Annotated in this window: 101 protein-coding genes, 2 tRNA genes and 1 pseudogene (2 of these 104 running past the window's edge); 47 read left to right on the top strand and 57 right to left on the bottom strand. The window is 69.9% G+C overall.

The annotated features are described in order from the left end of the window. The 4 genes in view from AB0I10_RS11210 to AB0I10_RS11195 are tightly spaced (each overlapping or abutting the next) and all read right to left on the bottom strand, a layout consistent with a single transcriptional unit that may run on beyond the window. Positions 1 to 202 carry the start of an ABC transporter permease gene (locus AB0I10_RS11210; protein WP_363152112.1) on the bottom strand. Its footprint begins 1016 nt before the window's first position, so only the first 202 of its 1218 coding nucleotides appear in the window; its start codon is at positions 200 to 202; its stop codon lies off the left edge, out of view. Next, a complete protein-coding gene (locus AB0I10_RS11205; RefSeq protein ID WP_363152111.1) occupies positions 199 to 972 on the bottom strand; it encodes an ABC transporter ATP-binding protein in 774 nt (257 codons plus the stop codon). Before AB0I10_RS11205 ends, AB0I10_RS11210 begins: the two co-directional genes overlap by 4 nt. Continuing rightward, positions 969 to 2114: a peptidoglycan-binding protein gene (locus AB0I10_RS11200; protein WP_363152110.1), complete on the bottom strand. Its 1146-nt coding sequence runs from the start codon at positions 2112 to 2114 to the stop codon at positions 969 to 971. Before AB0I10_RS11200 ends, AB0I10_RS11205 begins: the two co-directional genes overlap by 4 nt. Further along, entirely contained in the window at positions 2104 to 2607 is a 504-nt protein-coding gene (locus AB0I10_RS11195; protein WP_363152109.1) for a hypothetical protein, read from the bottom strand. Before AB0I10_RS11195 ends, AB0I10_RS11200 begins: the two co-directional genes overlap by 11 nt. Positions 2608 to 2877: 270 nt before the next feature. Here AB0I10_RS11195 and AB0I10_RS11190 point away from each other — a divergent pair, with 270 nt between their 5' ends. The 3 genes from AB0I10_RS11190 to AB0I10_RS11180 are packed head-to-tail and all read left to right on the top strand — an operon-like array spanning position 2878 to position 6126. Beyond that, positions 2878 to 3597 (top strand): response regulator transcription factor, encoded by a 720-nt coding sequence (locus tag AB0I10_RS11190; RefSeq protein ID WP_363152108.1) that lies wholly within the window; start codon positions 2878 to 2880, stop codon positions 3595 to 3597. Continuing rightward, positions 3594 to 4925 (top strand): ATP-binding protein, encoded by a 1332-nt coding sequence (locus AB0I10_RS11185; protein WP_363152107.1) that lies wholly within the window; start codon positions 3594 to 3596, stop codon positions 4923 to 4925. Before AB0I10_RS11190 ends, AB0I10_RS11185 begins: the two co-directional genes overlap by 4 nt. Before the next feature lie 43 nt (positions 4926 to 4968). Beyond that, positions 4969 to 6126 (top strand): betaine/proline/choline family ABC transporter ATP-binding protein, encoded by a 1158-nt coding sequence (locus AB0I10_RS11180; protein ID WP_363152106.1) that lies wholly within the window; start codon positions 4969 to 4971, stop codon positions 6124 to 6126. Positions 6127 to 6226: 100 nt separating this feature from the next. On the opposite strand, the gene AB0I10_RS11175 is transcribed toward AB0I10_RS11180, so the two are convergent. The 3 genes from AB0I10_RS11175 to AB0I10_RS11165 are packed head-to-tail and all read right to left on the bottom strand — an operon-like array spanning position 6227 to position 8612. Next, on the bottom strand, positions 6227 to 7201 hold the full coding sequence (locus AB0I10_RS11175; RefSeq protein ID WP_363152105.1) for an ABC transporter substrate-binding protein: 975 nt from the start codon (positions 7199 to 7201) through the stop codon (positions 6227 to 6229). After that, the gene (locus AB0I10_RS11170) at positions 7198 to 7872 is read right to left on the bottom strand and encodes an ABC transporter permease subunit (protein ID WP_363152104.1); all 675 of its coding nucleotides are present in this window, start codon (positions 7870 to 7872) and stop codon (positions 7198 to 7200) included. The genes AB0I10_RS11175 and AB0I10_RS11170 overlap by 4 nt, the downstream gene beginning before the upstream one ends. Then, a complete protein-coding gene (locus AB0I10_RS11165; protein ID WP_363152103.1) occupies positions 7869 to 8612 on the bottom strand; it encodes an ABC transporter permease in 744 nt (247 codons plus the stop codon). The genes AB0I10_RS11170 and AB0I10_RS11165 overlap by 4 nt, the downstream gene beginning before the upstream one ends. 343 nt (positions 8613 to 8955) lie before the next feature. Between AB0I10_RS11165 and AB0I10_RS11160 the strand changes: the two genes are divergently transcribed. Further along, positions 8956 to 9786: a polysaccharide deacetylase family protein gene (locus AB0I10_RS11160; RefSeq protein ID WP_363152102.1), complete on the top strand. Its 831-nt coding sequence runs from the start codon at positions 8956 to 8958 to the stop codon at positions 9784 to 9786. 68 nt (positions 9787 to 9854) lie between these two features. Here AB0I10_RS11160 and AB0I10_RS11155 read toward each other — a convergent pair whose 3' ends face one another. Together AB0I10_RS11155 and AB0I10_RS11150 are read right to left on the bottom strand one after the other, a co-directional pair. After that, positions 9855 to 11096 (bottom strand): alpha/beta hydrolase-fold protein, encoded by a 1242-nt coding sequence (locus tag AB0I10_RS11155; RefSeq protein ID WP_363152101.1) that lies wholly within the window; start codon positions 11094 to 11096, stop codon positions 9855 to 9857. A gap of 305 nt (positions 11097 to 11401) precedes the next feature. Then, positions 11402 to 13480: a PhoX family phosphatase gene (locus AB0I10_RS11150; RefSeq protein ID WP_363152100.1), complete on the bottom strand. Its 2079-nt coding sequence runs from the start codon at positions 13478 to 13480 to the stop codon at positions 11402 to 11404. 539 nt (positions 13481 to 14019) lie between these two features. Between AB0I10_RS11150 and AB0I10_RS11145 the strand changes: the two genes are divergently transcribed. After that, on the top strand, positions 14020 to 15492 hold the full coding sequence (locus AB0I10_RS11145) for a VWA domain-containing protein (RefSeq protein WP_363152099.1): 1473 nt from the start codon (positions 14020 to 14022) through the stop codon (positions 15490 to 15492). A gap of 557 nt (positions 15493 to 16049) precedes the next feature. Beyond that, on the top strand, positions 16050 to 16703 hold the full coding sequence (locus AB0I10_RS11140) for a hypothetical protein (protein WP_363152098.1): 654 nt from the start codon (positions 16050 to 16052) through the stop codon (positions 16701 to 16703). Here AB0I10_RS11140 and AB0I10_RS11135 read toward each other — a convergent pair. Continuing rightward, complete coding sequence (locus AB0I10_RS11135) at positions 16684 to 17559, bottom strand: hypothetical protein (protein ID WP_363152097.1); 876 nt, start codon at positions 17557 to 17559, stop codon at positions 16684 to 16686. The two genes, AB0I10_RS11140 and AB0I10_RS11135, sit on opposite strands and share 20 nt — an antisense overlap. 469 nt (positions 17560 to 18028) lie before the next feature. Here AB0I10_RS11135 and AB0I10_RS11130 point away from each other — a divergent pair, with 469 nt between their 5' ends. The 3 genes from AB0I10_RS11130 (at position 18029) to AB0I10_RS11120 (ending at position 20713) form a co-directional block, all read left to right on the top strand. Then, positions 18029 to 19606 (top strand): MFS transporter, encoded by a 1578-nt coding sequence (locus AB0I10_RS11130; protein WP_363152096.1) that lies wholly within the window; start codon positions 18029 to 18031, stop codon positions 19604 to 19606. Between the two features lie 79 nt (positions 19607 to 19685). Beyond that, positions 19686 to 20051 (top strand): hypothetical protein, encoded by a 366-nt coding sequence (locus AB0I10_RS11125; protein WP_363152095.1) that lies wholly within the window; start codon positions 19686 to 19688, stop codon positions 20049 to 20051. Then, positions 20048 to 20713 (top strand): nucleotidyl transferase AbiEii/AbiGii toxin family protein, encoded by a 666-nt coding sequence (locus AB0I10_RS11120; RefSeq protein ID WP_363152094.1) that lies wholly within the window; start codon positions 20048 to 20050, stop codon positions 20711 to 20713. The genes AB0I10_RS11125 and AB0I10_RS11120 overlap by 4 nt, the downstream gene beginning before the upstream one ends. Before the next feature lie 36 nt (positions 20714 to 20749). On the opposite strand, the gene AB0I10_RS11115 is transcribed toward AB0I10_RS11120, so the two are convergent. Both AB0I10_RS11115 and AB0I10_RS11110 read right to left on the bottom strand, forming a co-directional pair. Continuing rightward, positions 20750 to 21007 (bottom strand): DUF397 domain-containing protein, encoded by a 258-nt coding sequence (locus tag AB0I10_RS11115; protein WP_363152093.1) that lies wholly within the window; start codon positions 21005 to 21007, stop codon positions 20750 to 20752. Next, positions 21004 to 21816 (bottom strand): helix-turn-helix transcriptional regulator, encoded by an 813-nt coding sequence (locus AB0I10_RS11110; RefSeq protein ID WP_363152092.1) that lies wholly within the window; start codon positions 21814 to 21816, stop codon positions 21004 to 21006. The genes AB0I10_RS11115 and AB0I10_RS11110 overlap by 4 nt, the downstream gene beginning before the upstream one ends. A gap of 261 nt (positions 21817 to 22077) precedes the next feature. On the opposite strand from AB0I10_RS11110, the gene metG reads away from it, so the two are divergent. Both metG and AB0I10_RS11100 read left to right on the top strand, forming a co-directional pair. Continuing rightward, on the top strand, positions 22078 to 23805 hold the full coding sequence (gene metG, locus AB0I10_RS11105) for a methionine--tRNA ligase (RefSeq protein ID WP_363152091.1): 1728 nt from the start codon (positions 22078 to 22080) through the stop codon (positions 23803 to 23805). A 214-nt stretch (positions 23806 to 24019) separates the two neighbouring features. Further along, on the top strand, positions 24020 to 24502 hold the full coding sequence (locus AB0I10_RS11100; protein ID WP_363152090.1) for a DinB family protein: 483 nt from the start codon (positions 24020 to 24022) through the stop codon (positions 24500 to 24502). Between the two features lie 179 nt (positions 24503 to 24681). On the opposite strand, the gene aspS is transcribed toward AB0I10_RS11100, so the two are convergent. Next, complete coding sequence (gene aspS, locus AB0I10_RS11095; RefSeq protein ID WP_363152089.1) at positions 24682 to 26469, bottom strand: aspartate--tRNA ligase; 1788 nt, start codon at positions 26467 to 26469, stop codon at positions 24682 to 24684. Between the two features lie 321 nt (positions 26470 to 26790). Between aspS and AB0I10_RS11090 the strand changes: the two genes are divergently transcribed. Then, a complete protein-coding gene (locus AB0I10_RS11090; RefSeq protein WP_363152088.1) occupies positions 26791 to 29037 on the top strand; it encodes a SpoIIE family protein phosphatase in 2247 nt (748 codons plus the stop codon). Here the strand turns inward: AB0I10_RS11090 and AB0I10_RS11085 are convergent. The 3 genes and pseudogenes from AB0I10_RS11085 to AB0I10_RS11075 form a co-directional block, all read right to left on the bottom strand. Beyond that, positions 29022 to 30098: pseudogene (locus AB0I10_RS11085) on the bottom strand (AI-2E family transporter); the annotation flags it as partial. The gene AB0I10_RS11090 and the pseudogene AB0I10_RS11085 sit on opposite strands and share 16 nt — an antisense overlap. 130 nt (positions 30099 to 30228) lie before the next feature. After that, the gene (locus tag AB0I10_RS11080) at positions 30229 to 31185 is read right to left on the bottom strand and encodes a pirin family protein (RefSeq protein ID WP_363152087.1); all 957 of its coding nucleotides are present in this window, start codon (positions 31183 to 31185) and stop codon (positions 30229 to 30231) included. A gap of 163 nt (positions 31186 to 31348) precedes the next feature. Further along, positions 31349 to 31822 (bottom strand): SseB family protein, encoded by a 474-nt coding sequence (locus AB0I10_RS11075; RefSeq protein ID WP_363152086.1) that lies wholly within the window; start codon positions 31820 to 31822, stop codon positions 31349 to 31351. Between the two features lie 179 nt (positions 31823 to 32001). Between AB0I10_RS11075 and AB0I10_RS11070 the strand changes: the two genes are divergently transcribed. From AB0I10_RS11070 to AB0I10_RS11040, 7 genes are all read left to right on the top strand, one after another. Beyond that, positions 32002 to 33828, top strand: coding sequence for an acyl-CoA dehydrogenase (locus tag AB0I10_RS11070; RefSeq protein ID WP_363152085.1), 1827 nt, complete (start codon positions 32002 to 32004; stop codon positions 33826 to 33828). Between the two features lie 291 nt (positions 33829 to 34119). Continuing rightward, positions 34120 to 35415 carry a M18 family aminopeptidase gene (locus AB0I10_RS11065; RefSeq protein ID WP_363152084.1) on the top strand — a complete coding sequence of 432 codons (1296 nt, stop codon included), beginning with the start codon at positions 34120 to 34122 and terminating at the stop codon, positions 35413 to 35415. Position 35416: 1 nt separating this feature from the next. Next, positions 35417 to 37444, top strand: coding sequence for a BTAD domain-containing putative transcriptional regulator (locus AB0I10_RS11060; RefSeq protein ID WP_363152083.1), 2028 nt, complete (start codon positions 35417 to 35419; stop codon positions 37442 to 37444). Positions 37445 to 37644: 200 nt separating this feature from the next. Then, positions 37645 to 38364 carry a DUF4232 domain-containing protein gene (locus AB0I10_RS11055; protein WP_363152082.1) on the top strand — a complete coding sequence of 240 codons (720 nt, stop codon included), beginning with the start codon at positions 37645 to 37647 and terminating at the stop codon, positions 38362 to 38364. A gap of 348 nt (positions 38365 to 38712) precedes the next feature. Then, positions 38713 to 39738 (top strand): hypothetical protein, encoded by a 1026-nt coding sequence (locus AB0I10_RS11050; RefSeq protein ID WP_363152081.1) that lies wholly within the window; start codon positions 38713 to 38715, stop codon positions 39736 to 39738. 143 nt (positions 39739 to 39881) lie between these two features. Beyond that, positions 39882 to 40775, top strand: a complete 894-nt coding sequence (locus AB0I10_RS11045) for a helix-turn-helix transcriptional regulator (protein ID WP_363152080.1) — start codon at positions 39882 to 39884, stop codon at positions 40773 to 40775. A gap of 144 nt (positions 40776 to 40919) precedes the next feature. Beyond that, positions 40920 to 41579: a DUF4232 domain-containing protein gene (locus AB0I10_RS11040; protein ID WP_363152079.1), complete on the top strand. Its 660-nt coding sequence runs from the start codon at positions 40920 to 40922 to the stop codon at positions 41577 to 41579. Between the two features lie 43 nt (positions 41580 to 41622). Here AB0I10_RS11040 and AB0I10_RS11035 read toward each other — a convergent pair whose 3' ends face one another. Beyond that, complete coding sequence (locus tag AB0I10_RS11035) at positions 41623 to 43458, bottom strand: NHL domain-containing thioredoxin family protein (protein ID WP_363152078.1); 1836 nt, start codon at positions 43456 to 43458, stop codon at positions 41623 to 41625. A gap of 64 nt (positions 43459 to 43522) precedes the next feature. Between AB0I10_RS11035 and AB0I10_RS11030 the strand changes: the two genes are divergently transcribed. Beyond that, entirely contained in the window at positions 43523 to 44053 is a 531-nt protein-coding gene (locus tag AB0I10_RS11030; RefSeq protein WP_363152077.1) for an LURP-one-related family protein, read from the top strand. Positions 44054 to 44137: 84 nt separating this feature from the next. On the opposite strand, the gene AB0I10_RS11025 is transcribed toward AB0I10_RS11030, so the two are convergent. Then, positions 44138 to 44926: a carbon-nitrogen family hydrolase gene (locus tag AB0I10_RS11025; RefSeq protein WP_363152076.1), complete on the bottom strand. Its 789-nt coding sequence runs from the start codon at positions 44924 to 44926 to the stop codon at positions 44138 to 44140. Positions 44927 to 45071: 145 nt separating this feature from the next. Between AB0I10_RS11025 and AB0I10_RS11020 the strand changes: the two genes are divergently transcribed. Next, a complete protein-coding gene (locus tag AB0I10_RS11020; RefSeq protein WP_363152075.1) occupies positions 45072 to 45896 on the top strand; it encodes a maleylpyruvate isomerase family mycothiol-dependent enzyme in 825 nt (274 codons plus the stop codon). Positions 45897 to 46101: 205 nt separating this feature from the next. Here AB0I10_RS11020 and AB0I10_RS11015 read toward each other — a convergent pair whose 3' ends face one another. From AB0I10_RS11015 to AB0I10_RS11005, 3 genes are all read right to left on the bottom strand, one after another. Next, positions 46102 to 47355, bottom strand: coding sequence for an MFS transporter (locus AB0I10_RS11015; RefSeq protein WP_363152125.1), 1254 nt, complete (start codon positions 47353 to 47355; stop codon positions 46102 to 46104). A 252-nt stretch (positions 47356 to 47607) separates the two neighbouring features. Then, a complete protein-coding gene (locus AB0I10_RS11010) occupies positions 47608 to 48282 on the bottom strand; it encodes a GntR family transcriptional regulator (protein ID WP_363152074.1) in 675 nt (224 codons plus the stop codon). Positions 48283 to 48449: 167 nt separating this feature from the next. Further along, positions 48450 to 49319 (bottom strand): GNAT family N-acetyltransferase, encoded by an 870-nt coding sequence (locus AB0I10_RS11005; RefSeq protein ID WP_363152073.1) that lies wholly within the window; start codon positions 49317 to 49319, stop codon positions 48450 to 48452. 214 nt (positions 49320 to 49533) lie between these two features. On the opposite strand from AB0I10_RS11005, the gene AB0I10_RS11000 reads away from it, so the two are divergent. Next, complete coding sequence (locus tag AB0I10_RS11000; protein WP_363152072.1) at positions 49534 to 49710, top strand: hypothetical protein; 177 nt, start codon at positions 49534 to 49536, stop codon at positions 49708 to 49710. Here the strand turns inward: AB0I10_RS11000 and AB0I10_RS10995 are convergent. From AB0I10_RS10995 to pdhA (AB0I10_RS10980), 4 genes are read right to left on the bottom strand one after another with little or no spacing between them, the layout of a single operon-like run. Beyond that, a complete protein-coding gene (locus AB0I10_RS10995) occupies positions 49697 to 49858 on the bottom strand; it encodes a hypothetical protein (protein WP_363152071.1) in 162 nt (53 codons plus the stop codon). The two genes, AB0I10_RS11000 and AB0I10_RS10995, sit on opposite strands and share 14 nt — an antisense overlap. A 40-nt stretch (positions 49859 to 49898) precedes the next feature. Next, a complete protein-coding gene (locus AB0I10_RS10990; RefSeq protein ID WP_363152069.1) occupies positions 49899 to 51350 on the bottom strand; it encodes a dihydrolipoamide acetyltransferase family protein in 1452 nt (483 codons plus the stop codon). Between the two features lie 22 nt (positions 51351 to 51372). Next, the gene (locus tag AB0I10_RS10985) at positions 51373 to 52356 is read right to left on the bottom strand and encodes an alpha-ketoacid dehydrogenase subunit beta (protein WP_363152068.1); all 984 of its coding nucleotides are present in this window, start codon (positions 52354 to 52356) and stop codon (positions 51373 to 51375) included. Positions 52357 to 52358: 2 nt separating this feature from the next. Further along, on the bottom strand, positions 52359 to 53594 hold the full coding sequence (gene pdhA, locus AB0I10_RS10980; RefSeq protein ID WP_363152067.1) for a pyruvate dehydrogenase (acetyl-transferring) E1 component subunit alpha: 1236 nt from the start codon (positions 53592 to 53594) through the stop codon (positions 52359 to 52361). Positions 53595 to 53921: 327 nt separating this feature from the next. Between pdhA (AB0I10_RS10980) and AB0I10_RS10975 the strand changes: the two genes are divergently transcribed. The 3 genes from AB0I10_RS10975 (at position 53922) to AB0I10_RS10965 (ending at position 56287) form a co-directional block, all read left to right on the top strand. Beyond that, the gene (locus AB0I10_RS10975; RefSeq protein WP_363152066.1) at positions 53922 to 54581 is read left to right on the top strand and encodes a response regulator transcription factor; all 660 of its coding nucleotides are present in this window, start codon (positions 53922 to 53924) and stop codon (positions 54579 to 54581) included. Between the two features lie 161 nt (positions 54582 to 54742). Then, complete coding sequence (locus AB0I10_RS10970) at positions 54743 to 55159, top strand: pyridoxamine 5'-phosphate oxidase family protein (protein ID WP_363152065.1); 417 nt, start codon at positions 54743 to 54745, stop codon at positions 55157 to 55159. An 81-nt stretch (positions 55160 to 55240) separates the two neighbouring features. Beyond that, positions 55241 to 56287, top strand: coding sequence for a phosphotransferase (locus AB0I10_RS10965; protein WP_363152064.1), 1047 nt, complete (start codon positions 55241 to 55243; stop codon positions 56285 to 56287). 76 nt (positions 56288 to 56363) lie between these two features. Here the strand turns inward: AB0I10_RS10965 and AB0I10_RS10960 are convergent, their stop codons facing one another. Further along, a complete protein-coding gene (locus AB0I10_RS10960; RefSeq protein WP_363152063.1) occupies positions 56364 to 57929 on the bottom strand; it encodes a protein kinase in 1566 nt (521 codons plus the stop codon). Between the two features lie 309 nt (positions 57930 to 58238). Here AB0I10_RS10960 and AB0I10_RS10955 point away from each other — a divergent pair, with 309 nt between their 5' ends. Next, positions 58239 to 59894 carry a protein kinase gene (locus tag AB0I10_RS10955; protein WP_363152062.1) on the top strand — a complete coding sequence of 552 codons (1656 nt, stop codon included), beginning with the start codon at positions 58239 to 58241 and terminating at the stop codon, positions 59892 to 59894. 93 nt (positions 59895 to 59987) lie between these two features. Here AB0I10_RS10955 and AB0I10_RS10950 read toward each other — a convergent pair whose 3' ends face one another. The 9 genes from AB0I10_RS10950 to pdhA (AB0I10_RS10910) form a co-directional block, all read right to left on the bottom strand. After that, entirely contained in the window at positions 59988 to 60548 is a 561-nt protein-coding gene (locus AB0I10_RS10950; protein WP_363152061.1) for a bacterial proteasome activator family protein, read from the bottom strand. 280 nt (positions 60549 to 60828) lie between these two features. Continuing rightward, positions 60829 to 61686 carry a hypothetical protein gene (locus AB0I10_RS10945; protein ID WP_363152060.1) on the bottom strand — a complete coding sequence of 286 codons (858 nt, stop codon included), beginning with the start codon at positions 61684 to 61686 and terminating at the stop codon, positions 60829 to 60831. A gap of 120 nt (positions 61687 to 61806) precedes the next feature. After that, positions 61807 to 62784: an NAD(P)H-quinone oxidoreductase gene (locus tag AB0I10_RS10940; RefSeq protein WP_363152059.1), complete on the bottom strand. Its 978-nt coding sequence runs from the start codon at positions 62782 to 62784 to the stop codon at positions 61807 to 61809. A 138-nt stretch (positions 62785 to 62922) separates the two neighbouring features. Continuing rightward, a complete protein-coding gene (locus tag AB0I10_RS10935; RefSeq protein ID WP_363152058.1) occupies positions 62923 to 64071 on the bottom strand; it encodes a potassium channel family protein in 1149 nt (382 codons plus the stop codon). After that, positions 64068 to 65753 carry a molybdopterin molybdotransferase MoeA gene (locus AB0I10_RS10930; RefSeq protein WP_363152057.1) on the bottom strand — a complete coding sequence of 562 codons (1686 nt, stop codon included), beginning with the start codon at positions 65751 to 65753 and terminating at the stop codon, positions 64068 to 64070. Before AB0I10_RS10930 ends, AB0I10_RS10935 begins: the two co-directional genes overlap by 4 nt. After that, complete coding sequence (locus AB0I10_RS10925; protein WP_363152056.1) at positions 65750 to 66670, bottom strand: NTP transferase domain-containing protein; 921 nt, start codon at positions 66668 to 66670, stop codon at positions 65750 to 65752. Before AB0I10_RS10925 ends, AB0I10_RS10930 begins: the two co-directional genes overlap by 4 nt. A gap of 90 nt (positions 66671 to 66760) precedes the next feature. Beyond that, on the bottom strand, positions 66761 to 68245 hold the full coding sequence (locus AB0I10_RS10920; protein ID WP_363152055.1) for a dihydrolipoamide acetyltransferase family protein: 1485 nt from the start codon (positions 68243 to 68245) through the stop codon (positions 66761 to 66763). Continuing rightward, positions 68245 to 69279 carry an alpha-ketoacid dehydrogenase subunit beta gene (locus AB0I10_RS10915; RefSeq protein WP_363152054.1) on the bottom strand — a complete coding sequence of 345 codons (1035 nt, stop codon included), beginning with the start codon at positions 69277 to 69279 and terminating at the stop codon, positions 68245 to 68247. The genes AB0I10_RS10920 and AB0I10_RS10915 overlap by 1 nt, the downstream gene beginning before the upstream one ends. Beyond that, on the bottom strand, positions 69276 to 70496 hold the full coding sequence (gene pdhA / locus AB0I10_RS10910) for a pyruvate dehydrogenase (acetyl-transferring) E1 component subunit alpha (protein ID WP_363152053.1): 1221 nt from the start codon (positions 70494 to 70496) through the stop codon (positions 69276 to 69278). Before pdhA (AB0I10_RS10910) ends, AB0I10_RS10915 begins: the two co-directional genes overlap by 4 nt. A 216-nt stretch (positions 70497 to 70712) precedes the next feature. Between pdhA (AB0I10_RS10910) and AB0I10_RS10905 the strand changes: the two genes are divergently transcribed. Continuing rightward, positions 70713 to 71231: an Lrp/AsnC family transcriptional regulator gene (locus tag AB0I10_RS10905; RefSeq protein ID WP_363152052.1), complete on the top strand. Its 519-nt coding sequence runs from the start codon at positions 70713 to 70715 to the stop codon at positions 71229 to 71231. A gap of 38 nt (positions 71232 to 71269) precedes the next feature. Here the strand turns inward: AB0I10_RS10905 and AB0I10_RS10900 are convergent, their stop codons facing one another. Together AB0I10_RS10900 and AB0I10_RS10895 are read right to left on the bottom strand one after the other, a co-directional pair. Then, the gene (locus AB0I10_RS10900; RefSeq protein ID WP_363152051.1) at positions 71270 to 71860 is read right to left on the bottom strand and encodes a TetR/AcrR family transcriptional regulator; all 591 of its coding nucleotides are present in this window, start codon (positions 71858 to 71860) and stop codon (positions 71270 to 71272) included. Positions 71861 to 71862: 2 nt separating this feature from the next. Continuing rightward, the gene (locus AB0I10_RS10895; RefSeq protein ID WP_363152050.1) at positions 71863 to 73383 is read right to left on the bottom strand and encodes a 3-hydroxyacyl-CoA dehydrogenase; all 1521 of its coding nucleotides are present in this window, start codon (positions 73381 to 73383) and stop codon (positions 71863 to 71865) included. 201 nt (positions 73384 to 73584) lie between these two features. Between AB0I10_RS10895 and paaN the strand changes: the two genes are divergently transcribed. Further along, positions 73585 to 75267, top strand: coding sequence for a phenylacetic acid degradation protein PaaN (gene paaN / locus AB0I10_RS10890; RefSeq protein WP_363152049.1), 1683 nt, complete (start codon positions 73585 to 73587; stop codon positions 75265 to 75267). An 89-nt stretch (positions 75268 to 75356) separates the two neighbouring features. On the opposite strand, the gene AB0I10_RS10885 is transcribed toward paaN, so the two are convergent. The 3 genes from AB0I10_RS10885 to AB0I10_RS10875 form a co-directional block, all read right to left on the bottom strand. Continuing rightward, complete coding sequence (locus AB0I10_RS10885) at positions 75357 to 76058, bottom strand: TrmH family RNA methyltransferase (RefSeq protein ID WP_363152124.1); 702 nt, start codon at positions 76056 to 76058, stop codon at positions 75357 to 75359. 35 nt (positions 76059 to 76093) lie between these two features. Then, the gene (locus tag AB0I10_RS10880) at positions 76094 to 77344 is read right to left on the bottom strand and encodes an HTTM domain-containing protein (RefSeq protein ID WP_363152123.1); all 1251 of its coding nucleotides are present in this window, start codon (positions 77342 to 77344) and stop codon (positions 76094 to 76096) included. A gap of 122 nt (positions 77345 to 77466) precedes the next feature. Beyond that, positions 77467 to 78138, bottom strand: coding sequence for a DUF5819 family protein (locus AB0I10_RS10875; RefSeq protein ID WP_363152048.1), 672 nt, complete (start codon positions 78136 to 78138; stop codon positions 77467 to 77469). A gap of 167 nt (positions 78139 to 78305) precedes the next feature. On the opposite strand from AB0I10_RS10875, the gene paaA reads away from it, so the two are divergent. The 6 genes from paaA (at position 78306) to AB0I10_RS10845 (ending at position 83119) form a co-directional block, all read left to right on the top strand. Beyond that, a complete protein-coding gene (paaA, locus tag AB0I10_RS10870) occupies positions 78306 to 79256 on the top strand; it encodes a 1,2-phenylacetyl-CoA epoxidase subunit PaaA (RefSeq protein WP_363152047.1) in 951 nt (316 codons plus the stop codon). Next, positions 79253 to 79594, top strand: a complete 342-nt coding sequence (gene paaB, locus AB0I10_RS10865; protein ID WP_363152046.1) for a 1,2-phenylacetyl-CoA epoxidase subunit PaaB — start codon at positions 79253 to 79255, stop codon at positions 79592 to 79594. The genes paaA and paaB overlap by 4 nt, the downstream gene beginning before the upstream one ends. After that, positions 79594 to 80307 carry a 1,2-phenylacetyl-CoA epoxidase subunit PaaC gene (gene paaC, locus AB0I10_RS10860; RefSeq protein WP_363152045.1) on the top strand — a complete coding sequence of 238 codons (714 nt, stop codon included), beginning with the start codon at positions 79594 to 79596 and terminating at the stop codon, positions 80305 to 80307. Before paaB ends, paaC begins: the two co-directional genes overlap by 1 nt. Beyond that, positions 80301 to 80798 carry a 1,2-phenylacetyl-CoA epoxidase subunit PaaD gene (gene paaD, locus AB0I10_RS10855; RefSeq protein ID WP_363152043.1) on the top strand — a complete coding sequence of 166 codons (498 nt, stop codon included), beginning with the start codon at positions 80301 to 80303 and terminating at the stop codon, positions 80796 to 80798. The genes paaC and paaD overlap by 7 nt, the downstream gene beginning before the upstream one ends. Beyond that, positions 80798 to 81844 (top strand): 1,2-phenylacetyl-CoA epoxidase subunit PaaE, encoded by a 1047-nt coding sequence (gene paaE / locus AB0I10_RS10850; protein WP_363152042.1) that lies wholly within the window; start codon positions 80798 to 80800, stop codon positions 81842 to 81844. The genes paaD and paaE overlap by 1 nt, the downstream gene beginning before the upstream one ends. A gap of 141 nt (positions 81845 to 81985) precedes the next feature. Continuing rightward, positions 81986 to 83119, top strand: a complete 1134-nt coding sequence (locus AB0I10_RS10845; protein ID WP_363152041.1) for an acyl-CoA dehydrogenase family protein — start codon at positions 81986 to 81988, stop codon at positions 83117 to 83119. Positions 83120 to 83216: 97 nt separating this feature from the next. Here AB0I10_RS10845 and AB0I10_RS10840 read toward each other — a convergent pair whose 3' ends face one another. The 4 genes from AB0I10_RS10840 to AB0I10_RS10825 all read right to left on the bottom strand — a co-directional run bounded on the left by AB0I10_RS10840 (position 83217) and on the right by AB0I10_RS10825 (position 87805). Next, entirely contained in the window at positions 83217 to 83561 is a 345-nt protein-coding gene (locus tag AB0I10_RS10840; RefSeq protein WP_363152040.1) for a rhodanese-like domain-containing protein, read from the bottom strand. Between the two features lie 10 nt (positions 83562 to 83571). Next, positions 83572 to 84579 (bottom strand): J domain-containing protein, encoded by a 1008-nt coding sequence (locus tag AB0I10_RS10835; protein WP_363152039.1) that lies wholly within the window; start codon positions 84577 to 84579, stop codon positions 83572 to 83574. Positions 84580 to 84647: 68 nt separating this feature from the next. Next, positions 84648 to 86090, bottom strand: coding sequence for a DUF2252 domain-containing protein (locus tag AB0I10_RS10830; protein ID WP_363152038.1), 1443 nt, complete (start codon positions 86088 to 86090; stop codon positions 84648 to 84650). 410 nt (positions 86091 to 86500) lie between these two features. After that, on the bottom strand, positions 86501 to 87805 hold the full coding sequence (locus AB0I10_RS10825) for an ABC transporter permease (protein ID WP_363152037.1): 1305 nt from the start codon (positions 87803 to 87805) through the stop codon (positions 86501 to 86503). A 268-nt stretch (positions 87806 to 88073) separates the two neighbouring features. Between AB0I10_RS10825 and AB0I10_RS10820 the strand changes: the two genes are divergently transcribed. After that, positions 88074 to 88508, top strand: a complete 435-nt coding sequence (locus AB0I10_RS10820; protein WP_363152036.1) for a MarR family winged helix-turn-helix transcriptional regulator — start codon at positions 88074 to 88076, stop codon at positions 88506 to 88508. 77 nt (positions 88509 to 88585) lie between these two features. Here the strand turns inward: AB0I10_RS10820 and AB0I10_RS10815 are convergent, their stop codons facing one another. Further along, the gene (locus tag AB0I10_RS10815; protein ID WP_363152035.1) at positions 88586 to 88948 is read right to left on the bottom strand and encodes a helix-turn-helix domain-containing protein; all 363 of its coding nucleotides are present in this window, start codon (positions 88946 to 88948) and stop codon (positions 88586 to 88588) included. A 128-nt stretch (positions 88949 to 89076) separates the two neighbouring features. Here AB0I10_RS10815 and AB0I10_RS10810 point away from each other — a divergent pair, with 128 nt between their 5' ends. Beyond that, positions 89077 to 89727, top strand: a complete 651-nt coding sequence (locus tag AB0I10_RS10810) for an NAD(P)H-dependent oxidoreductase (RefSeq protein ID WP_363152034.1) — start codon at positions 89077 to 89079, stop codon at positions 89725 to 89727. 662 nt (positions 89728 to 90389) lie between these two features. On the opposite strand, the gene AB0I10_RS10805 is transcribed toward AB0I10_RS10810, so the two are convergent. Next, positions 90390 to 90473 (bottom strand) — tRNA-Leu (locus AB0I10_RS10805). Between the two features lie 510 nt (positions 90474 to 90983). On the opposite strand from AB0I10_RS10805, the gene AB0I10_RS10800 reads away from it, so the two are divergent. The 6 genes from AB0I10_RS10800 to pknB all read left to right on the top strand — a co-directional run bounded on the left by AB0I10_RS10800 (position 90984) and on the right by pknB (position 99060). Next, entirely contained in the window at positions 90984 to 91817 is an 834-nt protein-coding gene (locus tag AB0I10_RS10800) for a DUF3662 and FHA domain-containing protein (protein WP_363152033.1), read from the top strand. Between the two features lie 10 nt (positions 91818 to 91827). Beyond that, the gene (locus AB0I10_RS10795; RefSeq protein WP_363152032.1) at positions 91828 to 92355 is read left to right on the top strand and encodes an FHA domain-containing protein; all 528 of its coding nucleotides are present in this window, start codon (positions 91828 to 91830) and stop codon (positions 92353 to 92355) included. Between the two features lie 120 nt (positions 92356 to 92475). Next, positions 92476 to 94032, top strand: coding sequence for a protein phosphatase 2C domain-containing protein (locus AB0I10_RS10790; protein WP_363152122.1), 1557 nt, complete (start codon positions 92476 to 92478; stop codon positions 94030 to 94032). Positions 94033 to 94055: 23 nt separating this feature from the next. Continuing rightward, positions 94056 to 95456 carry an FtsW/RodA/SpoVE family cell cycle protein gene (locus AB0I10_RS10785; RefSeq protein ID WP_363152031.1) on the top strand — a complete coding sequence of 467 codons (1401 nt, stop codon included), beginning with the start codon at positions 94056 to 94058 and terminating at the stop codon, positions 95454 to 95456. Further along, on the top strand, positions 95453 to 96922 hold the full coding sequence (locus tag AB0I10_RS10780) for a penicillin-binding transpeptidase domain-containing protein (protein WP_363152030.1): 1470 nt from the start codon (positions 95453 to 95455) through the stop codon (positions 96920 to 96922). Before AB0I10_RS10785 ends, AB0I10_RS10780 begins: the two co-directional genes overlap by 4 nt. 146 nt (positions 96923 to 97068) lie before the next feature. Beyond that, positions 97069 to 99060: a Stk1 family PASTA domain-containing Ser/Thr kinase gene (pknB, locus tag AB0I10_RS10775; RefSeq protein ID WP_363152029.1), complete on the top strand. Its 1992-nt coding sequence runs from the start codon at positions 97069 to 97071 to the stop codon at positions 99058 to 99060. An 85-nt stretch (positions 99061 to 99145) separates the two neighbouring features. Here pknB and AB0I10_RS10770 read toward each other — a convergent pair whose 3' ends face one another. The 6 genes from AB0I10_RS10770 to AB0I10_RS10745 all read right to left on the bottom strand — a co-directional run bounded on the left by AB0I10_RS10770 (position 99146) and on the right by AB0I10_RS10745 (position 103805). Then, positions 99146 to 99889 (bottom strand): class E sortase, encoded by a 744-nt coding sequence (locus tag AB0I10_RS10770; protein WP_363152028.1) that lies wholly within the window; start codon positions 99887 to 99889, stop codon positions 99146 to 99148. Between the two features lie 25 nt (positions 99890 to 99914). After that, positions 99915 to 101414 (bottom strand): class E sortase, encoded by a 1500-nt coding sequence (locus tag AB0I10_RS10765; protein ID WP_363152027.1) that lies wholly within the window; start codon positions 101412 to 101414, stop codon positions 99915 to 99917. Next, the gene (locus AB0I10_RS10760; RefSeq protein WP_363152026.1) at positions 101411 to 102049 is read right to left on the bottom strand and encodes an aminodeoxychorismate/anthranilate synthase component II; all 639 of its coding nucleotides are present in this window, start codon (positions 102047 to 102049) and stop codon (positions 101411 to 101413) included. Before AB0I10_RS10760 ends, AB0I10_RS10765 begins: the two co-directional genes overlap by 4 nt. Then, complete coding sequence (locus AB0I10_RS10755; protein WP_363152025.1) at positions 102046 to 102222, bottom strand: hypothetical protein; 177 nt, start codon at positions 102220 to 102222, stop codon at positions 102046 to 102048. The genes AB0I10_RS10760 and AB0I10_RS10755 overlap by 4 nt, the downstream gene beginning before the upstream one ends. An 81-nt stretch (positions 102223 to 102303) precedes the next feature. After that, positions 102304 to 102996 (bottom strand): class E sortase, encoded by a 693-nt coding sequence (locus tag AB0I10_RS10750; protein ID WP_363152024.1) that lies wholly within the window; start codon positions 102994 to 102996, stop codon positions 102304 to 102306. Positions 102997 to 103034: 38 nt separating this feature from the next. Then, positions 103035 to 103805, bottom strand: coding sequence for a DUF881 domain-containing protein (locus tag AB0I10_RS10745; protein ID WP_363152023.1), 771 nt, complete (start codon positions 103803 to 103805; stop codon positions 103035 to 103037). A gap of 181 nt (positions 103806 to 103986) precedes the next feature. Between AB0I10_RS10745 and crgA the strand changes: the two genes are divergently transcribed. Further along, on the top strand, positions 103987 to 104241 hold the full coding sequence (gene crgA, locus AB0I10_RS10740) for a cell division protein CrgA (protein ID WP_363152022.1): 255 nt from the start codon (positions 103987 to 103989) through the stop codon (positions 104239 to 104241). Between the two features lie 256 nt (positions 104242 to 104497). Here crgA and AB0I10_RS10735 read toward each other — a convergent pair whose 3' ends face one another. Both AB0I10_RS10735 and AB0I10_RS10730 read right to left on the bottom strand, forming a co-directional pair. Then, complete coding sequence (locus AB0I10_RS10735) at positions 104498 to 105370, bottom strand: rhomboid family intramembrane serine protease (RefSeq protein ID WP_363152021.1); 873 nt, start codon at positions 105368 to 105370, stop codon at positions 104498 to 104500. A gap of 108 nt (positions 105371 to 105478) precedes the next feature. Next, positions 105479 to 106012: a peptidylprolyl isomerase gene (locus tag AB0I10_RS10730; protein WP_363152020.1), complete on the bottom strand. Its 534-nt coding sequence runs from the start codon at positions 106010 to 106012 to the stop codon at positions 105479 to 105481. Between the two features lie 420 nt (positions 106013 to 106432). Here AB0I10_RS10730 and AB0I10_RS10725 point away from each other — a divergent pair, with 420 nt between their 5' ends. Together AB0I10_RS10725 and AB0I10_RS10720 are read left to right on the top strand one after the other, a co-directional pair. Then, entirely contained in the window at positions 106433 to 107152 is a 720-nt protein-coding gene (locus AB0I10_RS10725) for a DUF5324 family protein (RefSeq protein ID WP_363152019.1), read from the top strand. A gap of 323 nt (positions 107153 to 107475) precedes the next feature. After that, on the top strand, positions 107476 to 108144 hold the full coding sequence (locus AB0I10_RS10720) for a transglycosylase family protein (RefSeq protein WP_363152018.1): 669 nt from the start codon (positions 107476 to 107478) through the stop codon (positions 108142 to 108144). A gap of 93 nt (positions 108145 to 108237) precedes the next feature. Here AB0I10_RS10720 and AB0I10_RS10715 read toward each other — a convergent pair. Beyond that, positions 108238 to 108310, bottom strand: a tRNA-Ala gene (locus AB0I10_RS10715). A 129-nt stretch (positions 108311 to 108439) separates the two neighbouring features. On the opposite strand from AB0I10_RS10715, the gene AB0I10_RS10710 reads away from it, so the two are divergent. Next, a complete protein-coding gene (locus tag AB0I10_RS10710) occupies positions 108440 to 108988 on the top strand; it encodes a DNA-binding protein (RefSeq protein WP_363152017.1) in 549 nt (182 codons plus the stop codon). Between the two features lie 51 nt (positions 108989 to 109039). Further along, on the top strand, positions 109040 to 110422 hold the full coding sequence (locus AB0I10_RS10705) for a serine/threonine-protein kinase (RefSeq protein WP_363152016.1): 1383 nt from the start codon (positions 109040 to 109042) through the stop codon (positions 110420 to 110422). Positions 110423 to 110476: 54 nt separating this feature from the next. Here the strand turns inward: AB0I10_RS10705 and AB0I10_RS10700 are convergent, their stop codons facing one another. Together AB0I10_RS10700 and AB0I10_RS10695 are read right to left on the bottom strand one after the other, a co-directional pair. Then, positions 110477 to 111883 (bottom strand): hypothetical protein, encoded by a 1407-nt coding sequence (locus AB0I10_RS10700; protein WP_363152015.1) that lies wholly within the window; start codon positions 111881 to 111883, stop codon positions 110477 to 110479. Then, on the bottom strand, positions 111877 to 113520 hold the 3' portion of the coding sequence (locus AB0I10_RS10695) for a VWA domain-containing protein (RefSeq protein WP_363152014.1). It continues 288 nt past the right edge of the window; 1644 of the gene's 1932 nt are visible here — the last part of the coding sequence; the start codon falls outside the window, past its right edge; it ends in the stop codon at positions 111877 to 111879. Before AB0I10_RS10695 ends, AB0I10_RS10700 begins: the two co-directional genes overlap by 7 nt.

Here is a 113520-nt window from a genome sequence, read left to right as displayed (position 1 = left end):
GAAGGAGTTGGGCCTTGCTGGAGGCGGAGATGCCGACCACCGCGATCATCGTGGCGATGCCGATGGCGATCCCCAGGGCGGACAGCACGACCCGCATCGGGCGGGTGCGCAGCCCCGCGGAGCCGACGTGCAGGACGTCGCGCGGGCCGAGGGACGCCGGGGAGAGCCTGGCGGTCCTGGTACGTCTCGTCGCTCGGCTCATCGCTCGGCGCTCCCGGTGGCGGCGGTCGGCCGCCCCCCGTCCGCGACCACCTGGCCGTCACGGATCCGCACCTGCCGGGGCAACTGTGCGGCGATCTCGCTGTCGTGGGTGATGACGGCGATGGTGGCGCCCTCCTTGTTGAGGTCGTGCAGCAGCGCCATGACCGCCGCTCCGGAAGCGGAGTCCAGCGCGCCGGTCGGTTCGTCGGCCAGGAGCAGATCCGGTTCGCCGACCACCGCCCGCGCGATGGCCACCCGCTGCTTCTGACCGCCCGACAGCTCGTGCGGGCGGTGCGACATCCGGTCCGCTAGGCCCACCCGCTCCAGCGCGTCCGCCGCCCGCCGACGGCGCTCGGCGCGCGGCAGCCCGGAGTAGAGCAGCCCCTCGGCCACGTTGTCCCGCGCACTGATGCCGGGCACAAGGTGGAAGGACTGGAAGACAAAGCCGATGTGCTGGGCGCGCAGCGCGGAGACCTTGCGGTCGCTCAGCTTGGCGATGTCGTGGCCCGCGATGGTGACCGCGCCGGCCGTCGGGCGGTCCAGGGTGCCGACGATGTGCAGCAGGGTGGATTTGCCGGAGCCGGACGGGCCGACGATGGCCAGCAGTTCGGCGCGCGCCACCCGCAGGTCCACCCCGCGCAGCGCGGCGACCCCGCCGGGGTATTCCTTGGTGACCCCGGCGAGCTCGACGACGTGATCGGTGCGGTCGACGACGGCCGGAGGGTTGGGAGTTCCGGGAGTTCCGGGAGTGAGGTCCGTGGCGGGGTTCATGCCTTCGGCACCCCGACCTTCGTGCCCTCCTTGAGGCCGCCGCCGGAGATCTCCACCCGGCCCTCCCCGAACATGCCCAGCTTCACCCGTACTTCGCGTGCCTTGCCGCCCTCGACGACCTGGACGCCGAAGCCGCCGCCGGGGAGCGCGAGCAGCGCGTTGACCGGCACGGTCAGTACGTCCTTGCGGACCTCGCCGACGACGTCGACAGTGACCGGCGAGCGGTCGAAGGAGGTGACCTTGCCCGGGTCCTCGAAGGTGATCCGGGCGGTGATCTTGGGGGTCTTGCCCCCGGGGTCGCTGCCCTCCTCGGTGACCGTCCGGTCGACGGAGGCGACCTTGCCCTGGGCGGTGCTGCCGCCGGGCAGGTTCACGGTGACCTCGGTGCCGGGCTTCGCCAGATCGGCCTGCTCGACATCGAGCTTGATCAGGACCTCCCGCGCGGACCCGGTGGTGGTCAGCACCGGCCGGCCGGGCGCGGACTGGTCACCGACCGCCATGTCCTTCTTGTTGATCCGCACCGAGCCGGGCTGGAAGGAGATCTGGTCCGGGCCGGTGGTGCCGGTCTGCTTCAGATCGTGCGCCTTCTGCCAGCGCTTGACGGCATCGGTGGTGCCGGCCGTGAACTCGTCGTCCACGGCCAGCGCGTCCCCGTATCCCAGCGCGCGCAGATTCTCCTTCAACTGACGCACGTCGTCGCCCTCGTCGCCCTCCTTCAAGGACCGGTACATCGGCTTCTCGCCGTACATCAGCCGGACCTTGTGGCCGTCGACCTCGTAGAGCGCGCCGTCCCTCGCCACTGTGGAGCCGGTGGCCGGGAGCCAGGTCAGGGTGCCGGCCGCACCGCCGTTGACCTTGCGTTCCCTGGCGTAGCCGAGCGTGCCGTCGACCTGGGTGCTGCTGCTGAGGTCCTGCCGTGCGACGGTGTCGGTGGCCGGCGGAAGGGCGCTCCTGCCGCCGCGCTGCGGCCCGGGGTCCGGCCGTCCGGTGACCGAGCCGACCGCCGCGCCGCCGCCGGCCAGCAGGGCGGCGACGACCAGCGCGGAGACCAGATACTTCGTCTTCCGGCGGCGTGGGGCGACGGCCGGGCCCCGTGCCGGGGCGACGGCCGGGCCTCCCGCCGTGTCCGCCTCAGCCGGCATTCTGGCCACCACACGCCTTGTTGGCCTTGTCGAACTTCTTCTTCTCCGCGCCCTGCGGAATGGGCATCGCCTTCTGCATTCCGTCGCCGAACTTCGGGTCGGGCATGTTGAAGCCGTTCTCCCGCATACACCGGGCGTACTTCAGCGCCTTGTCCTTGTCGGCCTGGCTCGGCCCGTTCTTACCGGCATTGGGACCACTGGACTGGCATGCCTTGAAGGCCTTTTTCATCGTTTCCGGATCGGTCTTCGAATCGCTGCCGACGACCATGCTGCGCGGGTCCTCACCCGCCTTGGGCTCCTGGACCTTCACGCCGTGCTCCCGCAGGCACTGGCGGTGCTTGTACGCCGCGTCGGCTTCCTTTCCCTTGCCGTTCGCGTCCGAGTCGGCGCCCTTGCCGTTGCCGCTCCCGCCCCCGCCGGAGCAGGCGGTGGCGAAGATCGCCAGACCCGCCATCAACGATGCCGCCGCGACCGACGCCCTGCGCTGCCTCATGGATTTCCTCCGTGCCGAATACGGATGTGACCGACGCTGCAGAGGCTGGCACCGGGCCGCATTTCGTTTCTCTAACGGGCAGACGGGAGCGAACAGAGAATGCACAGGGAAGGGACAAGAAACGCACAGGGGGATGGGCGAGCAGGGAACAGCCATATCGCCGAGAAGGACGGCCGGCCGTGGCTCCACGGCGGTGAATTCGCTGGTGCGCGGCCTCGCGTCGATGGTGTTTACATCGCCGAAAGGTGCTCCTCGGGTACACATGACGCCATGCGCGTTCTGGTGGTGGAGGACGAGGAATTCCTCGCCGAAATGATTGCCGAGGGGCTGCGCCGCGACGCGATCGCGGCCGATGTCGCCCACGACGGCCGCGAGGCGCTGGCCAAGCTCCGGCTCGGCGCCTACGACGTGCTCGTCCTGGACCGCGATCTGCCCGGCCTGCACGGCGATGAGGTCTGCCGCCATGTCGTCCAGCAGCAGCTGCTGACCAGGGTGTTGATGCTCACCGCGTCCGGCACGGTGAGCGACCGGGTGGACGGCCTGGGCCTGGGCGCCGACGACTACCTGACCAAGCCCTTCGCGTACGCGGAGCTGCTCGCCCGGGTCCTGGCGCTCGGCCGCCGCGCCCGGCCCGCGCTGCCGCCGGTCATCGAACAGGCCGGTGTCACCGTCGACACAGCGCGCCGGCTCGCCGTCCGCGACGGCCGTCAGCTCGCCCTCTCACGCAAGGAATTCGGGGTCCTGGAGGTGCTGCTGCGTGCCCAGGGGGCGGTGGTCAGCGGCGATGACCTGATCGAGGAGGTCTGGGAGGAGCACACCAGCTACCGCACCAACGCGGTCCGCGTCACGCTCAGCAAGCTGCGCGCCAAGCTCGGCGAGCCACCGGTGATCGAAACCGTCCCGGGCGCGGGCTACCGAATGAGCGGCGGGGCACGGACGGACAGCGGGCAGCCGATGAGCGACGGTCAGCGAACGGGTGACGAAGGATGACCTCCTCCCTCTCGGACCGCCGTCCGTTCGCCCGCTGCCCGCTGGGCCGCCGCTGGCTCCCCGGCAGCGAACGCGTCCAGCTCACCGGCCTCTACGGCGGACTGCTGGTGCTGGCCGGCGCAATGCTCATCGGCCTGGTCTATTTCCTCGTACGGCAGGGCCTCTACTCCACCCTGATCACAGCCGTCACCACCGCCGCCCCCATCCGGCCCGGCCCCCTCGCGCCGTCCGGCGCCACCACCGGCATACCCGTCCCCGCCCGCACCATGGCGCCCGCCTCCCCCGCCCCCGGAACCCACCTGCCGTTCGGCGACGGCGGCCTCTACAGCGCCACCAGGAACATCACCGACGCCGCCGAACAGGCCGCGCTCAGCCGTCTGCTGACCGTCTCCCTGATCGCGCTGCTGCTCTTCGCCGTGATCTCGGTGGCGCTGGCCTGGTGGATGGCCGGCCGCGTACTGCGCCCGGTCTCGGTGATCACCAGCACCGCCCGCCGGCTGTCCGCCGCCAACCTGCACGAACGCATCGCGCTGGACGCGCCGCCCGGCGAACTCAAGCACCTCGCCGACACCTTCGACGGCATGCTCGACCGCATCGAGCATCTGGTCTCCGCGCAGCAGCGGTTCGCCGCCAACGCCGCGCACGAACTGCGCACCCCGCTCGCCGTGCAGCGCGCCGCCGCCGAGATCGGTCTCGCCGACCCGGACCCGGCCAACGTACGGCGCATCCGCGGCAAGCTGATCGAGGTCGCCGAGGACAGCGAGCAGCTGATCGAGGGGCTGTTGCTGTTGTCCGTCTCCGACCAGGGATTGCAGCGCCGTGAGCCGGTGGCGCTCGGCGCGCTCACCGCGACCGTCGCCGCCGAATACGCCGACGACGCCTGGCAGCGCGGCCTGACGATCGCCACCGATACCCTCCCCCGAGCTCTTGAGGAGCAGGGGGCACCCCCATCGTCGGCCGTCGGCACCGATACCTGCCCGCTGACCGTCGACGGCGACCCCGTCCTGCTCGCCCATCTCGTACGCAATCTGGTCGCCAACGCGGTACGCCACAACCAGCCCGACGGCCGCATCACCGTCCGCGTCGACGGCCGCACCCTGGAGATCACCAACACCGGACCGGCCGTCCCCGCCGACTCCATCCCCTACCTCTTCGAGCCGTTCCGCCGCCTGGAGGAGCGCCGGCACGCCCCCGGCGAGGGCGCGGGTCTGGGCCTGTCCATCGTGGCGTCCATCGCCCGCGCGCACGCCGCCACGGCCACCGCCCACCCCAACCCGGGCGGCGGCCTGACGGTGCGGGTCGTCTTCCCGGATCGGCTGCCCGGCTGACGCTCCGGTGGCGGGCCTCGGGCTTCAATGGATCAATGAGTCAATGATCCGGTTCGATTCCGTCACCAAGCGCTACCCGGACGGGACCACCGCCGTCGACAACCTCTCGTTCGAGGTGAACGAGGGCGAGCTGGTGACCCTCGTCGGCCCGTCGGGCTGCGGCAAGACCACCACGATGATGATGGTCAACCGGCTCATCGACCCCACCGACGGGCGGATCTTCGTCGAGGGCTCCGATATCTCCGAGGCCGACCCGGTCCAACTGCGCCGCCGGATGGGCTATGTCATCCAGCAGACCGGCCTCTTCCCGCACCGCACCGTCCTCGACAACACCGCGACGGTGCCGTTCCTGACCGGCTGGAAGAGGGCAAAGGCACGGGCGCGGGCCGCCGAGCTCCTCGACATGGTCGGCCTGGACCCGGCCGTCTACGGCCCGCGCTACCCCGAGCAGCTGTCCGGCGGTCAGCGCCAGCGCGTGGGTGTCGCCCGCGCACTCGCCGCGGACCCGCCCGTACTCCTCATGGACGAGCCGTTCGGCGCCGTCGACCCGGTCGTCCGCGACCGCCTCCAGAAGGAGTTCCTGCGCCTCCAGGCCACCATGCACAAAACGGTGCTGCTGGTCACCCACGACATCGAGGAGGCCATCCGGCTCGGCGACCGGATCGCGGTCTACGGGGAGGGCCGGATCGAGCAGTACGACACCCCCGCGAGTGTGCTCGGCGCCCCCGCCTCCCCCTACGTCGCCGAATTCGTCGGCAGCGACCGCGCGTTGAAGCAGCTCTCGGTCACCGGCATCGACCGCGACGACCTGGAGCGGCCGCCCTTCGCCCGGCTCGACGAACCGGCCGGCCAGGCATCGGCCCGGATGCGCACGGACGGCGCCCGATGGGCCGTCGTCCTGGACGGCGACGGCGAACTGCATGGCTGGGTGGGCGTCGACGAGCTGTCCGAGGCGACCGGAACCGTAGCCGACCGGGCCCGCCGTATGGAGGCCTGGGTCCCGGTGAGCGGCACTCTGAAGCAGGCATTCAGCGAGATGCTCAAGCATGACGCCGGCTGGATCGCGGTCCTGGACGACCGCCGCTTCCTGGGCGTCCTGACCCCGGCAAAGCTCCACGAGGCACTGCGCCGCACGATCGGGTCGGACGAACGCGGTGTCCCGCGGCACCGGGCGACGGTGGACTCGGTCCCTACGGAATGAGCCTCGGCCCTTTCAGAATGAGGAGGGCGGCGTTTCACGTGAAACGTCGTCCGGGCGGCAGCGTTTCACGTGAAACAGCCTCCTGGGCCGGCGAGTTGTGTCAGCTCTTCCGCAACAACCCTTTGGACTTCAGGTAGTTGCGGGCCACATCCGCCGGCAACCGCCGCCAGCTGTCGACCTGTTCATTGAGGCGCGCCAGATCGGCGGTGGTCAGGACCGTGTTGAGGCGGTTGAGCGCAGCGGCGGCCCGTTCACTGCCGACCCGTGCGCGGTTGACGACCGGAACGACATTGTCGGCGTTCTGCAGTTTCTTGTCATCGGCGAGGAGCACCAGGCCGAACTGGTCGAGGGTGGCGTCCGTACTGGTGGTCAGCACCATCTGGTCCTGCCCGCTTTGGACGGCCTGTTTGGCGGGCGTGGTCCCGACGCCTTTCGGGTCGACGGCGGTCACGTTGATCCCGTAGGTCTTCTTCAGCCCCGGTGCACAGAACGGCCGCTGAACACATTCATCGCCCGCCGCCAGCCGTACGGGCAGCTTGGCGCGGCCCAGATCGCTGAGGGTTCTGAGGCGGTGCTTGGCGGCGTAGGCGGCGCTCACCGCGAAGGCGTTCTGGTCGACGGCCCGGCCGGCCGGGAGGACGGTGAGCCCGCGAGGGGTGGCGAGCCCGCGCAGGGCGGCCATGGTGGCGGCGAGGTCGGGCGAGGCGACCGGGGCGGCCTCCGGCCCATTGGTCTTGGCGTTGAGCCAGTCCGCGAAGGTGGCGGCATACTCCGGGACGACATCGACCTGGCCGTTCTCCAGGGCGGGTTCGTACAGCTCGCGGTTGCCGACGGTGAGGATGTCGGTCCGGTACCCGGCCTCGTCGAGCAGCGCCGCGTACATCCGGGCGAGCAGCTCGCTCTCGGTGAAGCCGGCCGAGCCGATGGACAGGTCGCGGCTGTCACCGGGCGGGGCGGTGATCGCGCCACGGTTCTCCAGGGAGGGGCCGCTGGTGCAGGCGGCGAGGAGAAGCAGAAGCGCGCAGACGTACGGAACCGGTGTCCGGCGCGCGCTTCTCCCGCTCCCCGCCCTCACCGGACCCGCCCGCGCACCCACGGCGGCGCGAACCGCTGCCCGATCTCGAACGCGGCCTCCATCAGCAGCGCGAACACGGCGACGATCACCGCGCCGGCCACCACCTGCGGTGTGCTGGCGAGGTTGAAGCCCGCGGTGATGATCCGGCCGAGCCCGCCGCCGCCCACCAGCGCGGCGAGGGTGGCGGTGGCGACGAGCTGGACGGCGGCGATCCGTACGCCGGTCAGCACGAGCGGGAACGCCAGCGGCACCTCGACCCGCCACACCAGCTGCGTACCGGTCATCCCCATGCCCCGCGCCGCCCGCACCACGTCCTGGTCCACCTCGCGCATCCCGACGTACGCATTGGTCAGCAGCGGCGGAATGGCGAACAGCACCAGTGCGATGACCGTCGGCCACTCCCCGTACTGCCCGATGGGGGTGAGCAGAAGCAGCACCAGTACGGCGAAGGTCGGCACCGCGCGGCCGATGTTGGCGAGGTTGACGGCGAGCGCACCGCCGCGCCCCAGGTGGCCGAGGGTCAGCGCGATGGGCAGCGCGATCAGGGCGCTGATGATGAGGCAGACGACGGTCAGTACGAGGTGCTGGCCGAGCCTGTTCCAGACGCCGTTCTCGCCGTACCAGTTGGCGGCGGTGGTCAGCCATGTCCAGACCGCGGAAAGGGTGTTCATGTCCGCTGCCCGGGAGCGGTGACCAGCCGCTTCGGTCCCGCCGTCCGGGCGCGCGGCCGGGTCCTGCGGGCGGCCCGCCGCCATGGGGTGAGCAGGCGTTCCGCGCCGAGCAGCAGCAGGTCGAAGGCGACCGCGATGATCACGCACAGCACGGACGCGGTGAGCACCTGCGCCTTGAAGAAGGAGTTCATCCCGGCGTAGATGAGGTTGCCCAGGCCGCCGTGTCCGACGATCGCCCCGACGGTGGTGAGCGCGACCGCCGAGACGGTGGCGATCCGCAGCCCGGCCATCGCCGCGGGCAACGCCAACGGCAGCTCGACGGTGAGCAGTTGGCGCATCGGCCCGTAGCCCATGCCGCGGGCGGCCTCCTTGGCCTCGGCGGGCACGCCGGCCAGCCCCGCCAGGAGGTTCCGTACGAGAAGGGTGAGGGAGTAGAGGGCGAGGCCGACCACGACGAGGGTGGCGGAGAGCCCGTAGAGCGGCAGCAGCAGGGAGAACATCGCCAGCGACGGGATCGTGTAGATCACGGTGGTGATGCCCAGCACCGGGCCGACCGTCCAGCGCCTGCGACGGGCCAGCAGCGCCAGCGGGACCGCGATCACCAGCCCGAGGCCCACGGAGATCACCGTCAGCTGGACGTGCTCGACCGACGCGTCGAGCAGGATCTGGCGGCGGGTGCTCAGGTAGTCGCCGCAGATCCAGTCGTTGCGGGCCAGGCAGTCGTCCGGCGGGGCGGTCACGGTACGAGTCCATCGCGGGCGGGACGGGGTGTCGCGCGGGGCGCGTCCGATCGGGGTGTTGCCCTACTCATGCCATGTAGACACCTCACGTATACACACAGTGTGTACTGCCTATGTATAGTTCCTGGAGTCCGTTCGACCACTGGTCGGCGCGGCGAGCCACGGCTCGTCCGCGTCAGCTTCGCCATGCCCGAAGGCCGCCGGAAAGGCCACCTGCAAGCTGCCTCAAAGCTGCCCGAAAGCCGTCTCAAAGCGCAGGTCACGGACCCTTCCCCAAGCTCTCGACTGCGTTCGAGCAGGGGAGGCCCCTATCCCGTCGCCCGCGTCCGAAGAGAGACCTCGCATGCCGAAGAAGATGTCCGCGGCCCGCAGCAAGGCCATAGCCGGGCTGCTGGCGGCCACGTCCCTGGTCCTGGCCCTCAGCAGCTGCGCCACCTACGACGTCACCGCGCCGGCCGACGCCCGGGACGACGCACCGGCGGCCGACGTGAAGGCGAAGGACGCGAAGGGCGGGGCAGGGAAGGGCGGGAACTCCCCGGCCAAGAGCGCGGACGGCGACGACGTCGACTGCCGCAAAGCCAAGTGCGTCGCGCTCACCTTCGACGCGGGCCCCAGCGAGAACACGCCCCGGCTGCTGGACATCCTGAAGAAGGAGAAGATGCATGCGACCTTCTTCATGCTCGGCAAGAACCACGTCGTCAAGCGCCCGGCCGACGTGAAGCGGATCGACGCCGAGGGCCACGAGCTGGCCAACCACACCTGGTCACACGAGATCCTGACCGAGATCGAGCCGGCGAAGGCCAAGCTGGAGCTGTCCCGCACCCAGGACGCGGTCCAGAAGATCACCGGCAAGAAGCCCACACTGATGCGCCCGCCGCAGGGGAAGACCGATGGAGAGGTCTCCAAGATCAGCCGCGATCTCGGCCTGGCGCAGGTCCTGTGGAGTGTGACCGCGAAGGACTACCAGACCAACGACTCCGCGCTGATCACCAAGCGGGTGCTGGACCAGACCGAGCGGGACGGCATCATCCTGCTGCACGACATCTACAAGGGCACCGTGCCGGCCGTCCCGGGCATCCTCAAGGAGCTCAAGAAGCGCGGCTTCACGATCGTCACCGTCTCCCAGCTGCTGTCACCGGCCAAGCCGGAGCCGGGGATGGTCTACCGGCCATGAGGCAGTGACGCTGCCGTGACGATCGCCGCCCCGGCCGCCGTGACGACCGCCGGGGCGGCGCGGGGGCATCACCCCCGCCCCGACTCCTTCGCCGGTCCCGCACCCGGCTTCGGCTTCGGCTCCGGCTTGGGCGGCGGAACGGCCTCCGTGTCCTGCGGGAACGTCAGCTGCCGGCTCTGCCACTCCAGCGCCGGGGCGACCTCCCGGCGCCATGTCGTGAACTGGTGGCTGCCCTGCGGCAGGATGATCGAGTCGACCATCATCGGCGCCTTCGCCGCACGAATGAACTTCATCGTGTCGCCGTACCCCTGCTCGCCCTTGCGGCTGCTGGCGACCAGCGCGGAAACCTGCGGCGCGGGCAGATGCTTCAGCCGCCACAACAGATCGTGCTCACGCTCCCGCCGCGCACCGGCCTCGCCGGAGCCGAAAAGGCTGCCGGTGGTGAGGTCGTCCTTGATCGCGAAGTCACCGGAGAGCGACACCGCGGACGTGTAGACCTTCGGGTTGCGCATCGCCAGCTGAAGCGAGCACGTACCACCGGACGAATAGCCGAACGCGCCCCAGGCACTGGGGTCACGGCCCACCCGATAGGCCGACTTCAGTGCGTCCGGCAGATCCTTGGTGAAGAACGTCTCGGCCTGCGGCCCGCCCGGAACATCCACGCACTCGGTGTCCCGCGGCGGCGCGATCGTCGGCCGGACCATCACGAGCACGGTCGGCTGCATCTTGCCCTGCGCGATCAGTTTGCCCGCGTTCTGCGGCACCTGAAGATGCTGCGCGAGATTCATGATCCCGCCGGGATAGCCGCTGATGACGACCATGACGGGGAACCGCTGCCGACGGAACTGCGGCTGGAAATACTGCGGCGGAAGATAGACGAATCCGGGATTGATGGCCCGCGACCGGCGGCCGATGAACCGTACGGACTCGACCTTGCCGACCTTGTCGGGGGTACCTTGCGGGAGCCCGCTCACCCGATCGAGACCCTGCGGACCGGCCGGTTGGACCAGCCCGCCATTCATGTTGCCGACCGCGGCGTACGCCCCGCCGCCCTGGCTCACGGACGCCGGGGCCTCCTCGTTGTTGCCCAGCAGTTCGTCCCAGTTGCCGTAGAACTCGAAGCTGGAATTCACCGCGAGAGCGAGGGCGCACACGATGGAGATCTGGGTGAGCACGATGGCGCCGAGCCTGCCCAGGATGGGCCGTACGCCCTGCCGCGACAACCGGGGCCAGAGCCACACCGTGGCGGCCACGCAGGCCAATGCCACCACGATCACCGTGTATTCGAGCGACTGACTGGTCAGCCCCATGCGCCCACATCTCCCGTCACCCAGAAAGGGTTCTTGCCTTCATTACCGGCCGCCTAGTGGCACAACGGACGGCTCCGGACAATGGTCACCGGAGAAGACGGGCACAACTGCGTATCGGATACCTGAGCGACTAATCCTTACCCAGCTCTTGCCGTTCCGTTTCCGGGGCGTGATGTGGGATGGGGCAGATAGCCACAAAAGGCGGGACGAGAGTGCCGGACGTACGCCTGGGCGGTGGCGTACGTCCGGCTGGGCGCCCCTCCCCCCGGTTACAGGGGCGCCCAGGTCATGCGTACTTCACGGGATCACCTCCCGATGTCCCGCCCGTCCTCCCGCCACACGGTCACCACGGACGGCCGGACCAACGTCCCCGCCCCGTCCGGCCATTGCGACGCCGGCTTCTCGACGCTCGCACCGTCCACCTCGCCCGGATGCTGCACGGCGATCATCACCCTGCGGTTCTGCACGATCGGCCCACAGGTCTCGGCCCCCGTCGGCACGGTCAGGAACTGCTTGACCTCACCGCGCCGTTCGCCCGCGGTCGCCACCCCGAACAGTCCGTCGTGGCTGCCCAGCGCATTCCCGTCCGTCGAGATCCACAGATTTCCGTAGGCATCGAACGTGATGTTGTCCGGGCAGGAAATCGGGCTGACCTGATCCTTCGGAAATCCGCCGAAGTATGTGGCCGGGTCCTCGGGATCGCCGCAGACCAGGAACAGCCGCCAGTGGAAGCGGTCCGCCGACGGGTCGCCCCACAGCTCGCTCAACTCCAGAATCTGCCCGTGCTTGTTGCTGTTCCGCGGATTGACCTCATCCGCGGCGGCCTTCCCCGCCTTGCCGCGATCGCTGTTGTTCGTCAGCGCGACATAGACCCGCCCGGTACGCGGGCTGGGCTCGACGTCCTCCGGCCGGTCCATCTTCGTGGCGCCCACCTTGTCGGCGGCCATCCGCGTGAAGACGTACACCTCTTCCGCCGTCATCCCCGGCACATACGACGTATCGCCGCTGGCCAGCGGAATCCATTTCCCGGACCCGTCGAACTCCCCGTCCTTCGGCAGCTTCCCGGAACCGTCGATCTCCGCCGGCGCGCTGTCCCCCGTGAACTTGGCGACGTACAACGTCCCTTCGTCCAGCAGCGTCCGATTGTGCTCCCGGGCGTCCCGTCCGCTGCCCCTCTTCATCCGCTTCGCGGAAACGAACTTGTAGAAGTAATCGAACTTCTCGTCATCGCCCATATAGAGCACGGGCCGGCCATCGTCCGTCAGCCGCGGCTCGGCAGCCTCGTGCTTGAACCGCCCCAGCGCCGTCAGCTTCCGCGGCGTCGACTCGGGATCGTACGGATCGATTTCCACGACCCACCCGAACCGGTTCACCTCATTCGGCTCGCGCGCCACATCGAAACGCGTGTCGAACCGCTCCCACTTCCGCTCACTGGCGGCCCCCGCAATCCCGTACCGCTTGAGGCGCGCGGCGGCCACCGGATCGGTAACGGACCCCCCATTGGCGAAGTACTGGTTGAAATTCTCCTCACCCGACAGCACGGTGCCCCACGGAGTGATACCGCCACCGCAGTTGTTCAGCGTGCCGAGAATGCGGGTGCCGTCGGGGTCCGCGGACGTCTTCAGCAGATCGCTGCCCGCCGCCGGCCCGGTGACCTCGAACGGCGTGGTCCCGGTGATCCGGCGGTTGAGGTGGTGCCGGGTCACCGCCGTCAGCCGGCCGGTGCGCTGCTCCTCCTGCGCGACGAGTACGGACAGGCCGTGCGCCGCCCAGCCGATCTCGGCCTGCTCCCGCGTCGGCGCGTCCGCGTCGTACCCGGCGAACATCAGCTGCTCGTCCGTGTACTCGTGGTTGATCACCAACAGCTGCCGGTGCCGCTCGCCCGGCACCTCCAGCACGGCCATGTAGTCGTTGTTGTAACCGAACTGCCCCGCCTGCGCCTTGGCCGACTGCCGATCGGGGTCGAAGGCCGGCGCACCACGCAGAATCGGGTCGCCCCAGCGGATGACGATATTCTGCGCATACCCCTCGGGAACGACCACATCGTCGACGGTGTTCGGCGCGACAACCGGGAACCGCAGCCCACGCGCGGCCTTCCCGCCCTTCCCACGGAGGTCGTTCCGGTCCGCGGCAGGCGCGGCAACGGCCTGCGGCGCTCCCGTCCCGGCCAGCACGGCACCGCCGGCCGCGGCCGCGACCGTCACCACCGCGGCCGCCCGCACCATCGAACGCCGCGACAGCGCACCGGCGATGACATCACCGACATATTCGTTATCGCTCACATTGGGCGTCTCATGAAAACAGGCGTCACCACAGCGGTACCGGCACGTCATGGCCGAACGCCCGCCGGGATGCGAGCCGATCAGCGGCAGAAACTTGCGCACGCTTTCCCCTCCGTAAAACGCGTAAAACGCTTCGAACGATTCGTTCTCTTCGTTCTCTTCGTTCGATTCGCCGTGACGGTAGGCCCGCCGCCCCGCCGGACGGCGTCGCAAACATGAACTCGCGGTGAATCCGAGGGGACTACGAGCCTTTGCGGCGCCGTACGAAGGGCCAAGCGCTGCCATCCGAGGCGTCATGCGGCCGCCGTTCGAGGCGTCATGCGGCCGCCTTCGAAGCGTCACCCCACTGCCATACGAAGCGTCACGCCACGCCTGACGAATCGTCCCCGGCGCCAAGGCCCCACCTCTGATCAGGCACAACGCTCCCGTCCCGCCGGCCACTCACCGCCCCGCCACAACGAACGGCCCATGGCCGAAACCGCATCCCGCCATCAGCCCCCCGGATGGCCCACCACACAAGGCGCGGGGTCCCACGATGAGCCCGGTGCAGGCCGCTACCCTTACGTATCCGTCCTGGTCAGGGACATGTCTGTGCTTCACGGACATACGCCGCACCCACCACACGCAAGAGAGGTTCGCCGATGGGCATTCGGAGTCTGCTACGCAACGCTTTCGGTCGCTCGAAGGCGACCCGCGAAGAAACCGGCGCGGCACCGAGCGGCGCTGATACGCCGGAGTCGGCCACGATCCCGGAGGCCCGCGAGGAGTCCACCCCGGCATCCGCCACCCCGGCGCCAGAAGCCGAGGTCCCCGCCGCCCGCACGGCCCCGGCCGAGGCCCCCGCCCCGGAGCCGACGCCCACGACCGCCACGCTCCCGGCACAGGGCAGCCCGGTGGACGTCGAGGCCGCGAAGCCGAAGGAGACGGAGGAGGCAGAGAAGCCAGAGTCGACAGAGGCCACTGCGACTACTGCGACCGCTGCGGCCACGGAGCCCGTCGCGACCATTGAGGCCGTCGAGCCCAAGCCGTCGACGACGGAGACCGCAGAGGCGACCGAAGCCACCGAAGCCACCGACCAGCGCAACGAGGACACCTCCCCCGCAACCACCGCGAGTGCTCCGGCCGAGGCTGCGGCTGCAGCTCCGGCAACCGATGCCACCGCTCTGGACGCCCCCGAGGCCATCTCCGACCTGGTGAGCCAGGCCTTCGACAACCCCGCACCGGTGGCCGCCCCCGAGCCGACCACCGAATCGGCGAAGGCGGAGCCGGAGGCAGAAGCAGCACCCGAGCCCGAGCCCAAGCCCGAGCCCAAGTCCTCAGCCCCCGAACCCGAGGCGAAGCCGGAGCCGGAGACGGAGACGGAAACCCCCTCTCCCTCCCCTTCCCCCTCCCCCGCCATCTCCCTCACCAAGGTCGAATCCACGGCCCCCGGCCTCGTCAGCCTGTACAAGTCCGCGGGCGCCACCCTCCAGAAGCACGGCCTCGCCACCCAGCGCGCCGCCGTCTACCTGGTCCTCGACCGCTCCGGCTCGATGCGCAACTACTACAAGGACGGCACGGTCCAGCACCTCGCCGAACAGGCCCTCGGCCTCTCCGCGAACCTCGACGACGACGGCAAGGTCCCGGTCGTCTTCTTCTCCACCGACGTCGACGGCACCGCCGAGGTCGACCTCACCAACTACGAAGGCCGCATCGAGGAGCTGCACTCCGGCCTCGGCCACATGGGCCGTACGAACTACCACTGGGCCATCAACGCCGTGGTCGAGCACTACAAGAAGTCCGGCTCGACGGCCCCCGCCTTCGTCATCTTCCAGACCGACGGCGCCCCGACCTCCAAGCCGGCCGCCGAAAAGGCCCTGTGCGAAGCCGCCGAACTCCCCATCTTCTGGCAGTTCATCGGCTTCGGCGACCCGGACGCAAAGGGCTTCGACTTCCTCCGCAAGCTGGACGACCTGGCCGTCCCGGAAAAGCGCGTCGTCGACAACGCCGGCTTCTTCCACGCCGGCCGCGACCCCCGCAGCCTCTCCGCCGACGAGCTCTACCAGCAGCTGATGGTCGAGTTCCCCGAATGGCTCACCGAGGCCCGCACCGCCGGCGTCCTCAAGGACAACTGACCCACCCCCAGCCTTACTTCACTCACCGGCCGCGGCCGGGCCTTAACCGGGCCCGACCGCGGCCGGCGGCTTTTCCACGCCCCCGGCACCCCCGAGGCCATTACCCAGGACTTTCCTGAGGAAGATGGTGCAGCCGTTGCCCAGCTTCTTGAGGAACTCGTTAAATCCGTCGGGGAAGGTAGCCAAACCGCCGAGGAGAATCCGGAGCTACCCGACCACAAGCCGGGCGAGTAGATATGCGGACGTAGCGATCCAGGTGTGATTTCCTGAGACTTGATCGGCCATGAGCATGCCATCAGGCGCTCTGCCAGAGAACAGTCGAGTGGGGGATGCGAATGAGTACGCCGCAGCAGCCGCAACATGGCTTTGGGGGTGCGCCGGGGTATGGCGCACCGGCGGGGGCGCCGCAGCCGGGGCAGCCGGGCGGGTACCCGCAGCAGCCTCCTGGCCATCAGGTGCCGCCAGGGCCGTATGGGCAGCAAGCGCCGTACGGCACGCCTCCGCAGGCGCCATACGGGGCGCCGCAGCAGGCTCCTTATGGGTACGGCGGGCCTGGCATGTTGCCGCCTCCGCCGCCGAAGAGCAACGCCGGGAAAACGTGGGGAATCATCGGCGCGATCGTCGGGGTGTTGGTGATCGGCAGTGTGGCGTCGGCCGTGGTCTTCTCGGGGAGGGGGAGCGGGGGCGGGAGTGGTGGTCACGCCGGCCCGAAGTACCGGATTACCGTGCCGCAGACGCTCGCCGGTGGTGAGTACAAGCTCGCCAAGGACATATCCCAGCAGGCCGCCGAATCGGTGCCGAGTGACGGGTCGAATGAGCACGGCATGAAAGCCGTGGGTGGTCAGTACACGAGCGGCACGCAGTCGCTGGTGATGCTCGGCCTCTACGGCACCATCGATGATCCCGAGAGGGCCGTCGATAGCGCCATCGGGGGCATGACGAAAAATGTGGATACGGAAGTCGCCGTCGCCGAGAAGAAGTTCACGCCCAGCGGTGGCGGGGACTCTCTGACCTGCGGGGTGGATGTGAAGACCCAAGCAGGGCAGAAAATCACGCTGGGATTCTGTGTGTGGGCTGATTACAGCACCAGCGGCAGTGTCGCGGAGACCGATGCTGCGGAATTGGGGAAGGATCCCGCATCGGTCGATCTACAGGCGTTTGCAGATAGGGCGGACAAGATACGCACCGAGGTCAAGAAGCCGCTGGGCTGATCTGGCGTGGCCGGGCGGGGAGGCCCGCGGCGGTGCGAAGGCCGGTGGCTCGGGCGTGGACCTCGGTTGGGGTGAGTGGCCCCGTCGGCTGGGGTGGAGCTTCGTCTCGGCAGGAGCAGCAGAGGCCGCCAGGGAGGGCTTCCGGGCGGCCCGGGGCGCCGCAGTTGGTGCATTCGACTAGCCAGCGGTGGGAGGGGGTGGGCTTTGGGGCGCGGCTGGGTTCCGGGGGGAGTTTGCTGGTCAGGCGGGTGCGGATGAAGGCGCCTGGGCTGCTGACCTCATCGGGGAGGCCGGCGGTCAGGGAGCGGATGAGGTGGTCCTCGGTGGCGCCTCGGGCGAGCCATTGGGAGGCGAGTCCCTCCAAGGCGGCGCATTCGGCTGCTGAGAGCGTGACGCGGTCGTCGACGTGGCCGAGTCCGGCGAGTGTGGCGTAGGCGCGGGAGTGGGGCGTCTTCTCAAGGGTGGGCGCGCTTGTCCGGCCGAGTGTTCGGGGCTTGGTGGGGCGGGGAGTCGGGGGCTTGTTGGGCGAAGTTGCCGGTGTTGGCGACTGGTTGAGGTAGGCCGACCACCAGGCGTCGGGGCGCGGTGTGCGGGAGAAGAACGTGTGGGTGACGAGCTTGTTGCTCGTGGGTGGGGCGCTGCGTACGCGGCGTAAGTGGCCTTCGGCGGAGAGGGTGCGCAGGGCGGTGGCGACGGCCTGTTGGCCGTAGTACGGCTGCGCGTCTGCGAGGACTTTGATGCTCATCGCGGCGCCTTCGGGGAGCGCGTCGATGACTCCGGCGAGGTACGCCTCACGGGGTGGGAGGTGGGAGAAGGAGTCGCCGGTGCTGTCGGTGTCAGTGACCGCGTCAGCCACCGTGCGTTTTCCGTAGCCCGGGCGGGCCATTGGGTGCGACGGCCCTGTGGGGACGGGCAAGGCGGCGATAGGCTGCGCGTTAGCCACGAGATCTCCTGGTTAGAGGACGTGATCTTGCTGGTTAGACCTCGGTTTGGTGTTGGCGCACCGGCCGGGGTCGTTTTAGTTGCTGTGAAGAGTTGCGGCGAACGCTAGAGGATCGGGACGGCGCGTCGCAAGGCGGTCACGAAAAGTGATCTGCGGTGGTAGGCAGGCCAGTTGAGGCGTACGCGGGCCCGTGCGCGCGGGTTTGGTTGGGGGGATTTACCAACCCAAACCCAAACCACCAAAAACAACAAAACCAACAGAGCTTGGGTCTCGGGGCTCGGATCCCGAGGATCGGGACCCGAGATCCGGGAGCCGGGATCCGGCTCGGCCCCCGCCCGCCTCACAACAGGCGAGCCCCCGCCCCCCTGCCTACGCTGAATAGGTGAAGGGTGATTCAGAGGGAGACCCCGCGCCCCCTCCCGGCCAGCCCAGCACTCCCACCTGGGCAACGCAGCCCGCGCCCGATCCGCGCCGCTGGTGGGGGCTCGTGGTGATCGCGCTCGCCCAGTTGATGGTGGTGCTGGATGCCACGATCGTGAATATCGCGCTGCCGTCGGCACAGCAGGACCTGGGAGTGTCGGATGCGAACCGGCAGTGGGTGATCACCGCGTACACGCTCGCGTTCGGCGGGCTGCTGCTGCTCGGCGGTCGGATCGCGGACCTCGTGGGGCGTAAGCGGACCTTCATGATCGGGCTGGTCGGGTTCGCCATCGCGTCCGGTTTCGGCGGCGCCGCCACCGGCCCTGCGCTGCTGTTCGGGGCGCGCGCCCTTCAAGGCGCCTTCGCCGCGCTGCTGGCCCCGTCCGCGCTGTCGCTGCTGACCACGACCTTCACCATCGGGAAGGAGCGCAGCAAGGCGTTCGGGATCTACGGCGCTATCGCGGGTGGGGGCGCCGCCATCGGGTTGATCGCCGGCGGGCTGCTGACCGAGTACCTGAACTGGCGCTGGTGTCTGTACGTGAACATCCCCATCGCCGCCATCGCGTTCGCCGGCGCGGCCGTGTTCCTCCACGACAAGCCCGTCCGCGCCCCCGCCCACCTGGACGTACCCGGTGTCGTACTCGGCTGCACCGGTCTGGTCGCGATCGTCTACGGGTGCAGCGAGGCCCAGCCGCGCGGCTGGAGTGACTCACGGGTGATCGCGCTGCTGGTGGGTGGCGTGGTGCTGCTCGGCGTCTTCGCGTGGTGGCAGACACGGTCCCGTCACCCGCTGCTGCCCCTGCACATCGTTCGCGACCGCAACCGCGGCGGGGCCTTCCTGACCATGGGCCTGTCCATCATCGCGATGTTCGGGATGTTCCTGTTCATGACCTATTACTTCCAGGCCGTGCTCGGATACTCGCCGGTCAAGGCGGGCCTGGCGTTCCTGCCGATGGTCGGTGCGATCGTCATCGGGTCGACGCAGATCTCCGCGCGGCTGCTGCATCTCGTCGCGCCACGGATGCTGATGGTCCCCGGCGCGCTGCTCGTCGCCGTGGGCCTGTATCTGCTGACGTACCTGACCGCGCGCCCCGCGTACGCCTCGCACGTGCTACCCACCGAAATCCTCGTCGGCCTCGGCATGGGCCTGATCTTCATGCCGGTGATCGCGACAGCCACGTCCGGGGTGGCGCTACAGGACGCCGGCGTCACGTCCGCGACCGTCAACACCGCCCAGCAGGTGGGCGGTTCGGTCGGTACGGCGCTGCTCAACACGATCGCGACGTCGGCGAGTGCGACGTATGTCGCGTCCCATCTCGCGGACGCCGCCCGGAGGAATGCAGGCCGTATTACGCCGGCCATGCGGGATGCCGTCGTGAAGGAGGGCGTGGTGCACGGGTTCAACGTGGCGATGGGCATCGGTTCGCTGATCATGCTGCTGGCCGCTGTGGTCGCCGGCCTGATGATCACGACCCGTACGGCGAAGCAGGGGCCGGTGGCGGAGGAGGCGCCGCCGGTCAGCGACCGGCGGCGAGTGTGACGCACCAGGCCAGCGACGCAAGCACAGCGGATACGGCCCGCCAGTACCCGTCAGCGCCCCGGCAGGGGATAATCGCTTCATGGCCTCGCAGTCCTCCCCCACCGCCGCACCGTCCAGCGCGGACGTGCTGCGCCAGCGGTACTCCGACCGCCTGCCTGCCTCCCTCGACGACCTCACCGGCCCCACCCAGGGCCACGTAGAGCTGCCGCTGCACGTCGCCTGGTCCGGCCTGCGCACCTACGATCTGCGCCGGCCACGCCAGTGCATGAGCTACTACCGGACCGTCCTGGCCGAGGGACAGCGCGACGATCTGACCGCGCTGCTCGACGGCGGCTTGCTGGTCTCGCAGTGGCCGGTGCTGCGCACGCTGGTCAGTCGTCACCTCCGCGAGGTGTGGGAGGCGGCCTTCCCCACTCTGGCCGGCGCGACGTCCGCGGCCGCGTGAACCTCAGCGCACTCCACCGCCGGCTCCTGGCCGACGTCCTCGCCATCGGCAGTCCCTACCCCTTGGTCATCACCGGCGGCTACGCCGTCCAGGCCCACGGGCTGGTCAACCGCCTCAGCCAGGACCTCGATTTCGCCACCGAGAACCCCGCGCCCATGGCCGACATCGCCCGCGTCCTCCAGCAGGGCCTGTCCGAGCGCGGCTGGCAGGTCACGGTGATCAGCACCGACCCCCTCTCCGCCCGCCTCGTGGCCACCGACGCCGACGGCGCGGCATGCGAAGTCGACGTCCTCAAGGAGAACCTCTGGTCGCCGCCGCAGAACACCGCCTATGGCCCGGTCCTCTCCCTCGATGACGTCATCGGCACCAAGGTCCGCGCCCTGGCCGATCGTGGCGCCGTCCGGGACCTCATCGACGTCCACGCCGCGGAACACCGCGGCCGCCCAGAACTCGAACAGCTCGGCCAGCGCCACGGACGCGACGCGTTCCGTCTCGATGACCTGCGCGACCGTCTGGCCGGCGCCGAGTGGTACGACGATGAGGAATTCGCCGCCTACGGCCTCACCGATGACGCCATCGCCGAACTCAGAAGCTGGGCCCAACAATGGGTGAGCGACCTCGACGAACGGCTGGCGCGAGAATCCGGCGAGTACGACGGCTAACCCGCCCGACCGGCCCGGCAGTTGAGGCGCCGCCGGTCAGCGACCGGCGGCGAGTGTGAGGAAGTCGGTCCAGGCGGGGGCGGGGAAGGTGAGCTGGGGGCCGGACGTGTTCTTGGAGTCACGGACGTGGATGGTGGTGGCGGCGGGAGCATCCGGGCAGGTGGCGACCTCTACGCACTCGCTGCCCTGGTCGTCGCTGTACGTGGACTTGCGCCAGGCGAGGGCGACTTCGACGCACTCGCTGCCCTCGGAGTCGCTGTAGCTGGACTTGAACCAGGACAGGTTGCCGCTCATAGCTTCTCCAACATCCGTTCGAGGAATTTCGCCGATTCCTCAACGCTAAGGGCCTGGGTGCGGATCATGCCATGGCGAGCTGTAAGCAAACTCAGATCGGCCGGATCTGAGGTGAACTGGCTCAGGGACTGCCCCTCAGCCAGGGCGAAGTGGGCATGATCTTGGGTTTCCAGCAGCACCATCGGGCCATTGAGCGCCGCACCCGTAGGGCGGTCGAACGGCAGCACTTGAAGAGAGACGTGCCGGAGACGCCCAACCTCCAGCAAGCGCAGCAACTGTCGCTCACGCGCTCCAGCGCCGCCGATCGGGCAATACAGGGCGGCTTCGTACAGCACAAAGTTGAAGTCCACCGGCGGGGTACGAGTGAGCAGCTGCTGTCGCTCCAGCCGCGCCTGAATTCGTTGCTCAGCCGTCTCGTCGTCCAGCGGAGGAGAGTGGTCTCCGATCAACGCCCGTACGTACTCCTCCGTCTGCAACAGCCCCGGGATGAGCAGAGGCTGGTACGACGACACACTGATCGCGTCCATCTCGAACTCAAAGAAGTCCCGCGACCGCTCCGGAAACTTCCCCCTCTTCAAATACGTCAGCCCGGCGACCAACTTCCCCCTCGCCCCGAAGAGTTCATCCGCCACCTCCGCCAGCTTCGGCGGCACCGGCCGCCTTCCGCACTCCACCGACTCCACCGTGGCCGCGGAGTAGCGGGCCGCCTCGCCCACCTGCTGGCGACTGACCCCCGCGTCCTTGCGCCACAGCTGGAACTGGTTGCCGAAGTACCGGTACGGGTCCGGAAGTTGAGGTTCGTCGGCCATGAGATCCGCCCTCCCCGGCGCGTACGCACGGTGCGTACCCGCCTCGTCACTCGCAGGCTATTCCGGCCAGCGGGGCCGTACACCGTACGAACAGCGAAATTCCCCCCGCCTCGTCCCGTACGGCGACCACCCCGCCCCGTACAACGAGCCCGTACGGGCCTGCACCGCCGCCCGCCCCACCGCCCCCACCCCGTCCAGTACGATATTGACGTTCCGTAAAGCAAATCATCACTCACCGTAGCGACTTGGGAGCAGCCGGCAATGGCTCGACACCTCATCACCAGCGCCCTTCCGTATATCAACGGGATCAAGCACCTGGGCAACATGGTGGGGTCCATGCTCCCGGCCGACGTGTATTCCCGGTATATGCGGCAGCGCGGGCACGATGTGCTCTACATCTGCGCTACGGACGAGCACGGCACGCCCGCCGAGCTGGCCGCGAAGGCCGCCGGGCAGTCGGTGGACGCGTTCTGCAGCGAGCAGCACGACAAGCAGAAGGCGATCTACGAAGGCTTCGCGCTGGAGTTTGATTACTTCGGCCGGAGCTCGTCGCAGGAGAATGTGGAGCTGACCCAGCATTTCGCCCGGAAGCTGCACGAGAACGGCTTTATCGAGGAGCGTGCCATCCGGCAGGTCTACTCGAATGCCGATGAGCGCTTTCTGCCGGACCGCTACATCGTCGGTACGTGTCCGCACTGCGGCTACGACAAGGCGCGCGGCGACCAGTGCGAGAACTGCACCCGGGTGCTCGACCCGACCGATCTGATCGACGCACGGTCGGCGATCAGCGGCAGCGGCGACCTGGAAGTCCGCGAGACCAAGCACCTCTTTCTCCTCCAGTCGAAGCTGCAGCACGAGGTCGAGGGCTGGCTGGAGGGAAACGGCAGCAAGGAATGGCCGACGCTCGCTTCCTCCATCGCGCACAAGTGGCTGACGGAGGGGCTCCAGGACCGGGCGATCACCCGTGACCTGGACTGGGGCGTTCCGGTGCCGGCCGATGTGTGGCCGGAGCTGGCGGCCGAGGGCAAGGTCTTCTACGTCTGGTTCGACGCGCCGATCGAGTACATCGGGTCGACGAAGGAATGGGCGGACGTCGACCCGGAGAACCGCGACTGGAAGTCGTGGTGGTACGAGGCCGATGACACGGTCCGGTACACCGAATTCATGGCGAAGGACAATGTCCCGTTCCACAGCGTGATGTTCCCGGCGACCCAGCTGGGAACCCGTGAGCCGTGGAAGAAGGTCGACTTCCTGAAGGCCTTCAACTGGCTGAACTACTACGGCGGGAAATTCTCGACGTCGCAGCAGCGGGGCATTTTCACGGACGCGGCTCTGGAGCTGCTGCCGGCCGACTACTGGCGCTACTTCCTGATCGCCAACGCCCCGGAGTCGGACGACACGTCCTTCACCTGGGAGCTGTTCTCGTCGTCGGTCAACAAGGACCTGGCGGACACGCTCGGCAACTTCGTCAACCGGGTGCTGTCGTTCTCGCGCAAGCGCTTCGGGGACGACGTCCCGGCGGGCGCGGAGGCCGGTGCCGCCGAGCAGAAGCTGGGCGAGGAGATCGCCAGGCTGCTGGCGGAGTACGAGGGCCACATGGAGGCCCTGCAGTTCCGTAAGGCGGCGGCCTCGCTGCGTGCCCTGTGGAGCGCGGGCAACTCCTACCTGGAGGAGAAGGCCCCGTGGCTGGAGATCAAGACGGACAAGGACGCGGCGGCCCTGACGCTGCGTACCGCGATGAACCTGATCCACCTGTACGCGATCGTCTCCGAGCCGTTCATCCCCAGCTCGGCGAAGGCGATGCGGAGCGCGTTCGCGCTGAAGAACGACACGGCGGTGTGGGTCTCGGCGGATGAGGCCAAGGCCCTGGCCTCCGTTCCGGCCGGGACGCCGTTCACGGTGCCGCCGGTGCTCTTCGCGAAGATCACCGAGGATGACCTGGCTGGGTACCGGGAGCGGTTCGGCGGCAGTGAGGACGCGGACGCGTAAGCGAGATACGTAAGCGGGATACGTAACGACGGCGATGCCCCTGGACCGGATGCGGTCCGGGGGCATTGTCGTTCCGGGGTGGCGTGGCGGTTCCGGGGCGGCGTGGGTCGCCGCCGCTGCTCGCTGCTCGCCGGTCGATTGTCGCCGGTCGATTGTCAGTGGTGGGTGCGACGCTGGCTGAGTGACCATCGCTGAGAGTCGTATCAATCCGCCCATGACGGCCGACGAGCGCACCACCCTCGAATCCTGGCTCGACTTCCACCGCAGCACACTGGCCGCGAAATGCGCGGGGCTGGACGAGGCGGGCGCCCGGCAGGCGTCCGCCGAGCCCTCGCCGATCACCCTGCTCGGGCTGGTCCAGCACCTGGCGGAGGTGGAGCGGACGTGGTTCCGGCGGGTGCTGCTGGGGGCCGAGCTGCCGACCCTCCACGGGGAGCCGTACGACCCGACGGTGCCCGATGGCGGCTTCGCGCTGCCGGATGACGCCACGCTCGCCGGGACGCTGGCCCTGTGGGAGGCCGAGATACGCGCGGCGCGCGCGGCCTGTGCGGGATTGGACCTCGACGCGACGGGGGATTTCCAGGGCACTCCGGTGTCGCTGCGCTGGATCTACGTCCACATGATCGAGGAGTACGCGCGGCACAACGGGCACGCGGATCTGATCCGGGAGCGGGTGGACGGCGTGACGGGCGTGTGAGGGCGGGGGGCGTGAGGGCGGAGCGAGCGGGCCGCCGACCGTGCGGACGAGCCGCCCGACCGCGGACGCGGCGAGGGCCCGGAACCGCCACCGGTCCCGGGCCCTCCCACTGTGTCACTCGCACTGCGTCAGTCGCACTGCGTCACGCGCGCCGCATCACTTCGTCGGCTCAGGCCGCATCACTTCGTCGGCTTGTACGGCGTCGGCTTCGCCGGGCCCTTGTAGATGCTCAGGTGGAGTTCCTTCAGCCGCGCGTCCTCCAGCACCGTCGGCGCGCCCATCATCAGGTCCTGGGCGTTGCCGTTGAGCGGGAAGGCGATCGTCTCGCGGATGTTCGGCTCGTCGGCCAGCAGCATCACGATGCGGTCGACGCCCGGGGCGATGCCGCCGTGCGGCGGGGCGCCGTACTGGAAGGCGCGCAGCATGCCGGAGAACTCCTGCTCGACGGTCTCCTTGGAGTAGCCGGCGATCTCGAACGCCTTGAACATGACGTCGGGCTCGTGGTTCCGGATCGCGCCGGAGGAGAGCTCCACGCCGTTGCAGACGATGTCGTACTGCCAGCCCAGGATGTCCAGCGGGTCCTGGGTCTCCAGGGCCTCAAGTCCGCCCTGCGGCATCGAGAAGGGGTTGTGCGAGAAGTCGATCTTGCCGGTGTCCGCGTCCCGCTCGTACATCGGGAAGTCGACGATCCAGCAGAAGCGGAAGACGCCCTCCTCGAAGCGGCCCGCGCGCTTGGCGGCCTCGACACGGACCGCGCCCATGATCTTCGAGACCTCGTCGAAGTCACCCGCGCCGAAGAAGATCGCGTGGCCCGGCGCGAGCGACAGACGCTCGGTGAGGACCTTGACGTTCTCCTCGGTGAGGAACTTGGCGATCGGGCCGGTCAGCGAGCCGTCCTCGCCGACCCGCACCCAGGCCAGGCCCTTCGCGCCCTGCTCGACGGCGAAGTCACCGAGGCCGTCGAAGAACTTCCGCGTCTGGCCCGCGGTGTCCGGCACCGGCAGCGCGCGGACGTGCTTGCCGGCGAACGCCTTGAACTCCGAACCCTCGAAGACGTCGGTGATGTCGACGAGCTCCAGCTGGGCGCGCAGGTCCGGCTTGTCGGAGCCGTACTTCAGCATGGCCTCGCGGAACGGGATCCGCGGGAAGGGCGAGGTGACATGGCGGTCGCCGCCGAACTCCTCGAAGAGTTCGGTCATCAGCTTCTCGACGGGCTGGAAGACATCCTCCTGCTCGACGAAGGACATCTCGATGTCGAGCTGGTAGAACTCGCCCGGCGAACGGTCGGCGCGGGCGTCCTCGTCGCGGAAGCAGGGCGCGATCTGGAAGTAGCGGTCGAAGCCCGAGATCATGAACAGCTGCTTGAACTGCTGCGGGGCCTGCGGCAGGGCGTAGAACTTGCCGGGGTTCAGCCGGGACGGGACGACGAAGTCACGGGCGCCCTCGGGGGAGGTCGCGGTGAGGATCGGCGTCGCCATCTCGTTGAAGCCGAGCGCAACCATCTTCGAGCGGATCGAGGCGATGACCGCGCTGCGCAGCATGATGTTGCGGTGCATACGCTCGCGGCGCAGGTCCAGGAAGCGGTACTCCAGGCGGCGCTCCTCGCCGACCCCGTCGTCCTGGTTGATCTGGAACGGCAGCTGCTGGGCGGCGCCGAGCACCTCGACCTCGGCGGCCTCGATCTCGATCTCGCCGGTGGGCAGCTCCGGGTTGACGTTGTCCGCGCCGCGGGAGACGACCTTGCCGTCGATGCGGACGACCGTCTCCTTCGTCAGCTTGTCGAGGACCTCCGCGGCGGCCGTGCCGGGGCGGGCGACGAGCTGCGTGATGCCGTAGTGGTCGCGCAGATCGATGAAGAGGATGCCGCCCAGGTCACGTCGATTGTGCAGCCAGCCGCTGAGGCGGACGTCCGTGTTGACGTCCGCGGCCCGGAGCTCGCCGCAGTTATGGGACCGGTACCGATGCATCGCTCATCCAAGTCGTCGCGAGTCGAGGTGGGGAGTTGAGAAGTTGCCGGGGGATACGGGGAGAGGCGGGAGACACGGCGCGCGACCGAGCATTCGCCCGATCGCCTGCTGAGTCACCCGGAGCACCCGGATCACCGGAAAGGCCACCCCAGGATTGACATAACCGCTCCAGGTTACCGTCCCGGCACCCCGCACTTCGTTGACATATGCCCATCACGATCGTCCCGGGGTGAACCGGAGGGCGACTGCTGGCACGATGGTCACGTCCGGTTACATCCGGCTCGCTGGTCGGGCCCCCGGAAATCCGCCTAAAGTGAGGCAATGCGCACCAAGGACCTCCTGGCCGCCATCGCGACCGGCCTGTGGCGCTGGGACAACGCAACGGGACGGGTGACCCTCGACGCCGAAGCGGCCCGGCTGCTCGGGCTTCCCGCGATGCCGGTGGAGCTCACCGAGGCGGCCGTGCGCTCCCGTTTTCATCCCGTCGACTTCGCCGAGATCAACGGCGTCGTGCAGCTCGCGGTCACCGAGGAGACGGTCGCCGAGGCCCGGATGCGCATCGTGGACGAGCGCGGCAGGGTGCTGCGCATCGTCCGCTCCCGCTCCCGTCCCCGGATCATCGACGGCGACTTCGAGCTGGTCGGCACCCTCCAGGAGGTCCCCGAGCCGCAGCCCGGCACCTCCGCCGCACGCACCCCGATCACCGGCGACTGGCGGCGCTCCAGGGAGGCGTTCCTGCTGGACGCGGGCCGGGCGCTGGCCGAGGCGCGGTCCACCGCCGAGGTGCTGCGGGTGGCGGCCGGGCTGTCCATGCCCGGGTTCATGCCGGAGGGCCTGGCGGTCTTCGGCATCGAGGGCGACCGGGTCTCGGTCATCGGCCACCACGGTCATGAGCCCGGCGACGAGCGGCCCTTCCTCGATATGCCGCTGGACACCGACTATCCGGCCGCCGAGGTCATAAGGACCGGCCGGGCGATCTATCTGCCCACGCCCGAGGACTACCGCCGCCGCTACCCCGGCACCTGGCCGCTGGCCGCCCGCTTCGACCGCACCTCCTGGGCGTTTCTGCCACTGGTCAACGCGGGCCGGACGATCGGCGCCTGGATGGCGGGGTTCGGCCAGCCGGTCACCTTCACGCCCGACGAGCGCTCGGTGCTGACCACCGTCGCCCGGATGCTGGCCCAGGCGCTGGCCAGGGCCGGTGTGCAGGAGTCGCAGCAGGAGCTGGCGGCCGGGCTCCAGCGCAGCATGCTGCCGACGGTGCAGCCGGGCATCCCCGGGATGACGGTCGCCGCCCGCTACGTCCCGACCGGCGGCGGCCTGGAGGTCGGCGGCGACTGGTACGACATGATCACGCTGCCGTCCGGCCGGATCGCGCTGGTCATCGGGGACGTCCAGGGGCATGACGTACGGGCCGCGGGCCTGATGGGGCAGCTGAGGATCGCGCTGCGCGCCTACGCATCGGAGGGCCACCACCCCGACGCGGTGCTCTCCCGCGCCTCCCGTTTTCTGGCCGGGATCAACGAGACCGAGGCCCGTGGACAGGGCGAGGACCCGCGCTTCGCGACCTGCCTCTACATCGAGGTGGACCCGTCGACCGGGCTGCTCGACATCGCACGGGCCGGCCACCCCGACCCGGCGATCCGGATGAGCGACGGCACGATGCTGGTCCGCCCCACCGCGGGCGGGCTGCCGCTGGGCATCGACCCGGACACCGACTACCCCACCACCCGATTCGTGCTGGAGCCCGGCGAAACCATGCTGGTCTGCACCGACGGGCTGATCGAGACCGGCGGCCACGACCTGGAGACCGGCTGGGCGCGGCTGCGCGACATCATCGAGGCGTATGACGGCGCGGAGGACGCCGAGAGCCTGGAACAGCTCGCCGATGCCCTGGTACAGGCCGTGCACGGGCCGTCCTCGCACCACACCACCGGGCCGCTGATCGACCGCCGCGAGGACGACATCGCGATGTTGCTCCTGCTCCGCGACGGCGCCAGCTGCGCGGTGGGCACCGGCGGCCGGCTGCCGCAGCCCGTGCGGCGCACTGTCCTGACCGTCGCGCAGGCCGAGCCGGAGCGGATAGCCGAAGCGCGCCGGCAGGTCCGGGATGTGCTGCACGACTGGGCCGACCCGGACCAGGTCGACTCGGCGGTGCTGATGGTCTCCGAGATGGTCACCAACGTCCTGATGCACACGGACGGGGACGCGCTGCTGGTCGCCGAGATCTCCGGCGAGCGGGGCAGCCGGCGCATCCGCGTCGATGTCGCCGACAGCAGCGATGAGCTGCCGCACCGCCGCAGCCCCGGCGAACTGGCGTCCTCGGGGCGCGGTCTGGTGCTGCTGGAGCTGCTGGCCGGCGCATGGGGCGTGGAGCCGCGCGGGGACGGCAAGTCGACGTGGTTCGAGGTTTACGAGGACGGAGGCGACGGACGAGCAGGCGCCGAGCCGGCGTCCCCGGGCGGGTCCGCGTCGGCGGGACCACCCGGGCCGGTCGGGCCTTCCGGTCCGTCCGGCCCCGACGGTCCGTCCGGTCCCGGAGAGCCGGTGCCCGAGCCCGCGGCATAGTGCAGGCGCAGTTCGTGGAGCACGCCGGTGACGGCCGCGGTCAGCGGCACGGACAGCAGCATGCCGAGGATCCCGGCGACGCTCGCACCCGCCGTGATCGCCAGCATCACCGTTGCCGGATGCATCTGGACCGTACGGCTCTGGATCATCGGCTGGAGGACATGGCCCTCCAGCACCTGCACGGCCAGGACGATGCCGAGCGCCCACAGCGCGATCACAAAACCGCGGTCCGCGAACGCCACCAGGATCGCCACCGCACCCGAGATGAACGCACCGAGGTAGGGGATGTAGGCGCCGACGAAGACCAGAGCGCCCAGGCCGAGCGCGCCCGGCACCTTCAGGATCAGCAGGCCGACGGTGATGCAGATGGCGTCGATCAGCGCGATGAAGGTGGTGCCGCGCATAAAGCCCTCGATGGACTGGAAACCGCGGCGGGCCATCCGTTCCAGCTGCGGCGCCGATTCGCCCGGCGCCCAGTCGTGCAGGGCACGCACTGCCTTGTCCGAGTCGCGCAGGAAGAAGAACGTCAGCAGCAGGGCGAGCACCGCCGCTGCGATGGCCTGGCCGACGACGCTGACACCGGCCAGCAGCCCCGAGGCCGCGGTGCTGCCGAACCTGCTGACCAGGCCCTTGGCGTTGGAGGCGATGTCGTTGAGTGAGGTGCCGGCCGTACCGAAGTGCTCGGACACGCCCTGGGCGGCGTCCTTGAGCGAGGCGATGATCTGGTCACCGGTGTCGACCAGCGCGCTGACGACGATGTAGCCGGCGCCGCCGACCACGACCAGCAGCACGGCACAGGTCAGTCCGGCGGCGAGCGAGCGGTGGAGCTTCATCGCCACCAGCCGCCGGTACAGCGGCCCGAGCAACGCGCTTCCCAACAGCGCCAGCAGAACGGGCACAACCGCCGCGCTCAGCCAGACGCAGAGCCACACGCCGAGGGCCAGAACGGCCGCGACCAGCAGCCCCACCGCGCACCAGGCCGCGGCCCGCCGGGCCTCGATCGGGAGCAGCGGCTGAGCGTGCCCGCTCCCGCGCCGGTCTTGATCCGAGTCGTTTCGCACCCGGACAGTCCACCACAGCGCGGCGGCGGGCGGCCCGTATTCACCGCGTACGGGGGTGCTCCGGGTCGCGGCAGGGCACGGGTCGGGGGCGTGGTTTCACGTGAAACCACGCCCCCGGTGCCGATACGGCTCAGTGCGCGTCGGTGGGGATCGTCCCGAGGCGGCCGGCCTGGAAGTCCTCGAAGGCCTGGGCCAGTTCGGCATGGGTGTTCATCACGAACGGGCCGTAATGCATCATCGGCTCGCGGATCGGCAGCCCGCCCAGCAGCACGACCTCGAAGTTCGGGCTGCGCGAATCCTGGGACTCGTGCGCCCGGACCGTGACCGAGTCTCCCCCACTGCCGAAGACGACCGACTGGCCCATCCGGAACGGGCGTCCGTCCGCACCCGCCGTGCCGCGCCCGGCCAGGCCGTACGCCAGCGCGTTGAAGTCCGCGCGCCAGGGCAGCGTCAGCTCCGCGCCCGGGTTGAGCGTCACATGCATCATCGTGATCGGTGTGTGCGTGACGCCCGGTCCCTGGTGGCCGTCGATCTCACCGGCGATCAGGCGCAGCAGCGCCCCGCCGTCGGCGGAGGTCAGCAGCTTCACCCGGCCGCCGCCGATGTCCTGGTAGCGGGGGGCCATCATCTTGTCGCTCTTCGGCAGGTTCACCCACAGCTGGAGGCCGTGGAAGAGGCCGCCGGAAATGACGAGCGACTCCGGCGGCGCCTCGATGTGCAGCAGACCGGAGCCAGCCGTCATCCACTGGGTGTCGCCGTCGTTGATGACGCCGCCGCCACCGTGCGAGTCCCGGTGCACGAACGTCCCGTCGATCAGATAGGTGACCGTCTCGAAGCCGCGGTGCGGGTGCCAGGGAGTGCCCTTGGCCTCCCCGGGCTGATACTCCACCTCGCCCATCTGATCCATCATGATGAACGGGTCGAGGTGCTGGTAGTCGATGCCGGCGAACGCCCGGCGCACCGGGAAGCCCTCGCCCTCGAATCCGCTGGGAGCGGTCGAGACGGCCAGCACCGGGCGGGTGCGCGACCCGGTGGCCGCCGCCACGCGAGGCAGGGTCAGCGGATTCTCTACGGTCACAGCGGGCATGACGGCCTCCTCGGTCGTTCACCATTCAACTTAGTTGAATCCTTAACAAACCACAAGGCATGCGCCATTCCCGTGCGCGTTTCCGTAGACCGACAGGGCCGCTGGACGGGGAATCGGGCGGGGCCGGCCGGCCACGAAGCGATGGCGGCTAGCCGTACATCCGCTAGCCGTACATCCGCCGCATCGCGAAGTCGACCATCTCCTCGACGGCCTTGGCGTCGAAGACCATCCGGTGGTCGCCCTCCATGTCGAGGACGAAGCCGTAACCGGTCGGCAGCAGGTCGAGCACCTCGGCGCCGGTGATCACGAAGTACTTGGACTCCTTGCCCGCGTACCGCCGCAGCTCCTTGAGCGAGGTGAACATCGGGATCACCGGCTGCTGGGTGTTGTGCAGCGCCAGGAAGCCGGGGTTCTCACCGCGCGGGCAGTAGATCTTGGACGTCGAGAAGATGCCCTGGAAGTCCTCGGCCGACATCGAGCCGGTGGTGAAGGCGCGCACCGCGTCGGCGAGGGAGGGCGGGGACGGCTCGGGATACAGCGGCTGCTCGCCGTAGCCCCCGGGGGCCGGCTGCTGCGGCGGGGGCGGCGCGCCGTACTGCTGCTGCCCGGCACCCGTGTTCTGGTCGTAGCCGTACATGCCGCACAGCGTACTGATTCGCGCGTTCGGCGGGGGACGCTCGTCACAGATGGGTGGTTAGGGGTTGCTTCTTATTACCGGTGGGTAGCATCATCGTAGCTACTTGCTGGTATTGCGTATTGAGGTCACCGCCTCGTTCCGAGGTGCCTTCCTCCCCGAACCCTTACGGAGCCGTACCCATGGGGCACTACAAGTCGAATCTCCGCGACATCGAGTTCAACCTCTTCGAGGTGCTCGGCCGTGACAGCGTGTACGGCACCGGACCGTTCGCGGAGATGGATGTCGACACCGCCAAGAGCGTGCTGTCCGAGATCGTCAGGCTGTCGGAGAACGAGCTGGCCGATTCCTTCGCCGACGCCGACCGGAACCCGCCGGTATTCGACCCGGACACCAACACCGCACCGGTCCCGGACACCTTCAAGAAGAGCTACCAGGCCTACATGGACGCCGAGTGGTGGCGCCTGGGCATCCCGGAGGAGATCGGCGGCACCACCACGCCGCGCTCCCTGCTCTGGGCCTTCGCCGAGTCGATCCTGGGCGCCAACCCGGCCGTGTGGATGTACGCCTCCGGCCCGGCCTTCGCCGGCGTGCTCTTCGACGAGGGCACCGAGCAGCAGAAGCACATCGCCAAGATCGCGGTGGACAAGGGCTGGGGCTCCACGATGGTGCTGACCGAGCCCGACGCGGGTTCGGACGTCGGCGCGGGCCGCACCAAGGCCGTCAAGCAGGAGGACGGCTCCTGGCACATCGAGGGTGTGAAGCGCTTCATCACCTCCGGTGAGCACGACATGTCGGAGAACATCCTTCACTACGTCCTCGCCCGCCCCGAGGGCCACGGCCCGGGTACCAAGGGCCTCTCCCTCTTCCTCGTCCCGAAGTACGAGTTCGACTTCGAGACCGGCGAGCTGGGCGACCGTAACGGCGTCTACGCGACCAACGTCGAGCACAAGATGGGCCTGAAGGCCTCCAACACCTGCGAGATGACCTTCGGCGACAAGCACCCCGCCAAGGGCTGGCTCATCGGCGAGAAGCACGACGGCATCCGCCAGATGTTCATGATCATCGAGTTCGCCCGCATGATGGTCGGCACGAAGGCCATCGCGACGCTCTCGACCGGCTACCTGAACGCCCTGGAGTACGCCAAGGAGCGCGTGCAGGGCCCGGACCTGGCCGCCTTCACCGACAAGGCCGCGCCGCGCGTCACCATCACCCACCACCCCGACGTGCGCCGCTCGCTGATGACGCAGAAGGCGTACGCCGAGGGCATGCGCTCGCTGGTGCTCTACACGGCCACCGTTCAGGACGAGATCCTCATCAAGGAGGCGGCCGGCGAGGACGCCTCCGCCGCGCACGCGCTCAACGACCTGCTGCTGCCGATCGTCAAGGGCTACGGTTCGGAGAAGTCGTACGAGCAGCTGGCCCAGTCGCTCCAGACCTTCGGTGGCTCCGGCTACCTGCAGGAGTACCCGATCGAGCAGTACATCCGGGACTCCAAGATCGACACCCTCTACGAGGGCACCACGGCGATCCAGGGCCAGGACTTCTTCTTCCGGAAGATCGTCCGCAACCAGGGCGCGGCCCTGAGCCAGCTGTCCGAGACCATCAAGAAGTTCCTGGCCGACGCCGTCGGCGGCGAGGAGCTGGAGGGCGCCCGCGGCGAGCTGGCCAAGGCCGCCGCCGACCTGGAGGCGATCGTCGGCACGATGCTGACCGACCTCGCCGCCACCGAGAAGGACGTCAAGTCCATCTACAAGGTCGGCCTCAACACCACCCGCCTGCTGCTGGCTTCGGGTGACGTCGTCATCGCCTACCTCCTCCTCAAGGGTGCCGCGGTGGCCCAGGAGAAGCTGGCCGGCGCCTCGTCGAAGGACAAGGCGTTCTACGAGGGCAAGATCGCGGCCGCGAAGTTCTTCGCGCACAACGTCCTGCCGGGCGTCGCCGTCCAGCGCTCGCTCGCCGAGTCCGTCGACCAGTCGCTGATGGAGCTGGACGAGGCCGCGTTCTAAGCCTCTCCAGGACGTTTCCGACGAGCCTTCCACCTCTTTGCGCGATGCGCTGACAGCACGTTCTTAGAGGTCTCTCAGAATCGGCGTCCACAATGACGGTGCCCGCCTCCCTTCCCCCGGGGAGGCGGGCTTCGTTGTGTGCGCGGAGCCCGGTGCGGCCGCCCGGGTGGCCGGAATCTTTGGTTCCGACCGGGAATTCGATGTCGGTTGCACGAATTCCTGGCCGGAAGGGAGCGGCATTACGTTGCACGGGCACGGGGAATGCGGGGTGCGGCTCCTTATGCTGAAGGCATGAGCCACTCCGCCCGCTTCGATCGCGGCCACACCGACGACCTCATGTCCTTTCTCGCGGCCAGTCCGTCGCCGTACCACGCGGTGGCGAACGCGGCGGAGCGGCTGGAGAAGGCCGGTTTCCGGCAGGTCGCGGAGACCGACGCATGGGACGGGGAGAGCGGCGGGAAGTACGTGCTGCGGGGCGGCGCGATCGTCGCGTGGTATGTGCCGGAGGGCGCCGGCGCGACGACTCCGTACCGGATTGTGGGGGCTCATACCGACTCTCCCAATCTACGGGTCAAGCCGATTCCGGACACCGGTGCGCGCGGCTGGCGGCAGATCGCCGTGGAGGTCTACGGCGGCCCGCTGCTCAACACCTGGCTCGACCGCGACCTCGGGCTGAGCGGCCGGGTGACGCTGCGGGACGGCAGCGACCGGCTGGTGCATGTCGACCGGCCGCTGCTGCGGGTGCCGCAGCTGGCCGTGCACCTCGACCGGACGGTGAACACCGACGGTCTGAAGCTGGACAAACAGCGGCACATGACGCCGATCTGGGGCCTGGGCAACGTGGCCGAGGGCGAGCTGATCGCGTTCGTCGAGCAGGAGATCGGGGTCGCGGCCGGGGAGGTGCGGGGCTGGGACCTGATGGTGCACAGCGTCGAGCCGCCCGCCTACCTCGGGCGTGACCGCGAGCTGGTCGCGGGGCCGCGGATGGACAATCTGCTGTCCGTGCACGCCGGTACGGCCGCGCTCGCCGCGACCGCCGCCAGCGACCGCGAGCCGACCACCATCCCGGTGCTGGCCGCCTTCGACCACGAGGAGAGCGGCAGCCAGTCGGACACCGGCGCGGACGGCCCGCTGCTCGGCACGGTGCTGGAACGTTCTGTCTACGCGCGCGGCGGCTCGTACGAGGACCGGGCGCGGGCCTTCGCCGGCACCGTGTGCCTGTCGTCCGACACCGGGCACGCCGTGCACCCCAACTACAGCGAGCGGCACGAGCCGGGCCATCACCCGATGCCCAACGGCGGCCCGATCCTCAAGGTGAACGTCAACCAGCGGTATGCGACGGACGGCAGCGGGCGGGCGGTGTTCGCGGCGGCCTGCGAGCGGGCAGGCGTGCCATGGCAGTCCTTCGTGTCCAACAACGCGATGCCGTGCGGGACGACGATCGGGCCGATCACCGCCGCCCGGCACGGCATCGCGACCGTCGACATCGGCGTCGCGATCCTCTCCATGCACTCGGCGCGCGAACTGTGCGGCGCCGAGGACCCGTATCTGCTGGCGAATGCCCTGACGGCCTTCCTGGAGTGCTGAGTTGGAATTCTCACTGCTGGGCCCGATCGCCGTGACGACCGGCTCCGGGGAGCTGTCGCTCGGGCCGGCCAAGCGGCGCAGTGTGCTGGCGCTGCTGCTGTTGCAGCCCAACACCACCGTCCCCCTGGAGCAGTTGATCGACTCCCTGTGGGAGGACGAGCCACCCGAGCACGCCCGCACGGTCGTACAGGGGCATGTCTCACGGCTGCGCGCGACGCTCGCCGAGGGCGGCGCCGACGGGTACGGCATCGAGCTCACCACACATGGCTCCGCGTATCTGCTGCGGCTGCCCGAGGAGTTGATCGACGCCCACCGGTTCGGGGAGCTGGTGACGCTGGCACGGCCCGAGGCGGCGCCGGCCGACGCCGTACCGCTGCTGCGCGAGGCGCTGGGGCTGTGGCGCGGCCCGGCACTGACCGGCACCGTCACCAGCCCGCCGTTCGCGGCCGCCGCGCATGCGCTGGAGGAGCGCCGGCTGACGGCCGTCGAGGCGCTGGCGCGGGCGCACAGCGCGCTCGGCGAGCATGAGCAGGCCGCGGCCATCCTCTACTCCGCCGCGGTCAACCACCCTTTGCGGGAAGGGCTGATCGCGGCGCTGATGCGGGCGCTGTTCCGTACGGGGCGGCAGTCCGACGCGCTGGAGTGGTTCCACCGCACCCGTCGGCTGCTCAACGAGGAGCTGGGCGTCGATCCCGGCGAGCGGCTGAGCGGCGCGTACGAGGAGATTCTGCGGGCGGAGGCGGCGAGCGGGCGCAAGGCGGGGGCCACAGCCGCCGGCGGGCGATCCGTGGCGGCCGGTCGGCCCGGCCCGGCGGCCGGTGTGGCGCATCCGGTGGCCGGTGAGCGCGGGCGGGTGCCCGCGCAGGGGGGCGGCGCTGGGACGGGCGTCTCTCGTGAGACGTCCTCTCGTGAGACCTCACGTGGCGGCGTCTCTCTTGATACGGAGGGACCGACGACCGGTGCGCCCGGTGCGGCCGGTGTCCGGGCCGGGGCCGTGCGGGCCGGAGCGGCGCCGCGGCTGCTGCCCAGGCCGCCCGCCCGCTTCCTGGGCCGGGAGGACCGACTCGCCGCGCTGACCGACGCACTGACCGACCGTACGACCGGTGAGAGCCCGCTCGCGGTGGTGGCGGGACCGGCCGGCGTGGGCAAGACCGCATGCGCCGTGCAGTGGGCGCATCTGCATGCTGCGGCCTTCCCGGACGGCCAGCTCTTCGCCGATCTGCGTGGCTTCGGCGAGGGCGACGAGGCGCCGCCGGCCGAGATCCTGCGCGACTTCCTGCTCGCGCTCGGCACTCCGCCGGAGCGGGTGCCCACCTCCGCGCAGGCCGCCTCGGCGCTGTTCAGGTCGCTGGTCGCGGAACGCCGACTGCTGGTCGTCCTGGACAACGCCCGCCACTCGGCGCAGGTCAGGCCGCTGCTGCCGGGCGGCCCGCACTGCGCCACGGTCGTCACCAGCCGCAGCCGGCTGGACGGCCTGGTCGCCACCGACTGCGCCCGGCCGGTCGGCCTCCAGGTGCTCGGCCACGAGGAGGGGGCGGCGCTGCTGGGCGCGATGCTCGGCTCCGAGCGGGTCGCCGAGGACCCGGCCGCCGCACGCGAACTCGTCGATCTGTGCGACGGTCTGCCGCTGGCGCTGCGGGCCGCCGCCGCCCAGCTGACCGCCCGGCCGCGCTGGCGGCTGGCCCGGCTCGCCGCCGCGCTGCGCGATGAACGGCGGCGCCTGGCGCTGCTGTCGGCGGAGGACACCGGCATCGCGGCGGCGCTGCGGATGTCCGTCGCCCGGCTGTCGGCCGACGATGCACGGCTGCTCAGCGCGCTGGCGACCAGCGCGGACGGACACCTCAACGCCTCTGTGGCGGCGGCGCTCGCCGGGTACGACCCGGAGCGTACGCAGGACGGCCTGGACCGGCTCGCGGAGATGCACCTGGTGGACGAAGAGGCCACCGATGTCTACACGATCAGCACGCTCACGCAGTTGTTCGCGCGGGATGAGCGGGGTGACGGCCGCGGGGGTGGCGTGGCGGAGTGACCGGCCGCGGTGCGACGCACCTCGGCGGGCTTTGGCGTGCGACTCCCGCGGGACGTTAGGCGAGCGTTAGTGATACGGCAGCGGCGGGCGGCAACCTTGTGGACAGAACGCAGGACTGCTCAGACCACGGGACTGCTCAGACCACAGGAACGCGCCGTAGGACGTTCCGCAGGACGTACCGCCTACCGGGGAGGCCGGGAATGCCGCGCACCGACACCACCGCCAGCACCGCTCGTACTGCCCGCACCGGCCGGATCGTCCGCCGCCGTACGCTGCGGATCGCCATGGCCGGGCTGACCGCCGTCGCTGCGCTCTCCCTCACCGCGTGCAGCAGCGAGGAGGACGCGCTCAAGACGGCACCGGCCAAGCCGTTCCACCCGACCTCTCAGATGGCGGCCGAGGCGGAGCCTGCGTCGGCCGGCCACATCGGCAACGCCACCGGGACAGACGGCGTCACCAACGGTCACAGCGTCCGGGCGCCCGACACCACCCCGCATCCCGCCTGCGACGCCGCCAAGATCCGTATCGTGGCGAAGCCGCTGACCCGGCCCATCAACCACCTGCTGCTTGAGGCCACCAACACCACCGGTGCCAGCTGCGATCTCTACGGCTACCCGTTCCTGAAGTTCGACGACGCGCAGGCCCCGCTGGCCGACCTCCCAGAGAGCAAGCCGCAGGCCGTGGTGACCCTCGCCCCCGGCGAGTCCGGTTACGCCGCGGTGATGACCTCCGCCGCCGATGGCTCCGGCGACAACGGCCTCAAGATGACTTCGCTGACGGTCAGTCTCCCCGGCCGCGACGGCAGGGGCAGCATCGGCGGCTCGGCGAACGTGGCGCTGCCGGGAGGCTCGGCGTATGTCGATGACAGCGCATGGGTGACGTACTGGCAGCCGAATCCGAGTGACGCCGCCAACTGGTAAGCCACCCGCGGTAGATCACCTACCGGTAACCCCATGAACCAGGGCGCCCGTACCCCCTAGCGGGCGCCCTTTGGCGTGTCCGGACGGCTCCCCATGCGGCGGGCCGTCCCGTCATGTCCCACCGACCGGCGTCCGATGTCCCGCGCTCAGCCCGCTTCTCTTACGTCTTCGCAGGTCACAGCCGTGCGCACGGGCGGGACGTCCCACGGGACAAGAAACCTCGGGCCGGCTGCCGTACCCCGCCACACGATGGTTCCCGTCGCCGCGACCAGACCATCCGGCGACGTTTCACGTGAAACGCCGTCCGGCCGGGCGGCACCAATCAGCCAGCCGTGGAGGGGAATCGGCATGTACGAGCACAGGACCACGCATACGGCAGACACCACAAATCCCACGGAGACCCTGGAGAGCACGGGCGGCGGAGCCCACAGGGGCCGCTCCCCCCTCCGCAGGACCATGCTGCGCAAGGTGCTCCCCGCGGTCGCCGCGGCCGGCATCGGCGTCGCCGGGTTCGCGGGATTCGCCCACGGCGGCGAGGCGTCCGACGCAGCGGCCGGCCGCGGGCATGCGGCGACCAAGACCGCGCTCTCCCGCGACACCGTCTCCGCACTCACCGCCCGCGCCGCGAACACCGGCGCCATACGCAAGGCCGCGGCCGCCGACTTCCCCACCTGGGGCACCCGTTGGGTGGTGCACGCCACCGCGGACATCAACTCGCCCTCCGTGGGAATGATCAACAAGTCCGCCCCCGGGCAGGACCGGATCACCGCGGACTACCAGGTCGACACCGGCCGCAAGGTGTGCGAGGGCAGCGCCTGCTCGACGTACATGGCCCATATCACCGGCCCGGTGACCGGCTTCCTCAGCGTCGTCGCGGTGGACATCCCGGAGGACCGGCTGCCGGGCGTACCGGTCCAGGGCAGCCCGCAGCCCCCGCAGCCCGGCGGCTCCCGGCAGGAGATGCTCAACCGCGCCGCCACCTGGCTCACCGCCAACAACGGTGCCCAGGTCCCGTACAGCCAGGCCAAGGTCTGGAAGGACGGCTACCGCCAGGACTGCTCGGGCTATGTGTCGATGGCGCTCGGTCTGCCGACGCCCGGCACCAACACCGTGGGCCTCGCGACCGACCGCAACATCACCCGTCCCATCTCGCTGGGCGAGCTGACCCCCGGTGACCTGCTCATCGACGCCGCCGGCGACAACAACAACCGCCATGTCGTGATCTTCGAGAAGTGGAACAACGACGCGCACTCCTCGTACACCGCCTTCGAGCAGCGTGGCGGCCACGGGACCGATCACCGGACGCTGACGTACGGACTGCCGGGCGGCGACGCGGAGTTCAAGCCGTACCGTCCCGTGAAGTTCGGCGACTGAGCCCGCCGCACCTCACCAGGAACGTGATCAAGGGCAGAAATTTCATGGACTGATCCGGGTCCGATCCGGATCGTGTAACGAGGGGCACTTCCGCCACAGGGGAGCGGAAGTGCCCCTCGCGCGCGCATGTCCGCTGTGCTGGAATGCGAGACGTGCCTGGCAATCCGAACCACGCCGCAAATGCCCGCCGTAAACCACTGGCTCCTCTCCCCGACGAACTCTCCGGACCCATACGGGATTTCGTCGCCGCGCTGCGCCGTATGCACGGCGAACTGGGCTACAGCCTCAAGGAGTTGGAAGGCAGGCTGCCCGCCAGCCGCTCCTCCCTCTCGCGCTATCTGCGCGGTCAGAGCCTGCCCGACGAACGCCTCCTGGTGCAGTGGTGCAAGCTCTCCTTCACGGGCGAAGACCGGCTGCCCGCCCTCGTCGAGCTGCTGCACCGCGCCAACGAGGCGGCGGACGGGGGAGAGCGCGGTAGCCGGACGGATACGGAGCAGGCCGACGTGGAGCCCGCGCCCTCGGGGGACGCGTCCGAAGTACCGCCCGTCCGGCGTCGGCTGAGGCTGGTGTTCGCCGGGCTCGGCACCGCCGCCGTCCTCGCCGCCGCCGCATTCGCCGTGCCGGCACTGACCGGCTCGGACGGGGACGGATCGACGGGCGGATCGACGAACGGCGGCCAGGCACAGGGCGTGCAGGGCTCGCAGGCCTCCGCGTCGGGCACCGGCACCGCCCGGATCACCGTCAACAATGTCGAAAAGGCCTGTCAGCACAAGCACACCGAGGACTGCGCGCTCGGCCTCGCCCGCGACCCGTTCATGCCCTATCGCCGCTCCAACGTCGCCGGCCATGTCTGGCACGACGATGTGCTGCACGCCGTCTGCCGCGTCGCCAACGGCATCACGGTGACCGATGAGGTGGGCGGGCACAGCAGCATCTGGTTCCGGGTCGACAACGGCCGCGAGCAGGCGTGGGTGCCGGGCATCCGAATCCGGCCGGAACAGCTGGAGAACACCTCGCTACCCAGCTGCCCGGACTGATCTTGACCGAGTTCACCCCTGCTGACCTGCGACGATTCTCGGTCTATGAACCCACCCTGGCGTATCGGGCGGCAATCGATATCGTGGCCGTGCCATGACAGACACGCTTCGCTGATCGCAGTGATCTCACTGGGGGAACCACCCATGACCGCAAGCCGCTCCCGCCGCCGCTCTGCCGCGTACGCCGCGCTGGCCCTAGCACTGTGCGGCTCGCTCGCGCTGACGGGCTGCAACAGCAAATCCAAGAAGTCGAAGAAGACCTCGTCGTCGTCATCGTCCAAGAGCAAGAAGCACAAGATCATCGGTGGCGGCGGGGCAGCGGCGGGGGCGGGCGCGGGCGCCGCGTCCCGTAGGACGACCACCTGCCTCCCCAGCACGTACAAGGTCCGGTTCTCGCAGATCGCGAACCCGAAGGACCACGTGATCGTGAAGTTCGCCAACAGCTCCAGCCGCCCCTGCAGGCTCTACGACGGACCGCTGCTGCGCTTCAACAACGCCGCGAAGCCCTTGCCTCTGGTGAAGGGCGATCAGACGCTGGGAACCAGCATCACCGTTCCCCCCAAGGGCTCGGCGTACGCGGTCATCCCGACCACCACCGCCGCCACCAAGGGGACCAAAAAGAAGACCGTGAGGGTCACCTTCATGGGCGGGGTGGACGACAGTGACACCTCGCCCAACATGTCGGCCGACATCGAGTTCGGGACAGGCCAGGGCCACAACAGCCTGCCGATCTCCGTCGGCAACTCCAAGGTCACCAACTGGAACTTCAGCATCCACGGCGCCAATCTGGAGGCCGGGCTGTAGCCGACCTCATCCGGCGCACCGCCCGGCCGCAGGCCCGGCTCGGCTACCCGGCGTCCAGCCCCGCCAGCACGAGTCCGAGCCGGGCCACCCCGCCGTCGACGATCTGCACCGGAACGCCCCAGTCCTGCTGGTGCACATGGCACGCTGGGTAGTACTCGATTCCCCCCGCGGCGGAGCCGCTGTCCGGCCCAGCGTCGTCGCAGGACGCGGCCATCGCCGAGACATGCAGCACGCCCTCGGTCACACCGTCCGCGAGCACCAGGTCCCGCGCGAGATCGCTGCCCGCGCCCGCGCCGTCCGCAAGCAACTCCGGCGGTGTCGCGCTGACCAGCAGCCGCGTGGACGGGCCGTAGCGGGTGTCGAGCTTCTGGCCCGCCGGGGCCTGGAAGACCACGTCGAGACGGAGCGTGCCGGGGCCGACCTCGGTGGCCGCGCGCTGGGTGCGGTGCGCCACCGACTCGACGCGTACCGCCTCCTCGGGGAGCCGCAGCCGGGTCAGCCGGTGCCGGGCCGACTCCACCACCACGATGTCGTCGTCGACGAGCACCGCGGCTGACGGCTCCCGCAGATCCGTCGCCAGCGTCGTCACCTCGCCGTTCGCCGGGTCGAAGCGGCGCAGCGCATGGTTGTACGTGTCCGAGATGGCGACCGAGCCATCGGGCAGCGCCGTCACACCCAGCGGGTGCTGCAGCAGCGCCTGACTGGCGGCGCCGTCGCGGTGCCCGAAGTCGAACAGGCCGGTGCCGACGGCTGTCCGGACGGCATATCCGTCGCCGCCCTCATCGGGCTCCACCCACCGCACCGCGCTGGTCTCCGAGTCGGCGACCCACAGCCGGTCGCCGGCCGCCGCGAGCCCCGAGGGCTGCGCGAACCACGCCTCGGCGGCCGGGCCGTCCACCAGCCCCTCGTTGGTCGTGCCGGCCGCGACCCCGACCGTGCCGGTGGCCGGGTCGTACGTCCACAGCTGGTGCACCCCGGCCATCGCGATCCACAGCTGGTCCCGCCACCACGCGATGTCCCACGGTGAGGAGAGGTCCACCTCGCGGGCCGGACCCGAGGTCGGCGAACCCTGCCACCACTGCTTGCCGGTGCCGGCCACCGTCTCCAAGGCGCCGGTCTCCGGGTCGAAGACGCGGATCGCATGGTTGACGGTGTCCGCGACGGCGACCTTGCCCCCGGGGAGCAGCGCCAGGCCCTGCGGCTCGTTGAAGGAGTCCGGGGTGAGCCCGCGCTCACCGCTGCCGATCCGGCGCAGCACCTGCTCGCCGTCCGCCGCCAGCTCCACGAGCTGATGCCGGGTGGTGTCCGAGACGAGGAACGTGCCTCCCGGCAGCCGCAGCGCCTTGCCGGGGAAGCGCAGGTCGGTGGCGACCGGCTCGGGCGGCACGTACGGGCCGTCGCCACGCCGCAGCGTGCCCTTCGCCGCGTGCTCGGCCTCCAGCTCCTCGACGAGCTTCTCGATGGCGTGCGCATGGCCCTCGCCGGCGTGCTGGGCGACGACATACCCCTCGGGGTCGATCACCACGAGCGTCGGCCAGGCCCGCACCGCGTACTGCTTCCAGGTGCCGAGCTCCGGATCGTCCAGCACCGGGTGCTCGACGCCGTACCGCTCGACGGCGTCCACGACCGCCTGGTGCTCAGCCTCGTGGACGAACTTCGGCGAGTGCACCCCGATGATCACGACGGTGTCGCGGTGCCGCTCCTCCAGCTCCCGCAGCTCGTCCAGGACATGCAGACAATTCACACAGCAAAAGGTCCAAAAATCGAGGACGACAATGCGTCCTCGCAGGTCAGAGAGGGTCAGATCCTTATTGCCGGTGTTCAGCCAGCCACCCTTGCCGATCAGCTCGGGGGCCCGGACGCGCGCACGTGAAGCCATGTGGACATTCAACGTCACTCCGGTGCGTGCGCATTCCGCAGGGACCCCGGGGAACACCTGACGCATGCTGCAATCCCCCGGGGGACGCCCCCCGCACCCCGGAAAATACCTGGTCCGCGACCGGATCTTCGGCATCGGCGACGACTACTGGATCGACGACGAGCACGGGCGGCACGCCTTCCTCGTGGACGGGAAGGCGCTGCGGCTGCGGGAGACCTTCGAGCTGAAGGATCCCGAGCGGCGGGTACTGGTCACCATCCGCAAGAAGATGCTCAGCCTGCGCGACACGATGACCATCGAGCGGGACGGCGAGCCGCTGGCCACCATCAGGCGCAAGCGGCTGTCACTGCTGCGCAACCACTACCGCGTCGAGCTGGCGGACGGCACCGAGCTGGACGTCAGCGGCAGGATCCTGGAGCGGGAGTTCGCGATCGAGTACGAGGGCGAACTGCTCGCGGAGATCTCGCGGCGCTGGCTGAGCGTGCGCGACACCTACGCGGTCAACGTCGTTCGGGAGGACACGGACCCGGCGCTGCTGATCGCCGTCGCGGTGTGCGTGATCCGGCTGGCGGAGCGGGAGCGCGGGGAGGACTGAGGGCCTGAGGGCCGCCGCCGTCGGCAAGAAGCCGCCGGACGACGCCGGCCGGGCTCACCGCGCGCTCCACATACGGTTTGCGCGTCAGGGGCGGTCGAGGCCCAGGACGCGGTCGCGGAGGACGGGGAAGTCGGCGCGGGTCTTGCCGACCTTGGCCGGATCGAGGTCCACGGTCAGCACCTCTTCGTCCGGCCCGGCCTCGGCGAGCACCTCGCCCCAGGGGTCGACGACGACGCTGTGGCCTGCCTGTTCGACGTCGGCGTGGGTACCCGCGGTGCCGCAGGCCAGCACATACGTCTGGTTCTCCACGGCGCGGGCACGGGCCAGCAGCGACCAGTGCGCACGGCGGCGGGCCGGCCAGCCGGCGGGCACGACCAGCATCTGGGCACCATCCGCCACCAACTGCCGGAAAAGTTCGGGGAAGCGGAGGTCATAGCAGGTGGCCAGGCCCAGCGTGGTTTCCGGCAGGCCGACCGTGACCACGCGGTCACCGGCGCCCAGCAGCACGGCCTCGCCCTGATCGAAGCCGAAGCGATGGATCTTGCGATAGGACGCGACGAGTTGGCCGTCGGGGGAGAAGACCAGCGAGGTGTTGTAGAGGATGCCGTCCGGGGCCCGCTCGACGATCGATCCGGCGTGCAGCCAGACCCCGGCGTCCCGCGCGGCCGCCGCCATCGCCTCATGCGTCGGACCGGTCAGCGGCTCCGCCTCGGTGGCGAAGAGATCAGCGGCGAAAGCACCCACCGGCCACAGCTCGGGAAGCACGACGAGGTCGCTGCCCGCCTGCGCGCGGACGAGCGAAGCCGCCCGCGCTCGCCGGGAATTGACCGATTCCGCCGGGTCCACACCAATCTGGATCAATGAGGCGCGCACAGTACCACCGCCTAAGCTTTCGAACCGGGCCGTCAGTCAAACATCCGCCTACGATGGTCCCCCGAAAGCACTGCCGGGGTGCCCGTGCGCAGCGTAACTTAACTGCACAGACAGCAGCCCGCGTACGAACCGTCCGAGGGGTCCCGTGACCGTCCATCCCAGCCTTCAGTCCTCCATCGATGCCTGGACGCACTCCATAGAAGCGATAGCCGAGCTGGTGACGCCGCTCGTCGAAGGCGAGTGGAGCAGGGCGACGGACCTTCCAGGGTGGTCCGTGCGCGATGTCATCTCGCACATCATCGGCCTGGAATGCGAGATGCTCGGCGACCCACGTCCGATCCATACGCTGCCGCGCGACCTCTACCACGTGCGCACCGAGTCCGCCCGCCGCATGGAGGTGCAGGTGGACGTCCGTCGGCACCACACCGCGCCGGAGATGCTCGGCGAGCTCGAATACACCGTCATCCGCCGCTCCCGGCAGCTGCGTAACGAATCCCGCCAGCCGGACGCCGTGGTGCGCAGTCCGCTCGACGAGGACCGGACGCTGGAGTTCGTACTCCAGCAGCGGGCGTTCGATGTCTGGGTACATGAGCAGGACCTGCGCCGGGCACTCGGCAAGCCCGGCAATCTCGACTCCCCCGGCGCGCACGTGACGCGCGATCTGCTGCTGAAGGTGCTGCCCGGCGTCGTCGCCAAGCGGGCGCAGGCGCCCGCCGATTCCGTGGTGGTCTTCGATGTCAGCGGCCCCGTGGAGTTCATGCGCACGGTCCGGGTGGACGCCGAGGGCAATGGCACCATCAACGGCAGTGTGTCGCTCGGCCCGACCGTGACACTGGCCCTGGACTGGGACACCTTTGTGCGGCTGGCGTGCGGCCGGGTCCGCCCGGCGGCCGTCGCCGACCAGGTCAAGATCGATGGCGACCACGAGCTGGCCGAGACGATCCTGGACCACTTCGCGGTCACGCCGTAGCGAGAACCCGAGGGTGGGGGCCACGAGTGGCCCGGCCGGCAGCGCGAGGTGGGCTGTTTCACGTGAAACGACGCCGCCGCCGATACCTCGGCCAACTCATCGCCGGATTCCGCGCCTTGGAGCGCCACCAGATGGCGCTCCTGGGCGCTCGGGGCCCCGCCAAGATGCTCCTGAACAGGCTTGGCCGATCCATCGCCCCGAGCCGTCACACAGGGACGTGAACGGCCTCGACCCGGCTCACGACCAGCCGCTCCCGCTCGCGTCGCACCGCGCGACGGCGCAGCCGCAGAATCTGCGAGACGCCGATCGCCTCCAGCACGAAGACCGAGGCGAAGGCGATCCGGTAGTTGTCGCCGGTGGCGTCCAGCAGCACGCCGACGGCGAGCAGGGTCGTCATCGACGCGGTGAAGCCGCCCATGTTGACGATGCCGGAGGCGGTGCCCTGACGCTCCGGCGGGTTCGCCGGGCGGGCGAAGTCGAAGCCGATCATCGAGGCAGGGCCGCACGCACCCAGCACCGCACAGAGTGCGATCAGCAGCCCCATGGGCGCGTGATCGGCCGGCCAGGACAGGGTGAGCGCCCACATCAGGGCGGTGGCCGCGACGGTGCCGAGCGCCAGCGGCGTACGGGCCGCGTGGTGACGGGCGATGACCTGGCCGTAGACCAGGCCGATGGCCATGTTGGAGAGCACCACGAGGGTGAGCAGTTCACCGGCCGTGCCACGGGACAGGCCCTGCGCCTCGACGAGGAACGGCAGGCCCCACAGCAGCAGGAAGACCATCGCGGGGAACTGGGTGGTGAAGTGCACCCACATCCCCAACCGGGTACCGGGCTCGCGCCACGCGTCCGCGATCTGGCGGCGGATGAACGCGGCGCCGGTGTGCTCGACGGGCGCGGGCGGCGGTTCGAAGCCCTTGGGGTGGTCCTTGAGGAAGGCCAGCAGCAGGGCAAGAACGACGATGCCGCCGGCCGCGCTGGCGGCGAAGGTCGGGGTCCAGCCGAAGGTGTGCAGCAGCCGGGCGAGGACGAGGGTGGAGATCAGGTTGCCCGCCATCCCGACGAGCGCGGCGATCTGGGCGATCATCGGGCCGCGGCGGGCCGGAAACCACCGGGAGCCCAGCCGCAGCACGCTGATGAACGTCAGCGCGTCACCGCAGCCGAGCAGCGCGCGGGAGCCGAGCGCCATGGCGTACGACTCGGAGAGCGCAAAGCCGAACTGGCCGAGGGTGTAGAGCACGACCCCGAGAGTCAGCACCTTCTTGGCACCGAACCGGTCGACCAGGAGGCCCACGGGTATCTGCATGCCCGCGTACACGAGCAGTTGCAGGATCGAAAAGGTGGACAGCGCCGAGGCGTTGATGTGGAACCGCTCGGCGGCGTCCAGGCCGGCCACGCCCAGGCTCGTGCGGTAGGTGATCGCGACGAAGTAGACCGCGACGCCGATACCCCAGACGGCCATGGCCTTCCGGCCGCCGGGCGGATCCGAGGACAGCAGCCGGGCGGACCCACCCGCTATTCCTCCGCTCCCGCTCATGCCGACAGCTCGCTTCGCGAGGCCCCGCATTCGCGAGGCGCGCACCCCTCAATGACTCGCTCGCTACGCTCGCTCATGCCGACACCTCGCTTCGCGAGGCCCCGCATTCGCGAGGCGCGCACCCCTCAATAACTCTCCCCCAGTCTCCGACCGGGGGGACCCCCACGCCACGCTCGCTCATCGCACGTCCCCCTGGGCGAGGTTGCGGACCCAGCTGACGTGCCGGTGCACGGCCTCGGTCGCCGCGTCCGCGTCACCGGCCCGCAGCGCCTGAAGGATCTCCCCGTGCTCGGCGATGTTCTTGGCGATCCGGTCGGGGTGCGCATGCATGACGGCGACGCCCATGCGCAGCTGCCGGTCGCGCAGCTGCTCGTAGAGCCGGTCCAGGATCTGGTTGCCGGCGCTGCGGACGATGGCGGCGTGGAAAGCCCGGTCGGTGACGGAGACGGCGGCCAGGTCGCCGGACGCGGCCTGTTCCCGCATCGTCTCCAGCAGCCCGCTCAGCTCGCCGATCAGCGCATCGCCCGCGGGCACCGCCTTGGCCGCCGCGTGCTTCTCCACCAGCAGCCGGGTCTCGACGACATCGGTGATCTCCTGCGCGGAGACCGGCAGCACCAGCGCGCCCTTCTTCGGGTAGAGCTTGATCAGCCCCTCGACCTCCAGCCGCAGCAGCGCCTCCCGCACCGGCGTCCGCGAGACACCCACGGCCTCCGCCAGCTCCCCCTCGGTGAGCAGCATCCCGCCCTCGTAGCGACGGTCCAGGACGGCGTCCTTGATATGCGCATAAACCCGCTCGGCGGCGGGGGGCTGCTTGGCGGAGGCGGTGTGCGTGGGAGCGGGGGCGGGCGACATGTGCACAGCATAGATACAACAGGTATGCGTCCGCCCGACCGTTCCGCGATGCGGACAATCATCGGGGAGTTTGTCCTGGTAGAGGCTCTTTTATGGCCCGACCGACCGGTTTTACGGCGGCTCGCCCCTCCGCTGCGGGCGAGCCCGGCCGCCGCACCGGACACACCTCAGGCCGGCATCCGCCCCTGCGCGATCAGCCGGTCCACGACCTGCCAGTGCGCGGGGGCACACCGCTCGCGCGCCTCCTGGCGGTCGAACCAGGCGTACTCGGCGATCTCCCGACCCGGGGCCGGTGCGATGTCCTGGGGCCCGCCCGTGAAGCAGGTCATATGCAGCCGACGGCCGCCCTTGCCGTGCGCAACGTCATGGATGACGAACGCCTCCGACAGCTTCCCCGCGGGCAGTACCAGGCCGAGCTCCTCGGAGAGCTCGCGCGACAGCGCCTCGCGCGCGGTCTCCCCGGGCTCGTACTTGCCGCCCGGCAGATAGAACGTGTCGTTGCCCCGTGTCCGTACGCTCAGCAGCCGCCCCTCGCGCAGATGCAGCCAGCCCACCGACTTCAGCGGCGCACCGCGCTGCAGGGCCAGCAGCGGATGGCCGGTCTCCTCGTCCACCCGGCGCCCCCGCTCGGTGAAGCCGAGGTGCGCGTAGAAGCGGCGGGCGCGCGCGTTGCCCTCGAAGACCTCCAGCGTCAGCGCACCGTGCAGCTCCGCCGCATGCTCCAGCAACTGCCGCCCGGTGCCGCCCCCTTGGGCCTCGGGTGCCACAAACAGCCCACCGATCTCGACCCCGCCCTCGGCCTGCCCCGGCAGCAGACCGAGCAGCCCGATGACGGTGCCGTCGCGCTCGGCGACCCAGTTCTCGGCCTGGACGAGATACACCTCGCGGAGGGTGCGCGCCCGTTCGCACTCGCCCTCCCCGTCGATGAACGGGTGCGCCTGCTTCGAGGCCCGGGACCACAGATCCGTCACGGTGTCGGCGTCGGCCGCCCGATAGCGCCGGATGGTCGTGCCACCGCAGATGATCATGTCGCTCATGGCGCCGACGGTAAACAGCGGGGCCGACGGGGGCAAACCCTTTCCGTACCCCGCCTCAGAGGGACCGGGCGCAGATCGCATCTGTCGAAAGGGGGACGACGCATCAGACTCAAGTCTGACGAGAGTCCGTACCTGACGCGTACGGATCGCCCCGGATCTCATGGGTGAATGGAGGCAGGGGCCGGGAGGCTCCACCATTCAAGGGGAGTTGACCATGCAGCCCAGGACGAACGCCGGCCGGCGCACCCGGAACGCCGTCGTGGTGGCACTGATCGTCGCCGCCGTGTGGGCGGGCGCCACGCTGTCCCGCGGTGCCGCGCACGCCGACCAGTCCGGCCCGAACGGGCCGGTGGGGCACTTCAGCCGCGCCGTGGAGCTCATCCGGGGCTGATGCCCTCCGGCGGAACGTTGACCGGGGCGATCACCACGAAGCGGATGCCGGGCCGACTGATCGGCAGCAGGACATGGCTGGTCAGCTCGACCACCGACCGGCCGTGCCACGGCAGTCGCAGGCAGAGGGCAACGAGGCGTCGTTTCACGTGAAACGACGCCTCGTACCGATCAGCCCCGTATCCCGGATCAACCCCAGGTGATCAGCCGCTTCGGCCGCTCCAGAATCGCCGCGATATCCGCGAGGAGCTTGGAGCCCAGTTCGCCGTCGATCAGCCGGTGATCGAAGGACAGCGCCAGCGTGGTGACCTGCCGCGCCTTGACCTTGCCCTTGTGGACCCACGGCTGGAGCTTGACCGCGCCGAAGGCGAGGATCGCCGACTCCCCCGGGTTGAGGATCGGGGTGCCGGTGTCGACACCGAAGACGCCGACATTGGTGATGGTGACCGTACCGCCGGACATCGCCGCCGGTGAGGTCTTGCCCTCGCGGGCGGTGGACACCAGCTCGCCCAGTTCCGCGGCGAGTTGGGGGAGCGTCTTGACGCCCGCGTCCTTGATGTTCGGGACGATCAGCCCGCGCGGGGTGGCCGCCGCGATCCCGAGGTTCACGTAGTCCTTGTAGACGATCTCCTGATTCGCCTCGTCCCAGGCCGCGTTGACCTCCGGGTGGCGCTTGATGGCGACCAGGAAGGCCTTGGCGACCAGCAGGAGCGGGTTGACGCGCAGGCCGGCCATGTCCGGGTCCTGCTTCAGCTCCTGGACGAGCTTCATCGTGCGGGTCACATCGACGGTGATGAACTCCGTGACATGCGGCGCGGTGAAGGCGCTGCTGACCATCGCCTGCGCGGTGGCCTTCCGTACGCCCTTGACCGGCACCCGGCGCTCGCGGGCAGCGGCGTCGAAGGTGCCGGCAGCGGGCACCTCGACCGGGACGGCCGCCTCGACGACCGGCGCGGCAACCGACGGCGCCGGAGCCGGTGCGGCGGCCGCGTGCACGTCCTCGCGGGTGATGATGCCGTCCGGCCCGGTCGGCGCGACCGCCGCCAGGTCGATCCCGAGGTCCTTGGCGAGCTTGCGCACCGGCGGCTTGGCCAGCGGCCGCACACCGGACGGGGTGGCCACCGGCGCCGGAGCCACCGGAGCAGCGACGGTATGCCCGTTGAGCTCCGCCTGCAGCCCGCCGTTCACCGGCTCCGGCTGCGCCGGCACCCCGGGCTGCGGCTTGCGCGCACGGCGCTTGGTCGAGGACGGGGCAGCGCCGTAGCCGACGAGCACGGCCTGCCGGCCCTGCGGCTCCGCGTCCTCCTCGGCGGGCCCGGTCTCGGCCTTCGGCGCGGATGCGGGCTGCTCCTGGACCGGCCCCGCACCGGGGTCGGTGTCCACCGAGATGATCACGGTGCCGACGTCGACGGTCTCGCCCTCGCCGAAGTTCACCTCGTGCACCACACCGTCGTAGGGAATGGGCAGTTCGACGGCGGCCTTGGCCGTCTCGACCTCACACACGACCTGGCCGTCGGTGACGGTGTCGCCCGGCTGGACGTACCACTTGAGGATCTCGCCCTCGGTGAGCCCCTCGCCCACGTCGGGCATCTTGAACTCGCGGAAACGCTGCGTCTGGGCGCCGGCGGTACTTGCAGTCATGGTCACGACTCTCCTCTAACCCTCAGTACGCCAGCGCGCGGTCGACGGCGTCGAGCACCCGGTCCAGTCCCGGAAGGTACTCGTCTTCCAGACGGGACGGCGGATACGGGGCGTGGAAGCCGCCGACCCGCAGGACCGGAGCCTCCAGGTGGTAGAAGCATCGTTCCGTGATGCGGGCGGCGATCTCCGCACCGCTGCCGAAGAAGACCGGGGCCTCGTGGACCACGACCAGGCGGCCGGTCTTCTGGACCGAGGACTGGATCGTGTCGAAGTCGATGGGCGAGATCGAGCGCAGGTCCAGCACCTCGACCGACTTGCCCTCCTCCGCCGCGACCTTCGCGACGTCCGTACAGACCTTCACCATCGGCCCGTAGGCGGCGAGTGTGAGATCCGTACCGGCCTGCGTGACCCGGGCCTTGTGCAGCGGATCCGGGATCGCCTCGGTGTCCAGGCGCGACTTGTCGTGGTAGCGGCGCTTGGGCTCGAAGTAGATGACCGGGTCGTTGCCCGCGATGGCCTGCTGGAGCATCCAGTAGGCGTCCGAGGCATTCGAGGGCGAGACGATCTTGAGGCCCGCGACATGCGCGAACAGCGCCTCGGGGGACTCGGAGTGGTGCTCGACCGCGCCGATGCCGCCCGCGTACGGGATGCGGATGACGACCGGCACCTTGACCTTGCCCAGCGCCCGCGCGTGCATCTTCGCGAGCTGGGTGACGATCTGGTCGTAGGCGGGGAAGACGAAGCCGTCGAACTGGATCTCGGCGACCGGGCGGTAGCCGCGCAGGGCCAGGCCGATCGCGGTGCCGATGATGCCGGACTCGGCGAGCGGGGTGTCGATCACCCGGTCCTCGCCGAAGTCCTTCTGGAGGCCGTCGGTGACGCGGAAGACGCCGCCGAGCTTGCCGACGTCCTCGCCCATGACCAGGACCTTGGGGTCGGCCTCCATGGAGGTCCGCAGCGACTCGTTGATCGCCTTGGCGATGGTGATCTTCTCGAAGACGGCCATGGTCAGTTCCCCTCCGCGACGGCATCGGCGTCGGCGAACGACGCCTGGTACGCGGCGAACTGCGCGCGCTCCTCATCGACGAGCGCGTGCCCGTCGGCATAGATGTTCTCGAAGATCGCCATGGTGTCCGGGTCGGGCATCGCCCGTACGACGTCACGGACGCGCTTGCCCAGGGCCTCGCTCTCCTCGTCGATCGAGGCGAGATACGCGTCGTCGACGATGCCCTCGGCCTCCAGATACGTCCGCAGCCGCTGGATCGGGTCCTTCGCCTCCCAGGCCAGCCGCTCCTCGTCGGCCCGGTACTTCGTCGGGTCGTCGGAGGTGGTGTGCGCGCCCATGCGGTAGGTGAACGCCTCGATGAGCATCGGGCCCTGGCCCGTGCGCGCCCGCTCCAGCGCCGCCTTGGTCACCGCCAGGCAGGCGAGGACGTCATTGCCGTCGACCCGTACGCCGGGGAAGCCGTAGCCGCGGGCGCGCTGGTAGAGGGGGACGCGGGTCTGCCGCTCGGTGGGCTCGGAGATCGCCCACTGGTTGTTCTGGCAGAAGAAGACGACCGGGGCGTTGTAGACCGCGGAGAAGGTGAAGGATTCGGCGACATCGCCCTGGCTGGAGGCGCCGTCACCGAAATACGCGATGACCGCGGAATCCGCGCCGTCCTTCTGCACTCCCATCGCATAGCCGGTCGCGTGCAGCGTCTGCGAACCGATGACGATGGTGTAGAGGTGGAAGTTGTTGCTGTTCGGGTCCCAGCCGCCGTGGTTGACCCCGCGGAACATGCCCAGCAGGTTCGCCGGGTCGACGCCGCGGCACCAGGCCACACCGTGCTCCCGGTAGGTCGGGAAGACGTAGTCGTCGTCGCGCAGTGCGCGGCCCGAGCCGATCTGAGCGGCCTCCTGGCCCAGCAGCGATGCCCACAGGCCCAGTTCGCCCTGACGCTGGAGAGTGGTCGCCTCGGCGTCGAATTTCCGCGTCAGCACCATGTCGCGGTAGAGACCGCGCAGCTCTTCGGGGGAAAGGTCGATCGCGTAGTCCGGGTGCTCGACCCGCTTCCCTTCCGGGGTCAGCAGTTGTACGAGCTGGTCCTGCTCCGCCTGGTCCGTCGGGCCGTTGGTGCCGGCCTTCGACGATGAGACCTTCTTGGCAGTGCCGGCCGTGTTGGCCTGCGATGCCTTCTTGGCGGTGGTGCGCTTGCTGCCGGCGCGGGTGGTTTTCCGCTGGGCAGTGCCTTCCACGGTCACGTGCTGCTCCTCCGTCTGTCCGGCCCCCGGGGTCCGCCGGTGGCCGTATTGCGGCTCACCCGGTATCCGATACGGCGCACGGGGTGTGTGCGAACGGGCCGGATCCGGGTGGAACAAAGCGCCCCGGACAGTGGCCTGCTCATTGCACGTTACCCATTGTCAAAGCCTAAGTGGAAACGGCGCTGACCTGCGATTTTGCTTGGATTTCCAAGTAAATCGCGAGGGCTGGGAACAACTCCTGGTCACAGCGTTGCAGGCCGCCGGGACAACGGCACGTTATATCGGTGACCCGGAGCACGGGAAGACTTCGTGTGTGAGACTGGGCCCGTGCCCGAAGATGGAAAAATCACGGTATTCCTGCTCGATGACCACGAAGTCGTCCGGCGCGGCGTCCACGAAATGCTGTCGGTCGAAGAGGACATCGAGGTCATCGGCGAGGCCGGAACCGCCGCGGACGCCCTGGTCAGAATCCCCGCGACCCGCCCCGACGTGGCGGTACTCGACGTCCGGCTGCCGGACGGCAGCGGCGTCGAGGTATGCCGTGAGATCCGCTCCCAGAACGCGGACATCAATTGCCTGATGCTCACCTCGTTCGCGGATGACGAGGCGCTTTTCGACGCGATCATGGCAGGCGCGGCCGGCTATGTCCTCAAGGCCATTCGCGGCGGTGAGCTGCTGTCCGCGGTACGCGATGTGGCGGCCGGAAAATCGCTGCTCGACCCGGTGGCCACCGCCCGCGTCCTGCAACGGCTGCGCGACGGCAACACCGCGAACGGCGACGAACGGCTCGCCAACCTCACCGAGCAGGAACGCAGGATCCTCGATCTGATCGGCGAAGGACTGACCAACCGCGCCATTGGCGAACGGCTGCACCTTGCCGAAAAGACGATCAAGAATTACGTCTCCAGCCTGCTCTCGAAGCTCGGCATGGAACGCCGCTCCCAGGCCGCCGCGTATGTCGCGCGAATGCAGGCGGAAAAGCGCTGAGCGGACACTGACCGGCCATTGAACAGGCACTGACCAGGCCTTTAGCGCCAGAGTCGGCCCCAGTGCCAGCGAAATGACGTGCCGCATTCGGGACCAACGTCCCGCCTTCTCGGGGCCCCGGCCCCTACTTTCGGCCGACCCCGACCAGCAGTCTGAGGACCATGCCCTCGGACGAATTCCGCGCCATCGAGCTGCTGAGCCGCACCCCCTACGGGCGGGTGTCGGCAAGCCGCCGGGCGCTGCCCTTCACCACCGTCACCCGGCATCTCGTCCTGGACGGAGGCCTGACCCTGCGGCTGCACCGCGGCTACGGCTACCACCAGGCGCTGGACGGCAGCGTCGTCGCGTACGAGGCGGACAACGTCAACACCGGCGCGAGCGACACCTGGTCGGTGCAGTTCACCGGCACCGCCCGGGTCGCCACCCCCGCCCCCGCCGAGCGCGCGCTCTTCGGCCGCACTCCCCGGCTGGCCGACGGAGTACCCTTCGAGCCGGTCTTCCTCCGAATCGCGCCCGAGTTCGTGACCCTGCATCACCTCACGGACGTGCCGGTTTTCCGGTACGCGGAGTCCGCGTGACACCGCCCCCGAACGACCACGCTGCGTGAGGCTCTGCGCGACACCTACTCCGCCTGGCGCGGTTGATCTAACATCTGGCGCGTGCTGCGCTCATCTGTAGCCCGGACGGCGGCGACGCCCGACAGGCACGCTCTCGGATCCCTGCTGCGCCGCTATGACGGCGCCGGGGAACCACTGTCGTGCGAACCGGTCGCCGAGGGCCTGCTCAACCACGGATATTTCCTCGCCACCACCCGCGGCCGCTACTTCCTCAAGCACCATCTCGACGGCGACCGCACCGCCATCACCCGCCAGCACCGCGCCACCCTCCGGCTCGCCGCTCTCGGCCTGCCGGTCGCCCCGCCGGTCGCCGGCCCGGACGGCCGCACCGTCACCGTCCTGGACGGCCGCTGCTACGCGCTGCACCCGTGGGTCGAGGGCCGGCACCTCGGCGGCGCCGCACTGACCCGCGGCCAGTCCCGCCGGCTAGGCGCCCTTCTCGGCCTGGTGCACACCGCCCTGGAGCAGGTCATGGCGGATGCCCCGTACCCGCCGAAGCCGCCGTACGCAGACGCCGCCGCCGATCCCGCACGGACCTTCGAGATGATCGACGAGCTGCTGGCGCTGGCCCGCGGCGCCCGCCCCCGCACCAGCTTCGACGAGCTCGCCGAGCACCGGCTGCTGGAGCGCAGGAGCCTGCTGGAACGGCAGGCCCACCGGCGCCCGGCGGCCGGCGCCGAGCCCGCCGCAGGCTGGGTGCACGGCGATTTCCACCCGCTGAACGTGCTCTACCGGGGCGCGGAGCCGGCCGCGATCGTCGACTGGGACCGGCTGGGCGTCCAGCCGCGCGCCGAGGAGGCGGTACGCGCCGCCGCGATCTTCTTCGTACGCCCCTGCGGCACCCTCGACCTGGCCAAGGTGGCGGCGTACGCGGGCGCCTACCGCAGCGCCTGCGGGGCCGGCGCCGACGAGCTGGCGGCGGCCGTGCACCGGGTGTGGTGGGAGCGGCTGAACGACTTCTGGATGCTCACCTGGCGCTACCGCCTGGGCGACCGGCGCACCGATCCGCAGTTCCCGGCGGCGGCCGCCCTGGCGGTGTGGTGGACGCGCGAGTACGCGGCGGTGCGGGACGCGTTCGCGGGCTGCTGACCGAGGTAAACGGAACGGCGGGCCGGGCCCAGGGATTCCTGGTGCCCGGCCCGCCGTCCGAGAATCGGCGTCCGGATCAGCCGGTCGTGCCTTCGGTCGTGCCGGTGTCCTGGCCACTGGTGGCCCCGCCGTCGGTGCCCTCGATGGAACCGCCGATGCTGCTGTCGGTGGGATCCGTGGTCGTGGGCGGCTCGGACGTCGGCGGCTCCGAGGTCGGCGGCTCGGACGTCGGCGGCTCCGAGGTCGGCGGCTCGGACGTCTCCGGCGTGCTGGGCTCCTCGGTCGGCTGCTCGGTGTACGTGGTGCCGCCGTCCGTAGTGCCCGGCTGGGTCTCCGGCGTGGTCGGCTCCTCCGTCGGCGGCTCGGTGGTCTTGTCTTCCTTCGACGGCGACGGAGACTGTGTCGTGGGCGTCTCCTGCTTCTTTTCCGACCCCTTGGTGTTCTGCATCGCGACCGCCACACCCATCGCGATGGCGATCACCGCGAGCGCGGCGATCAGCCAGACCTTGCCGCGGCCGCTCTTGGAGCGCCGCGGCCCGCCGTCGAAGCCGCCGTCGTCCGCCCGCATACCGGGCGGCAGGATCGGGCTCGCCTTGGTGCTCCCCGAGTCCGGGTGCGGCAGCGCGGTGGTGGCGGAAGTACCCATCGCCGGGGTGTTGCCGCCCTCGTGCACGGCGACCGGCCCGGTGTTCCAGGTGCCCGTGTGGCCGCCCAGCTCGTTCAGCATCTGCAGCGAGTACTGGACCAGGCCGCGCATCTCCTCCGCGGTCTGGAAACGGTCGTCGGGGTCCTTGGCCAGCGACCGCATGACCAGGCCGTCCAGCTCCGGCGGCACCGCCTCGGCGACCTCGGACGGCGCCACCGGCATGTCCTGAACATGCTGGTAGACGACCGAAAGCGGAGTCTCACCGGTGAACGGCGGCCGCAGCGCCAGCAGTTCGTACAGCAGACAGCCGGTGGCGTAGAGGTCGGAGCGGGTGTCGACGGTCTTGCCGAGCGCCTGCTCCGGGGAGAGGTACTGAGGGGTGCCCATGACCATGCCGGTCTGGGTCATCGTGGACTGCGCGCCGTGCAGGGCACGGGCGATGCCGAAGTCCATGACCTTGACCGCGCCGCTGTGCGTGATGATCACGTTCGCCGGCTTGATGTCACGGTGCACGATGCCGTGCTGGTGGCTGTACGCCAGCGCCTCCAGCACACCGGAGACGATGATCAGCGCCTGGTCCGGCGGCGGAGCGTCGGCGTTGAGCAGCAGATCACGGATGGTGTGGCCCTCGACCAGCTCCATCACGATGTACGGCACGGTGTTGCCGCCGACGAAGTCCTCGCCGGAGTCGTAGACCGCCACCACCGCGTGGTGGTTCAGGCCGGCCACGGACTGTGCCTCACGCGTGAAGCGGGCCTTGGACACCGGGTCCTCGGCAAGGTCGGAGCGCAGCAGCTTCACGGCGACGGTGCGGCCCAGGCGTACGTCCTCGGCGGCGAACACCTCCGCCATACCGCCCCGGCCGAGCCGGCGCGTGAGCCGGTAGCGGCCATCGCCGACAAGCCCGCCGTTGCCCCACATCTCCGGTGAATCGGGGATATTGGAGCCGGTGGCCTCAGGGTCGGACGGGCCCTGTGGGCTCTGCGTCGGTGCCATCGGTCCTCGCCGTCGAATCGATCCGCGTGTAAGCGGTAAGGTCTCGGTCTTCGCTAGAGCACGCTACAGGTTCCGCGGCACCCGCCGGTCCGTCGTGGACCGGTCATCAAACCTTCCAGATACCAAGTGTGGCAAGTTCACCAGGGGTAATCGAAGCCACAAAACGTCTCACTGCCGTGACCGGATCTTGCACATCTGGTCACGGAACGGGCACACGGCTTGACGTGTCCGTGCCCTGGGGCAGACTTGGCTGCGGAATTCCAGATTTTGATCGACGTACGGGCAGTGTGCCTAGGGGGAAGCGGAACCATGAGCCAGGACGGCGCTCAAGGCCAATACGAGGGCCGTTCGGTCGGCGGAGGACGTTACCAGCTTCGTGATCTTCTCGGCGCCGGCGGAATGGCGTCCGTGCACCTCGCGTACGACAGCGTGCTTGATCGCGAGGTTGCGATCAAGACACTGCACACCGAACTCGGCCGCGAGCCGGCGTTCCGCGAGCGGTTCCGCCGCGAGGCGCAGTCCGTGGCGAAGCTCACGCACACCAATATCGTCTCGGTCTTCGACTCCGGTGAGGACGAGCTCGACGGCGGCATGGTGCCGTACATCATCATGGAGTACGTCTCCGGGAAGCCGCTGCGCTCGGAGCTCGACGCCGACATCGCCCAGCATGGCGCGATGCCGACGGAAAAGGCGCTGAAGATCACCGCCGATGTGCTCGCCGCCCTGGAGGCGAGCCATGAGATGGGCCTGGTCCACCGGGACATCAAGCCGGGCAACGTCATGATGACCAAGCGCAATGTCGTCAAGGTCATGGACTTCGGCATCGCCCGCGCCATGCAGTCCGGCGTGACGTCCATGACGCAGACCGGCATGGTCGTCGGCACCCCGCAGTACCTGTCGCCCGAGCAGGCGCTCGGGCGCGGTGTGGACGCCCGCTCCGACCTCTACTCCGTCGGCATCATGCTCTTCGAGCTGCTGACCGGCCAGCTGCCGTTCGACGCGGACTCCCCGCTCGCCATCGCGTACGCCCATGTCCAGGAGGAGCCGCCGGTTCCGTCGAGCATCAACCGCTCGGTGCCGCCGGCCGTGGACGCTCTGGTGGCCCGCGCGCTGAAGAAGAACCCCAACGAACGGTTCCCGACCGCCGAGGCGATGCAGGACGAATGTCTGCGCATCGCCGGGTCCGCGCAGTCGGGGGCGACGCCGCTGATCATCGGCGAGGGACCGAAGGCGCGCACCAGCGGCTCGTCGGTCTCCTCCGCGGTGTTCCCGACGGCGAGCGGCAATCCGCACACCCCGGCGCCGCCGAACGTGCAGCAGCCGTACCAGCCGACGCAGGCGGTCGGCTTTGGACCCTCGACGCCCCCGCCGGTGAACAACGCCTACCCGACGCCGGCGCCCGCCCCGACGCCCACGCCGTTCAACGCCGGCGGTTTCCCGACCCCCGCGCCGTACACCCCGCCGCCCGTGGCGCCCTCGATGCCGTCGACCGGCGGCCCCGCACCCCGCAAGAACAACACCCCGGTGATCGTCGTCTCGGCGATCGTCGGCGTGGTCGTGGTCACCGCGATAGCCATCGGCATCGGCCTGAGCGCCGGTGGCGGCGAGGAACCGGACCCGGACCCGACGTCGAGCTATTCCTACTCCTACTCGTCCTCGCCGTCGGCCACCCAGAGCGTCATGCCTGAGGACAAGACGAAGACGGTCGCGTTGAGCGACTGCACCAATCCGAGCTCCCCCGCCAGCGAACCGAGCAAGATCTACTTCCCGTTCCTCACCTACAAGAACCTGGACTCCGTGAAGGCGTGCCTCGACGCCGCGCACTGGAAGTACAAGGTCACGGAAGTGAACCGTGGGTACACGGCCAAGAACACGGTCATCGAGACGACGCCGGGGGGCTTCGCCCGATGGGACCCGAAGAGCGGCGAGACGATCCAGCTGACCATCTCGACAGGGCACTACTAACCCGGGAACACGCATGAAGGAAGGGCCGGCACGCGCTGCGTGCCGGCCCCGTCTGCTTTTACTGCGGGTCGCCGAGTGGAACGGGCCCGGGTCCTAGAGGTACGGGCCCGAGCGGGCGCCGCCATGGCCGAGGTGATCTTCGTCGCCATCCGCCGGGGCGCCGGGCGGCAGCGCACGGCGCATCGACTCCAGCTGGGCGCGGGCCGCCATCTGCTGGGCGAACAGCGCGGTCTGGATGCCGTGGAAGAGGCCCTCCAGCCAGCCCACCAACTGGGCCTGGGCGATGCGCAGTTCCGCCTCCGTCGGCACCGATTCGTCGGTGAACGGGAGGGAGAGCCGCTCCAGCTCCTCCACCAGTTCGGGCGCCAGCCCGTCCTCCAGCTCCTTGACCGAGCTGGAGTGGATCTCCTTAAGCCGGACCCGGCTCGCCTCGTCCAGAGGAGCGGCCTTCACCTCTTCCAGCAGCTGCTTGATCATGCTGCCGATGCGCATGACCTTCGCAGGCTGTTCGACCATGTCCGTCACCGGAATCTCGCGGGACTGCTCACCGTCGTCCCCGCCACCGGAGCCGGCGCTGCCGAGCGCCATGCCGTCCGGGCCGACAACCAGGACGTGCGGGTTCTCCTGCGACCGTTCGTTCATCGGCATATCCATGCCGCCATTCTCTCGTACCGGCGCTCAAGAACAGTGGTGCCCCTGGGACAAGGTGATCCACCTTTCGGGGGGCGGTGATTCCGGGGCGCGGGGGCGATTCGAGACAGGGGCGGGTGGCCCGTATCGGGCGGCGTGCCCGGCGCCGCGTCGGGGGAGGCGTCTCTATGGGCCGTTCCGTGCCTCCGCTTCGGGGTTCGCCGCTTCGCGGCCCGGTTTCACGTGAAACCACGTCTCCGTTTCACGTGAAACCGCATCGTCGTTTCACGTGAAACGACGGGAGTCAGCGGCGGCGGAGCCGGAGGCCGAAGAAGGCGAGGCCGAGGCCGGTGAAAGCGAGGCCGGCGCCCAGTGGGAGGACTCTTTCGACGCGGGAGACCGGGGCTTCCATGGCGTACGGGCTCGCTGTGGTGGCCGGTTCGTTGTCCGTGGTCCCCAGCGCGGAGCCGGGCTGCTGCGCGGGCGTGCTGGGCGACTGCAGCGGGGGCAGGGGCTCGTAGGGGCGCTGGGCCGACCCGCCCGCGAGATCCCGGCGCTCCTCAGGGGACGGCTGCGCCGGGGGCGCGGCCTCGTCGGAGACCGGAGGCGAGGGGGCGGACGAGCTCGGCGGGATCTCCGCGCCGTCCATGTCGGGCACGCCCGTCAGGTCCGGGGAGTCCGGGAAGTCGGTGGAGGGGGCGCCTGACGCCGGAGCAGAGGCCGATGAGGAGGGCGCGGTGGCGTCCGGTCCGGAGTGATCCCGCGGATGCCGGGGCTGCCGGTGGGCGGGCGGATCACCCGGGACGTGTGGCGGCCGGTACGAGAACCCCTCACGGTTCTCCGGCAGGCTGGGCATGTGGTCCGGCCGCTCCGCGAGAACGTCGGAGCCCGGGCGCTGTGGCGTGTGCGCCATCGAATCCGGGCGGCCGGGGTGTCCGCGGCCCGCGCCCGCGAGGCTGCCGGCCAGCCGGGGGTCCGCCGCATAGGTATCGGGCGGCACATGCGGGCGGGAACCCTGCGGGCGGACGAGGTCCGGGGGGCGGTCGACCGGTGTCGCCCACTCGGCCGAAGCGGTCGCAGCGGTGGCTGCCAGTGGGACGGGCAGGACGGCGGCGGCCACCAGCAGGCCGGTGGTGATGCGCGAACGGAATCGTGGAGCCAAAGCCGTTGCCCCTCCCGTGCCGAGCCGTCGAGTGACGTGCCCAGATTCACATGTCGCCAGATTCAGGGCATCTCGGACATGGCGGTCGGGTTACATGCCGGTGGGCGGGAGGGGCAGGGCTCAGACCGTCAGCACGACCTTGCCGACGTGCACGCTCGCGTCCACCACGCGATGCGCCTCTGCGGCGTCCGCCATCGGGAGCGTACGGTCCACGATCGGCCGGACCTGGCCGTTGCCGATCAGCGGCCAGACATGTTCCCGTACGGCCGCGACAATGGCCGCCTTCTCGTTCAGCGGGCGGGCACGCAGGCTGGTGGCAGTGATCGCGGCGCGCTTGTTCAGCAGGGCGGCGAGGTTGAGTTCCGCCTTCACCCCACCCTGCATCCCGATGATCGCGAGCCGCCCGCTGACCGCCAGCGCCTTGACGTTCCGCTGAAGGTACTTCGCGCCGATGATGTCGAGGATGACGTCCGCGCCCTTGCCGTCGGTGGCCTTGCGGATCTCCTGGACGAAGTCCTGCTCGCGGTAGTCGATGAGGATGTCCGCGCCCAACTCCGCGCATCGGGCCAGCTTCTCGGGACCGCCCGCGGTAACCGCGACCCGGGCACCGACCGCCTTGGCAAGCTGGATCGCCATCGTGCCGATGCCGCTGGAGCCGCCGTGCACCAGCAGCGTCTCGCCGGGCCGCAGGTGCGCGATCATGAAGACGTTCGACCAGACCGTGCAGGCGACTTCGGGGAGCGCGGCGGCCGATACGAGGTCGAGACCGGTCGGCAGCGGCAGCACCTGCCCGGCCGGGACGGCGACCTTCTCCGCGTAACCGCCGCCCGCCAGCAGCGCGCACACCTCGTCGCCGACGGCCCAGCCGTGCACGCCGGGGCCCAGCGCGACGATCCTGCCGGAGCACTCCAGTCCGGGGTACGGGGAGGAGCCGGGCGGCGGGTCGTAGAACCCCTGGCGCTGGAGCAGGTCGGCGCGGTTCACGGCGCTGGCCGCGACCTCGATCAGGACCTCGCCCTCGGCGGGCTGCGGATCGGGTACGTCCGCCCAGACAAGTGCTTCGGGGCCGCCGGGCTCGGGGATAGTGATCGCTCGCATGAGCGCGAGGCTACTCGCCGCCCGCGCGCAAGGCGACGGGGCGGGCCCGATGGCTGTGTACGCGAAGCGTGACACCTGCGGGATACGGGGCCGCGCCCGCCCCGCGAGTGCGCGGGTGTTCGTCCGCCCTCGCCTCGGTCACCCGCCCGACCGGCGCATCGGGGAGACGCCGGTGCCGGGCAGCGTCGGCTTGGCCGGGCGGCCGGGCTGTTTGCCGGCGCTGTCGGGCTCTTCCGTCGCGGGCGCACGGACGATCGTGATCACGCGGTCCGTGATCTGCAGCGGGCTGGCCTCCGGGTCGTCGTAACCGAGCAGCCGGTGGCCGCGCAGGACGGTGACGATCAGGTCGTCGGTCTCCCGGACGGACTTGCCGACCTCGGCCTTCACCACAGGACGTTCAATCAGGTCAAGACCGCTGCCCTGCTGGATCAGGTCCTCCATGACGGTGCCCGCGGTGGGGCTGTGGACGGAGAGCCCCAGCAGCCGTCCCGCCGCGCTGGCCGAGGTGATCACGGCGTCGGCACCGGACTGCCGCAGCAGCGGGGCGTTCTCCTCCTCCCGTACGGCCGCGACGATGTTTGCCTTCTTGTTGAGCTGACGAGCGGTCAACGAGACCAGGACGGCGGTGTCATCGCGCTGGGTGGCGATGACGACCTGGCGGGCACGCTGGATCTCGGCTCGTACCAGGACATCGCTGCGGGTCGCGTCGCCGACGACCCCCGCGAAGCCCTCGGCCACCGCCGACTCGACCACCTTGGGGAGCGGGTCGATGACGACGATGCGGTCACGGGTCAGACCCGTGGCACAGAGGGTCTGGACGGCGGACCGGCCCTTGGTGCCGAAGCCGACGATGACGGTGTGATCGCGCAAGGCGTTTCTCCAGCGTTTCAGTTGCCACTGCTCGCGGGTGCGCTCGGTCAGCACCTCCAGTGTGGTCCCGACCAGGATGATCAGGAACAGCACCCGCAGCGGCGTGATGAGCAGGATGTTCAGCAGCCGGGCGCTGTCCCCGTACGGGACGATGTCGCCGTATCCCGTGGTGGAGAGGGTGACGGTCGCATAGTAGAAGCAGTCGAGCAGGTCGACGGTGCCATCGGCGTTGTCGTGATACTCGCTGCGGTCGATCCAGACGATCAGGACCGTCGCGAGCAGCACGAACAGAGCCATCAGCAACCGGCGGCCGACCTGCCGCAGCGGCGCCAGCGGCGCGCGGCGCGGCAGTATCACCCGGTGGGAACCGGTCGCCGGCACCTCGTGAGCCGCCGCGTCGTGGGACGGGAGCTTCACAGGGCGCCTCCGGTGGGGGGTGCGGGGTCTGCCGGGCCGGTGTGCACCCCGGGGTCGTACCAGGCTCCGGGGGCCGACCAGCCGGGCGATCCGCCAGCTGACCAGGGGAGTTCAAGGAGTTCGACCTCGGTGCCGCGGTCCGCGCCACCGGGCGGTACGACGGCCAGCGCATCGGCGGCGGCGATCCCACGCAGCATGGCCGGACCGTGGAAGTGCAGCGGCTCCGCCGTCAGGCCGTAACGGGCGTCGTCGCGGTAGGCGACCGGGACGAGCCGGGTGTCGTGCGGATGGCCGTGGACCGAACCGAACAGCGGCATACGGTGAGCTGCGGCGGGGCGGCGCGCGGCGAGCGTACGGAGCAGCGGCTCGGCGAGGGTGAGCAGGCCGGAGACGGCCGCGAGGGGGTTGCCGGGAAGGCCGACGAGATGGCGGCGCGGGCCGAGGCGGGCGAGCAGCATCGGGTGCCCGGGACGTACTGCCACGCCGTCCACCAGCACCTGCGCGCCCAGGCGGCGCAGCGTGGGGTGCACATGGTCGACAGGTCCCGACGCCGTGCCCCCGGTGGTGATGAGCACATCGGCGGTGGAGGTGGCGATGGCGGCATACAGCGTGTCGGCGTCGTCCGCGAGATGGCGTGCCGGAGCCGCGTCGGCGCCCAGGGCACCCAGCCAGGGAGCGATCATCGGGCCGAGCGCATCGCGGATCCGGCCCTTCTGGGGCAGTCCGTGGTGCAACAACTCATCGCCCAGGACGAGGACTTCGACGCGCGGGCGGGGGTACGCGGTCAGTTCGTCATAGCCGGCTGCCGCGGCCAGGCCGAGGACGGCAGGGGTCACCAGAGTGCCGACGGGCAGCAGTTGGTCACCGCGGCGGCACTCCTGGCCGCGCGGGCGGATGTCCTGGCCCGGCGGCGCGGGCCGCGGCGCATACAGCCGCGCCCCGCCGTCGGCCAGATCACGGACCTCGCCGTGCTCGCTGCGCAGCACGGCGGTGGCGCCGGCCGGAACGCGCGCGCCGGTGGCGATCCGGACCGCGTGTCCGTCGGGGAGCGGCTCGGTAGGGGCGTGACCGGCGAGGATCCCAGGATGGGCGGCGGTGTGAGCGGCCTTGTCGGCGGTGTCTGCGGTCTCGTCGGCGGTGCCCTTGGCCTCGTCGGCTGTGCGGTCGCCTCCGGGGTGGTCGATGTGCCAAGGGCCGGGGCCGGAGACCGCCCAGCCGTCCATCGCCGAGGTGTCGAAGGACGGCAGGTCGGTGAGGGCGGTGAGGGGCTCGGCGAGCGTACGGCCGAGCGCGTCGCCCAGCGCCGACGCCGTGGGCGCGGCCGGCCCGGACGCAGCACGCGCGGCGATTTCGCGGGCCGTCCGCCACGGGGAGGAGGAGCGGGAAGGGGCAGCGGATGGGCCGGGGCGGGGCCTGGGGGAGCCGGTGCCGGGGTGGGTGGGGTCGCCGGGGCCGGAGCCGGTCGGGTTGCCGGGGACGTCACCGGACCGGTTGCCGGGAGCGGATGCGCTTGCCGCGGCGGCCGTCGCGAACGCATCCGCTCCCGCCTCCGAGCGAGTGTGCTGGTACGTGTGCCCGTGCGTGTCCGTACGCTCGCCCGGGCGGCTGCCCAGGCCGCCCACTCCGCCGTTGGCCAGCGCGAGCGCGTCGTCCAGCGCGGCGTCGAACTCCCCCTCGGTCATTCCGCGGGCTTCGCTTCGCCACCCGTGGCGCCGCCGGCGCCGCCCGCATCCGCGTCCTCGGCGGCCCAGCGGTTGGCCAGTGCCGCGGCCTTGCGGGACAGCTCCGTCACATCCCCGCCCTGCCGGCCCGCCGCGTAGCCGATCAGGAAGGTCGTCAGCGGCGCGGCCGGGCGGGCCACGCCGTGCGCCGCGTCCCGCGCGAGATCGAGAAGTACCGCCGTGTCGACATCGACTTCGATGCCCAGCTCGGCCTTGACTGCGGTGATCCATTCGTCCAACACGTGGCCATGCTCCCTGATCCGCGCGCGTGCCGCGCTGACGTCTTCCCAGGTGTCGCAGTCGAAGGATGCCGTGGACGTGGCGTCCGAGACCCGTTCGAGCGCCAGCTCGGACAGCAGGGCGCGCAGCGGCAGCCCGGCCAGGGTGCCGTGTTCGGCGCGCAGCAGGGCAAGCTCGCGGCGCAGCGACTCGGCCCGGTAGGCGGCCACCAGCGGCTGGTCGCGCCCCGCCCCATCCCGTAGCAGCGCCCCGTCGCACGGCGCGGAACCGCTGCTGGATGCTTCAGGGCCGTTCGTCCGCGTCGTCGCCGCCAGGAGGCTGCGTACCGTGGCGGCGGTCAGGAACGGCAGGTCGGCGGAGAGCAGGAGGACGGTCGGGGCGGTGCTGTGCCGCAGACCGGCGTCCAGCGCGGCGAGCGGGCCGCCACCGGGCGGGTCCTCAAGGGTGCGCACGACGGCCCGGCCGACCGGGCGCCGGGGGCCGACGACGACGGTGATCGCGGCGTCGGGGCAGGCAGCGAGCACCCGGTCCAGAAGCGGGCGGCCGCCGACGGACAGGGCGGGTTTGTCCGCACCGCCGAGCCGGCGGGCCGCCCCGCCCGCCAGCACGATGGCGTCGTAGTGGGTGTGGTCGCTCACCCCATGAGTATCACCGCGAACACGGCGATCACACAGCTGTCACGAGGTCACAGCTTTCACAGTTCCGCGGCTGTCGCGGCTGTCACGGAATCACAGCGTGCGCAGCAGCAACGCGGGCTGCTCCACACAGTCGGCGACGAACCGCAGGAAGCCGCCGGCCGTGGCGCCGTCGCACACCCGGTGGTCGAAGGTGAACGAGAGCTGGACGACCTGCCGGACGGCCAACTCGCCGTTGTGCACCCACGGTTTGGCCGCTATTCGGCCGACGCCGAGCATCGCGGCCTCGGGGTGGTTGATGATCGGCGTGGAGCCGTCGACCCCGAAGACGCCGTAGTTGTTGAGGGTGAAGGTGCCATGGGTCAGCTCGGCGAGAGACAGCCCCCCGGACCGGGCGGTCTCGGTGAGCCGGGCGATCTCGGCGGACAGCTGCTCGACCGTACGGGCGTGTGCGTCCCGTACCACCGGCACCATGAGGCCGCGGTCGGTCTGCGCCGCGAAGCCCAGGTGGACGGCGGGCAGCCGGACGATCTCCTGGGTCGCGGTGTCGACGGTGGCATTGAGCTCGGGAAACCGCGCGAGCGCGGCCGTGCAGACCCGGGCGAGCAGCGCGAGCAGCGACACCTTGGGTGCGCCCGGCACATTCATCGCCCTACGGGCGGCGAGGAGTTCGGTGGCGTCGGCGTCCACCCAGCAGGTCGCGTCCGGAATCTCCCGACGGCTGCGGCTGAACTTCTCGGCGGCGGCACCCCGCATCCCGCGGAGCGGAATGCGCTCACCTTCCGCTGCGGCCCCGGGGGCGGGCGCGGTGGCGGTCGCCCCGGTCGCGGGCAGGGCCCCCAGCGCGCTCGCCGCAGCGGCCCCAGCCGCCCCAGCCGTCTCCCGTTCCCGGATCGCACGCTCGACGTCCGTACGGAGAATCAGCCCATCCCGCCCGGACCCCGTCAGCTCCCGTAGATCGACGCTGTGTTCCCGCGCCATCCGACGCACCAGCGGCGAAATGACAGCCACCGTGCGCCCCTCCTCGGCCACTGCCCACGACCCGCCCGGCTCCTCCGGACCTGCGGAGCCGTCCGTCGCAGCCGCAACCGCACCGGCAGCAGGCTCAGCCACTCCAGCCGCACCGGCACGCGCAGGCTCAGGCGACCGCGGCACCCCCGCCGCGGGACCCACACCGCTCCCCGGCCGGACCCTCCGCCGCCGCGCCGCGGACGCACTCGTCCCGTATCCGACGAGCACATTCCCCGACCCGGAGTCCGCAGCCCCGGAATCCGCCGCACCCGCGGCAGCGCCCCCCGGCTCGGGCAGGCCGCCCGCCAGATCGTCCGGCGCCGCCCCCACGGCGACCGTCACCAGCGCTGCGCCCACGGGGACTTCGGCCCCCTCCTCGCCGAAACGGGCGGTCACCACGCCCCCGTAGGGGCACGGCACCTCCACCATCGCCTTGGCCGTCTCGACCTCCACCACCGGCTGGTCGATGGCCACCACCTCGCCGACCTCGACCATCCAGTGCACGATCGTCGCTTCGGTGAGGCCTTCCCCCAGGTCAGGCAGGGTGAATTCGCGCACCACAGCCATCACACACCACGCCCCTCGGTCCAGTCCGACTCCCACTGGAGGCGAGCGACGGTGTCCAGAATCCGGTCCACGCCCGGCAGATGATGCCGCTCCAGCATCGGCGGCGGATACGGAATGTCGAAGCCGGCGACGCGCAGCACCGGCGCCTCCAGATGGTGGAAGCAGCGCTCCGTGATCCGCGCGGCGATCTCACCGCCGGGGCCGCCGAACCCGTTGGACTCATGGACGACCACCGCCCGCCCCGTACGCCGCACCGACGCGCAGACCGTGTCGTCGTCGAAGGGCATCAGCGAGCGCAGATCGACGACTTCGAGGTCCCAGCCCTCCGCACGGGCGGCCTCGGCGGCCTCCATGCAGACGGGCAGCGACGGGCCGTAGGTGATCAGCGTGGCGCTCGCACCGGGGCGCCGGACCTCGGCGCGGCCTATGGGGGCGACCTGCGCGGGCGCGTCGGGCGACCAGTCGTCCTTGGACCAGTACAGCCGCTTGGGTTCGAGGAAGACGACCGGGTCGTCGGAGGCGATGGCGGCGCGCAGCAGCCCGTAAGCGTCCGCGACGGTCGCCGGGGTGACGACCTGGATGCCGGGGGTGGCGAGGTAGTACGCCTCGGAGGAGTCGCTGTGGTGCTCGACCCCGCCGATCCCGCCGCCGTACGGAACGCGGATGGTCAGCGGCATCGGCACGGCGCCGCGGGTGCGGTTGCGCATCCGCGCCACATGGCTGATCAGCTGCTCGAACGCCGGGTAGGCGAACGCGTCGAACTGCATCTCGACGACCGGCCGCAGCCCGTACATGGCCATGCCGACGGCCGTACCGAGGATGCCGGCCTCGGCCAGCGGGGTGTCGCTGCAGCGGTCCTCGCCGAACTCCTTGGCCAGGCCGTCGGTGACCCGGAAGACGCCGCCCAGGGTGCCGACGTCCTCGCCCATGACGTGGACGGACGGGTCGGCGGCCATGGCGTCGCGCAGGGCGCGGGTCAGCGCCTGCGCCATCGTGGCGGGTTTGCGGGCGGTCGCCGGGGCGGTGGTCGTCATGGCCTGGCCTCCTGGGCGGACCGACCGGCGGCCGCCGACTCTCCGGCGAGATCGCCGTGATCGCTGTGATCGGGGTGTCCGGCGGCCTCGGCATCCAGCTCGGCACGCAACTGGGCCGCCTGCTCGCGCAGTTGGCTGGTCTGCTCGGCGAACACGTGGGTGAACAGGTCCATCGGGTCCAGCTCCGGGTCCGCGTTCATCCGGTCCCGCAGGCCGGCCGCCAGCTCCTCGGCACCGTCCCGGGTGGCGCGGACGAACTCGTCGGACAGCAGGTCACGGTCCGCCAACTCGCGCTCCAGAAGGGCTATCGGGTCGTGTTCCTGCCAGGTCTCGACCTCTGCATCGGTCCGGTAGCGAGTGGCGTCGTCGGCGTTGGTGTGGGCCTCGATGCGGTACGTGACGGCCTCGACGAGGGTGGGGCCGCCACCCCGGCGGGCCCGCCGCACCGCCTCGGTGAGGACCTCGTGCATCGCGGGTGCGTCATTGCCGTCGACCAGGCGGCCGGGCATGCCGTATCCGACCGCCTTGTAGGCGAGGGAGGGGGCGGCCGTCTGCTTGGCCAGCGGCACGGAGATGGCGAAGCCGTTGTTCTGGACGAGGAAGACCACCGGCGCCTGCCAGACGGCGGCGAAATTCAGCGCCTCGTGGAAATCGCCCTCACTGGTGCCACCGTCGCCGACCATTGCCAGCGCCACGACATCGTCGCCCTTGAGGCGGGCGGCGTGCGCCAGGCCGACGGCGTGCGGGAGTTGGGTGGCGAGCGGGGTGCAGAGGGGCGCGATGCGGTGCTCGTGCGGGTCATATCCGGTGTGCCAGTCGCCCCTCAGGAGCGTCAGCGCCTGTACGGGGTCGAGGCCGCGGGCCACGGCGGCGAGGGTGTCGCGGTAACTGGGGAAGAGCCAGTCCCGGTCCTCAAGCGCCAGCGCGGCGGCGACCTGGCAGGCTTCCTGCCCGGTCGAGGACGGATAGACCGCCAGCCGCCCCTGCCGGGTCAGCGCTGTGGCCTGCGCGTTGTACCGTCGGCCGCGCACCAGCTGGGCATACAGCCGGGTCAGGAGACCGGGGTCGAGCCGGCCTGCGGCGCTCGTACCCAGCAGGCGGTACGGCTCGGCGTCGGGCAGGAGGGGCGCCGGATCGACGCGCGGCCGCCAGGCGGGCGGCGGGCCGGGCAGGTCGCTCTTGTTCCTGCTGCTGCCGGGCTGCTCAAGGACCGTCATGACGAGCACCTCCTCGAATCGAAGGGGTGGCGCGGAGCGCCTCATATGGGTGGCGGGCGAGAGGCAGGATGGAACGGGTCGGGGCGGGTGAGCCCTTCCCTACCGATTGTTCGGTCGCTGATGCATTTTGGCTACAGGCGGGCCAAGCCTGTGGACAAACGGTTCTCCACAGCTTGAGATGAAGACAGTGCGTCCACCAAGGGGAGGCGGGACCATATGCCGGACGAACAGATGGCCAATCCTGGCGGACAGCCACCGGCGGCTTCCGCCGTGCCATCGCCGGCCGCGCGCCCGCTGGACACCATCGACCGCTCGATCCTGCGCATGCTGCAGACCGACGGCCGGGCCTCGATACGCTCCGTCGCCGAGCGGGTCCATGTCTCGCGCGCCAACGCCTACGCCCGGATCAACCGGCTGATAGACGATGGCGTGATACGCGGCTTCGGCGCCCGCGTCGATCAGGAACGCGCAGGCCAGGGCGCTTCCGCGTATGTCACGCTGAAGATCGTGCAGAACTCCTGGCGGACCGTGCGCGAACAGCTCACAGCCCTGCCCGGGGCCACCCACATCGCGCTGGTCAGCGGCGATTTCGATGTGCTGCTGCTCGTCCACACCAAGGACAACCGGGAGCTGCGGGAACTGGTCCTCACCCGCATCCAGTCGATCCCGGAAGTGCTCAGCACCCGCACCCTGCTGGTCTTCGAGGAGACCGACCTCGGGCCGGAGCAGGCGTGAGCTTCAACCGTGCGTACGGGTGAAGGCCCACCGGTACCTCAGGGCTTGCGCAGGCCCGCGAACGCCGTCCGCACCACGGCCTCGGCGACCTCGTCCCGGCTGGCCGCGCCGCCGCGCCCCGGCCGGTACCACTCCACAATCGAGTTGATCATGCCGAAGAGCAGCCTCGTGGCCAGCCGGATGTCGACATCGGCCCGCAGATCACCATCGGCGGCCGCCTTCTTGAGCAGGTCGGCGACCTCATGGTCGAACTCGCGGCGGCGCTCCATGGCCCAGCGCTCGGTGTCCGTGTTTCCGCGCACCCGCAACAGCAGCGTCACATAGGGCAGTTCGTCCATCAGGACCTCGGCCTCGCGCCGGGTGACGTACTCCAGCCGCTCGATCGCCCGTCCCTCGGTGGCGCCCGGCTCCTCCAGCACCCCGAACAGCCCGTCCAGGGCACGGCTTATCGCCCGGTGCAGCAGTTCTTCCTTGCTGCGCACGTGGTGGTAGATCGAGGACTTCGAGATGCCGGCGGCCTTGGAGAGATGCTCCATGGAGGTGCCGTCGTAGCCACGCTCGATGAACACCTCGACGGCGACCGCGAGCAGCGAATCGGGCGTATAGGTGTCACGCTTGGTCATGACCATGATTAGACCACCTGTCCCTGGAGATCCGCGCGGCGCCGCAGTGCCCAGGAGGGCGCGTACCGTCCGCCGGCGTTCTGGTGGTGCATCGAGTCCAGCACATCCCACACCCACCGGGCGCCGAGCCGATCGGCCCACTCCATAGGGCCGCCGGGGTAGTTCACGCCCAGCCGCATCGCCGTATCGATGTCCTCCGGGGTGGCGACCCCGCGGGCCGTGGCGTCCAGGGCGAAGTCCACGATCATCGCGACCGTACGGGCGACGATCATGCCGGGGACGTCATTGATCACGCTGACCTGTTTGCCGAGCGCCTGGAACAGCCCCACGGCCTCCGCGAGGTCCGCCTCGGACGCGTCCTCCGAGGCGGCGAGCGCGATCCGGGTCGCCGCCCGGTAGTCGAGCGAGAGATCGAAGCGGATGCACCTGCCGTGGACGACGCTCGTCGCCGGATGGCCGTTGGTCAGGGCCAGCCGTGCCCCACCGGGCAGCCTGATGAAGCCCTCGGACTCCCCTGGCGTACGGTCGCGGGTGATCTTGATGCCGGCTTCCTCGATCAGTTCGCGCAGCACCTCGGAGGGGCCGTCGAGTGTGGCGTGTATGCCGACGGCCTCGGGCGCGGGGCACGGCGCGGCGGTCCGGGGCGCCGGACGCTCCGCGCCTTCGGCGTAGTCGAACCAGCCGCGCCCGGACTTGCGGCCGTGCAGCCCCGACTCCACCAGCCGCCGCTGCGCCAGAGAGGGCGTGAACTTCGGGTCCTGGAAGAAGGACGTCCACACGGAGTGGGTGACCGCCTCGTTCACGTCCTGGCCGATGAGGTCGGTCAGTTCGAAGGGGCCCATCTTGAAGCCGGTGCCGTCGCGCAGCACGGCGTCGATGGTGGCGGGGTCGGCGACCCGCTCCTCGTAGACGCGCAGCGCCTCGGCGTAGAAGGGGCGGGCGATCCGGTTGACGATGAACCCGGGGGTGTCGGCGCAGCGCACCGGGGTCTTGCCCCAGGCCGCGGCGGTCTCGTACGCGCGGGTGGCGGCCGCCTCGTCGGTGGCGAAGCCGCTGATCACCTCGACCAGGGGGAGCAGCGGGGCGGGATTGAAGAAGTGCAGGCCCACGCAGCGGCCGGGGTGGCGCAGGCGGCCCGCGACGGCGGTCACCGACAACGAGGAGGTGTTGGTGGCCAGCAGGCAGTCCGCCGGCACGACCTCCTCCAGGGCGGTGAACAGCTCCTGTTTGGCGGTGAGTTGCTCCAGGATCGCCTCGATGACCAGCGCGGCGTCGGCCAGGTCGGCGAGATCCGTGGCGGGGGAGAGGCGGTCACGGGCGGCGTCTCGCTCTTGCGCCTGAATCCGGCCTTTTTCGACGAGCCGATCCAGCCGCCGCACGATGGCCGCGGCAGCCTCCTCGGCACGTCCGGGCGCGGCGTCGTAGAGCCGTACAGGATGGCCGGCAACCAGCGCCACCTGCGCGATTCCCTGCCCCATCGTGCCGGTGCCCACCACGGCCACGGTGCTGCTGGTCTCGATTGCCGTCATGCCGACTGATCCTCCCAGACCGAGTTGTCCACAGGCCCGCCGGACCCTCTTGCCCCGACCGATCGTTCGGTTACTCTAACTCCGTTACCTGTCCGCTCCCAGTCCCCCGATCCGCCTCATCCGTTCTCCCTCTCACCCGCTCCGCCTCATCCGCACCGCCCCATCCGCTTTCCGCCCGGCTCGACGAGGAGTTGGTCATCGATGGCCGCCGAAATGACCGCAGCGCAGTTGATCGAGAAGCACCGCCCGACCCTCGACCAGGCGCTGGAGACGATCCGCACCCGCGCCTACTGGTCACCGCACCCCGAGCATCCGAAGGCGTACGGCGAGAGCGGTGCCGAGGACGGCCTCGCCGCCTTCGAGGCGCAGCGCGGCAAGCGCTTCGAGCTCGACCAGCCCGGCACGGACGACTGGACGGGCGAGGAAGTCTCGCCGTACGGGCCCGAGTTGGGCATCAGCTATCCGCACCCGGATGTGTCGGTGCTGCTGCCGACGATGCGCGCCGCGATCCCCGTATGGCGGGACGCGGGCCCGAAGGCGCGCGCGGCGGTGTGCCTGGAGATCCTGGCGCGGATCAGTGCCCGCACCCATGAGTTCGCGCAGGCCGTGATGCACACCAGTGGACAGGCCTTCATGATGGCGTTCCAGGCGGGTGGGCCGCATGCCCAGGACCGCGGCCTGGAAGCGGTGGCGTACGCGTACGCCGAGCAGGTCCGCACCCCGGAGCAGGCGCCGTGGTCCAAGCCGCAGGGCAAGCGCGACCCGCTGGAGCTGGCCAAGACGTTCACGGCCGTGCCGCGCGGCATCGCCCTGCTGATCGGCTGTAACACCTTCCCGACGTGGAACGGCTATCCGGGCCTGTTCGCCTCGCTGGCCACCGGCAATCCGGTGCTGGTCAAACCGCATCCGCGGGCCGTGCTGCCGCTGGCGCTGACCGTCAAGGTGGCCCGCGAGGTGCTTGAGGAGGCGGGCTTCCCGGCCGAGCTGGTGTGCCTGGCCGTGGACAAGCCGGGCGAGGGCCTCGCCAAGGAGCTGGCCGTCCGCCCCGAGGTCCGCATCATCGACTACACCGGCTCGACCGCCTTCGGCGACTGGCTGGAGGCACACGCCCGGCAGGCGCAGGTCTTCACGGAGAAGGCCGGCGTCAACACCGTCGTCATCGAATCGACGGACAACTACAAGGGCATGCTCAGCAACCTCGCCTTCTCGTTGTCGCTGTACAGCGGCCAGATGTGCACCACTCCGCAGAATCTCGTGATCCCGCGCAACGGCATCGCCACAGACGCCGGACCGAAGTCGTACGACGAGGTGGTCAGCGATCTCGCAGGCGCGGTGAGCAAGCTGCTGGGTGATGACGCGCGGGCCAATGCGCTGCTGGGCGCAATCGTGAACCCGCAGGTCAAGGAGCGGATCGAGGCCGCATCGGGGCTCGGTGAGGTGGCGCTGGCCTCCCGTGAGGTGGCCCATCCGGAGTTCCCCGGGGCCACCGTCCGTACGCCGGTGATCGTCAAGGTGGACGGCGCCAAGCCGGACTCCGAGGCGGCGTATCTGTCGGAGTGCTTCGGCCCGGTGTCCTTCGCGGTGGCGGTCGATTCCGCGGCCGACGCGGTGGATCTGCTGCGGCGCACGGTCCGGGAGAAGGGCGCCATGACGGTCGGCGCGTACACCACGTCCGCCGAGGTGGAGCAGCTGGTCGAGGATGCCTGCCTGGAGGAGTGCGCCCAGCTGTCGCTGAATCTGACCGGCGGGGTCTATGTGAACCAGACCGCGGCGTTCTCCGATTTCCACGGCTCCGGCGGCAATCCGGCGGCCAATGCCGCGCTGTGCGACGGCGCGTTCGTGGCGAACCGCTTCCGGACGGTGGAGGTGCGGCGGGAGGCATGAGGCGTGGAGGGCTCATGGGCCTTCACGGGCTTCCACAGGCCCGGAGGCCCGGAGCCCCCCAGAAGCTCCCCTGCGCCTCTCGTGGTCCCTCAGGGGCCGCCCGGCGCCTCGATACGGGCGTGGCGGGCGATCCAGGAGTGCATGGCGATGGCGGCCGCGGCACCCGCGTTGATGGACCGGGTCGATCCGAACTGCGCGATCGAGCAGACCAGAGAGGCGTGCCGGCGCGCTTCCTCGGTGAGCCCCGGCCCCTCCTGGCCGAAGAGCAGCACGCAGCGGCGCGGCAGCTCGGTCGTCTCCAGCGGCACGGCGCCGGGGAGGTTGTCGATCCCGATGATCGGCAGTTCCTCGGCGGCGGCCCAGGCGGTGAGGTCCGCGGTGTCCGGGTGGTGCCGCAGGTGCTGGTAGCGGTCGGTCACCATCGCGCCCCGGCGGTTCCAGCGGCGCTGCCCGACGATATGGACCTCCTTGGCCAGAAACGCGTTGGCGGTCCGTACGACCGAGCCGATGTTGAAGTCGTGGCCCCAGTTCTCGACGGCCACATGGAAGTCATGGCGGCGGGTGTCGAGGTCGGCGACGATCGCCTCGCGCGTCCAGTAGCGGTAGGGGTCGACGACATTGCGCCGGTCGCCGTGCGCAAGCAGCTCGGGGTCGTAGCGGTCGTCCTGGGGCCACGGCTGCGGATACGGGCCGACGCCGATCTTGGGGCCGTAGCCCTCGTCGTACTGGATCGGCTCGGCACCGGCCCGCTGCTCACCCACGGAGCCCACGGGGGCGGCGCCACCGGGCATGGTCTGCTCGCCGCCCGGGGCGGTTTTCTCGCTGCTCACCCCACGAGCGTATGGCCACCGCCGCCGGAGTGCGTACGGGCCTCCGGCTCACCGCCTTCGGGACCGCCGGACGGCCCGGGGGACCCGCCGCCCGGGAACAGCCGCTTGCGCAGGTCCGAAATCCGGGCGGAGAACCAGGTCAGGAAGTTCGTCGGCAGGAAGACCGCGTCCGCCGCGATCATCGCGAGCGAGAAGAACGGCAGCCCGAGCAGGAACGCGATCGAGAGGTGCTCGCAGATCATCGCGACCAGCAGCACGTTCTTGAGACGGCGGTTGAAGAGGGTGAAGGGGAAGGCCACCTGCACGATCACCGTGCCGTAGGTGATCAGCATGACCATCAGCCCGTTGCTGCCCAGCGCCTCGGAGAGCGCCGGCCAGGGGGAGAAATAGTCCAGGTGCATCGGGTAGAAGACCGCGGTGCCGTCCTGCCAGCGCGAACCCTGGATCTTGTACCAGCCGGCGGTGGCGTAGATCAGGCAGACCTCGACGATGATCACCAGCAGCGCGCCGTTGTGGGCGAGCTTGGCGAGGGTGTCCAGAACGATCCGCGGCTCCCCCGGCGCGTACCGCCGCACCGCCCACCACAGGCCGTGCGTCACCCACAGGCCCCAGAACAGCAGGCCCCAGCCGAAGTGCGGGAACGGGCCGTGCTCGAACCAGGTGAGGCCGTAGCGGCCGAGCAGCTGGGCGGTGGCCAGCGCGAGGCCGAGCACGGCCCACAGGATGATCCCGGGGAGATCGCGGCCGGGCGCCGCTGCCTCGTCCGGGGAACCGGCGGCCGCCCGCTTCGCGCGGCGCGCGTCCAGGGACCAGACCTGCCCGCACCGGGTCAGCACGAGATACAGAGACATCAGGTGGATGACGTTGTCGCCGCCGTCGCCGATGAAGACGCTGCGGTTCTGCAGTGAGAGCACACCGACCATGAAGAGCACCGACATGGTGCGGGTGCGCCAGCCGAGCATCAGCAGCGCGCTGGCCACGATGGCCAGGAGGTAGACGAACTCGAACCAGCCGCTGCTGTCCGACCACGGCAGTACGGAGAAGGCGTGGTTGAGGTCGAGGAGCTGGCGCGCCATGTCCAGGTTCCAGGGGCCGTCCGGCCCGTAGAGGGCATGGCGGTTGGGCCATTCCCTCAGCAGGAACAGCAGCCAGGTGGCGGCGAACCCGATCCGTATCACGGCGGTCTGGTACGGGGCCATCGCCCGGCTGGTGGCGCGGGCGAAGCCGCGGCCTATGGCGCGCTCGATACGGGTCTCTTCGAGCTGGTCGTGCTGCGCAGGGGCGGGCTTCGGCGCTTCAAGGGGCGACGGGGGCGATGCCTCGGGCGTCCGCTGGGACGCTTCCGTCGGCTGCTGCGGCGTCGGTGATGTCACTGGTTCGTCGCCCCCTTGGGCAGGTCGTCTGCGGTGACCTGCCACCAGGGCAGCACGCGGTACACGGGCTTGTTGCTGATCTTCTCCGTGCTCCACGGCGGCGGGCTGACGGCCGTCGTCATCGAGCGGACCTGGATCTGCTCGACCCGGCCGCCGTCGGCGGTCCACTCCCCGTCGAGCCGGTGCATCATGATGCGCCGTATGTAGCGCTCGGACAGCTCGCCGCGCAGGCCCGTGGCGCGGTTCTGCGCGTCGTGCGAGTTGAGGAAGAACTCCCAGCCGCGGCGCAGTTGGTTCTGCTGGGTGTGGCTGGGCAGCGGGTTGTGGAGGATCGCCTGTCCGTCGCCGGCGGTCAGGTCGGTCCAGCCGGTGGTCCGCGTGGTGCCGTCCTCGGTACGCAGCTGCGCGCGGGCCTGGACCGCGACGTTCTGCTGGAGGGGGTTGGGCGCGAACAGCTTCCAGTTCTGCTCGTACTCGGGATACACGTAATCGCCGATCAAGCTGCCCTGCTGCTTGCTGAGCGTGTTCGGCGGTGCGACATGCAGAAAGACCATGGCCAGATGAATCGCGACGACTGCGGCGACGGCGCAGGCCGCCACGCCTATGACGATCCGCGAGGGCATCGAGAGCGCAGCCAAAGGCCGCGTTTCGTCCCCGTATGACTGCATTCCCGCCCCGTTCCCAGAATCCACTCGGATGACTCCGCCACGGAACGGTACCTACGCCGCGCCACCCAGCACACCCTCCCCCGAGTTATCCACAGGGTTGACACCGCCGGTCCGCCCACTCACCATTGAACCGAACGATCGGTCGGTCGGGAGCGAGGGGGCACCACATGACGACGATCGCGCCGGAAGATACGGCTCTGGAGGCCGTATTCGACGCCACCGTGGCCGCGGACGAGCGCATCGAGCCGCGGGACTGGATGCCGGACGCCTACCGCTCCTCGCTGGTGCGGCAGATAGCGCAGCACGCCCACTCCGAGATCATCGGCATGCAGCCGGAGGCCAACTGGATCACCCGGGCGCCGTCACTGCGCCGCAAGGCGATCCTGATGGCGAAGGTGCAGGACGAGGCGGGCCACGGCCTGTATCTCTACAGCGCCGCCGAGACCCTCGGCACCAGCCGCGACGAACTCCTCGACAAACTGCACTCCGGCCGCCAGAAGTACTCGTCGATCTTCAACTACCCGACCCTGACCTGGGCCGACGTCGGCGCCATCGGCTGGCTCGTGGACGGCGCGGCGATCACGAACCAGGTCCCGCTGTGCCGCTGCTCCTACGGCCCGTACGCCCGCGCGATGGTCCGCGTCTGCAAGGAGGAGTCCTTCCACCAGCGGCAGGGGTACGAACTGCTGCTCACGCTCAGCCGCGGCACCGAAGCACAGCACGCCATGGCGCAGGACGCGGTGGACCGCTGGTGGTGGCCGTCGCTGATGATGTTCGGCCCGCCGGACGACGAATCGGCGCACTCCGCGCAGTCCATGGCCTGGAAGATCAAGCGGCACTCCAACGACGAACTGCGGCAGCGCTTCGTGGACATCTGCGTCCCCCAGGCCGAAGCCCTTGGTCTCACACTCCCCGACCCTGATCTGACATGGAACGAGGAGCGGGGGCACTGGGACTTCGGGCCGATCGACTGGGCCGAGTTCCGCGAGGTGCTCAAGGGCAACGGCCCCTGCAACGAAGAGCGGATCACCCGCCGGCGGCGGGCTCATGAGGACGGCGCCTGGGTGCGCGAGGCGGCCGCCGCGCACGCGGCCAAGAAGCGGGAGGCGACCCGATGACGACATCACGACCCGCCGGGACCACTCCCGAGACCACCACGGGAACGGCCGCGCAGCCCGCCGAATGGCCGCTCTGGGAGGTGTTCGTGCGCAGCCGCCGCGGCCTGTCGCACTCCCACGCCGGCAGCCTGCACGCACCGGACGCCGAAATGGCGCTGCGCAACGCCCGCGATCTGTACACCCGCCGCTCGGAGGGCGTCTCGATATGGGTGGTTCCCTCCGCCCAGGTCACCGCCTCCTCCCCGGACGAGAAGGACGCGTTCTTCGAGCCGGCCGGCGACAAGCCCTACCGCCACCCGACGTTCTACGAGATCCCGGACGGGGTGCATCACCTTTGATGAACGCCACGGTCACCCCGGCCCTGCCCCTCGGGGACGACGCCCTGGTCCTCTCCCACCGCCTGGGCGAGTGGGCCGGCCACGCCCCGGTCCTGGAGGAGGAGGTCGCCCTCGCCAATATCGCCCTGGACCTGCTCGGCCAGGCCCGCATCCTGCTCTCCCTCGTCGGCGACGAGGACGAGCTGGCGTATCTGCGCGAGGAGCGGCAGTTCCGCAACCTCCAGCTCGTCGAGCAGCCCAATGGCGACTTCGCGCACACCATCGCCCGCCAGCTCTACTTCTCCACCTACCAGGAGCTGCTGTTCAACCAACTCGCCTCAGCAGACAGCGAGTTGGCCCCACTGGCCGCGAAGGCCGTCAAGGAGGTCGCCTACCACCGCGACCACGCAGAGCAGTGGACGCTGCGCCTGGGCGACGGCACCGACGAGAGCCATGCCCGGATGCAACGCGGTCTGGACGCCCTGTGGCGGTTCACCGGTGAGCTGTTCGAGCCGGTAGCAGGGCTGGACGTGCTCTGGTCCGCGCTGCACGACGACTGGACGGCGAGCGTCACCACCATCCTGGGGCGCGCCACGCTCAGCGTCCCCGAAGGCCCGCAGCGCGGGGCATGGACCGCGGGCGCCGGACGCCAGGGACTGCACACCGAGCCGTTCGGACGGATGCTCGCCGAGATGCAGCACCTCCACCGCAGCCACCCGGGAGCGACATGGTGACCACCACAGCCCTCGAAGAGGAACTGCGCGCGCTGGCCGGCTCCGTTCCCGACCCCGAGCTGCCGGTGATCACCCTCGCCGAACTCGGCGTACTGCGCGACGTGCGGCTGACCGCCCCTGACCGCGTCGAGGTGCGGCTCACTCCCACCTACACCGGCTGCCCCGCCATCGAGGCGATGTCGGCGGACATCGAGCGCGTGCTGCACGACCACGGCATACCCGAAGTCGAGGTCCGTACGGTCCTCAGCCCGCCCTGGACCACGGACGCGATCACCGCCGAGGGCCGCCGGAAGCTGGCCGAATTCGGGATAGCACCGCCACGCCCCACGGGCCCGGCGGGCGGACCGGTCGCCGTCGATCTCGCGATCCGCTGCCCGAACTGCGGATCGACCGACACCACCCTGCTGAGCCGGTTCTCCTCCACGGCGTGCAAGGCGCTGCGCCGCTGTGAGTCCTGCCGCGAACCCTTCGACCACTTCAAGGAGTTGTGATGTTCCACCCGCTCCAGGTCCGGGAGGTCGAGCGGCTCACGGACGACGCGGTGGCCGTCACCTTCGACGTGCCGCCCGAGCTGCGCGCGGCCTTCCGGCACTCCCCCGGGCAGCACATCGCCCTGCGCAGAACCGTGGACGGCCAGGAGATCCGGCGGACGTACTCCATCTGCACGCCGGCCACCGACGAGCCCGTGCTGCGGGTGGGCATCCGCCTCGTCGAGGACGGCGCGTTCTCGACGTACGCGCTCAAGGAGCTGGCGGTCGGCGACACGGTGGAGGTCATGGCCCCGGCCGGCCGGTTCACCCTCGAACCACGCCCCGGCCATTTCGTCGGGATCGTCGGCGGCAGCGGGATCACCCCCGTGCTCTCCATCGTCTCCACGCTGCTCGCCCGGCAGCCGGACGCCCGCTTCTGCCTCATCCGCAGCGACCGCACGGCGGCCTCGACGATGTTCCTGGAGGAAGTGGCCGACCTCAAGGACCGTTATCCGCAGCGCTTCCAGCTCATCCACGCCCTCTCCCGCGAGGAACAGCAGGCCGGGCTGCCATCCGGCCGGCTCGACGAAGAACGGCTGCGGTCACTGCTGCCCGCGCTGCTGACGGTCGAGTCGGTGGACGGCTGGTTCCTGTGCGGCCCGTTCGGCCTCGTCCAGGGCGCCGAGCGCGCGCTGCGCGCCCTGAAGGTGCCCCGCAGCCGTATCCACGAAGAGATCTTCCACGTCGACAACGGCGCCGGGCCGCCGGTCCCCGCCTCCTCCGCACCCGCACACAGCACCGTCACCGCGACCCTCGACGGACGCTCCGGCAACTGGCCGGTGCACGACGGCGAATCGCTGCTCGACGCGGTGCTGCGCAATCGCACGGACGCCCCGTACGCCTGCAAGGGCGGGGTGTGCGGCACCTGCCGGGCGTTCCTGGTCTCCGGCGAGATACGCATGAACCGCAACTTCGCGCTGGAGGCGGACGAGGTCGACGCCGGGTATGTGCTGGCCTGCCAGTCCCACCCGGTTACCGAGAAGGTCGAGCTGGACTTCGACCGCTGACACCGCACCCTGCGCTGCGATGAGGCCGGTCCGCCGGCTTCCCCCAGGGCCCTCCGCTTCCCCGGCACCATTCCCAATTCCTGCAACCTGTTCTACCTTGACGCTTCGTCAGATCGACGCGCCGCGTGGGAGGACAGACCAGTGGACTTCACCTTCACCGAGGAGCAGCAGGCCGCCGTCGAAGCGGCAAAGGCCGTCTTCTCGGGGGTCGCTCCCGACAGCGTGCCCAGCCCGGCGCTCACACCCGGAGCCGTCGCCGACGACTTCGACCGCGCGCTGTGGCGCAAGCTCGCCGACGCCGATCTGCTGAGCCTGCTGATCGCACCCGAACACGGCGGCGCGGGCCTGGACCCGATCGCGCTCTGCCTTGTGCTGCGCGAATCCGCCAAGGTACTCGCGCGGATCCCACTCCTGGAATCCAGCGCCGCCGCACTCACCGTCCAGCGCCACGCGAACAGCGGGCTACGAGCCGACGTACTCCCCTGCATCGCCACCGGCGACCTCGTCGTGACCGTCGCCGCCGGCGGCCGCACCGGACACGACCCGGCCGAGCTCGCCGTGGACGCCCGCCAGGAAGGCACCGACTGGATCCTCGACGGCACCCAGACCGCCGTCCCCTGGGCCCAGACCGCCGACCGGATCCTGCTCCCCGCCCACACCCCCGACGGCCACGCCGTCCTCGCCCTCGTCCCCCGCGCCCACCCCGGCGTCACACTCGACGACCAGATCTCCACCAGCGGCGAGCGCTACGCCGAGGTACGGCTGGATTCCGTACGCATCGGCGCCCAGGAGACGATCACCGACCCCACCGCCTGGGAGTCCCTGCGCAACGTCCTCACCACCGGCACCTGCGCACTCGCCCTGGGGCTCGGCGAACACGTCCTCGCCATGACCAGCGACTACACCGGCAAACGCGAACAGTTCGGCTTCCCCGTGGCCACCTTCCAGGCCGTCGCCGTCCAAACCGCCGACCGGTTCATCGACCTGCACGCCATGGAAGCCACGCTCTGGCAGGCCGCCTGGCGCATCACCACCGACGCGGCCGGCCCGCTACCGCCCGCGGGGGATGTCGCGGTCGCCAAGATCTGGGCCTCCGAAGGCGTACGCCGCGTCGTACAGACCGCCCAGCACCTGCACGGCGGCTTCGGCGCTGACACCGACTACCCGCTGCACCGCTATCACGCCTGGGCCAAACAACTCGAACTCTCCCTGGGCCCGGCCGCCGCCCACGAAGAGGCCCTCGGCGATCTGCTCGCGGCACATCCGCTGGGCTGAGCAGGCTGCCCCGGCAGGGGTCCCGCCCCCGGGCAACCGTCCAACGGACTGCCCAGATCCAAAGCGGACTGACCAGACCTGGACGGACTGCCCAGACCTAGATAACCGTCCCCGAGCCGCCCTTGCCGTCCGATACGGGGCGGCCGGCGGCCTCCCAGGCCTGCATACCGCCGCCGACGTTCACCGCGTCGACACCCTGCTGGATCAAATACTGCGCCACCTGCGCCGAGCGGCCACCGACCCGGCACAGGACATAGACCTTGCCGTCCGCGGGCGCCGCCTCCGTCAACTCCCCGTAGCGGGCGACGAATTCACTCATCGGGATATGCAGCGCGCCCTCGGCGTGCCCCGCCTCCCACTCGTCGTCCTCACGCACGTCCAGCAGGAAGTCCTCGGACGTCAGAGCGTCGATACCGACCGTGGGCACAGAACCAAATTGCATGACTCCGACGCTACCCGACCAGCTGGGCGAGATACGCCTCGCGTTCTGCCACATCCGCGAGCAGCTTCTCAGCGATCTCGTCGAGCAGCCCGTCCGGGTCCTGGGGCGCCATCTTGATCATCGCGCCGATCGCGCTCCCCTCCAGCTCGGCCGCGACGGCCGCCAGCAGCTCCTTGCGCTCGGCCAGCCACTCCAGCCGGGCGTAGAGCTCCTCACTCTCGGTGAGCCGCTCCTCGACGGGCACCGGACCGGCCGCCCACTCCCGCGCCAGCTCCCGCAGCGCGGCCTCGTCGCCCTGGGCGTACGCCATGTTGACCCGCGCGATGAACGCGTCCCGCCGCGCCCGCTCCGCATCGTCCCGCGCCAGGTCCGGGTGAGCCTGACGCACCAGGTCGCGGTAGGCCTTGCGGGCCTCCTCGCTGGGCCGCACCTTCTGCGGCGGCCGCACCGGCTGCTCGGTAAGCATCGCCTGCGACTCGGGGAACAGCCCCTCCGACCCGATCCAGCCGTGGAACAGTTCCTCCACGTCCGGCATCGGCAGCACCGAGGCCCGCGCCTCCTTGGCCTTACGGATGTCCTCGGGCGCCCCCGTACGCGCTGCGACGGCCTCGGCGATCTGCGCATCCAGCTCATCCAGCCGTGCGTACATCGGGCCGAGCCGCTGGTGGTGCAGACGGGAGAAGTTCTCCACCTCCACTCGGAAGGTCTCCACCGCGATCTCAAACTCGATCAGCGCCTGCTCGGCCGCCAGCACAGCCTTCGCCAGCCGCCGGGTCGCCGCCTCCTGAGCCGCTTGGTGCTCCGCCGCTGCCTCGGCGTCGTGGCTGGTCGGAGCGTCCTGGCCGCCGATGTGGCCGTCCTGACCGCCTTCGTGGCTGCCGTCTTCCTGACTGCCGGCCGGGCTGTCCTGGCCACCGCGGGCGTCCGGTGCCTGCGGGTCGGCCGGGGCGTCCGGCGTCCCCGGTGCGTCCGGTCGGTCCTGGCCGTCCTGCGCGTTCTCCGCGTGCGAGTTCGTCACTCGGTCAGCGTACGGCCCATGCCGGGCCCCGCTCTCCGCAGCCGCTCGGCCCCCCGGGCCAGGCGTCGTCAGACCCCCATCTCGGCCGCTATCCGGCCGCTCTTCACCGCCGCGACCAGGGCCGCGTGATCCGCTTCCGTGCGGTCCGCGTACAAAACCGCGAACTCCGCCATCGCCTCGTCCAGCTCCTCCCCCTTGCCGCAGTAGCCGGCCACCACCCGCGGGTCGGCGCTGTGCGCGTGTGCCCGCGCCAGAAGCGCGCCGGTCATCCGTGCGTAGTCGTCCATCTGGTCACCGGACAGCTCGGCGGGGTCCACGCTGCCCTTGCGGTTCCTGAACTGCCGGACCTGGAACGGCCGCCCATCCCGGCTGCCGTTGCCCCTGCTTATGCCTCGCGTGCCGGGCTCCGCCATGTCGTGCACCGTTGTCCAGCCCAGCAGAATGTCGCTGACGACCTGCATCCGCCGCTGCCCGAGCACCACCCGGCGTCCTTCGTGCGCCACCGACGGCACCGCAAAGCCCGCCTTCTCCACGAACGGCGCCAGCACCGAGCCGCGTGCCTCCTTCACCTGCAGCACCAGCGGCTCGCCCCGGTGGTCCAGCAGCAGCACCACATACGAGCGCAGCCCCACGCTGCCCGTACCGACCACGCGGAAGGCCACATCGTGCACGGCGTACCTGGCCAGCAGGGGCAACCGGTCCTCCGGCAGCGTCTCCAGATAGCCGGCGAGCGACGAAGCCACCGCCGTCGCTTCCTCGTCCGGCACCTGTCGCAGCACCGGCGGGGCGTCCACGAACCGGCGACCGCCGTCCGACGTGTGCTCCGTCGCCTTCGCCGCGAACCGTGCGCTGGTGTTCTTGCGCGCCTTGGCGGCGACCCGCTCCAGCGTCCCCAGCAGATCCCGGGCATCGGTGTGGGAGACCAGCTCCTCATCAGCGATCGCGTTCCACGCCTCGGTCACCGGCAGCTTCGCCAGCAGCCGCATCGTGCGCCGATACGCACCCGCCGCGTCCTGCGCCGCCTTCCGGCACTCGTCCTCACTGACACCCGCCTCCCGGCCTGCCAGCACCAGCGACGTCGCGAGCCGCTTCACGTCCCACTCCCACGGGCCGTACAAGGTCTCGTCGAAGTCGTTGAGATCTATGACCAGCCCGCCACGGGCGTCGCCGTAGAGGCCGAAGTTGGCGGCATGGGCATCCCCGCAGATCTGCGCGCCGATTCCGGTCACGGGGGCGGACATCAGGTCGTACGCCATCAGGCCCGCGGATCCACGGAGGAAGGCGAACGGGCTGGCCGCCATCCGCCCTATCCGTATCGGTGTCAGTTCCGGCAGCCGCCCAGTGTTCGACTCCTCGACGGCAGCCACCACGTCCGGACGCCCGGCTGTGATCGGCAACGCGGCCTGGTCCCTCCGCGAGACCCGCTCCCGCAGCGCCCGACCCGCGCCCTTGGGCGACGGCCCCTCCGCATCCGCCTTCGCGAACCCCGGTACGTACGGCACACGCGACATCGCGGGCCACCTCCCCCTTCACGACCTGCACTTGTCCGGCCTGCCGGCCGACTACGACTCGACTGCGATGACGTTACCGACAGCGCCCGCCGTCCGTCACAGCCTGTGGATAACTCTCCGCGGAGGATGGCGGGAGGGTGGGCAGAAGGCGAGCCGTAGACGACCGGAGGGGAGGAGAAGACGGGAAGGACACGGAAAGGAGAAGGGGCAGAGAGGGGCGGAGATGGGCGGGGGAGTCGCCGAAGTGCGAGGTCAGGAGGCCAGATGGACGAAGAGGTCCTCAGCCGTCCCCCAAGCACCCACTGAGCACGCACAACGCACACCTCGCGGCTCTCCATCCACAGGCCGACGCACCCGCACGCCACCCGCCCGGCCGACCTTGCACTCTCCACCACCAACCCGCCGGCCGGCTACACCCCCACGGCCTCCTCGATCTCCTCCTCCGACGCCTCTTCCCACGCCTTCCGCTTCGCCGTCGGCTCGGGCACCGTCGCCGCCACCGCAGCCGCCGCGACCGCCGCAGCGTTGGCCGCCGCATTCGCCTCGGCGGTACGCCGCCGCTTCTCGGCCAGCGCGGCCACACCGACCATCAACAGGCCCGCGACCAGCCACAACACCAGCGTCCAGACGTGCCCGGCCAGGCCGTAGCCATCGAAATAGACGTGGCTGCGGGTGCCTTCCACGAACCCCGCGCCGTTCCAGAAAGAGTGCAGCGCTGCGAAGAACCCGTTCTGCATCTCGGGGCGGAAGATCCCGCCGGAGGACGTGAAGTTGAGCATCACGAACAGCGTCATGACACCGAGCGTGGTCCAGCGCTTGAGGAAGGTGTGCAGGCCGGTGCCGATCAGCAGGATGCCTGCGGAGTACAGCCAGGCCATGCCCCACAGCCCCCACAGACCGTGGTCCACGAGGTGGAAGACCGGTCCGGCGAACAGCGTCCCGATGATGCTCACCACGAACGATGTGCCGGTCGCGAGCCCCGCCCTGAGCCGGAGCGCCAGAACGGCGCCGGCGCCGCCGATCACCGCGACCGAGGCGTACGAGCCGATGCTGATCGCCACCAGCAGGAAGAAGATGCCCTGACCGGTCGGATCGTCCTCGGCCGGCGGCGCCACATCGGTGACCTTCAGCGGGGCGCCCTGTTCGGCGGCGATCGGCATGAAGACCTTCTGCACGACGGACGCGGTGGTGTCGGACCCGGCGGTCGCCACGATCAGCTCGGGAGCCGGCTTCGAGGCACGGGGAGCGGCACCCGGTGCGGCACCCCCGCCCCCGCCCGTGCCCTTCGCGCCTACCGACTGCGTGACAAACGAGTTCATGACGTACGCGCCGAAGATCTTCTGCTGTTTGAGCTGGTCAACTGCCGTGGACCGGTCGGCGACCGTCCGTACCTCCAGCTCGCCGCCCGCCTTGTCATTGAGCGACTGGGCGAGCAGCTGCGCGCTCTGGCCCGATCCGACGACCGCGACGGGCAGGTCGTGGAGCGCGGGATTCGCGAACGCGCCCAGGTACGCCAGGCCCATCCCGACGCACATCAGCAGCGGGGTGATCAGGTGCGTCAGGACGTGGCTCAGCCCGACGGAGTGGGCGGAGCGGTGCGCGCCCGGGTGCGCATTCTGCACACCCGGGTGGTCGCCCGCGCGCTCGGAACACCGGCCATTCCGCTCGTCGTGCCGGTAGTCGCTTCGGTGGTCGTGACGTCGGACCGGACTCATGGGGCAGGCCTTCTCAGCTCGTCGGCTCGGCTGTCGCCGGTGCGTGGTGGGCGGTGGTGGGCAGTGGGCCCGGGTGGTGGCTTACAGGGTCGAGGTGGCTGACACGAGACAAACCCGACACAAACCCGACACCGAAGAAGCCCAAGCCCCAAGACACCCGCAACGCACCGGTCACACCAGGAACACCAGGAACACCAGGCACATGGTTGGCAATTACAACTCTCAATCCACGTTGTACTATACAACTACTTCGACGAAAGGCAACTCTGTGCCCCACCGCGATGACTCCGTCGAGACCATCCACCAGGAGCTGACGGCATTCGCCCGACGGGCCCGCGCGACCGCCGCCCGGATGCATCCCGAGCTCTCGCTGGTCTCCTACACCCTGCTCGCACACCTCGATGACCAGCAGGGATGCCGCGCCAGGGACCTCGCGGCGCACTACTGCCTGGACAAGTCCACGGTCAGCCGGCAGATCGCCGCGCTGGAGAAGCTCGGCTTCGTCGAGCGCCGCGTGGACCCGGACGATCACCGCGTCCAGGTGCTGCACCCCACGGAAAAGGGCGCCCAGGTGCTCGCCAACGTCACCGCGAGCCGCCGACAGGCCTTCCACAATCGGCTGACCGACTGGGACGAGACCGATCTCGACCGCTTCGCGTCATACCTGCTGCGCTACAACGCCGCCCAGGAGAGGCTCGGCTGACACGGCACCCGGGCACACCCCCACCAGACAACCCGCAGCCCGGCCAACACCGGCCAACACCCAGCCCGCCCCGCCGGCTACTTCCGGAACCGCTCCGGGCACTGCCCGCCATCGGCGAGATACGTCTCGGCCCAGCGCCCCAGTTCCTTGAGCGCGGGCTCCATCGCCCGCCCCGCCTCCGTCAGCCGGTAGGCGACACGCAGTGGCGGCCCCGCGTCCACCTCGCGCACCACGAGACCGGTCGCCGCCAGCTCGGCGAGACGGTCGGACAGCATGCGCTCGCTGATCCCCGGGATCGCCCGCCGAAGATCGGCGAAGTGCACCGGCCCCGCCATCAAGGTGGCGACGATCAGGCCCGTCCAACGCTTCCCGAACAGCTCGAAGACGCGCGTCGTACCGCCGTCGACCTGCCTGCACGTCGCCTCACCCTGATCCGCCATAAGGCCCAGAGTACCGCCCTCGCGTTGGGGGCTGCAAAAAAGTAAGCTCCTGTGTTATTAATAGTGACGTACGGAATTCAACCAGCGCACCGGGCACCGTCCGGCCGCGAACCGAAGGACCGATCCCCATGGCCACGCTTCTGCACCTCGACACCTCCGTCTTCCCCGAGGGCGGCTCCGCCTCCCGCTCGGTGACCGCGGCCTTCCGCAAGGCCTGGGAGGAGCAGCACCCCGACGGCACCGTCATCTACCGCGACCTCGCCGCCGACCCACTGCCGCACCTCGACGGCGTCGCCGCCTCCGCCGGCTTCTCCGACCCCACCACGCACACCCCCGAGCAGCAGGCCGCCTTCGCGCTGCGCGTCAAGCTCGCCGAGGAGGTGGAGCAGGCCGACGCGATCGTCATAGGCGCCCCGATGTACAACTTCACGATCCCCTCGACGCTCAAGGCATGGCTCGACCAGGTGATCATCATGGGCCGCACGGTCGGCCCCGAGCCGTCCGCCAAGGGCACCCCCGTCACCGTCGTCGCCAGCCGCGGCGGCTCGTACGCGCCGGGCACTCCCCGCGAGGGCTTCGAGTACGTCCAGAACTACCTCCAGGCCGTTCTGGGCGAGAGTTTCGGCCTCGATGTCGACTTCATCGTCCCCGAGCTCACCATGGCCCCCGCCAACCCGGCGATGTCCGAGCTCATCCCGAAGTTCGAGGCCTCCCGCGACAAGGCCCACGAGGACGCGACGGCCAAGGCCAAGGCCCTCGCCGAGCGCCTCGCCGCCTGACGCCATAGCTCCCGCACCACCTGCAACGCACCGCAGCACCAGCAGCACCAGCACCAGCACGATGCGCTCCCCGGGGGCACCGGGATCACGAGGCGCTCAGCCCCGTACCCAACACCCCCGGGCCCGCGCCCTTTCCCCTCCCCCAGTGGCCGACGCGGCCCCGAAAGCCGTTCCGGATACGGTCCCGGACGCGGGCCCCAGATGTGACGTAGGACTCACCCTCGGCTGCGCCTGGCCGCCCTGGGCCGCCCTGAGGGGCACGCCCCGTCCGATTTACCAGTCCCGGAAAGAGCAGCCACTGCTCCACTACCTGAACAGGCGCCATTACCTGAACGGGCACTGCGGACACCGCACACGGTCATGAATTCCGCAGCCGCTCGGACCGGCACTCCGGAGAGAGCTCCGATCGCTCCGATCGCTCTGGTGGTCTGGCGCTCTAGAAGAAGACTTTTGGGTCGAATGGAGCGGTTCTTTCTCTTGCCGGCGGCGGCATCCGGACGAAGCGGAGCCCTGCCGGATGCGGCGCAGTCCGTACGCAATTGCCCGGCCTGCCCGGGGGATTGAAATAGGGATCGAATTAGGACCAAAGCGAAAAGGCCCTCACCGAAATTTCGGTGAGGACCTTTTCGTCGTTACTCAGAAGCACCTATGGTGCTCCTCAGTGCGCGAGGGGGGAGTTGAACCCCCACGCCCTTTCGGGCACTGGAACCTGAATCCAGCGCGTCTGCCTATTCCGCCACCCGCGCATGGGTGTTGCCGATGGATTCTCTCACATGATCCGGGCTGTTCCGTCCGGGTCTTGTGCGAGCGCCTGCCGACATCCAGAAGATTAGCACGGTGTCGAGGGTGCCTTCACACGCCTTTCCCCCGGTCCCCGCCCTGCGGGCACCTCGCGGCGGCCGGCCGCCGCTCGTCGGGCGTTAGCCAGGTGCCCCGGAGAGGGTTCACACTCACGGTGTCCGCCATGGGGGGCGCGGGCCGCCAGCGAGGATCCCCGGACCCAGGCACGGCCAGAAGGGCTCCGGCCCCCCACCCGGTCGGAGAGGTCGGCGGTTGCGGGACACTGTCTCCGGGGCACATCTACGATCGCAGTGCACAAGCAGTGGGCAAGGAGACGTCAGCACCGGGCAACCTTGTGAGGGGCGACACTCGTCCTCCAGGCGGGAAAGGGGAACCAGCTGTTTTCCCGACGCGTGGATACGATCAGTAAGCAGTATCAGGCCGACCCCGACGAAGACTGAGGAAGGAGGTGCCCCGTGGGAGTACTGAAGCGTTTCGAGCAGCGTCTCGAAGGTCTCGTCAACGGCACCTTCGCCAAGGTGTTCAAGTCCGAGGTGCAGCCCGTTGAGATCGCCGGCGCGCTGCAGCGCGAGTGCGACAACAACGCGACCATCTGGAACCGCGACCGGACGGTCGTCCCCAACGACTTCATCGTCGAGCTGAGCGCCCCCGACTACGAGCGGCTCAGCCCGTACAGCGGGCAGCTCGGCGACGAGCTCTCCGGCATGGTCCGCGACTACGCCAAGCAGCAGCGCTACACCTTCATGGGCCCGATCAAGGTGCACCTGGAGAAGGCCGACGATCTCGACACCGGCCTGTACCGCGTCCGCAGCCGCACCCTCGCCTCCAGCACGTCCCAGGAGCAGCCGGGCCAGGCGGCCGCGGCGCGCGCCTCCATGGCGCCCCGTGGCGGTCAGCACGGCGGCGGCCACGTGGGCCCGCCCCCCATGCCTGCGTCCCCGCCCCCCGGCGCCGCACAGCCCGTACCCCGTGCCGCTCCGCCGAGTGCGGGACCGCAGCCCTACGCGCAGACGAGGCGCTGGATCGAGATCAACGGCACCCGCCACCAGATCTCGCGCCCCACCCTCGTGCTGGGCCGCAGCACCGACGCGGACGTACGGATCGACGACCCGGGTGTCTCGCGGCGGCATTGTGAGATCCGGGTCGGAACGCCCCCCACGGTCCAGGATCTGGGCTCCACGAACGGCATCGTGGTGGACGGGCAGCACACCACTCGCGCTAATCTCCGCGACGGCTCACGAATTGTCGTGGGCAGTACCACCATCGTTTACCGGCAAGCCGAAGGGTGAAGCGGGGGCAATGTCAGAGCTGACCCTCACGGTCATGCGGTTGGGTTTCCTCGCCGTACTGTGGCTGTTCGTCATCGTGGCCGTCCAGGTCATCCGCAGCGATCTGTTCGGCACGCGTGTCACGCAACGTGGCGCCGCCCGGCGCGGCGCGCAGGAGGCGCGTACGCAGCGCCAGGCCGCGCCGCCGCAGCAGCAGCAGCGCCGCCAGGACAGCGGCCGCGGCAGCAACCGCCAGCGTCGCGGTGCACCCACCAAGCTGGTGGTTTCCGAAGGCACGCTGACCGGTACTACGGTCGCCCTCCAAGGCCAGACCATCTCCCTGGGCCGTGCGCACGATTCCACGATCGTGCTGGACGACGACTACGCGTCCAGCAGGCATGCCAGGATCTACCCGGACCGTGACGGCCAGTGGATCGTCGAGGACCTCGGTTCCACCAATGGCACGTATCTTGACCGGACCCGACTGACGACCCCGACACCGATTCCGCTGGGAGCCCCGATCCGCATCGGCAAGACCGTCATCGAGCTGCGGAAGTAGTACGACTATGAGCGAGCGGAGCGAGCGAGCCGCGGCGGTCCACTCGGCGGACCCCAGCGCGCTCCCGACCGGAGGGTGGGCACCGTGCGGATGTACCCCGAGCCGACGGGTGAGGTGCGCATGAGCCTGTCACTGCGCTTCGCCGCCGGATCGCACAAGGGCATGATCCGGGAAGGCAACGAGGACTCCGGCTACGCCGGTCCCCGCCTCCTCGCCGTCGCGGACGGCATGGGCGGCCAGGCCGCCGGTGAGGTCGCCAGCTCGGAGGTGATCTCCAGCCTCGTCCAGCTCGACGACGATGTGCCCGGCTCCGACATCCTCACCTCCCTCGGTACGGCCGTGCAGCGCGCCAATGATCAGCTGCGCGTCATGGTCGAGGAGGACGCCCAGCTCGAAGGCATGGGCACCACGCTCACCGCCCTGCTGTGGACCGGCCAGCGGCTCGGCCTCGTGCACGTCGGCGACTCGCGCGCCTACCTGCTGCGGGACGGCGTGCTGACGCAGATCACGCAGGACCACACCTGGGTGCAGCGCCTCGTCGACGAGGGCCGGATCACCGAGGAAGAAGCCACCACCCACCCGCAGCGTTCGCTGCTGATGCGGGCGCTGGGCAGCGGTGATCATGTCGAGCCGGATCTCTCGATCCGCGAGGTGCGAGCCGGCGACCGGTATCTGATCTGCTCGGACGGACTGTCCGGAGTCGTCAGCCACCAGACGCTGGAAGAGACCCTCGCCAGCTACCACGGGCCGCACGAGACCATCCAGGAGATGATCCAGCTCGCGCTGCGCGGCGGCGGGCCGGACAACATCACCTGCATCGTCGCCGACGTCCTGGACGTGGACGGCAATGACACGATGACCGCCCAGCTCAACGACACCCCGGTCATCGTGGGCGCCGTCGCCGAGAACCAGAACCAGCTCAGCGACCCCAGCACCCTGCAGACGCCGGCCGCCCGCGCCGCCGAACTCGGCCGCCGGGACGGACCGCCCGCACCGCCCGGAGGCGCCTTCGGGCCGCCCGGAAGCGGCGGTCCGGACGTCGGCGGGCCGCCGCAGGGATCGTTCGGCGCGTTCACCGACGAGGACTTCCTCAAGCCCAAGCGGCGCGGGAAGTGGCTCAAGCGGTCGCTGCTCATCGCCCTCGTGCTGGGTGTCGTCGGCGGCGGCCTGTACGCCGGCCACCAGTGGACGCAGACGCAGTACTTCGTCGGCGCCAAGGACAACCACGTCGCGCTCTACCGGGGCATCAGCCAGGACCTGGCGTGGATCACGCTCAACGATGTCGACGAGGACCACCCCGAGATCGAACTCAAGTACCTGCCGCTGTACCAGCGCAACCAGGTCAAGGAGACGATCGCGGTCGACAGCCGCAGCCAGGCGAGCGAGAAGGTCACCGAGCTCAGCAGGCAGGCCGGCGCCTGCCGCAGCAAGGAGCAGCGGGAGGCCGCCGAGCGCGACGCCGCGCGGGAGAAGGGCGAGGGCCAGGCCGGCGGGACGACCGGGACGCCCAGCGCCAAGCCCGGCACGCCGAGCGCCAAGCCCAGCACCAAGCCGAGCACCTCCGCGACCGTCGGCACGCTCGCCGCGAGCCCGTCCGCGACTCCCACACCCACCCCCAGCCAGGCCCCCTCGGAGGAGCAGCTGAAGCTGGAAAAGAATTGCAGCACCCAGCAGTGAGGGCGTAGGGGGCCGGACATCTCATGAGCAGCACCACCAACACCACCACCATCGGCACCATCGGAGCCCCGAGCCGCCGCAACACCGAGCTGGCGATGCTCGTCTTCGCGGTGCTGATCCCGGTGTTCGCGTACATCAACGTCGGACTGGCGAAAGACCACTCGGTCCCGGCCGGCGTCCTCGGCTACGCGCTCGGCCTGGGGCTGCTGGCCGGCGTGGCCCACCTCGTCGTCCGCAAGTGGGCGCCGTACGCCGACCCGCTGATGCTGCCCATCGCCACCCTGCTCAACGGCTTGGGCCTGGTCTTCATCTGGCGTCTGGACCAGGAGCCGCAGATCACCACCCCGCAGCTGGGCGGCGCGATGGCGCCGGGCCAGCTGATGTGGTCCACGCTGGGTGTCGCGCTCTTCCTGGCCGTACTGATCTTCCTGAAGGACCACCGCGTCCTGCAGCGCTACACCTACATCTCCATGGTCGTCGCGCTGGTCCTGCTGATCGCGCCGATCTTCTTCCCGGCCCGGTTCGGCGCGCGCATCTGGATCACCATCCCCGGTGTCGGCTCGCTGCAGCCCGGCGAGTTCGCGAAGATCATCATCGCGATCTTCTTCGCCGGCTACCTGATGGTGAAGCGGGACGCGCTGGCCCTGGCCAGCCGCCGCTTCATGGGCCTGTACCTCCCGCGTGGGCGTGACCTCGGCCCCATCCTCGTCATCTGGGCGCTCAGCCTGATGATCCTGGTCTTCGAGACCGACCTGGGCACCTCGCTGCTCTTCTTCGGCCTCTTCGTGATCATGCTGTACGTCGCCACCGAGCGCACCAGCTGGATCGTCTTCGGCCTGCTGCTCAGCGCGGGCGGCGCGGTCGCCGTGGCCACCTTCGAGTCCCATGTGCAGACCCGCGTCCACAACTGGCTCAACCCGCTGGAGCTGGCCTCCAACGGCGGCGTCACCGAGACCGCCCAGGCCATGTACTCCTTCGGCTCCGGCGGCATCATCGGCTCCGGCCTGGGCCAGGGCTACTCCCGGCTCATCGGCGGCATCGCCCCCAAGAGCGACTACATCCTCTCCACCGTCGGCGAGGAGATCGGCCTCGCCGGGCTGATGGGCATCCTGCTGCTGTACGGCCTGCTGATCGAGCGCGGTATCCGTACGGCGCTGGCCGCCCGTGACCCGTTCGGCAAGCTGCTGGCGATCGGCCTGTCCGGCGCCTTCGCGCTGCAGGTCTTCGTCGTCGCCGGCGGTGTGACGGGGCTGATCCCGCTGACCGGCATGACGATGCCGTTCCTGGCCCAGGGCGGCTCGTCCGTGATCGCCAACTGGGCGCTCGTCGGAATTCTGCTGCGCATCAGCGACACCGCGCGGCGGCCCGCGCCGGCCCCCGCCCCGTCCACCGACGCCGAGATGACCCAGGTGGTTCGCCCGTGAACAAGCCCCTGCGCCGGGTCGCGATCTTCTGCGGCCTGCTGATCCTCGCCCTGCTCGTCCGCGTCAACTGGATCCAGTTCGTCCAGGCCGACGAACTCAAGAACGACGCGCACAACCGCCGGGTCGCCATCGAGCGCTACAGCACGCCGCGCGGCAACATCATCGTCGACGGCAAACCGGTCACCGGCTCCACGACCACCGACTCCGGCGACTTCAAGTTCAAGCGCACGTACAAGAACGGCAAGATGTGGGCGCCGGTCACCGGCTACGCCTCACAGGCCTTCGACGCCAACCAGCTGGAGAAGCTCAACGACGGCATCCTCTCCGGGACCGACGACAAGCTCTTCTTCAGCCGCACCGTGGACATGCTCACCGGCGGCAAGCAGGCCGGCGGCAATGTCGTGACCACCCTCGACGCGAAGGCGCAGAAGGCCGCCTTCGAGGGGCTCGGCGACAAGAAGGGCGCGGTCGCCGCGATCAACCCGGAGACCGGCGCGATCCTGGCGCTGGCCAGCACCCCGTCGTACGACCCGTCCACCTTCGCCGGGATGAGCAACAAGGACGCCGAGGCGTACAACGGGCTGCAGAAGAAGAACAACCCCGATGAGCCGATGCTCAACCGGGCGCTGCGCCAGACCTACCCGCCCGGCTCCACCTTCAAGGTCGTCACGGCCGCGGCGGCGCTGGAGAACGGCCTCTACGACGACGTCGACGCCAAGACGAAATCGCCGCTGCCCTACACGCTTCCCGACACCTCCGGCGTCGAGCTGAAGAACGAGGGCAACATCCCGTGCAAGGACGCCAGCCTCCGCGAGGCGCTGCGGGTGTCCTGCAACACCGTCTTCGGCAAGATCAGCGCCGATCTCGGCAACAAGCAGATGATGGACACGGCGGAGAAGTTCGGCTTCAACAACCCGGAGATCGACACCCCGGTGCGGGCCGCCGAGAGCATCTTCCCCAAGGACAACCGGCCGCAGAACGCGATGGCCGGTATCGGGCAGGCGTCCAACCGTGCCACGCCGCTGCAGATGGCCATGGTCGCCTCGGCGGTCGCCAACGGCGGCAAGCTGATGAAGCCCTACATGGTCGAGAAGCTGGAAGCGCCGAACCTCAACGTCGTCCAGCAGCACACTCCGCAGAAGATGAGCCAGCCGCTCACGCCGGAGAACGCCCAGAAGATCCAGGACATTATGGAGACCGTGGTCAAGAGCGGCACGGGAACCAGGGCCCAGATCTCGGGCGTCACAGTCGGCGGTAAGACCGGTACGGCGCAGCACGGCGAGAACAACAAGGACAACCCCTACGCCTGGTTCATCTCCTACGCGAAGACCGCTCAGGGCACCCCCGTCGCGGTGGCCGTCGTCATTGAGGGATCCGACACACTCCGCGACGACATCGCCGGTGGTCAGCTCTCCGCTCCCATCGCGAAGGACGTCATGGAGGCGGTACTCGCAGGCGACAAGTGACCCGGGCCGTACCCATACCGGTCGGATATCAGGTTGCGGGAGCGGCCCGGCCCGGTGCGGCGTGCCGGGTACCGTATGCCCGAACAGCACACCGCCGGACCACACACCGGTGCGGTCGGGACTGACGGAGAGGGCTGGAGAAGCTTATGGAAGAGCCGCGTCGCCTCGGCGGCCGGTACGAGCTGGGCTCGGTGCTCGGCCGCGGTGGCATGGCGGAGGTCTACCTCGCCCATGACACCCGCCTGGGCCGCACCGTAGCTGTGAAGACGCTCCGGGTGGACCTCGCCCGTGACCCGTCCTTCCAGGCCCGGTTCCGCCGTGAGGCCCAGTCGGCCGCCTCGCTGAACCATCCGTCGATCGTCGCGGTCTACGACACCGGCGAGGACTATGTGGACGGGGTCTCGATCCCGTACATCGTCATGGAGTACGTCGACGGCTCCACGCTGCGTGAGCTGCTGCACTCCGGTCGGAAGCTGCTGCCCGAGCGCTCCCTGGAGATGACCACCGGTGTGCTCCAGGCGCTGGAGTACTCGCACCGGGCCGGCATCGTGCACCGCGACATCAAGCCGGCGAACGTCATGCTGACGCGCAGCGGCCAGGTCAAGGTCATGGACTTCGGCATCGCCCGGGCGATGGGCGACTCCGGGATGACCATGACGCAGACCGCGGCGGTCATCGGTACCGCACAGTACCTCTCGCCCGAACAGGCCAAGGGCGAGCAGGTCGACGCCCGCTCCGACCTGTACTCCACCGGCTGTCTGCTCTACGAGCTCCTCACCGTACGGCCGCCGTTCGTCGGTGACTCGCCGGTCGCGGTGGCGTATCAGCATGTCCGCGAGGAGCCGCAGAAGCCCAGCAACTTCGACCCCGAGATCACGCCCGAGATGGACGCCATCGTCCTGAAGGCGCTGGTCAAGGACCCGGACTACCGCTATCAGTCGGCAGACGAGATGCGGGCCGACATCGAGGCCGCGCTGGACGGCCAGCCGGTCGCCGCCACGTCGGCCATGGGCGCGGCGGGCTACGACCAGGACCAGCCGACCACGATGCTGCGTCCTCAGGACCCGGCGGGCCAGACCTCGATGCTGCCGCCGATGAACCCGGACGACGGTGGCTACGGCTACGACGAGCGGGCCGACCGGCGCCGCGGCGGCGGCCAGAAGAAGGGCCACACCTCGACGATCCTGCTCGTGCTCGCGGGCATCCTCGTCCTGGTCGGCGCGATCTTCATCGGCAAGGCGATGTTCAAGGGCGGGACCGACGCTGGCAAGGTGCCGGTGGCGAATCTCATCGGCAAGAAACTGGACGAAGCCGAGGCCGCCGGGCGGAACGGCAGCTTCAAGGTCGTCGAGGGCTCCAGCAAGGCCTGCGACAACGTCAAGAAGGGCCAGGTCACCGAGCAGGACCCGAAGGCCAACACGGAGATCGACAAGAACGACACGGTCACCGTCACGCTGTGCACGGGCCCGGTGCGGATCTCGGTTCCCAGCGTCATCGGCCTGCCCGAGGAAGAGGCGCGGTCGGAGCTGAGGGCCAGGGGCTTCAAGGTCGAGACCAAGAACGTGGTCTCGGAACGGGAGTCCGGCACCGTCGCCGAACAGGACCCGAAGCGGGGCGCCAAGAAGCCCAAGGGCACCACGATCACGCTGTCCATCGCCAAGGAGAGCCCGAAGACGCCGGTCCCGAACGTCGTCGGGCAGGACTTCAACGCGGCGAAGACTCAGCTGGAGGGTCTCGGCCTGACGGTGGCGAAGCAGGAGCAGGACGTGCCCGACCCGAACCAGGTCGGCAAGGTCATCACGCAGAACCCAACGCCCCAGACCGAGGTCAAGAACGGCTCGACCGTCACCCTGACGGTCGGCAAGGCTGCTGCTCAGACGCCGGTTCCGAGCGTCGTCGGCAAGTCGGTGAAGGACGCCAAGAAGGATCTGGAGGCTGCCGGCTTCAAGAACATCCAGTTCGCCCCCGGCAGTTCGCAGGACGAGAACGCGCAGGTGATCAGCCAGGATCCGGTGGCGCCGACGCCGTCCGACCCGAGCACCACGACCGTGACGCTGACCACCGTCGGCGGCAACGGCAACGGCGGCAACGGTGGCGATGACGGCGGCGGGATCTTCGGCGGCGGGTGGGGCGGCTAGCGGTCCGTTGCAGCGCCTGTGAGGCCCATGACGGAGCCCGGGCAGCCCTTGGAGGGCGGCCGGGGCTCCGTCATGTATGAGGGGCCTAGCGGAGTTCCATCGGGGGCGTGCGGTCCGCATCGACCTTTTCCGTGCGTTCCAGTTCGCCCCAGACGACGTAGCGGTAGTTCGAGGTGTAGACCGGGGTGCAGGTCGTCAGGGTGATGTAGCGGCCCGCCTTGCGCTTGCCGGACTCCTTCGGGACGTCGTTGAGGACATCCACGTTGTACTTCGAGGTCTCGGTCAGCATCGAGAAGACCTTGTAGACGTACCAGGTGTCCTTGGTCTCGAAGACGATCGGGTCGCCTGTCTTGATCTTGTCGATGTTGTGGAACCGCGCGCCGTGCCCGTCGCGATGCGCGGCGAGGGTGAAGTTGCCCTTCTTGTCCTTCGGCAGCTCCGACTTCACAGGCTTGGTGTAGTAGCCCGCCACGCCCTCGTTGAGGACCTCGGCGTCGGTGCCCTTCTCGACCAGCACCTCGCCGGTCTTCATCGCCGGTACGTGCAGAAAGCCGATGCCGTCCTTGGTGTCCAGCGCGCCGGGGCCCTTGGGGCCGGGGTCGGCCGCCCAGTGCTTGCGCACCTCGTCGCCCTGCTTGTGCGCCTCGCGGTCGGCGAGGACGTTGGTCCACCACAGCGAGTAGACGACGAACAGGCCCAGGATCAGCCCGGCCGTGATCAGCAGCTCGCCGATGACGCTGACGACGGAGGCAATCATCCCCCGCGCTCGGCGCGGTTTCGGTGACGGCGCGGACCGGTCGGTGTCCTCGTCGTGTCCCGTGGCAGTCACCGCGTCATACCCCTCTTACATCCGCTCAGCTGACGAGCGCATCCGGCTTGCCCTTGCTCCGCGGCCGCTCGTCGACCATCTTGCCCCAGACGATCATCCGATAGGTACTGGTGAACTCCGGGGTGCAGGTCGTCAGCGTGATGTAACGCCCCGGGCCGGTGAATCCCGAGCCGGGCGGGACGGGGCCGATCACGCCGGTATTGCTGGGCGACGTCTGCGGGAGGATGCTCTCCATCTCGTACGTGTAGTACGAGCGCTGCGTCTCGACGATGATCTTGTCGCCCTTGATAAGCCTGTTGACATAGCGGAACGGTTCGCCGTGGGTGTTGCGATGGCCCGCCACCGCGAAGTTGCCCTTCTTGTCCCAGGGCATGGCGGTCTTGTTCCCGCTGCTCTTGTCGTAGTGACCGACCATGCCGAGGTCCAGCACCGCATGCTTGTCGATGCCCTCGGCGACGGGGGCCTTCACATCCAGCTTCGGGATATACATGATCGCGAATCGCTCGCCGGCCGCGAGGTTCTTCTTCTCTTCGCCGCCCTTGTCCCACTCGTGCTGGAGGGTGTTGGCAGCGCCGCCCGCCTCCTCCTGGGCCAGCACATTCGTCCACCACAGCTGGTAGGTGACGAACAGCAGCATCAGTACGCCGAGGGTGATGAACGCCTCACCCACCGCGCGGCTGGCGATCAGGCTGGGGCTGTCCTTGGCGGCTCGCTCGGCCCGCCGGGCCTCCAGCCGGGAGAGGGGGGCGGCCGGCTTCTCGTCGGCGGAAGCGGCTGAGGCAGCGGACGCGGCCGCGGTGGCCGCGACGGCCGCACCACTGTGCCTCCCGCGTCTGCCGCCCCGCTTGGCGGCCTCCTGTGCGGCCTTGCGCCGGGCCGCTCGACCGCCGGGCGCCGGCGCTGCGTCGGTTTCACGTGAAACCACGCCGGTTTCACGTGAAACAGCGTCCCCGTCGCCTTTCGCGCCGGGCTCCTCGGCCTGGCGCAGCGCCATGGTCTCTTCGTCCAGCCGTGGCTCGGGAGCGGCCGGAGGGGCCGGGGTCTCCGGGGCGGCGAAGAGGTCGGGTATCGGTTCGGCCGCCGGGGTGTAGGGCTCATGCGCGGAGCCGTAGCCCAGGCCGCCGTACACGTCGTCGTACGCGGCCGGTGCGGGCTCGTAGGACTGCGGCTCGGGCGTGGCCGGCGGCTCCGGCTGGGCGGGCCGTTCCCCTTGATGATGCGGCCGGAACCAGGGTGATCCCTGCGTTCCGGCCTCCTGAGCGGGCTGGGCGGGTTGCTTGTACGCCTCGGGCGCCGGCTCGGGCGCCGGCGTCGGTGCCGCCTGGCCCGGCAGCGGATCGTTCAGCGGGTCGTCGAGCTGCCCGACGGCCGTCTCGAACGCGTCGGGATGACCGTACGGATCCGGCTCGTACCCCCGCTGCTCCTGGTCCCCCTGTGGCCCGTGCTCGTGCTGCTGCTCGGATCCGTGCCGTGGCTCGTACGGATCGTGGGACCTCCCTTCACGCTCTGGGCGCAGGGCGGTCACGCGCCGGCCTTGCCGACCACCGGGGCAAGCCCCGTCGAGCGCTCCACGGCTCCCGCATCGCCGCACTCCACCAGCCAGTTGGCCAGCATCTTGTGCCCCCACTCCGTCAGCACCGACTCAGGGTGGAACTGCACGCCCTCCACCGGGAGTTCGCGGTGCCGCAGACCCATGATGATGCCGTCGTGCGTGCGGGCCGTGACCTCGAGCTCGGCCGGGACGGTGGCGGGTTCGGCGGCGAGCGAGTGGTAGCGGGTCGCGGTGAAGGGCGAGGGCAGACCGGCGAAGACACCGGCGCCCTCGTGCGTCACCAGCGAGGTCTTGCCGTGCAGCAGCTCGGGCGCGCGGTCGACCACACCGCCGTAGGCGACCGCCATCGACTGCATGCCCAGGCAGACGCCGAACACCGGGACGCCGGTGGCCGCGCAGTGCCTGACCATGTCGACGCAGACGCCGGCCTGTTCGGGCGTGCCGGGCCCCGGCGACAGCAGCACACCGTCGAAGCCGTCCTGTGCATGGCTCAGCGCGACCTCGTCATTGCGCAGCACCTCGCATTCGGCACCCAGTTGGTAGAGGTACTGGACGAGGTTGAAGACAAAGCTGTCGTAATTGTCGACGACGAGAATCCGTGCGCTCATCGGATGGCTGCCATCCCTTCATCGACCGTGACGTCATTGAAGGGGAGCAGCGGCTCCGCCCACGGAAAGACGTACTGGAAAAGCACGAAGACGACCGCCAGCACCAGCATCAGTGAAATCAGCGCCTTCACCCATGCGTTGCCCGGCAGATGCCGCCAGATCCAGCCGTACATGCGCTCGCTGTCCCCTTGCCGATGCCGATGATGATGTCGATTGCCACACCAGACTAAGGGGCGAGGGCGGTGGCTGGTGGGTCAGCCGGGCAAAGCCGACGGCCTTCCGCGTGCCACGGGTTGGGTGGAATCCAGGTGTGCCCAGGCGATCAGCCGGTGACTGTGCCCCCACTCCGGCTCGCAGGTCGTCAGCGTGAGATAGCGCCCTGGCCCGTTGAAGCCGGATTTCCGCGGCACGGGATCGATCACCCCGATGTCGCCGGGCAGCGTCGTATAGGGCCGGTTGCCGATGCGATAGGTGAACCACGTCGCGCCGTCGGTCAGCACCACCGCGTCGCCGGGGCGCAGCCGCGGAAAGTCCTTGAAGGGGTCGCCGTAGGTGCGGCGGTGCCCGGCGACGGAGAAGTTGCCGATCTCGCCGAGCCGGGCGGTGCGGTCGTAGTGGCCGAGGCCCCGCTTGAGTACGTCGGTGCCGGTGCTTTCCAAGACGGGCTTCGCCCAGTCCGCTCCGAAGCGCGGGATGTACATGACGGCGAAGGACTTGCCCGCTTCGTAGGGGCGGGGCCGCTTGGCGCGGGTGGGCGCGGATGCCGAGTCGGGCGTGGTGACCGGCCCCGCCGCCCACTGGTCCTGCAGCTCGCCGATCTCGCCGTCCATTGCGCTGTCGGCCCGTACGCCGGTCCAGAAGAGCAGGTAGACGACGAAGAGGACGATCAGCGTGCCGAGGGTGACGCAGATTTCGCTGAACGTCCGCACGATCCACCGCACCGTCATCCGGCCCCGCCCCTCCCCGCCGCCCCGCGGCACGCGGGCTACGGCTTCACAGGCTGTGCGTAGTGGAGATCCACTGTGCCGGAGTAGCCGGGCAGAGTCACCGCCTCGTGCTGGTCGACTTTCCAGCCCAGGCCGTAGGCGTTCACATACTGCTGATAGTTCTGGATGGCGGGGGAGGCGGTCAGCGCCCGGTTCAACGCGTCGCGGTCGCCGACGGCGGTGACCTTGTACGGCGGCGAGTAGACCCGGCCCTGGAGGATCAGGGTGTTACCGACGCAGCGCACCGCGCTGGTGGAGATCAGCCGCTGGTCCATGACCTTGATCCCTTTGGCGCCGCCCTGCCACAGGGCGTTCACCACGGCCTGGAGGTCCTGCTGGTGGATGACCAGGTCGTTGGGCTGCGGCTCGGGCACGCCGGGGATCTTGGCGGTGGCGTTCGGCGGAGCGTCGGTGAGGGTCACCGTCACACCCTGGCCGGCCAGCTTCTTGGTGCCGGCGCTCTCCTCCAGCGCCTTGAGCTTGGCGTCCTCAGCCTTGGAGCTGCCGTTGTCGCGCTGCGCGAGCGCGTCGACCTCCTCCCGCAGCGCGGCGTTGCTCTCGTCGTGCGCGCCGTTCTTGTGGCTGCGCTCCTGGATGAGGTCGGAGAGCCGTAGCATCGAATCGTCCGAGCGCAGGTTCGTACCGCGCGCGGTCTCGAAGCTCACCCAGAACAACAGCCCGGCGAGCGCGAAGACAGCAAGTGTGAGAAGCCGTACCGGCCGCAGGCGGGGGCGGGTGGGGCGGCCGGCGGAGTCAGCGGAATTGCTCAACGTACCCTTACTCCTTACGACGCCGCGGAAGCACTACGCTAACGGACGCCCGGGCGAGGATCCGATCCCCGCCGGTTCCCCACCCGGCTCCCATCCCGTACGGCCCCCGCGCGGTTGGGGGCACAGCCCGCTCAAGCGAAGTCGAGAGTGGGGGAGCAGCGCATCGACAGGAGAGTTCCTCGTGCCGAAGTCACGGATCCGCAAAAAGGACGACTTCACGCCGCCACCGGCGAAGACCACCAGTCTGAAGATGAGTTCAGGCCGCGGTTGGGTCGCGCCGCTGATGCTGGCAATGTTCCTGATCGGGCTCGCCTGGATCGTGCTTTTCTATGTGTCGGAGGGCGATCTCCCGATCAAGTCCATGGGCAACTGGAACATCGTGTGCGGCTTCGGCTTCATCGCGGTGGGCTTCGGCGTATCCACCCAGTGGAAGTAGCGCAAGCCCTGCCCAAGACCATCCACACGGTTATCCACAGCCGGGGAAAACTTCAGAAGATCTGTGGATAACCCTCCGGAGGTTGACGCCGGTGTGATCGGCGGCACCCGCCGCCGGCCCCCGTCTCCCCTCCCCGTACTGGGGAAATGCAGGTCAGGGCGATCCGGAACGGATGTTCCGCACAGCATGCACAAGATCCGCCACGCACTGTGGACAACTTGACGGGGGACAACCCCCTGGATGCGGTACGGGCCCCTCAGCCCACCAGCTGGAGGGTCCGTACCCACACCACCGCGACGATCGCCAGCAGCGCCACCACACAGGTCGCGATCTGCACCGGCGTACGGCGGTCGCGCGGCGCATGCACCATCCCGAACGCCACCGCGGCGCCCACCACCAGACCACCCACATGGGCCTGCCAGGCGATATTCGGCCACAGGAACGTGAAGACCAGGTTGAGGCCGAGCAGGATCAGCACCGGCTTCATGTCGTACTGGAGCCGGCGCAGCAGCACGGCGGTCGCGCCCAGCAGGCCGAAGATCGCGCCGGAGGCGCCGAGCGAGGGCTGATCGGGCGCGGCGAGCAGATACGACAGGGCGCTGCCGCCGAGGCCGGCGAGCATGTACAGCGCGAGGAACCGGACCCGGCCGAGCGCAGCCTCCAGCGGCGGCCCCAGCCACCACAGCGACAGCATGTTGAACGCGATATGCGGAATCTGCTGGTGCAGGAACATCGCGGTCAGCAGGCGGTACCACTCGCCGTACGCGACGTTGCCGCCGTACAGGAAGAGATCGACGACCAGCCGGCCGTCCGCCAGCTGCGCCGCGATGAAGACCGCCACATTGATGCCCAGCAGGATCATCGTGACCAGCCGCGGATCACTGGCGATCGTGCCGCCCGCTATCGTCCGCGGCGCCGTCGCCTGCGCCGAACGGCCATTGCCGCTGCGTACGCACTCCGGGCATTGGAAGCCGACCGAGGCGCTGACCATGCACTCCGGGCAGATCGGCTGCTCACATCGGGTGCAGCGGACGCCGGTCGAGCGGTCCGCATGGCGGTAGCAGCCCGGCAGGGCATCGTCGCCGTGCGTGTCTCTCGGCTCCTGCGGGCTGCCTGGCACCTGGTCCATCGGTCCCTCGTCCTCTTCTCCGTCTGGGCACAACACACCGCCCCGCCCGGTGTACGACCGAGCGGGGCGTAATGGTTCCCTCGGAGCGCGCCAAGGGCAAGATGCGACCTAGCCCTCGCGGGTCTCGATGACCACCGTCTCGATGACGACGTCCTGGACCGGACGGTCGGTGCGCGGGTTGGTCTGGGTGTTACCGATGGCGTCGACGACCTTCTTGCCGGCGTCGTTGGTGACCTCACCGAAGATGGTGTGCTTGCCGGTCAGCCACGCGGTCGGCGCGACGGTGATGAAGAACTGCGAGCCGTTGGTGCCCGGACCGGCGTTCGCCATGGCCAGCAGGTACGGCTTGTTGAAGGACAGGTCCGGGTGGAACTCGTCCGCGAACTCATAGCCCGGACCGCCGGTGCCGTTGCCCAGCGGGTCGCCGCCCTGGAGCATGAAACCGCTGATGACGCGGTGGAAGACCGTTCCGTCGTACAGCTTGTCGGTGGACTTCTTGCCGGTCGCCGGGTGGGTCCACTCCCGCTCGCCCTTGGCGAGCTCGACGAAGTTCTTGACCGTCTTCGGTGCATGGTTCGGCAGGAGCCGAATCTCGATGTCGCCCTGGTTGGTCTTCAGGGTGGCGTAGAGCTGCTCAGCCACGTTCTACCTTCCATAAGTCTTCGCTGACGGTTCCTGATCCTCGCATGGACAGGCCCACCCGTCGCCCGACCACCACCCCTCAACGAGCTTCGCGCGTGTTTTCTGCCGTCGCCCGACCACCACCCCTCAACGAGCTTCGCGCGTGTTTTCTGCCGTCGCCCGACCACCACCCCTCAATGAGCTTCGCGCCTGTTTTCTGACGTCGCCCGACCAGACCCGAATGGAACCGGGGCGGCGGGCCGCAAACCGTGGCATTGTCGTCACAAGGCTCCGGAACGTCCCCAATGACCCGGATGCCCGCTCACACATGCCGTACGAGGCATGAGCAGGCATGATCTCCAAACGGGTGGACAGGCGACACTTCAGACATGGGGGACCAAGCCCCCGAGCCCCGGACATGCCACCGAGGAGGAGGATCCCGTGACCCGCAAGGACAGCGTGCGCGCCGCGACCGGTACGGCCAAGGACAGCGTGCGGCACGCCGCGGAGGTGGTGGCTCCGTATGCCGGTACGGCCAAGGAAGCCGCCGTGCACTTCGCTCATGAAGCCCGTACCCGCGCGGCCCCCAAGTTGGCCGAGGCCGCGCACCAGGCCCGTTCCCAGTACGGCGCCCACGTGCAACCGCGCATCGAGCACGCGCGTGGCGCGCTGCCGCCCAAGGTGGACGCCGCGGCGCACCGGGCCGCCTGCCGCACCCGTGAGGCCGCCCGACACGCCGCCGAGTACACGGCGCCGCGGCTGGAGCACGCCGTGGGCAGCGCGCGCGCCGCCGCCGAGCCGGTCCGCGACGAGGCGATCGCGCGCGGGAGCGCCGCGCTGGCCGCGCTGCGCGGCCATGTGACGGCCGCCGAGATCGAGAAGCTCGTCAAGAAGCACGGCCGCCGGGCCCGACGACGCAAGATCGCCACCCGGGCCGCAGTGGTCGGCATCCTGGTGGGCGGCGCCATCGCGGCCTGGAAGTGGTGGGACAAGCAGGCCAACCCGGACTGGCTGGTCGAGCCGCCGGCTCCTACGGAGGTCAGTGAACACGGCCACCTCAGCGCGGTCGACGGCAGCGAGGGCGCCTCCCTCGACCCCGAGGTCCAGGCAAAGCAGGCGGAGACCGAAGCCGAGGAGCGCGGCAGGGGCAACACCGCCTGACACCAGGAACCACAGCGACGGGCCGTGCCCGCCGTCCCCAACTGGGGCGGCGGGCACGGCCCGTCGGGCTCCCGGGCAGATAGGCGATATCCGCCGCATACGGGTGCACGACCGCGAGGCACCCCGCCCGTACACACCTTCCGCGCCTTCCGGCCGGAGAGCAGACGCCCCGTCAGAGCCGTGCGACCGCGCGGGTGAAACACGCCCACATCCGGCATTCCGGGCATGCGAAAAAGCATATTAGCGAGTTACTTGGTCCGTGCGCACTGGTCGTGGCGCACACCGTGTCACGGCGCTGCCAGGCACAGCGGAGGAGTTCCGTCATGTCGTCACGTCACGCCAAGCGGTCCGTCGAAGCGATTCTGTCCATGGTGCTGGTACTGCTGGGCGGCCTCGGCCTCGCCGGCCAGAGTGCCGTGGCAGCCACCGCGGCACCGCCCCCAGGGGGAACCAACTGGCGGAAGATCGCGGCCTGTGAGAGCAGCGGCCGGTGGCACATCAACACCGGTAACGGCTACTACGGCGGCCTGCAGATTCACCCCTCCACGTGGCGGGCCTACGGCGGCCACCGCTATGCCCTTCGCCCGGACCTTGCCACACGGGCACAACAGATCGCCGTGGGCGAGCGCATCGTCCGGCACCGCGGCCTGGCCCCGTGGCCCCATTGCGGGCACCACGGAGCCACCAGCTCCAGAAACAGCAACAGCAACAGCAACAGCAACAGGGACAGTGCCGACGACAACGCCGATGAGGCCCGCAGCGCCGCCCACCGGCGCACGTCAGGGTCCACCGCGCCCCCGCACCGCACCCACCACAGATTGGGCACCACCGCCCGCGCTTACGTCGTACAGCCGGGAGATTGTCTCTCCGTCATCGCGGAACGCACCGACATCCGCGGCGGAACCCGTGCCCTGTACGAACGGAACAAGGACAAACTCGATGAGGGCCCGGACCGTATCTACCCGGGACAGCGACTGCGCCTGCGCCGGTGACACGGGGCGTCCACCCGGCGCGGGCCTCCCTGCTGACGCCACGAAAAATGCCTCCTGACCTGCGGTTTCACAGGCCGGAAGGCATTTGATGGGTGGAGCCTAGGGGAGTCGAACCCCTGACATCTGCCATGCAAAGACAGCGCTCTACCAACTGAGCTAAGGCCCCTTCGCGGACCAGGGTACCCGGTGCCCGGCCGCTTTCCCGACCGGGTATCGCCGCGCAGGGTCGCTCTCCGTAGGATGCTTCGCGAGATTCGCGGCAGCGAAGCGCGATCGGGGAGACTGGGGAGACGGCATGGACGCAGCACAGCAGGAAGCCACCGCGCGGGCCCGGGAGCTGCAGCGCAGTTGGTACGGGGAGCCTCTGGGCGCGCTGTTCCGCCGTCTCATAGACGATCTCGGCCTCAACCAGGCCCGGCTCGCCTCCGTACTCGGGCTGTCCGCACCGATGCTGTCCCAGCTGATGAGCGGGCAGCGCGCAAAGATAGGCAACCCGGCCGTGGTGCAGCGGGTCCAGGCACTGCAGGAACTCGCCGGCCAGGTCGCCGACGGCAGTGTCAGCGCCGCCGAGGCCACCGAGCGGATGGAAGAGATCAAGAAGACGGCCGGCGGCTCGGTGCTGAACAACACCGCGCAGCAGACGTCGTCGACGGGGGCGACCACGGTGCGGCGCGTGGTGCGGGAGATCCAGTCGCTGCTGCGCTCGGTCTCGGACGCGGGCGACATCATCGATGCGGCGAACACCCTCGCCCCCACTCACCCTGAACTGGCAGAGTTTCTGCGGGTCTACGGTGCCGGGCGCACCGGGGACGCGGTCGCCCACTACGAAGCGCACCAGGGTTAGCGGCGACAACCACAGCGGAGCTTGCGGAGTTCAGAAGGCGGACGGGGCGCAATGGGTGAGATCTTCGCCGGTCGGTATGAACTGGTCGACCCGATCGGACGGGGCGGTGTGGGCGCCGTCTGGCGTGCGTGGGACCACCGGCGCCGCCGCTATGTCGCTGCCAAGGTGCTGCAACAGAGCGATGCGCACACGCTGCTGCGCTTTGTACGTGAACAGGCGCTGCGCATCGACCATCCGCATGTGCTGGCCCCGGCGAGCTGGGCGGCGGACGACGACAAGGTGCTGTTCACCATGGATCTGGTGAACGGCGGCTCGCTGGCGCATCTGACCGGCGACTACGGCCCGCTGCCGCCGCGGTTCGTCTGCACGCTGCTGGACCAGCTGCTGGCCGGGCTGACCGCGGTGCACGCGGAGGGCGTGGTGCACCGCGACATCAAGCCGGCGAACATCCTGCTGGAGGCCACCGGCACCGGCCGGCCGCATCTGCGGCTGTCCGACTTCGGCATCGCCATGCGCAAGGGCGAGCCGCGGCTGACCGAGACCAACTACGTGGTGGGAACGCCCGGTTACTTCGCTCCCGAGCAGATGCTGGGCGCCGAACCGGACTTCCCCGCGGACCTGTTCGCGGTCGGCCTGGTCGCGCTGTATCTGATCACCGGCACCAAGCCCGATGCCGAGGGGCTGGTCCGGCACTTCGCGGAGCACGGCATCCCGAACGCGCCCGAGGACGTTCCCGAACCGCTGTGGCAGGTGCTGGCCTCGCTGCTGCACCCGGATCCGGAGTCGCGGTTCAAGACGGCCACGGGGGCCCGCAAGGCGGTCCTGTCGGCGGCCGAGGTGCTGCCGGACGCGACGATCGAGGAAGAGATCGTCGAGGTCTTCGACCACATCGGGCCGCTGCCGAAGGGGTTCGGGCCGAACGGGCCGCTGGGCACGGCGAGCCCGCCTGCCGGGCCCGCCGCGGCGGCGGGGACGGCGCCGTCGGCGTCCATGTCGGAGACCGGGAGTTTCCAGCTCGCGCCGCCGGAGCGGAGTGGCCCGGTGCCGCAGCAGCCGAGCACCCCGCCGACGCCGAACCCGCCACCGATGCCCGGCAGTACACCTCCAGGCCACGGCATACCGGCCGCTCCGGCCACCCCTCCGCCGATCCCGGCGCACGCGTACGAGCCGACGGCCGCCCCCCAGCAGGATTCCGGTGGCACCCGCCCCTATACGGCCGGGCCGCACCCGGTCCCGGGACAGCCTCCGGTCGGCGCACCGGGGCAGCCGGCCCCGGCGGCTGCGATGGCTCCGATGGCTCCCGCACCGGCGCCGCGGCCCGCGCCCGCCACGCCGTACAAGAAGCCGGGACCACCCCCGAAGGTGGCGGTCCCGGTACTGATCGTCGCGCTGCTGTGCATCGCGGTGGGTGTCTGGGCGCTGACGGCCGCCTGAGGCGCCGTGACGGGCCTGGGGACGGGCCGGTGGGCCCGCAGCCCACGGCACCCGCTACCAGCCCTGTGGCGGCCTGAACTGGGTCTGCTGGTCCTGCTGAGACGGCAGGGTGGGCTGAGATGCCTGGGACAGCGGTTGCTGATCCTGCTGGGGGACGCGCCCCATGGCACCGGGAGCCCCGGGCTTGCGCCGCGCCGCCACCATCCACGCCCCCAGACCGGTCAGCAGCACCACACCCGTGCCGATCCCGGCGTAGGCCACCGTCATCAGGGTGTCGCTCTTCGCCGCCTCCTGGGCGGTCTGGCCGTTCCGCGCCATCTCCCGGTCCTCGGGCGTAACCGTGAAGACGCTGGTCTGCTCGGCGTAGCCGGGCCCGGACTTGGCGGCGCCGCGGACATCCACCCGGAGGGTGAGTTCCGTGCCCGTGCTGAAGTACTCCGCGGCATCGGCGTTCAGCGTGACCTCAAGGTAGTACCAGCCCGCGAACCGCATCGCCTTGACCGCGTCGATCGAGTGGAAACGGTTGCCGTACGCGACGGGCGCGGTGAACTCCTTCGCGGCGGCCGGCTGCCCGCCGTACGGGACGAACTTGCTGTCGCGGACGGCGCCGCGCGCAGGGTTGTAGACGCCCAGCCCGAGCGCGTTGGAGACAGGGCCGGAAGCCCCGGGCGAAGCGTTCGGCAGCTCCGCGCTCAGATTGAGCCGCTGTCCCCAGTCCACCGGCACGCGGTAGAAGCGTGTCTCGCCCGGCGTGATCCAGTCCTTCCAGACGCCGGTGTCGATCGCGCCCGCGTCGTTGAAGCCGGTGCCTCCCTTGGCGCTGCGCTTGGTGGCGTCCGTAGGCGGTGGCGGCGTCGCGGTGCTCCAGGTGCCCTCGCCCGGCTTGGCGGGAGTGCTGCCCTTGAGCGGGGGCTCTTCGATGTAGCCCAGCTCGACCGGCCAGGCGTCGGGTCCCGAGGTCGCCGATCCCTCGCGGCTGATCACGAGGTAGTACGGCCCAGCCTTCTGGCAGTCCGCGCTGCCGTCGCCGATGACGCGGCCGGCGTAGTCCGCGATGGGATACGCCGTACCCCCGCCGTGGAAGGACGGCGATGCTTCCAAGCCGCAGGTGGCGTCACCGCTGTACTGGACGCTGATCTTGAGCTTGTCGCCGTAGGCCGCGACCTTGGTGCCGGGCTTGGGCGCGGCGACCGCCGAGAAGTAGGCACTGGTCCTGGCGTCCAGGGAGACCGCGTAGTACTTCCGCTCACCGCGCTTGATCGTGTCGCGGTACATCCCGGGTTTGATCTGCGGCGCGTCATCGGAGCTGGAGGTGCCGTTGATCGCCGTGGCGCCGTCCGCCGGCCGGTAGCTGGGGACGTCGTCGGCCGAGGCCACGCCTACCGTCCCCGGCATCAGCGTCACCAGCGCGAGCGCCGCCAGCGCGGCGAGCCCTCTGTTCGTCGTGCGCCCCGTCACCACGACCCACCCCTCATCGGATCCGAATTCCCGTCGCCAGGCTGCGGCTTCCTGCGGGCCCGCGCGTAGGCCGCCGCGAGGCCGGCCAGCAGCAGGACGCCTACACCGCCGACGGCAACCGCCACCACGCGCCCCGTGGACCATCCTCCACCGCCGTGCTGCGCACCGTCCGGGGAAGGGCCCGGTTCACCGTGGGAATCATCGGTCTTGACGGCGGCCGCTCCCGCCTCGGGGCCGGCCTTCTCCTTGCCCAGCACCGCGACCCGCAGCACCACACCGATCTGCGGATCCTCCGCGATCTCAGCCGCCTCGGCCCCCAGCGTCACCGCGATGTAGAAGTCGCCCTTGTGGTGCACGGGCACGACATTGGGGTCGCTCTCGTAGCGGTTGGTCCAGGCAACCGGCACCGTCCCCATCTGCAGCGACGCCAGCCGCCCGTTGTAGGGGACCTGCGGGCTGAACTCGCCGGTGCCGCTGCCCACCGGGGCACGGGACGGTGTGTAGACCTGGGTGCGCCCGATGGACGTGGTCGCGCTGTAGTGCTTGATCGTCGGCTCGTTGGCGAACTCCACGTCGTAGCGCAGCTGCTGGCCCCAGCCGACCGGCACCTTGTACCAGAGGGTCTGGGCCGGCAGGACCGTGTCCCGCCATACGCCCTGGGTCAGCGTGCGGGCGTCGTTGAAGCTTGTTCCGCCGGTGACGTCCTTGGGCGCGGTGGCCGGCATCGTGGCGTCCTTGCCGCCCGCGCCGTACTCCGGCGAAGACTGCGCCGGGGTGACGCCCTTCTCCAGCGGATGTTCCACGTGAAACATCAGCTCCAGCGGCCAGCGCGAGGCGTCCGATCCTTTGGCGGCCTTGCGTTCGACCACCAGCCAGTACCGGCCGGCCTTGTCACAGCCTCTGGTGCCGCTCTGCGAGGGAATCCGGCTGACGCCCGAGGTGAGCGGCGTCGCGCCCTCCCGCTGACCGAACAGCTCGGTGGTGGACGCGCAGGTGCTGCCGACGCCGTATGCGATCTCGGTGTGCAGGGCGTCGAGATGGTCGACGGCCGCACCGGGCTGCGGCACCACGGTCGCCGAGTAGTCGGCCGTCGACGCCCCGTCCAGGTCGGTGGCGTAGTAGCGCACTTCGTTGGGCCCGATGCTGTCCAGATACTGCCCCGGGGCGATGCCGGGGGCGTTGTTCTGGGTGGGGGTGCCGCGGACCTTCTGGCCCTTGAAGCGGTAGCCGTCCGCGGAGAGTTGGCCGGCCCGTTGCAGCTGGCGGGCGAGTGACTTGGCATCAGGAGCGTCGTAGTACTGCCCGTTGCCGGACTTGGCAATGCACTCCAGCTGCTCACGGGCCTTGCCGGACACCTGGAAGCCGATGGCGTCGATATGCAGATCGACGCCGGAAGCGGCGAGTTGGGCGGAGACCTTGCAGGGCGGCGGCGCCTGGCAGTTGTCCTCGCCGTCGGAGATCAGCAGGATCGTGCGCTTGCCGATCGAACCTCCGGCGGCCTTGGGAAGGTCATCGGCCGCCTTGCGGAGCGACAGCCCGATGGGGGTGTCGCCCTTGGGCGTCACCCCCTCGACGGCCTTCTTGATGCCCGCCCGGTCAAGGGCGGCGACGGGCTGGGCGAGCCGGGTGTCGTCGCAGCC

It is taken from the genome of Streptomyces sp. NPDC050636, assembly GCF_040654775.1.
GTDB lineage: Bacteria > Actinomycetota > Actinomycetes > Streptomycetales > Streptomycetaceae > Streptomyces.
This window is presented reverse-complemented; position numbering and strand designations above follow the sequence as displayed.

Excerpts from the sequence above, each read along its gene's own strand:
- AB0I10_RS11205 (WP_363152111.1), bottom strand. The coding sequence starts at position 972 with ATGAACCCCGCCACGGACCTCACTCCCGGAACTCCCGGAACTCCCAAC.
- AB0I10_RS11200 (WP_363152110.1), bottom strand. The coding sequence starts at position 2,114 with ATGCCGGCTGAGGCGGACACGGCGGGAGGCCCGGCCGTCGCCCCGGCA.
- AB0I10_RS11195 (WP_363152109.1), bottom strand. The coding sequence starts at position 2,607 with ATGAGGCAGCGCAGGGCGTCGGTCGCGGCGGCATCGTTGATGGCGGGT.
- AB0I10_RS11190 (WP_363152108.1), top strand. The coding sequence starts at position 2,878 with ATGCGCGTTCTGGTGGTGGAGGACGAGGAATTCCTCGCCGAAATGATT.
- AB0I10_RS11185 (WP_363152107.1), top strand. The coding sequence starts at position 3,594 with ATGACCTCCTCCCTCTCGGACCGCCGTCCGTTCGCCCGCTGCCCGCTG.
- AB0I10_RS11180 (WP_363152106.1), top strand. The coding sequence starts at position 4,969 with ATGATCCGGTTCGATTCCGTCACCAAGCGCTACCCGGACGGGACCACC.
- AB0I10_RS11170 (WP_363152104.1), bottom strand. The coding sequence starts at position 7,872 with ATGAACACCCTTTCCGCGGTCTGGACATGGCTGACCACCGCCGCCAAC.
- AB0I10_RS11160 (WP_363152102.1), top strand. The coding sequence starts at position 8,956 with ATGCCGAAGAAGATGTCCGCGGCCCGCAGCAAGGCCATAGCCGGGCTG.
- AB0I10_RS11155 (WP_363152101.1), bottom strand. The coding sequence starts at position 11,096 with ATGGGGCTGACCAGTCAGTCGCTCGAATACACGGTGATCGTGGTGGCA.
- AB0I10_RS11145 (WP_363152099.1), top strand. The coding sequence starts at position 14,020 with ATGGGCATTCGGAGTCTGCTACGCAACGCTTTCGGTCGCTCGAAGGCG.
- AB0I10_RS11140 (WP_363152098.1), top strand. The coding sequence starts at position 16,050 with ATGTTGCCGCCTCCGCCGCCGAAGAGCAACGCCGGGAAAACGTGGGGA.
- AB0I10_RS11125 (WP_363152095.1), top strand. The coding sequence starts at position 19,686 with ATGGCCTCGCAGTCCTCCCCCACCGCCGCACCGTCCAGCGCGGACGTG.
- AB0I10_RS11115 (WP_363152093.1), bottom strand. The coding sequence starts at position 21,007 with ATGAGCGGCAACCTGTCCTGGTTCAAGTCCAGCTACAGCGACTCCGAG.
- AB0I10_RS11110 (WP_363152092.1), bottom strand. The coding sequence starts at position 21,816 with ATGGCCGACGAACCTCAACTTCCGGACCCGTACCGGTACTTCGGCAAC.
- metG (WP_363152091.1), top strand. The coding sequence starts at position 22,078 with ATGGCTCGACACCTCATCACCAGCGCCCTTCCGTATATCAACGGGATC.
- AB0I10_RS11100 (WP_363152090.1), top strand. The coding sequence starts at position 24,020 with ATGACGGCCGACGAGCGCACCACCCTCGAATCCTGGCTCGACTTCCAC.
- aspS (WP_363152089.1), bottom strand. The coding sequence starts at position 26,469 with ATGCATCGGTACCGGTCCCATAACTGCGGCGAGCTCCGGGCCGCGGAC.
- AB0I10_RS11090 (WP_363152088.1), top strand. The coding sequence starts at position 26,791 with ATGCGCACCAAGGACCTCCTGGCCGCCATCGCGACCGGCCTGTGGCGC.
- AB0I10_RS11080 (WP_363152087.1), bottom strand. The coding sequence starts at position 31,185 with ATGCCCGCTGTGACCGTAGAGAATCCGCTGACCCTGCCTCGCGTGGCG.
- AB0I10_RS11075 (WP_363152086.1), bottom strand. The coding sequence starts at position 31,822 with ATGTACGGCTACGACCAGAACACGGGTGCCGGGCAGCAGCAGTACGGC.
- AB0I10_RS11070 (WP_363152085.1), top strand. The coding sequence starts at position 32,002 with ATGGGGCACTACAAGTCGAATCTCCGCGACATCGAGTTCAACCTCTTC.
- AB0I10_RS11065 (WP_363152084.1), top strand. The coding sequence starts at position 34,120 with ATGAGCCACTCCGCCCGCTTCGATCGCGGCCACACCGACGACCTCATG.
- AB0I10_RS11055 (WP_363152082.1), top strand. The coding sequence starts at position 37,645 with ATGCCGCGCACCGACACCACCGCCAGCACCGCTCGTACTGCCCGCACC.
- AB0I10_RS11050 (WP_363152081.1), top strand. The coding sequence starts at position 38,713 with ATGTACGAGCACAGGACCACGCATACGGCAGACACCACAAATCCCACG.
- AB0I10_RS11045 (WP_363152080.1), top strand. The coding sequence starts at position 39,882 with ATGCGAGACGTGCCTGGCAATCCGAACCACGCCGCAAATGCCCGCCGT.
- AB0I10_RS11040 (WP_363152079.1), top strand. The coding sequence starts at position 40,920 with ATGACCGCAAGCCGCTCCCGCCGCCGCTCTGCCGCGTACGCCGCGCTG.
- AB0I10_RS11035 (WP_363152078.1), bottom strand. The coding sequence starts at position 43,458 with ATGGCTTCACGTGCGCGCGTCCGGGCCCCCGAGCTGATCGGCAAGGGT.
- AB0I10_RS11030 (WP_363152077.1), top strand. The coding sequence starts at position 43,523 with ATGCTGCAATCCCCCGGGGGACGCCCCCCGCACCCCGGAAAATACCTG.
- AB0I10_RS11015 (WP_363152125.1), bottom strand. The coding sequence starts at position 47,355 with ATGGCCGTCTGGGGTATCGGCGTCGCGGTCTACTTCGTCGCGATCACC.
- AB0I10_RS11010 (WP_363152074.1), bottom strand. The coding sequence starts at position 48,282 with ATGTCGCCCGCCCCCGCTCCCACGCACACCGCCTCCGCCAAGCAGCCC.
- AB0I10_RS11005 (WP_363152073.1), bottom strand. The coding sequence starts at position 49,319 with ATGAGCGACATGATCATCTGCGGTGGCACGACCATCCGGCGCTATCGG.
- AB0I10_RS11000 (WP_363152072.1), top strand. The coding sequence starts at position 49,534 with ATGCAGCCCAGGACGAACGCCGGCCGGCGCACCCGGAACGCCGTCGTG.
- AB0I10_RS10990 (WP_363152069.1), bottom strand. The coding sequence starts at position 51,350 with ATGACTGCAAGTACCGCCGGCGCCCAGACGCAGCGTTTCCGCGAGTTC.
- AB0I10_RS10985 (WP_363152068.1), bottom strand. The coding sequence starts at position 52,356 with ATGGCCGTCTTCGAGAAGATCACCATCGCCAAGGCGATCAACGAGTCG.
- AB0I10_RS10970 (WP_363152065.1), top strand. The coding sequence starts at position 54,743 with ATGCCCTCGGACGAATTCCGCGCCATCGAGCTGCTGAGCCGCACCCCC.
- AB0I10_RS10960 (WP_363152063.1), bottom strand. The coding sequence starts at position 57,929 with ATGGCACCGACGCAGAGCCCACAGGGCCCGTCCGACCCTGAGGCCACC.
- AB0I10_RS10955 (WP_363152062.1), top strand. The coding sequence starts at position 58,239 with ATGAGCCAGGACGGCGCTCAAGGCCAATACGAGGGCCGTTCGGTCGGC.
- AB0I10_RS10950 (WP_363152061.1), bottom strand. The coding sequence starts at position 60,548 with ATGGATATGCCGATGAACGAACGGTCGCAGGAGAACCCGCACGTCCTG.
- AB0I10_RS10940 (WP_363152059.1), bottom strand. The coding sequence starts at position 62,784 with ATGCGAGCGATCACTATCCCCGAGCCCGGCGGCCCCGAAGCACTTGTC.
- AB0I10_RS10930 (WP_363152057.1), bottom strand. The coding sequence starts at position 65,753 with ATGACCGAGGGGGAGTTCGACGCCGCGCTGGACGACGCGCTCGCGCTG.
- AB0I10_RS10920 (WP_363152055.1), bottom strand. The coding sequence starts at position 68,245 with ATGGCTGTGGTGCGCGAATTCACCCTGCCTGACCTGGGGGAAGGCCTC.
- AB0I10_RS10915 (WP_363152054.1), bottom strand. The coding sequence starts at position 69,279 with ATGACGACCACCGCCCCGGCGACCGCCCGCAAACCCGCCACGATGGCG.
- pdhA (WP_363152053.1), bottom strand. The coding sequence starts at position 70,496 with ATGACGGTCCTTGAGCAGCCCGGCAGCAGCAGGAACAAGAGCGACCTG.
- AB0I10_RS10905 (WP_363152052.1), top strand. The coding sequence starts at position 70,713 with ATGCCGGACGAACAGATGGCCAATCCTGGCGGACAGCCACCGGCGGCT.
- AB0I10_RS10900 (WP_363152051.1), bottom strand. The coding sequence starts at position 71,860 with ATGGTCATGACCAAGCGTGACACCTATACGCCCGATTCGCTGCTCGCG.
- AB0I10_RS10895 (WP_363152050.1), bottom strand. The coding sequence starts at position 73,383 with ATGACGGCAATCGAGACCAGCAGCACCGTGGCCGTGGTGGGCACCGGC.
- paaN (WP_363152049.1), top strand. The coding sequence starts at position 73,585 with ATGGCCGCCGAAATGACCGCAGCGCAGTTGATCGAGAAGCACCGCCCG.
- AB0I10_RS10885 (WP_363152124.1), bottom strand. The coding sequence starts at position 76,058 with ATGCCCGGTGGCGCCGCCCCCGTGGGCTCCGTGGGTGAGCAGCGGGCC.
- AB0I10_RS10875 (WP_363152048.1), bottom strand. The coding sequence starts at position 78,138 with ATGCAGTCATACGGGGACGAAACGCGGCCTTTGGCTGCGCTCTCGATG.
- paaA (WP_363152047.1), top strand. The coding sequence starts at position 78,306 with ATGACGACGATCGCGCCGGAAGATACGGCTCTGGAGGCCGTATTCGAC.
- paaB (WP_363152046.1), top strand. The coding sequence starts at position 79,253 with ATGACGACATCACGACCCGCCGGGACCACTCCCGAGACCACCACGGGA.
- paaC (WP_363152045.1), top strand. The coding sequence starts at position 79,594 with ATGAACGCCACGGTCACCCCGGCCCTGCCCCTCGGGGACGACGCCCTG.
- paaD (WP_363152043.1), top strand. The coding sequence starts at position 80,301 with ATGGTGACCACCACAGCCCTCGAAGAGGAACTGCGCGCGCTGGCCGGC.
- paaE (WP_363152042.1), top strand. The coding sequence starts at position 80,798 with ATGTTCCACCCGCTCCAGGTCCGGGAGGTCGAGCGGCTCACGGACGAC.
- AB0I10_RS10840 (WP_363152040.1), bottom strand. The coding sequence starts at position 83,561 with ATGCAATTTGGTTCTGTGCCCACGGTCGGTATCGACGCTCTGACGTCC.
- AB0I10_RS10830 (WP_363152038.1), bottom strand. The coding sequence starts at position 86,090 with ATGTCGCGTGTGCCGTACGTACCGGGGTTCGCGAAGGCGGATGCGGAG.
- AB0I10_RS10825 (WP_363152037.1), bottom strand. The coding sequence starts at position 87,805 with ATGAGTCCGGTCCGACGTCACGACCACCGAAGCGACTACCGGCACGAC.
- AB0I10_RS10815 (WP_363152035.1), bottom strand. The coding sequence starts at position 88,948 with ATGGCGGATCAGGGTGAGGCGACGTGCAGGCAGGTCGACGGCGGTACG.
- AB0I10_RS10810 (WP_363152034.1), top strand. The coding sequence starts at position 89,077 with ATGGCCACGCTTCTGCACCTCGACACCTCCGTCTTCCCCGAGGGCGGC.
- AB0I10_RS10795 (WP_363152032.1), top strand. The coding sequence starts at position 91,828 with ATGTCAGAGCTGACCCTCACGGTCATGCGGTTGGGTTTCCTCGCCGTA.
- AB0I10_RS10790 (WP_363152122.1), top strand. The coding sequence starts at position 92,476 with ATGAGCCTGTCACTGCGCTTCGCCGCCGGATCGCACAAGGGCATGATC.
- AB0I10_RS10785 (WP_363152031.1), top strand. The coding sequence starts at position 94,056 with ATGAGCAGCACCACCAACACCACCACCATCGGCACCATCGGAGCCCCG.
- pknB (WP_363152029.1), top strand. The coding sequence starts at position 97,069 with ATGGAAGAGCCGCGTCGCCTCGGCGGCCGGTACGAGCTGGGCTCGGTG.
- AB0I10_RS10760 (WP_363152026.1), bottom strand. The coding sequence starts at position 102,049 with ATGAGCGCACGGATTCTCGTCGTCGACAATTACGACAGCTTTGTCTTC.
- AB0I10_RS10755 (WP_363152025.1), bottom strand. The coding sequence starts at position 102,222 with ATGTACGGCTGGATCTGGCGGCATCTGCCGGGCAACGCATGGGTGAAG.
- AB0I10_RS10750 (WP_363152024.1), bottom strand. The coding sequence starts at position 102,996 with ATGACGGTGCGGTGGATCGTGCGGACGTTCAGCGAAATCTGCGTCACC.
- AB0I10_RS10735 (WP_363152021.1), bottom strand. The coding sequence starts at position 105,370 with ATGGACCAGGTGCCAGGCAGCCCGCAGGAGCCGAGAGACACGCACGGC.
- AB0I10_RS10720 (WP_363152018.1), top strand. The coding sequence starts at position 107,476 with ATGTCGTCACGTCACGCCAAGCGGTCCGTCGAAGCGATTCTGTCCATG.
- AB0I10_RS10710 (WP_363152017.1), top strand. The coding sequence starts at position 108,440 with ATGGACGCAGCACAGCAGGAAGCCACCGCGCGGGCCCGGGAGCTGCAG.
- AB0I10_RS10705 (WP_363152016.1), top strand. The coding sequence starts at position 109,040 with ATGGGTGAGATCTTCGCCGGTCGGTATGAACTGGTCGACCCGATCGGA.